Origin of the sequence: Cellulosimicrobium sp. RS (assembly GCF_046159675.1) — a bacterium.
GTDB lineage: Bacteria > Actinomycetota > Actinomycetes > Actinomycetales > Cellulomonadaceae > Cellulosimicrobium > Cellulosimicrobium funkei.
Map to the genome: position 1 here is coordinate 55449 of NZ_JBJXVU010000002.1, position 112744 is coordinate 168192.

The 112744-nt window shown below is 74.8% G+C and carries 109 protein-coding genes (2 of these 109 only partly in view); 54 read left to right on the forward strand and 55 right to left on the reverse strand.

Annotated elements, in window-relative coordinates:
- Positions 1 to 10 carry the 3' portion of an N-acetylmannosamine-6-phosphate 2-epimerase gene (locus ACI769_RS03415; RefSeq protein ID WP_076404010.1) on the forward strand. Its footprint begins 707 nt before the window's first position, so the window shows 10 of its 717 coding nt (coding positions 708-717); its start codon lies off the left edge, out of view; its stop codon occupies positions 8 to 10.
- Between the two features lie 134 nt (positions 11 to 144).
- Entirely contained in the window at positions 145 to 1209 is a 1065-nt protein-coding gene (locus tag ACI769_RS03420) for a YhcG family protein (RefSeq protein WP_409141166.1), read from the forward strand.
- 163 nt (positions 1210 to 1372) lie between these two features.
- On the opposite strand, the gene ACI769_RS03425 is transcribed toward ACI769_RS03420, so the two are convergent.
- Together ACI769_RS03425 and ACI769_RS03430 are read right to left on the reverse strand one after the other, a co-directional pair.
- Complete coding sequence (locus ACI769_RS03425) at positions 1373 to 2128, reverse strand: class I SAM-dependent methyltransferase (protein WP_409141167.1); 756 nt, start codon at positions 2126 to 2128, stop codon at positions 1373 to 1375.
- A 68-nt stretch (positions 2129 to 2196) separates the two neighbouring features.
- The gene (locus ACI769_RS03430; RefSeq protein ID WP_409141168.1) at positions 2197 to 2712 is read right to left on the reverse strand and encodes a mycothiol transferase; all 516 of its coding nucleotides are present in this window, start codon (positions 2710 to 2712) and stop codon (positions 2197 to 2199) included.
- Positions 2713 to 2944: 232 nt separating this feature from the next.
- Between ACI769_RS03430 and ACI769_RS03435 the strand changes: the two genes are divergently transcribed.
- From ACI769_RS03435 to ACI769_RS03465, 7 genes are all read left to right on the forward strand, one after another.
- Positions 2945 to 4183 (forward strand): PP2C family protein-serine/threonine phosphatase, encoded by a 1239-nt coding sequence (locus ACI769_RS03435; protein ID WP_409141169.1) that lies wholly within the window; start codon positions 2945 to 2947, stop codon positions 4181 to 4183.
- Positions 4180 to 6195 (forward strand): glycosyltransferase family 2 protein, encoded by a 2016-nt coding sequence (locus ACI769_RS03440; protein WP_409141170.1) that lies wholly within the window; start codon positions 4180 to 4182, stop codon positions 6193 to 6195. Before ACI769_RS03435 ends, ACI769_RS03440 begins: the two co-directional genes overlap by 4 nt.
- Complete coding sequence (locus tag ACI769_RS03445) at positions 6192 to 6527, forward strand: STAS domain-containing protein (protein WP_051028350.1); 336 nt, start codon at positions 6192 to 6194, stop codon at positions 6525 to 6527. Before ACI769_RS03440 ends, ACI769_RS03445 begins: the two co-directional genes overlap by 4 nt.
- 7 nt (positions 6528 to 6534) lie before the next feature.
- On the forward strand, positions 6535 to 6981 hold the full coding sequence (locus ACI769_RS03450; RefSeq protein ID WP_409141171.1) for an ATP-binding protein: 447 nt from the start codon (positions 6535 to 6537) through the stop codon (positions 6979 to 6981).
- Between the two features lie 123 nt (positions 6982 to 7104).
- Positions 7105 to 8091 carry an IS481 family transposase gene (locus tag ACI769_RS03455; protein WP_409141172.1) on the forward strand — a complete coding sequence of 329 codons (987 nt, stop codon included), beginning with the start codon at positions 7105 to 7107 and terminating at the stop codon, positions 8089 to 8091.
- Positions 8092 to 8148: 57 nt separating this feature from the next.
- Positions 8149 to 10020, forward strand: a complete 1872-nt coding sequence (locus tag ACI769_RS03460) for a sodium:proton antiporter (protein WP_085386863.1) — start codon at positions 8149 to 8151, stop codon at positions 10018 to 10020.
- 47 nt (positions 10021 to 10067) lie between these two features.
- Positions 10068 to 10883, forward strand: coding sequence for a MerR family transcriptional regulator (locus ACI769_RS03465; RefSeq protein ID WP_409141173.1), 816 nt, complete (start codon positions 10068 to 10070; stop codon positions 10881 to 10883).
- 2 nt (positions 10884 to 10885) lie between these two features.
- Here the strand turns inward: ACI769_RS03465 and ACI769_RS03470 are convergent, their stop codons facing one another.
- The 5 genes from ACI769_RS03470 to ACI769_RS03490 form a co-directional block, all read right to left on the reverse strand.
- The gene (locus ACI769_RS03470) at positions 10886 to 11056 is read right to left on the reverse strand and encodes a hypothetical protein (RefSeq protein WP_156186415.1); all 171 of its coding nucleotides are present in this window, start codon (positions 11054 to 11056) and stop codon (positions 10886 to 10888) included.
- 91 nt (positions 11057 to 11147) lie between these two features.
- Positions 11148 to 12266 carry a glycosyltransferase gene (locus ACI769_RS03475; RefSeq protein WP_051028347.1) on the reverse strand — a complete coding sequence of 373 codons (1119 nt, stop codon included), beginning with the start codon at positions 12264 to 12266 and terminating at the stop codon, positions 11148 to 11150.
- A 174-nt stretch (positions 12267 to 12440) separates the two neighbouring features.
- Positions 12441 to 13169 (reverse strand): anti-sigma factor family protein, encoded by a 729-nt coding sequence (locus tag ACI769_RS03480; protein ID WP_409141174.1) that lies wholly within the window; start codon positions 13167 to 13169, stop codon positions 12441 to 12443.
- Positions 13166 to 13672, reverse strand: a complete 507-nt coding sequence (locus ACI769_RS03485) for a sigma-70 family RNA polymerase sigma factor (RefSeq protein ID WP_269467723.1) — start codon at positions 13670 to 13672, stop codon at positions 13166 to 13168. Before ACI769_RS03485 ends, ACI769_RS03480 begins: the two co-directional genes overlap by 4 nt.
- 20 nt (positions 13673 to 13692) lie before the next feature.
- Positions 13693 to 14379, reverse strand: a complete 687-nt coding sequence (locus tag ACI769_RS03490) for a YceI family protein (protein WP_061268405.1) — start codon at positions 14377 to 14379, stop codon at positions 13693 to 13695.
- 247 nt (positions 14380 to 14626) lie between these two features.
- On the opposite strand from ACI769_RS03490, the gene ACI769_RS03495 reads away from it, so the two are divergent.
- Positions 14627 to 15178: a hypothetical protein gene (locus ACI769_RS03495; RefSeq protein WP_409141175.1), complete on the forward strand. Its 552-nt coding sequence runs from the start codon at positions 14627 to 14629 to the stop codon at positions 15176 to 15178.
- On the opposite strand, the gene ACI769_RS03500 is transcribed toward ACI769_RS03495, so the two are convergent.
- Both ACI769_RS03500 and ACI769_RS03505 read right to left on the reverse strand, forming a co-directional pair.
- Positions 15141 to 15605 carry a very short patch repair endonuclease gene (locus ACI769_RS03500; protein WP_409141176.1) on the reverse strand — a complete coding sequence of 155 codons (465 nt, stop codon included), beginning with the start codon at positions 15603 to 15605 and terminating at the stop codon, positions 15141 to 15143. The two genes, ACI769_RS03495 and ACI769_RS03500, sit on opposite strands and share 38 nt — an antisense overlap.
- Before the next feature lie 95 nt (positions 15606 to 15700).
- Positions 15701 to 17164, reverse strand: coding sequence for a DNA cytosine methyltransferase (locus tag ACI769_RS03505; RefSeq protein WP_409141177.1), 1464 nt, complete (start codon positions 17162 to 17164; stop codon positions 15701 to 15703).
- 236 nt (positions 17165 to 17400) lie between these two features.
- Here ACI769_RS03505 and ACI769_RS03510 point away from each other — a divergent pair, with 236 nt between their 5' ends.
- Positions 17401 to 18819: a hypothetical protein gene (locus tag ACI769_RS03510; RefSeq protein WP_409141178.1), complete on the forward strand. Its 1419-nt coding sequence runs from the start codon at positions 17401 to 17403 to the stop codon at positions 18817 to 18819.
- A 136-nt stretch (positions 18820 to 18955) separates the two neighbouring features.
- On the opposite strand, the gene ACI769_RS03515 is transcribed toward ACI769_RS03510, so the two are convergent.
- From ACI769_RS03515 to ACI769_RS03540, 6 genes are all read right to left on the reverse strand, one after another.
- On the reverse strand, positions 18956 to 20158 hold the full coding sequence (locus ACI769_RS03515; protein WP_409141179.1) for a restriction endonuclease, SacI family: 1203 nt from the start codon (positions 20156 to 20158) through the stop codon (positions 18956 to 18958).
- Between the two features lie 438 nt (positions 20159 to 20596).
- Positions 20597 to 21013 carry a VOC family protein gene (locus tag ACI769_RS03520; protein WP_409141180.1) on the reverse strand — a complete coding sequence of 139 codons (417 nt, stop codon included), beginning with the start codon at positions 21011 to 21013 and terminating at the stop codon, positions 20597 to 20599.
- A gap of 3 nt (positions 21014 to 21016) precedes the next feature.
- A complete protein-coding gene (locus ACI769_RS03525; protein ID WP_074804546.1) occupies positions 21017 to 21799 on the reverse strand; it encodes a deoxyribonuclease IV in 783 nt (260 codons plus the stop codon).
- A gap of 43 nt (positions 21800 to 21842) precedes the next feature.
- Positions 21843 to 22091, reverse strand: coding sequence for a hypothetical protein (locus ACI769_RS03530; RefSeq protein ID WP_034650959.1), 249 nt, complete (start codon positions 22089 to 22091; stop codon positions 21843 to 21845).
- Between the two features lie 229 nt (positions 22092 to 22320).
- Positions 22321 to 23460, reverse strand: a complete 1140-nt coding sequence (locus tag ACI769_RS03535) for an RDD family protein (RefSeq protein WP_409141181.1) — start codon at positions 23458 to 23460, stop codon at positions 22321 to 22323.
- A gap of 132 nt (positions 23461 to 23592) precedes the next feature.
- Positions 23593 to 24846 carry an MFS transporter gene (locus ACI769_RS03540; protein WP_409141182.1) on the reverse strand — a complete coding sequence of 418 codons (1254 nt, stop codon included), beginning with the start codon at positions 24844 to 24846 and terminating at the stop codon, positions 23593 to 23595.
- A gap of 66 nt (positions 24847 to 24912) precedes the next feature.
- On the opposite strand from ACI769_RS03540, the gene ACI769_RS03545 reads away from it, so the two are divergent.
- Positions 24913 to 25344 carry a MerR family transcriptional regulator gene (locus ACI769_RS03545; RefSeq protein ID WP_021483088.1) on the forward strand — a complete coding sequence of 144 codons (432 nt, stop codon included), beginning with the start codon at positions 24913 to 24915 and terminating at the stop codon, positions 25342 to 25344.
- A gap of 57 nt (positions 25345 to 25401) precedes the next feature.
- Here ACI769_RS03545 and ACI769_RS03550 read toward each other — a convergent pair whose 3' ends face one another.
- The 4 genes from ACI769_RS03550 to ACI769_RS03565 all read right to left on the reverse strand — a co-directional run bounded on the left by ACI769_RS03550 (position 25402) and on the right by ACI769_RS03565 (position 28827).
- Positions 25402 to 25737 carry a YnfA family protein gene (locus ACI769_RS03550; protein WP_409141183.1) on the reverse strand — a complete coding sequence of 112 codons (336 nt, stop codon included), beginning with the start codon at positions 25735 to 25737 and terminating at the stop codon, positions 25402 to 25404.
- A 25-nt stretch (positions 25738 to 25762) separates the two neighbouring features.
- Entirely contained in the window at positions 25763 to 26398 is a 636-nt protein-coding gene (locus tag ACI769_RS03555; protein ID WP_409141184.1) for a sugar O-acetyltransferase, read from the reverse strand.
- A gap of 144 nt (positions 26399 to 26542) precedes the next feature.
- Positions 26543 to 27268, reverse strand: a complete 726-nt coding sequence (locus tag ACI769_RS03560) for a HEAT repeat domain-containing protein (protein ID WP_171467223.1) — start codon at positions 27266 to 27268, stop codon at positions 26543 to 26545.
- Positions 27269 to 27384: 116 nt separating this feature from the next.
- The gene (locus tag ACI769_RS03565) at positions 27385 to 28827 is read right to left on the reverse strand and encodes an NAD(P)/FAD-dependent oxidoreductase (RefSeq protein ID WP_409141185.1); all 1443 of its coding nucleotides are present in this window, start codon (positions 28825 to 28827) and stop codon (positions 27385 to 27387) included.
- Positions 28828 to 29018: 191 nt separating this feature from the next.
- Between ACI769_RS03565 and ACI769_RS03570 the strand changes: the two genes are divergently transcribed.
- On the forward strand, positions 29019 to 29480 hold the full coding sequence (locus ACI769_RS03570; RefSeq protein WP_021482652.1) for an Lrp/AsnC family transcriptional regulator: 462 nt from the start codon (positions 29019 to 29021) through the stop codon (positions 29478 to 29480).
- Between the two features lie 78 nt (positions 29481 to 29558).
- On the opposite strand, the gene ACI769_RS03575 is transcribed toward ACI769_RS03570, so the two are convergent.
- Complete coding sequence (locus tag ACI769_RS03575; RefSeq protein WP_409141186.1) at positions 29559 to 31115, reverse strand: class I adenylate-forming enzyme family protein; 1557 nt, start codon at positions 31113 to 31115, stop codon at positions 29559 to 29561.
- Between the two features lie 139 nt (positions 31116 to 31254).
- Here ACI769_RS03575 and ACI769_RS03580 point away from each other — a divergent pair, with 139 nt between their 5' ends.
- The 3 genes from ACI769_RS03580 (at position 31255) to ACI769_RS03590 (ending at position 34460) form a co-directional block, all read left to right on the forward strand.
- Positions 31255 to 31935 carry a TetR/AcrR family transcriptional regulator gene (locus tag ACI769_RS03580; protein ID WP_409141187.1) on the forward strand — a complete coding sequence of 227 codons (681 nt, stop codon included), beginning with the start codon at positions 31255 to 31257 and terminating at the stop codon, positions 31933 to 31935.
- 112 nt (positions 31936 to 32047) lie between these two features.
- Entirely contained in the window at positions 32048 to 33814 is a 1767-nt protein-coding gene (locus tag ACI769_RS03585) for an acyl-CoA dehydrogenase family protein (protein WP_409141188.1), read from the forward strand.
- Positions 33815 to 33884: 70 nt separating this feature from the next.
- Complete coding sequence (locus ACI769_RS03590; protein WP_409141189.1) at positions 33885 to 34460, forward strand: DUF4240 domain-containing protein; 576 nt, start codon at positions 33885 to 33887, stop codon at positions 34458 to 34460.
- Positions 34461 to 34496: 36 nt separating this feature from the next.
- Here the strand turns inward: ACI769_RS03590 and ACI769_RS03595 are convergent, their stop codons facing one another.
- From ACI769_RS03595 to ACI769_RS03605, 3 genes are all read right to left on the reverse strand, one after another.
- Complete coding sequence (locus tag ACI769_RS03595; RefSeq protein WP_409141190.1) at positions 34497 to 35882, reverse strand: FAD-binding oxidoreductase; 1386 nt, start codon at positions 35880 to 35882, stop codon at positions 34497 to 34499.
- Positions 35883 to 36000: 118 nt separating this feature from the next.
- The gene (locus ACI769_RS03600) at positions 36001 to 36798 is read right to left on the reverse strand and encodes an alpha/beta hydrolase family protein (protein ID WP_209827887.1); all 798 of its coding nucleotides are present in this window, start codon (positions 36796 to 36798) and stop codon (positions 36001 to 36003) included.
- Between the two features lie 84 nt (positions 36799 to 36882).
- Positions 36883 to 37896: a 5'-3' exonuclease H3TH domain-containing protein gene (locus ACI769_RS03605; RefSeq protein WP_409141191.1), complete on the reverse strand. Its 1014-nt coding sequence runs from the start codon at positions 37894 to 37896 to the stop codon at positions 36883 to 36885.
- A gap of 118 nt (positions 37897 to 38014) precedes the next feature.
- On the opposite strand from ACI769_RS03605, the gene ACI769_RS03610 reads away from it, so the two are divergent.
- Positions 38015 to 38308, forward strand: a complete 294-nt coding sequence (locus ACI769_RS03610; RefSeq protein WP_034656008.1) for a hypothetical protein — start codon at positions 38015 to 38017, stop codon at positions 38306 to 38308.
- Positions 38309 to 38405: 97 nt separating this feature from the next.
- Here the strand turns inward: ACI769_RS03610 and ACI769_RS03615 are convergent, their stop codons facing one another.
- Complete coding sequence (locus ACI769_RS03615; protein ID WP_114552814.1) at positions 38406 to 38771, reverse strand: metalloregulator ArsR/SmtB family transcription factor; 366 nt, start codon at positions 38769 to 38771, stop codon at positions 38406 to 38408.
- A gap of 83 nt (positions 38772 to 38854) precedes the next feature.
- On the opposite strand from ACI769_RS03615, the gene ACI769_RS03620 reads away from it, so the two are divergent.
- Complete coding sequence (locus tag ACI769_RS03620) at positions 38855 to 40273, forward strand: FAD-dependent oxidoreductase (protein ID WP_409141192.1); 1419 nt, start codon at positions 38855 to 38857, stop codon at positions 40271 to 40273.
- 50 nt (positions 40274 to 40323) lie between these two features.
- On the opposite strand, the gene ACI769_RS03625 is transcribed toward ACI769_RS03620, so the two are convergent.
- From ACI769_RS03625 to arsB, 3 genes are read right to left on the reverse strand one after another with little or no spacing between them, the layout of a single operon-like run.
- Complete coding sequence (locus ACI769_RS03625) at positions 40324 to 40758, reverse strand: arsenate reductase ArsC (RefSeq protein WP_043656420.1); 435 nt, start codon at positions 40756 to 40758, stop codon at positions 40324 to 40326.
- 16 nt (positions 40759 to 40774) lie between these two features.
- Positions 40775 to 41791, reverse strand: coding sequence for a metalloregulator ArsR/SmtB family transcription factor (locus tag ACI769_RS03630; RefSeq protein ID WP_043656424.1), 1017 nt, complete (start codon positions 41789 to 41791; stop codon positions 40775 to 40777).
- Positions 41788 to 42894 (reverse strand): ACR3 family arsenite efflux transporter, encoded by a 1107-nt coding sequence (gene arsB, locus ACI769_RS03635; protein ID WP_409141193.1) that lies wholly within the window; start codon positions 42892 to 42894, stop codon positions 41788 to 41790. The genes ACI769_RS03630 and arsB overlap by 4 nt, the downstream gene beginning before the upstream one ends.
- Before the next feature lie 165 nt (positions 42895 to 43059).
- Between arsB and ACI769_RS03640 the strand changes: the two genes are divergently transcribed.
- Together ACI769_RS03640 and ACI769_RS03645 are read left to right on the forward strand one after the other, a co-directional pair.
- Entirely contained in the window at positions 43060 to 43503 is a 444-nt protein-coding gene (locus tag ACI769_RS03640) for an acetyltransferase (RefSeq protein WP_232322651.1), read from the forward strand.
- An 88-nt stretch (positions 43504 to 43591) separates the two neighbouring features.
- Positions 43592 to 43969: a VOC family protein gene (locus tag ACI769_RS03645; protein WP_409141194.1), complete on the forward strand. Its 378-nt coding sequence runs from the start codon at positions 43592 to 43594 to the stop codon at positions 43967 to 43969.
- Positions 43970 to 43973: 4 nt separating this feature from the next.
- Here the strand turns inward: ACI769_RS03645 and ACI769_RS03650 are convergent, their stop codons facing one another.
- The 3 genes from ACI769_RS03650 to ACI769_RS03660 all read right to left on the reverse strand — a co-directional run bounded on the left by ACI769_RS03650 (position 43974) and on the right by ACI769_RS03660 (position 47511).
- Positions 43974 to 44642, reverse strand: coding sequence for a response regulator transcription factor (locus ACI769_RS03650; RefSeq protein ID WP_409141195.1), 669 nt, complete (start codon positions 44640 to 44642; stop codon positions 43974 to 43976).
- Positions 44639 to 46645 carry a sensor histidine kinase gene (locus tag ACI769_RS03655; protein WP_409141196.1) on the reverse strand — a complete coding sequence of 669 codons (2007 nt, stop codon included), beginning with the start codon at positions 46643 to 46645 and terminating at the stop codon, positions 44639 to 44641. The genes ACI769_RS03650 and ACI769_RS03655 overlap by 4 nt, the downstream gene beginning before the upstream one ends.
- 170 nt (positions 46646 to 46815) lie before the next feature.
- A complete protein-coding gene (locus tag ACI769_RS03660) occupies positions 46816 to 47511 on the reverse strand; it encodes a hypothetical protein (RefSeq protein ID WP_409141197.1) in 696 nt (231 codons plus the stop codon).
- Between the two features lie 196 nt (positions 47512 to 47707).
- Here ACI769_RS03660 and ACI769_RS03665 point away from each other — a divergent pair, with 196 nt between their 5' ends.
- Positions 47708 to 48127 (forward strand): phage holin family protein, encoded by a 420-nt coding sequence (locus ACI769_RS03665; RefSeq protein WP_061268381.1) that lies wholly within the window; start codon positions 47708 to 47710, stop codon positions 48125 to 48127.
- Positions 48128 to 48142: 15 nt separating this feature from the next.
- On the opposite strand, the gene ACI769_RS03670 is transcribed toward ACI769_RS03665, so the two are convergent.
- Positions 48143 to 49474 carry an ion channel protein gene (locus ACI769_RS03670; RefSeq protein ID WP_409141198.1) on the reverse strand — a complete coding sequence of 444 codons (1332 nt, stop codon included), beginning with the start codon at positions 49472 to 49474 and terminating at the stop codon, positions 48143 to 48145.
- 177 nt (positions 49475 to 49651) lie between these two features.
- On the opposite strand from ACI769_RS03670, the gene ACI769_RS03675 reads away from it, so the two are divergent.
- On the forward strand, positions 49652 to 50149 hold the full coding sequence (locus ACI769_RS03675; protein WP_043656289.1) for a DUF1269 domain-containing protein: 498 nt from the start codon (positions 49652 to 49654) through the stop codon (positions 50147 to 50149).
- A gap of 54 nt (positions 50150 to 50203) precedes the next feature.
- Here the strand turns inward: ACI769_RS03675 and ACI769_RS03680 are convergent, their stop codons facing one another.
- Positions 50204 to 51493 carry an AI-2E family transporter gene (locus tag ACI769_RS03680; protein WP_409141199.1) on the reverse strand — a complete coding sequence of 430 codons (1290 nt, stop codon included), beginning with the start codon at positions 51491 to 51493 and terminating at the stop codon, positions 50204 to 50206.
- Between the two features lie 136 nt (positions 51494 to 51629).
- Here ACI769_RS03680 and ACI769_RS03685 point away from each other — a divergent pair, with 136 nt between their 5' ends.
- Positions 51630 to 52037 (forward strand): hypothetical protein, encoded by a 408-nt coding sequence (locus tag ACI769_RS03685; RefSeq protein ID WP_051028277.1) that lies wholly within the window; start codon positions 51630 to 51632, stop codon positions 52035 to 52037.
- Between the two features lie 51 nt (positions 52038 to 52088).
- Entirely contained in the window at positions 52089 to 52571 is a 483-nt protein-coding gene (locus ACI769_RS03690) for a DUF1269 domain-containing protein (protein ID WP_034655964.1), read from the forward strand.
- An 11-nt stretch (positions 52572 to 52582) separates the two neighbouring features.
- Here ACI769_RS03690 and ACI769_RS03695 read toward each other — a convergent pair whose 3' ends face one another.
- Both ACI769_RS03695 and ACI769_RS03700 read right to left on the reverse strand, forming a co-directional pair.
- Positions 52583 to 53680 (reverse strand): sigma-70 family RNA polymerase sigma factor, encoded by a 1098-nt coding sequence (locus ACI769_RS03695; RefSeq protein ID WP_108048230.1) that lies wholly within the window; start codon positions 53678 to 53680, stop codon positions 52583 to 52585.
- A gap of 142 nt (positions 53681 to 53822) precedes the next feature.
- A complete protein-coding gene (locus ACI769_RS03700; RefSeq protein ID WP_409141200.1) occupies positions 53823 to 55997 on the reverse strand; it encodes a SpoIIE family protein phosphatase in 2175 nt (724 codons plus the stop codon).
- Positions 55998 to 56162: 165 nt separating this feature from the next.
- On the opposite strand from ACI769_RS03700, the gene ACI769_RS03705 reads away from it, so the two are divergent.
- Positions 56163 to 56846 carry a SigE family RNA polymerase sigma factor gene (locus ACI769_RS03705; RefSeq protein ID WP_232322648.1) on the forward strand — a complete coding sequence of 228 codons (684 nt, stop codon included), beginning with the start codon at positions 56163 to 56165 and terminating at the stop codon, positions 56844 to 56846.
- Entirely contained in the window at positions 56843 to 58036 is a 1194-nt protein-coding gene (locus tag ACI769_RS03710) for a hypothetical protein (protein ID WP_137279962.1), read from the forward strand. The genes ACI769_RS03705 and ACI769_RS03710 overlap by 4 nt, the downstream gene beginning before the upstream one ends.
- A 57-nt stretch (positions 58037 to 58093) precedes the next feature.
- Here ACI769_RS03710 and ACI769_RS03715 read toward each other — a convergent pair whose 3' ends face one another.
- From ACI769_RS03715 to ACI769_RS03725, 3 genes are all read right to left on the reverse strand, one after another.
- The gene (locus ACI769_RS03715; RefSeq protein ID WP_409141201.1) at positions 58094 to 58885 is read right to left on the reverse strand and encodes a 2,3-bisphosphoglycerate-dependent phosphoglycerate mutase; all 792 of its coding nucleotides are present in this window, start codon (positions 58883 to 58885) and stop codon (positions 58094 to 58096) included.
- 3 nt (positions 58886 to 58888) lie between these two features.
- Positions 58889 to 61834: an AAA family ATPase gene (locus ACI769_RS03720; RefSeq protein ID WP_342779576.1), complete on the reverse strand. Its 2946-nt coding sequence runs from the start codon at positions 61832 to 61834 to the stop codon at positions 58889 to 58891.
- A 131-nt stretch (positions 61835 to 61965) separates the two neighbouring features.
- A complete protein-coding gene (locus tag ACI769_RS03725; protein ID WP_157464311.1) occupies positions 61966 to 62109 on the reverse strand; it encodes a hypothetical protein in 144 nt (47 codons plus the stop codon).
- A 282-nt stretch (positions 62110 to 62391) separates the two neighbouring features.
- Here ACI769_RS03725 and ACI769_RS03730 point away from each other — a divergent pair, with 282 nt between their 5' ends.
- The 4 genes from ACI769_RS03730 (at position 62392) to ACI769_RS03745 (ending at position 68519) form a co-directional block, all read left to right on the forward strand.
- Positions 62392 to 63339 (forward strand): DUF1214 domain-containing protein, encoded by a 948-nt coding sequence (locus tag ACI769_RS03730; RefSeq protein WP_034656204.1) that lies wholly within the window; start codon positions 62392 to 62394, stop codon positions 63337 to 63339.
- 148 nt (positions 63340 to 63487) lie between these two features.
- Positions 63488 to 64180: a hypothetical protein gene (locus ACI769_RS03735; RefSeq protein ID WP_021480893.1), complete on the forward strand. Its 693-nt coding sequence runs from the start codon at positions 63488 to 63490 to the stop codon at positions 64178 to 64180.
- 74 nt (positions 64181 to 64254) lie between these two features.
- Entirely contained in the window at positions 64255 to 64587 is a 333-nt protein-coding gene (locus ACI769_RS03740) for a UBP-type zinc finger domain-containing protein (protein ID WP_085388573.1), read from the forward strand.
- 416 nt (positions 64588 to 65003) lie between these two features.
- Positions 65004 to 68519: a LamG-like jellyroll fold domain-containing protein gene (locus ACI769_RS03745; protein WP_198163129.1), complete on the forward strand. Its 3516-nt coding sequence runs from the start codon at positions 65004 to 65006 to the stop codon at positions 68517 to 68519.
- Positions 68520 to 68609: 90 nt separating this feature from the next.
- Here ACI769_RS03745 and ACI769_RS03750 read toward each other — a convergent pair whose 3' ends face one another.
- A complete protein-coding gene (locus ACI769_RS03750) occupies positions 68610 to 70364 on the reverse strand; it encodes a SpoIIE family protein phosphatase (RefSeq protein ID WP_198163128.1) in 1755 nt (584 codons plus the stop codon).
- 202 nt (positions 70365 to 70566) lie between these two features.
- Between ACI769_RS03750 and speD the strand changes: the two genes are divergently transcribed.
- The 4 genes from speD (at position 70567) to ACI769_RS03770 (ending at position 73589) form a co-directional block, all read left to right on the forward strand.
- A complete protein-coding gene (speD, locus tag ACI769_RS03755) occupies positions 70567 to 70908 on the forward strand; it encodes an adenosylmethionine decarboxylase (RefSeq protein WP_198163127.1) in 342 nt (113 codons plus the stop codon).
- Positions 70905 to 71660: a DUF4178 domain-containing protein gene (locus ACI769_RS03760; RefSeq protein WP_085386837.1), complete on the forward strand. Its 756-nt coding sequence runs from the start codon at positions 70905 to 70907 to the stop codon at positions 71658 to 71660. The genes speD and ACI769_RS03760 overlap by 4 nt, the downstream gene beginning before the upstream one ends.
- A 79-nt stretch (positions 71661 to 71739) precedes the next feature.
- Complete coding sequence (locus tag ACI769_RS03765; RefSeq protein ID WP_034656213.1) at positions 71740 to 71970, forward strand: DUF350 domain-containing protein; 231 nt, start codon at positions 71740 to 71742, stop codon at positions 71968 to 71970.
- A 2-nt stretch (positions 71971 to 71972) separates the two neighbouring features.
- Entirely contained in the window at positions 71973 to 73589 is a 1617-nt protein-coding gene (locus tag ACI769_RS03770) for a polyamine aminopropyltransferase (RefSeq protein ID WP_409141202.1), read from the forward strand.
- Between the two features lie 28 nt (positions 73590 to 73617).
- Here the strand turns inward: ACI769_RS03770 and ACI769_RS03775 are convergent, their stop codons facing one another.
- From ACI769_RS03775 to ACI769_RS03785, 3 genes are read right to left on the reverse strand one after another with little or no spacing between them, the layout of a single operon-like run.
- The gene (locus ACI769_RS03775) at positions 73618 to 76236 is read right to left on the reverse strand and encodes a LuxR C-terminal-related transcriptional regulator (RefSeq protein ID WP_085386835.1); all 2619 of its coding nucleotides are present in this window, start codon (positions 76234 to 76236) and stop codon (positions 73618 to 73620) included.
- A gap of 7 nt (positions 76237 to 76243) precedes the next feature.
- Positions 76244 to 76471, reverse strand: coding sequence for a hypothetical protein (locus ACI769_RS03780; RefSeq protein WP_043652196.1), 228 nt, complete (start codon positions 76469 to 76471; stop codon positions 76244 to 76246).
- Between the two features lie 49 nt (positions 76472 to 76520).
- A complete protein-coding gene (locus tag ACI769_RS03785; protein WP_034656219.1) occupies positions 76521 to 77540 on the reverse strand; it encodes an LLM class flavin-dependent oxidoreductase in 1020 nt (339 codons plus the stop codon).
- Between the two features lie 101 nt (positions 77541 to 77641).
- Between ACI769_RS03785 and ACI769_RS03790 the strand changes: the two genes are divergently transcribed.
- The 7 genes from ACI769_RS03790 (at position 77642) to ACI769_RS03820 (ending at position 84679) form a co-directional block, all read left to right on the forward strand.
- Entirely contained in the window at positions 77642 to 78796 is a 1155-nt protein-coding gene (locus ACI769_RS03790) for a serine hydrolase (RefSeq protein WP_085386834.1), read from the forward strand.
- Between the two features lie 104 nt (positions 78797 to 78900).
- Complete coding sequence (locus ACI769_RS03795) at positions 78901 to 79635, forward strand: DedA family protein (RefSeq protein WP_085386833.1); 735 nt, start codon at positions 78901 to 78903, stop codon at positions 79633 to 79635.
- 190 nt (positions 79636 to 79825) lie between these two features.
- On the forward strand, positions 79826 to 80659 hold the full coding sequence (locus ACI769_RS03800) for a hypothetical protein (protein WP_085386832.1): 834 nt from the start codon (positions 79826 to 79828) through the stop codon (positions 80657 to 80659).
- Between the two features lie 80 nt (positions 80660 to 80739).
- A complete protein-coding gene (locus ACI769_RS03805; protein ID WP_085386831.1) occupies positions 80740 to 81942 on the forward strand; it encodes a MalY/PatB family protein in 1203 nt (400 codons plus the stop codon).
- Positions 81943 to 82028: 86 nt separating this feature from the next.
- Positions 82029 to 82319, forward strand: coding sequence for a DUF1905 domain-containing protein (locus ACI769_RS03810; protein ID WP_043652182.1), 291 nt, complete (start codon positions 82029 to 82031; stop codon positions 82317 to 82319).
- 150 nt (positions 82320 to 82469) lie between these two features.
- Positions 82470 to 83966 carry a WXG100 family type VII secretion target gene (locus ACI769_RS03815; protein WP_409141203.1) on the forward strand — a complete coding sequence of 499 codons (1497 nt, stop codon included), beginning with the start codon at positions 82470 to 82472 and terminating at the stop codon, positions 83964 to 83966.
- Complete coding sequence (locus tag ACI769_RS03820) at positions 83963 to 84679, forward strand: hypothetical protein (RefSeq protein ID WP_085386829.1); 717 nt, start codon at positions 83963 to 83965, stop codon at positions 84677 to 84679. Before ACI769_RS03815 ends, ACI769_RS03820 begins: the two co-directional genes overlap by 4 nt.
- 21 nt (positions 84680 to 84700) lie before the next feature.
- On the opposite strand, the gene ACI769_RS03825 is transcribed toward ACI769_RS03820, so the two are convergent.
- Genes ACI769_RS03825 through ACI769_RS03835 form a run of 3 tightly spaced genes read right to left on the reverse strand, consistent with a single transcriptional unit; the run spans position 84701 to position 86362 of the window.
- Positions 84701 to 85276: a hypothetical protein gene (locus ACI769_RS03825; protein WP_085386828.1), complete on the reverse strand. Its 576-nt coding sequence runs from the start codon at positions 85274 to 85276 to the stop codon at positions 84701 to 84703.
- On the reverse strand, positions 85273 to 85785 hold the full coding sequence (locus ACI769_RS03830) for a signal peptidase I (protein ID WP_085386827.1): 513 nt from the start codon (positions 85783 to 85785) through the stop codon (positions 85273 to 85275). The genes ACI769_RS03825 and ACI769_RS03830 overlap by 4 nt, the downstream gene beginning before the upstream one ends.
- Before the next feature lie 34 nt (positions 85786 to 85819).
- On the reverse strand, positions 85820 to 86362 hold the full coding sequence (locus ACI769_RS03835) for a hypothetical protein (RefSeq protein WP_085386826.1): 543 nt from the start codon (positions 86360 to 86362) through the stop codon (positions 85820 to 85822).
- Between the two features lie 295 nt (positions 86363 to 86657).
- On the opposite strand from ACI769_RS03835, the gene ACI769_RS03840 reads away from it, so the two are divergent.
- Both ACI769_RS03840 and ACI769_RS03845 read left to right on the forward strand, forming a co-directional pair.
- Positions 86658 to 88643 (forward strand): penicillin-binding transpeptidase domain-containing protein, encoded by a 1986-nt coding sequence (locus tag ACI769_RS03840; RefSeq protein ID WP_409141204.1) that lies wholly within the window; start codon positions 86658 to 86660, stop codon positions 88641 to 88643.
- A 444-nt stretch (positions 88644 to 89087) separates the two neighbouring features.
- On the forward strand, positions 89088 to 90608 hold the full coding sequence (locus ACI769_RS03845) for a dicarboxylate/amino acid:cation symporter (RefSeq protein WP_085386824.1): 1521 nt from the start codon (positions 89088 to 89090) through the stop codon (positions 90606 to 90608).
- A gap of 83 nt (positions 90609 to 90691) precedes the next feature.
- On the opposite strand, the gene ACI769_RS03850 is transcribed toward ACI769_RS03845, so the two are convergent.
- The 6 genes from ACI769_RS03850 to ACI769_RS03875 form a co-directional block, all read right to left on the reverse strand.
- On the reverse strand, positions 90692 to 90997 hold the full coding sequence (locus tag ACI769_RS03850) for an SHOCT domain-containing protein (RefSeq protein ID WP_081599813.1): 306 nt from the start codon (positions 90995 to 90997) through the stop codon (positions 90692 to 90694).
- A gap of 151 nt (positions 90998 to 91148) precedes the next feature.
- Entirely contained in the window at positions 91149 to 91814 is a 666-nt protein-coding gene (locus tag ACI769_RS03855; RefSeq protein ID WP_085386823.1) for a response regulator transcription factor, read from the reverse strand.
- Entirely contained in the window at positions 91811 to 93055 is a 1245-nt protein-coding gene (locus ACI769_RS03860; protein WP_085386822.1) for a sensor histidine kinase, read from the reverse strand. Before ACI769_RS03860 ends, ACI769_RS03855 begins: the two co-directional genes overlap by 4 nt.
- 121 nt (positions 93056 to 93176) lie before the next feature.
- Complete coding sequence (locus tag ACI769_RS03865; protein WP_061268360.1) at positions 93177 to 93656, reverse strand: SRPBCC family protein; 480 nt, start codon at positions 93654 to 93656, stop codon at positions 93177 to 93179.
- Between the two features lie 154 nt (positions 93657 to 93810).
- Positions 93811 to 94275: a hypothetical protein gene (locus ACI769_RS03870; RefSeq protein ID WP_034655328.1), complete on the reverse strand. Its 465-nt coding sequence runs from the start codon at positions 94273 to 94275 to the stop codon at positions 93811 to 93813.
- Between the two features lie 127 nt (positions 94276 to 94402).
- Positions 94403 to 95332 carry an NADP-dependent oxidoreductase gene (locus ACI769_RS03875; RefSeq protein ID WP_085386821.1) on the reverse strand — a complete coding sequence of 310 codons (930 nt, stop codon included), beginning with the start codon at positions 95330 to 95332 and terminating at the stop codon, positions 94403 to 94405.
- Positions 95333 to 95509: 177 nt separating this feature from the next.
- Here ACI769_RS03875 and ACI769_RS03880 point away from each other — a divergent pair, with 177 nt between their 5' ends.
- Positions 95510 to 95893: a TraR/DksA C4-type zinc finger protein gene (locus ACI769_RS03880; protein WP_085386820.1), complete on the forward strand. Its 384-nt coding sequence runs from the start codon at positions 95510 to 95512 to the stop codon at positions 95891 to 95893.
- 39 nt (positions 95894 to 95932) lie between these two features.
- Here the strand turns inward: ACI769_RS03880 and ACI769_RS03885 are convergent, their stop codons facing one another.
- Complete coding sequence (locus ACI769_RS03885) at positions 95933 to 96697, reverse strand: glucose 1-dehydrogenase (RefSeq protein ID WP_061269402.1); 765 nt, start codon at positions 96695 to 96697, stop codon at positions 95933 to 95935.
- Between the two features lie 126 nt (positions 96698 to 96823).
- Positions 96824 to 97474 carry a TetR/AcrR family transcriptional regulator gene (locus ACI769_RS03890; RefSeq protein WP_198163126.1) on the reverse strand — a complete coding sequence of 217 codons (651 nt, stop codon included), beginning with the start codon at positions 97472 to 97474 and terminating at the stop codon, positions 96824 to 96826.
- Positions 97475 to 97650: 176 nt separating this feature from the next.
- On the opposite strand from ACI769_RS03890, the gene ACI769_RS03895 reads away from it, so the two are divergent.
- The 4 genes from ACI769_RS03895 to ACI769_RS03910 are packed head-to-tail and all read left to right on the forward strand — an operon-like array spanning position 97651 to position 105259.
- Entirely contained in the window at positions 97651 to 99057 is a 1407-nt protein-coding gene (locus tag ACI769_RS03895; protein ID WP_085386818.1) for a glutamate decarboxylase, read from the forward strand.
- 27 nt (positions 99058 to 99084) lie between these two features.
- On the forward strand, positions 99085 to 100728 hold the full coding sequence (locus ACI769_RS03900; protein WP_085386817.1) for an APC family permease: 1644 nt from the start codon (positions 99085 to 99087) through the stop codon (positions 100726 to 100728).
- Entirely contained in the window at positions 100725 to 104066 is a 3342-nt protein-coding gene (gene lysX, locus ACI769_RS03905; protein WP_085386816.1) for a bifunctional lysylphosphatidylglycerol synthetase/lysine--tRNA ligase LysX, read from the forward strand. Before ACI769_RS03900 ends, lysX begins: the two co-directional genes overlap by 4 nt.
- 2 nt (positions 104067 to 104068) lie before the next feature.
- Positions 104069 to 105259 (forward strand): alpha/beta hydrolase, encoded by a 1191-nt coding sequence (locus ACI769_RS03910; protein WP_409141205.1) that lies wholly within the window; start codon positions 104069 to 104071, stop codon positions 105257 to 105259.
- Between the two features lie 7 nt (positions 105260 to 105266).
- Here ACI769_RS03910 and ACI769_RS03915 read toward each other — a convergent pair whose 3' ends face one another.
- From ACI769_RS03915 to ACI769_RS03925, 3 genes are all read right to left on the reverse strand, one after another.
- Positions 105267 to 105689: a hypothetical protein gene (locus tag ACI769_RS03915; RefSeq protein ID WP_409141206.1), complete on the reverse strand. Its 423-nt coding sequence runs from the start codon at positions 105687 to 105689 to the stop codon at positions 105267 to 105269.
- 50 nt (positions 105690 to 105739) lie between these two features.
- On the reverse strand, positions 105740 to 107254 hold the full coding sequence (gene gadC / locus ACI769_RS03920; protein ID WP_409141207.1) for a putative glutamine/gamma-aminobutyrate antiporter GadC: 1515 nt from the start codon (positions 107252 to 107254) through the stop codon (positions 105740 to 105742).
- A gap of 78 nt (positions 107255 to 107332) precedes the next feature.
- Entirely contained in the window at positions 107333 to 108607 is a 1275-nt protein-coding gene (locus ACI769_RS03925; RefSeq protein ID WP_085386814.1) for an amidohydrolase, read from the reverse strand.
- A gap of 545 nt (positions 108608 to 109152) precedes the next feature.
- Here ACI769_RS03925 and ACI769_RS03930 point away from each other — a divergent pair.
- The 6 genes from ACI769_RS03930 to ACI769_RS03955 form a co-directional block, all read left to right on the forward strand.
- On the forward strand, positions 109153 to 109356 hold the full coding sequence (locus ACI769_RS03930; protein WP_076404113.1) for a cold-shock protein: 204 nt from the start codon (positions 109153 to 109155) through the stop codon (positions 109354 to 109356).
- Positions 109357 to 109540: 184 nt separating this feature from the next.
- The gene (locus tag ACI769_RS03935) at positions 109541 to 110209 is read left to right on the forward strand and encodes a Pr6Pr family membrane protein (RefSeq protein WP_085386813.1); all 669 of its coding nucleotides are present in this window, start codon (positions 109541 to 109543) and stop codon (positions 110207 to 110209) included.
- Positions 110210 to 110324: 115 nt separating this feature from the next.
- The gene (locus ACI769_RS03940) at positions 110325 to 110822 is read left to right on the forward strand and encodes a hypothetical protein (protein ID WP_085386812.1); all 498 of its coding nucleotides are present in this window, start codon (positions 110325 to 110327) and stop codon (positions 110820 to 110822) included.
- Between the two features lie 9 nt (positions 110823 to 110831).
- Positions 110832 to 111503 carry a hypothetical protein gene (locus ACI769_RS03945; protein WP_085386811.1) on the forward strand — a complete coding sequence of 224 codons (672 nt, stop codon included), beginning with the start codon at positions 110832 to 110834 and terminating at the stop codon, positions 111501 to 111503.
- Between the two features lie 89 nt (positions 111504 to 111592).
- Entirely contained in the window at positions 111593 to 112291 is a 699-nt protein-coding gene (locus tag ACI769_RS03950) for a copper resistance CopC family protein (protein WP_085386810.1), read from the forward strand.
- Positions 112292 to 112379: 88 nt separating this feature from the next.
- Positions 112380 to 112744, forward strand: partial view of a hypothetical protein gene (locus ACI769_RS03955; RefSeq protein WP_137279932.1) — the 5' portion only. 172 nt of this gene lie beyond the right edge of the window; 365 of the gene's 537 nt are visible here — the first part of the coding sequence; it begins with the start codon at positions 112380 to 112382; its stop codon lies beyond the right edge, outside the window.

Consider the following 112744-nt stretch of genomic DNA (forward strand, 5'->3'; position numbering starts at 1 on the left):
GTCTGCCTGACGCGGTGCGGCAACGGGTCACCTCGAGGTGGCCGGGCATGATCTCTGTCGAGGCGCTCGACCCCACGGCCGGTGTGAAGGCCAGGCCAAGCCTGTGTGTGCTGCTGTCCCGAGCGATGCGGCAGGATGTCGCGCGTGACGTCCTCGGGGAGCGAGTTGGAACCAGTCGGATACGCCGAGCTCCTGGCCGATCTGAAGGCGCGAGTCCGCGCGACGCAGTTCCGCGCGGCGCGTGCGGCGAACACCGAGGTGCTGCGTCTGTACTGGTCGGTCGGGCGCGACATCCTCGACCGGCAGCGCCAGGCGGGCTGGGGCAGCAAGGTCGTCACGTCGCTGGCCGCGGACCTGCAGCGCGAGTTTCCGGACCAGCGCGGCTGGTCACGCTCGAACCTGCTCTACATGCGCCGGGCGGCGGAGGCGTGGCCGACGGAGGAGGAGTTCGTCCACCACGTTGGTGGACGATTGCCGTGGCGTCATGTGACGGTCCTGCTCGACCGGCTCGAAACGCGGGAGGAGCGGGACTGGTACGCCGCGAGTGCGGCCGAGTACGGCTGGTCGCGCGCGGTGCTCGAGCATCAGATCAAGGCCGACCTGCGCCGCGCCGTCGGGGCGGCGCCGACGAACTTCACCGAGGCGCTCGAGGCGCCGGACTCTGAGCTGGCGCAGCAGCTGGTCAAGGATCCGTACGTGTTCGAGCACCTGGCGATGGTCGAACGGGTGGCAGAGCGGGACGTCGAGCAGGCGCTGATGGACCGGCTGCAGGACACGATGCTCGAGCTTGGTCGCGGCATGGCGTTCGTCGGGCGCCAGGTGCGTCTGACCGTGCCGGACGACGCGAGCGACCGGGTGGACGAGTTCTACGTCGACCTGCTGTTCTTCCACGTCGAGCAGCTGCGCTACGTGGTGGTCGAGCTCAAGATCGGGCCGTTCGAGCCGGCCCACGTCGGCCAGCTCGGTACGTACGTCGCGATCGTCGACGATCAGTTCCGTCGGCCCGAGATCCACGCCCCGACGATCGGGATCTTGCTGTGCACGGGCAAGACCGGCCCGACGGTGCGGTACGCGCTGGCCGGCACCCGGGTGCCGATCGCCGTCGCGGACTACCAGGGCTTGCCCGAGGAAGCCCGCGGTGTGCTGCCGTCCGCCGCCGAGCTCGAGGCCGTGATCGAGGACGAGCTCGACCACCGGGCCGCGGAATGAGAAACCCTCTCTGGCCAGCAAGAACGCAGCGCCGTTCACTAGCCGTACGTCACACCCCCCGTCCGACCGCCGCAGAGACTCTCCTCGCTCCTCTCACCCGACCAGCCGTAGCAGCTCTCGATCACCACGGCGGGTCGGGCCAGGCTCTCGACGGCATGCCGAGCTACTGGGGACTGGCTCCGGGGACCGGTGCACAGACGATCAACCAGGACGTGTAGTGCTCGACGACGCGCCCTCCGAGGTCCGCGACGGCCGCTGCGACCTCGTCGACCTCGTCCCGGCTCCAGTCGCTGAACGTGCTGAAGAGCCCGTGAACCTGCTCGGGGTCGAGCTCGATGCTCCAGCGGTACTCACCGATGTCCTCGACGGCGAACAGCCCGGAGGCAGTCAGCCGTGCCGCGGTCGCCCTGACGTCCTCGGGGTTCCCGGCGCGCGGCGGCCTGCTCCGCCGCGCGACGATCCGCGCGACCCGGTCACGGAACGCGGTCGGCTCCGCCGCCGGGTCGCCGAAGACGTGCCGCCAGACGAGGAACCGCCCGGCTGGCACCAGGGCGCGATGGAGCCGGGGCAGGAGCGCATCGAGGTCCATCCAGTGGATCGAGGTCGCGGCGACCGCCAGGTCGATCGCGGCTCGGCCGAGCTCGGCGTCCTCGGCCCGTGCGACGACCACCTCCGCCGTCGGGTGACGAGCCGCGAGCACGGCGGCGAGCTGCGTGCCCGGTTCGACGGCGACCACGTCGACCCCCGCTGCGAGCAGCGGCCCGGTCGCCTCACCGGTGCCCGCGCCGAGGTCGACCGCTCGCTGGCCCGGTGCGACCAGGCCCGTCCGACGCACCCGCTCCCACAGCTCGGCCGGGTATGGCGGACGAGCGGACCCGTAGGAGTCCGCGAGCGCGTCGAAGTGGATCGGATTCCCCATCGTCCGACCCTACGACCGCAGATCCTGGCGCTCGGTGGTCGCGTCTCGCTCGGCGATCCGGCGCTGCGTCAGGCGCGCCCGGTGCGCTCGAGCACCCCTCGGAGGTAGGCGGCCTGGCCCGCGTGCTCGAGGGCGTCCACCGCGACGCTCACGAGCCGGACGCCCAGCGTCACGGGCGGGTCCCACGCGTCGTCGACGACCCGGTCGAGGTCGTCGGCGGTGAGGGACGCGAGCACGTCGCGGGACTCGACCTGGACCGCGTGGACGTAGCCGAGCAGCAGGTCGTCGCGCGCGCGGACGCGCCCGACGTCGTCGGCCGACTGCCCGTAGCCGGTCGCGCCGTCGCCGAACGGCAGGTCGAACCGGCGGGCCCACCCGTCGCGCGTCCACACCTGGTCCCGCCCGACGGCGCCCGCGACCTGGGCGTCCTGCCCGCGCGCGAGGTGCCACGCGAGCCACGCGATCGTGTTGGCGCCCGGGTCGACGCGCGCGGTGAGCGCGTCCTCGCCGAGGCCGTCGACCGCGCGCGTCGCGGTCGGCCCGATCCTCCCGAACAGGTCCTCCAGCACGGTGATCGCGTCCACGGTCCTCCCTCTCCTCGGGTGCCCGGCGGTTCGTCGCCTCTGGCAGCGTCTCCGGACCGCGGGCCGCTCGCGACCGGAGCGGCCCCACCCCGAGACGCACCGCGGCAGGCACGGGCGAAGGTCCAGGTCCGGGACGTGCGGACCGTCTCCTGCCCCTGCGACGCGCAGCACTCCGTGATAGATGTCGGGAGGTCGCGTCACGACGGAGAGGCACGAGCAGGGGGAAGAGACTTTGACGACGACCGACGCGCTCCAGGACGAACGCACGCGGGTCCTGGCGCTCCAGCGGCTCGGCGTGCTCGACAGCTCGCCCGAGGAACGGTTCGACCGCGTGACGCGGCTCGCGCAGCGCCTGTTCGGCGTCCCGACGGTGAGCATCACGCTCGTGGACGCGGACCGGCAGTGGCGCAAGGCGTTCGTCGGCCTCGACGGCCCGGTCGCGCAGCGCGAGGGCGCGTTCTGCGACGTGACGATCCGTGCGGACCGCACGCTCGTCGTCGAGGACGCGGCGCAGGACGCCACGTTCGCCGACAACCCCTTCGTGGTCGGCGACCCGCACCTGCGGTTCTACGCCGGGCACCCCATCGCGGCGCCGGGCGGCGAGCTGGTCGGCACGCTGTGCGTCATCGACACCCGGCCGCGCCGGTTCGACGACGCCGACCGCTCCCTGCTGCGCGACCTCGCGCTGTGGGTCCAGGGGGAGCTCCAGCACGACGTCGAGCTCGACCGGGCGGGCGCGGTGCAGCGCGGGCTCCTCCCGCGCCGCGCCCCGGAGCTCGAGGGCTACCGGGTGGCCGCGCGCTGCCTGCCGGCCCGCGGCGTCGGGGGCGACTTCTACGACTGGACGACGACGGCCGACGGCGCCGGGTTCGTCGTCGCGGACGTCATGGGCAAGGGCATGCCTGCCGCGATCGTGGCGGCGTCGGCGCGCGCCGCGCTGCGGCCCGCGCTCCGGTCGCCGTCGCTCGCGGCGGGCGTCGAGACGGCCGACGACCTGCTCGCCCCGGACCTGGAGGAGGTCGGGTCGTTCGTCACCGCCTGGTGCGCCACGGTCGAGCGGGACAGCGGCCGGCTGGCGTACGTCGACGCGGGCCACGGCCTGGCGAGCGTGCTGCGGCCCGACGGCGGCATCCACCGCCTGGAGGCGGACGGCCTGCCGCTCGGCGTCGCGCCGGGCACCGCGCGCACCGTCCACCACGTGACCCTCGAACCGGGCGACCGGCTCGTCGTCGTGAGCGACGGGCTCGTCGACCTGCTCGCCGACCTCGGGGTCCCGGGCGGGGACCCGCGGCTCCTCGACCCGGACGTCCCGCTGCCCGTCCCGGAGGGTCCCGCTCTCGCGCGGGCCGCGCGCGACGTCCGCCAGGCCGGGGACGCCGCGGCGACGCTCGACGTGCTGGTCGGGCTCGCCGAGGGGCGGTACGTCGGGGACGACCTCACGGTCCTCGTGGTCGAGCGGGTCGCGGCATGAGGGGCTCCGCGCGGCGGCTCGTGCTGATCCGCGTGCTCGTCGTGCTGGCGCTGCTCACGGGCGTCAACTACGTCGCGTGGCGGTGGCTCGACTCCGTGGCGTGGTCGCACTGGTGGATCGCCGTCCCGCTCGTGCTGGCCGAGACGTACAGCCTCGTGGACACCGCCCTCTTCGGCGTGACGATGTGGCGCGTGCGCGAGCGGGGCGAGCCGCCGCCCGCGCCGGAGGGCGTCACGGTCGACGTATTCGTCACGACGTACGACGAGCCCGAGGAGCTCGTCCTCGCGACCGCCCGCGCGGCCCGGGCCGTCCGGTACCCGCACCGCACGTGGATCCTCGACGACGGCGCCCGCGAGAGCATGCGGGCCGCCGCCGCGGAGGCGGGCGTCGGGTACCTCACGCGCAGCGCGAGCTGGGCGGGCAAGCCGCGGCACGCGAAGGCGGGCAACCTCAACAACGCGCTGTTCCAGACGGACGGCGAGCTGCTGCTCGTGCTCGACGCCGACCAGGTGCCCGACCCGGCGATCCTCGACCGCACGGTCGGGTACTTCACCGCGGACGAGCGCGTCGCGATCGTGCAGACCCCGCAGTGGTTCGTCAACGTCGACGACGCCGACCCCCTCGGGAGCCAGGCGCCCCTCTTCTACGGGCCGATCCAGCAGGGGAAGGACGGGTGGAACGCCGCGTTCTTCTGCGGCTCCAACGCCGTGCTGCGGCGCGAGGCCCTCATGCAGCTCGGCGTCGTCGGGTACGTGCGGGGCGTGACGGTCGGCGTGCGGCGCGCGCTGCGCACCGCGGGCTCGGTGCTGGCCCGGGCGGCGCGCTCGCCGGAGGCGGCCGACCCGGCGGTGCGGACCGCCGTCGAGCGGCTCCGCGCGGAGGCCGACGAGGCCCGCCGCGCCCTCGCGGCGGGGGAGCCCGCCGCCGACGTCACCTACCGGTTCCAGCGCCGCGTCGACGAGGCGTCGCGCAGCGTCGTCGCCGGCCAGGTGGAGGCGCTGCGGGCGGAGCTGGCGACGGTGGAGCCCGAGCTCGTGTCCGGCGGCCCGCTCCAGGTCGACGAGGAGATCGGCCAGCTCGTCGTCGACGAGGAGGCGCTCGACCGGCTCGCGCGGCGCGACCTCTCGCCCCTCGTCGCGGTCGAGGCGGTGCGCCGCCTCGCGGACGCGGTCGACGTCGGCCGCAGCGACGAGGCGCAGGCCGTCATGCCGATGGCGACGATCTCCGTCACGGAGGACATGGCCACCGCGATGCGGCTGCACGCGCTCGGGTGGCGGTCGGTCTACCACCACGAGGTCCTCGCCCACGGCCTGGCGCCCGAGGACATGCCGACGATGCTCCAGCAGCGCCTGCGCTGGGCGCAGGGCACGGTGCAGGTGATGCTCCGGGAGAACCCCCTCACGCTGCGCGGGCTGCGCGTGGGGCAGCGGCTCATGTACTTCGCGACGATGTGGAGCTACCTCGCGGGCTTCGCCGCCCTCGCGTACCTCGCGGCGCCCATGGTGTACCTGTGCTTCGGCATCCTCCCGGTCCAGGCGTTCGGGACGGACTTCTTCGTGCGCTTCGTGCCGTACTTCGTGCTCAACCAGCTCTTGTTCCTCGTCGTGGCGCGCGGGGTGCGGACGTGGCGGGGGCAGCAGTACTCGCTCGCGCTCTTCCCGGTGTGGATCCGGGCCTGCTGGACGGCGTTCGCGAACGTCGTCCTCGGCCGCCCGCTCGGGTTCGTCGTGACGCCCAAGACGCGGACCGGGGAGCACCGGCCGGCCTGGCGCACGATCTGGCCCCAGCTCACGGCCATGGTGCTGCTCGTGGTCTCGGCCGTCGTCGGCACGGTGCGCCTCGTCGCGTTCGACGCCGACCTCGGCGCGACCCTCGTCACCCTCGCCTGGGTGGCGTACGACCTCGCGGTGCTCGGGGTGCTCGTCCCCGCCGCGCGGTACTCCGGCCCGCGCCCGCCGCGCGAGCCCGTGCCGGAGACGACGATGACCGGACGACGGACGGAGGACCAGTGAAGCTCGACGTGACACCGCTCGAGGAGACGGGGGCGGTGATCGTGCCGCGGGGGCGGCTCACGCTCACGACGGCGCCCCAGCTGCGCGACGCGGTCACCGACCTCGTCGAGGCGGGCCGGACCCGGCTCGTCGTCGACCTCGGGAGCCTCGAGTTCGTCGACTCCTCCGGCCTCGGCGCCCTCGTCGGCGGGCTGCGCACGACGCGCGCCGCCGGGGGAGACCTGCGGCTCGCGAACGCCGCGCCCTCCGTGGCGACGGTTCTGCGGCTCACCAACCTCGACCGCGTGCTGCGCGTGCACGACGACGCGGCGAGCGCGTTCGCCGACGGGTGACCCCCGCGTGACCCCGCCGGACGACGCCCCGCTCGTCGTGCTGAGCGCGACCGCGTCCCCGCCGTGGCTCGACGCCCTCCCGGACGCGTTCGCCGCGCTCTGGGAGCAGGCGCCGTGGGTGCCCGCCGACGACCGGCTCGCCGTCGAGCTCGCGACGACTGAGATCGCCGCGAACATCGTGCGGCACTCGCCCGCACCCGAGACGGTCGAGGTCCGGGCGGAGCTCGACGCCGGGGCGGGACGCGTCGTCGTCGTGCTGCGCGACACCGCACCCGCCGCCGACGTCGACCTCGACCGCACGATGCCGCCCCCCGAGGCCGAGTCCGGGCGCGGGCTCGCGCTCGCGCGGGCGTGCGTCGACCGGCTCGAGCACCGGTGGGTCGCGGGGACCTCCGGCAACGAGTGGCGGCTCGAACGCCGCGTGCGCACCGCCGGAGACGGCCCCGGCGGCTAGCTGTACTGACCGGGCACGTTGGTCGAGGGAGTGTGACGCGCTGATCTGAGTTGGTAGCGCGAGAGGGCCTCCCGCGGTGGAGTGGAACTGCCTAGGTATCCGCTTCGCTCACAGGAGGCCCTCGTGTCCCACGCTAACGCTGCTCTGACTCCACGGGCTCGGCTCACGGTCGCCCGGCTCGTTGTCGATCAGAAGGTCCCGATCGCGGAGGTCGCGGCCCGATTCCAGTGCTCGTGGCCGACGGTCAAGCGGTGGGCGGACCGGTATGCCGCCGGTGAGCCGATGGCAGACCGCTCCAGTCGGCCGCGACGGATGCCGGCCAAGACCAGCCCGGCCACGGCGCGGCGGATCGTGTCGCTGCGGCTGCGCAAGCGCCTGGGCCCGGTCCAGCTGGCAGCCCTTGCCGGGGTCGCGCCCTCGACCGCGCACCGGATCCTGGTCCGTTGCCGGCTCAACCGCCTGTCTTACGTGGACCGGGCCACGGGCGAGCCGGTGCGCCGCTATGAACACGACCACCCCGGCGCGATGCTGCACGTGGACGTCAAGAAGTTCGGCAACATCCCCGACGGAGGAGGGTGGCGATTCGTCGGCCGGTCCCAGGGCGATCGCAACCGGGCCGCCACCCCCGACAAGCCGAAGAACAAGCACCACAACCCGAAGATGGGTCACGCGTTCGTGCACACCGTGATCGACGACCACTCCCGGGTGGCCTACGCCGAAGTCCACGACGACGAGACCGCCGTCACCGCGACCGGCGTCCTGCGCCGGGCAGCGGCGTGGTTCGCCGCCCGCGGCATCACCACCGAGCGGGTCTTGTCGGACAACGGCGCGCCCTACATCTCCCACCTGTGGCGCGACACCTGCCTCGAGCTCGCGATCACACACTCACGCACCCGGCCCCGCCGGCCGCAGACCAACGGCAAGATCGAGCGGTTCCATCGCACCATGGCCGATGGGTGGGGCTACGCCCGCTGCTACACCTCGGAACACGAACGGCGAGGCGCCCTGCAAGCATGGCTCCACGAGTACAACCACCACCGTCCCCACACCGCCTGCGGGAACAAGCCACCCATCACGCGCTTGACCAACCTGTCCGGTCAGTACAGCTAGCGTGGGGGCGTCCCGCGCGCGCCGACCCGGGCGCGGCGCCGGTAGCCGGAGGTGCAGATGGAGTTCCCGTTCAGCCTGACCGAGGAGCAGATCCTCTCCCTCATCGTCGTCGGGACGCTCGCGGTCGTCGCGATCGTCGGGGTCAACGCGCTCGCCCCGAAGGCCGGCGTGGCCGCGCCGCTCGTGCTCGTCGCGGTCGGCGTCGTCGTGAGCTTCGTGCCCGCCGTCCCCGAGATCGAGTTCGAGCCCGAGTGGATCCTCGCCGGGATCCTGCCACCGCTGCTCTACTCGGCGGCCGTCGGCCTGCCCACCATGGACTTCCGGCGGGACTTCACCGCGATCAGCGGTCTGTCGGTCGTGCTCGTCCTGCTCAGCACCGCGCTCCTCGGCTACCTCTTTACGTGGCTCATCCCCGGCATCCCGCTCGCGGCGGGCTTCGCGCTCGGCGCCATCGTCAGCCCGACCGACGCCGTCGCGACGTCCATCGTCAAACGGCTCGGCGCGTCACCCCGCGTCGTGACGCTGCTCGAGGGCGAGAGCCTGCTCAACGACGCGTCCGCCCTCGTCCTCCTGCGCTCCGCCATCGCCGGCATCGGGATCGCCGTCGCGACCGGCGGGTCCGCCACCCGCGTGTCGCTGTGGTCGGTCGCGGGCGACTTCGTGTTCGCCGTCGTCGTCGCCGTGCTCGTCGGGTTCCTCGTCGGCTTCCTCGGCCTGTTCGTCCGGCGCCGCCTCGCCAACCCCGCGCTGAGCACCGCCGTGTCCTTCGTCGTGCCGTTCCTCGCCTACCTGCCGTCGGAGGAGCTCGGCGCGTCGGGCCTCGTCGCCGTCGTCACCGCGGGCCTCGTCACCGGCAACGGCGCCGCGAAGTACCTGCGGCCGCAGCACCGGCTCGCCGAGGAGTCGAACTGGCGGACCGTCGAGCTGCTGCTCGAGGGCACCGTCTTCCTCCTCATGGGGCTCGAGCTGTTCGCGCTGGTCACCGACGTGCAGGAGGCCCACGGCAGCCTGTGGCGCGCGGTCGGCATAGCGGCGCTCGCGGCCGTCGTCATCCTCGTCGTGCGCTCCGCGTACGTCGCGACGCTCCTGCGGTCCCTCGCGCGGCGCGCACGGCGGGGGGAGTCGATGCGCGGCGTCATCGCGGGCATGCAGGAGAAGCTCGACGCGCGCTTCGCGGCCGACGGCACGCCCGTCGCGCCGACCGTGCCCGCCGCGGCCAAGCCGGCGCCCGGGACGCCGGAGCGTCGCGGCGCCGAGATGGTCGCGAAGGCGCCCCCGGAGCGGGTGGGCCGGCTGCGGTCGTCGCTGCGTCGTCGCGCCGCCGACATCGACTACCTGACGGCCGAGCGGCTCGGGTGGCGCGAGGGCACGCTCCTCGTGTGGGCGGGCATGCGCGGCGTCGTGACGCTCGCCGCGGCGCAGACCCTGCCGCTCGACACCCCGCAGCGCTCGTTCCTCGTGCTCGTCGCCTTCGGGGTCGCCGCCGGGACGCTCGTCGTGCAGGGCGGCACGCTCCCGTGGGTCGTGCGCCGGCTCGGCCTCTCGGGCGGGTCCACGCGCGCCGACGAGGACCGCGGCGCCGTGCGCGCCGAGCTCGACGGCGCGGCCGTGGCCGTGATCGACGCGCCCGACCTCCGCCGCGCCGACGGCACCACCTACGACGGCGCCGTCGTCGCCCGCGTGCGCCGCGACGTCGTGCGCGAGCTCGAGAACCGCGACACCGACGCCGCGACGTCGGCCGACCTGTTCGCGCAGTACAAGGAGCTGCGGCTCCGGGCGATCGCCGCGCAGCGCGTCGCGCTGCTCGACGCGCGCACGTCCGGCGCGTACAGCTCGCAGGCGCTGCGGCACGCGCTCGACCTGCTGGACGCCGAGCAGATCGACCTCGAGCTCCGCCGCGGACCCTACGTGCCCGGCGACGACGACTGAGCCGACCCCTTGCGGCTGCCCCAGGGGAAGGCCCTAGCGTCGCGGGCATGGACGAGTACACGACGGGTCAGGTGGCGCGCGCGACGGGCCTGAGCGAGAAGGCCGTCCGGATGTACGTCGACCGCGGGCTCCTCGACGCGCGCCGCACCTCCGCGGACGGCCCACGGCTGCTCGACGGCGGCCAGGTGGAGCGCGCCCGCCTCGTCCGGCTCCTGCGGGGCGTCGGCCTGTCGCTCGCCGAGGTGGGCGACGTGCTCGCCGCCCCCGACCCGGTCCCCGCGTTCGACGCCGTGTGGAGCGACCGCCGCTCGGCGCTCGCGGCGTCGCTGACGGCGGCGGAGTACGTCCGGTCCGCGCTCGTCGGCGCGCCACGGCTGGACGTCGTGGTGCACCGACGGCACGTGCCGGAGCGGCTCGTGCTCGGGATGGAGCGCCGCGCGACGCTCGCCGAGCTGCCGTCCGTGCTGCCCGAGGCGACCGGAGCGGTCTTCGCCGTGCTGCGCGCCGCCGACGTGCCCCTCGCCGGCCACCCCTACGTCGAGCTCCACGAGCGCGCGACCGAGGGGTACGCCGCCCGCCTCACGCTCCGGGTTCCCGTCCCCGCGCCCGTGCGGCCGCCGTCGGGCTTCGCCCTCACGACGGACGACGCGCACGAGGAGGCGTACGTCGCGCTCACGGCCGCGGAGGCCCGCGACCAGGAACGTCTGGTCCTCGTGCACGACTACCTGGCGTCCGGGCGGGCGCTCGCGGGCGGTGCGCCCGCGGGGGACGACCGGGAGGTCTACCTGCCGACCTGGGAAGCAGGCGGTCCCGGCCCGGTGATGGAGGTCGCCGTGCCGGTCGCGCCCGCCCCCGGTCCCTGAGGTCAGGCCTGCTCAGCGCGGCGGGCGGCGGCCCGACGGCGCAGGACGCGCGCCGTCGTGACGAGCGCGAGGCCGGCGACGAGGAGCGTCCAGGCCGCGACGACGTGGAACGCGGTCGCGACGCCGGTGACGGCGAGGACGGGGGCGGTCTGGGCGAGGGTCGAGTTGTACATGGCTGCTGTCCTTCCGGGACGGGTGAGGGCATGCCGAGGACGTCCCGGTCGCGTGCGCGACGGGGCGGGCCGGCGAGGGGAGGGGTGAGGGTCAGGCGGTGGCGGCGACGTGGTTCCACGTCGTCTGGCGCCGCGTGACGAACAGCGCTGCGGCGTGCAGGAACGCGCGCTGCAGGGCGAGGTCGTAGAGGAGCTCCGGCAGCACGAGCGCGGCCAGCAGCCGTGCGCGCCGCCCGGCACCCCAGACGGTGACGAGGCGCTCCGCGACGAAGACGAGCCCGACAGCCGCCCACAGCGGGGACAGCGTGAAGGTCCCCGTCACGAGGGTGACGACCGTGAGGAGCAGGTAGGCCGCCATCATGAGCGTGCCGACGGCGAGCATCACCTGCTGGCCGACGTAGCGCCACGTCGTGCGCGTGAGCCCGTATTCGGCGAGGTTGTCGAGCATCCCCTTGTACCAGCGGACGCGCTGCCGGTGGAGGTCGCCGGCCGTCGGCATGAGCTCGGTCGTGCAGCTCATCGTGACGGGGGAGCGCAGCTCGTGGCCGAGCGTGCGCAGCGCGAGGGTGAGCTCGGAGTCCTCGGTGATCGCGTGCCGGTCGTACACGTCGCCGCGCTCGCCGGGGAGGACCGAGCCGCGGGCGTCGGCCACCTCCTGGAGCGCGGTGCGGCGCACGAGCGCGGCGGTCCCGGTGAGCACGGCCGTGCGGCCGGTGAGGTCCACCTGCACGCCGTAGCGCGTGTACTCGTTGGCCTGGCAGTGCTGCAGGTAGCCCTGCGGCGGCCGACCGCGGAACACGCCGCCGACCGCGGCGACCTCGGGCGCCGAGGCGAGGACGGCGAGCCCTTCCTCGACGAACGTGGGGGCGATCGTCGTGTCCGCGTCGAGGACCATGACGACGTCCTCCGTCGTGGTCGCGATCGCCTGGTTGAGCGCCCCCGCCTTGCGGGCCGTGTTGCCCACGGTCTCCATGACGTCCGCGCCGGCGGCGCGGGCGACCGCGACGGTCGCGTCCGTGCTGTTGTCCGAGACGACGAGCACCCGGTCGGGGCGGCGCGTCTGGGCCGCGAGCGAGGCGACGGTGGCGGGGAGCGCCTGCTCCTCGTCGTGGGCGGGGATGACGACGACGACGCGAACGGCGGGCCCGTCCGCGGGACGGGCGGCCGCCTCGGCGCGGTGGCGGGGGGTGTGCGGGGCAGTGGTGTTCACCGGAGGCTCCAGTCGACGAGTGCTGTCGACAAGGAGCCTCGGGCGGTCGCCTCAGCGTTCCCCCGGGGGTGGCGCAGCGGTCGGCGAGGTCTGGCTCAGCGTTCCGGAAATCTGATTGAGAGTTCAATCAGAGGAATTCCTGAGGTTCGCGCCGCCCTCGCGGCGCGGACGCGGTCAGACGTCGGCGGCCGCGAGCGCGCCGTCCACCCCCACGACCCCGAGCTCGAGCCGCGCGATCCCGTCCACCGGCACCGCCGACGACGCGCCCAGGCCCGACGAGCTCCCCGCCTCCGTCGAGGACCACGTGGCCACGACCGAGCGCGTGCCGTCGTCGTCCACGAGCACGAGCTCGTACGTCGCGCCGTCCTCCCAGACCCCGGCCGGGTACGAGCACGACCAGTCGAGGCGCGTGCCCCACGAGGCCGGGGTGAGCGTGAGCTCGGCGCGCACGTCCGCACCCCCGACCGGCTCGAGCGCGACCTGGGTCGTGCCGGTCGTACCGGTCGTGGCGGGGGGCGGGACGTCGTCCGACCGCGTCACCGCCGCGCCGCCCGCGGCGCCCGCGACGACCAGGCCCACCGCCGCCACGGACAGGAGCGACCGCCGCCTGGTGCGGCGCCGCCGGGCGCTCGCGGCTACCACCGCGAGCGGCACGACGGCGCCCCCCGCCCCGCCGGACTCCTCGGCCGGGACGGCGGTGCGGGAGTCGTCGACGAGCGCGTCCGCGTGCTCGGCCGTGAGCATGCCGAGGATGCCCGGCATGCCCGCGAGCTCCGCGACGGCCTCGCGGCACGCCGCGCACGTCGCGAGGTGCTGCTCGAACGCGCGCCGGTCGCGCGGGCTGAGCGCGCCCAGCACGTAGGCGGCGTCCCACTCGCGGTACGGGTCCGGGGTGGCGGTCATGACGAGACTCCCTTCTCCTGCAGCGCGAGCCTCAGCGCGCGGAGCGCGTAGTGCATGCGGGACTTCACCGTCCCGGGCGGGACGCCGTGCGCCGACGCCATCTCGGCCACGGAGCGCCCGTGGTAGTACGCGTCGACGACGACCGCCCGGTGCTCGGGCGAGAGCGAGACCAGCGCGTCCGCGACGAGCCACGCGTCGAGCACGGCCTGGGTCGCGTCGGCCTCGCCGCGGTCGGGCACGTCGGCGCTCGCGAGCTCGCGGCGGTGGTGCGCGCTGCGCAGCTCGTCGACGACGAGGTTGCGCGCCACCGTGAAGAGCCACGCACGCACCGAACCCTCCGGCCGCTCCAGCACCTCCGGGTGGCGCCACGCGCGCAGCAACGTCTCCTGCACCACGTCCTGCGCCTGCGCCGGGTCGTCGGTGAGGCGCGCGACGTAGCGCTCCAGCGCCGGCCCGTGCGCGGCGTGGACCGCCCGCAGCAGGTCGTCGGCGTCGGCGCGCACGCGCGGCACCTCCCCGTCGGTCACGACCCGGCCGACCGCACGAGGTCGAGACCGAACTCGACGCTGCCCGCGTCGTCGACCGTGACGAACCCGAGGCTCGGCGCCTCCACGTCGAAGTCGGAGAACGTGATCGGCACGCTCCCGACGACCTGGACGCCGTCGGTGGTCGGGCCGACCTGCGCCTCGACCGTGACGGCCTGCGTCACGCCGTGGATCGTCAGGTCGCCCGCGAGCTCGACGTCGCCCGACCCGGTCGGCAGGTCCACGGGACCGGTCAGCTCGAACGTCGCGGTCGGGTACGTCCCGACCTCGAGCGCGTCGCCCCGGAAGTACGCGTCGCGCGGCGGCTCGTCGGTCGCGACGCTCGCCATGTCGACCTCGATCGTCGCCGCGGTGAGCGCGCCGTCCGCGACGGTGAACGACCCCGTGACCTCCTCGGTCCGGCCGGTCACCGTGACGTCCTCGCCCTGCAGCACCTCGTGCACGCGGTACCCCGCGTACGAGCCGTCCCCGACCGTCCACGCACCGGCCAGGTCCGCCGGGTCGAGCGCGGCGCCGTCGCCCGACGGCGCGTCGAGCGTCGGCTCCTCGGCCGCCGCGCGGTTGGACCAGTCCGCGTACAGGCCCGGGCCGAACGCGACGGCCGCACCGCCGAGCACCACGACACCGACCCCGACCCCCACGAGCACCTTCGTCCTCCTGCGCACGTCTGCCCCTTCCGATCATCCTCTGCGACTCCGTCACCTGGGAGACGAGGCAGCGGCCCGATCGGTTCACCCGGGCCCGTCGACGCTACGCGGCCGGGCGGTGGGCCCGACGGTCGGACGGGCCGCCGGACGGGCGTGCGGCGTGCGGGCCGACGCGCGGGCAGGCCGGTGAACCTCGTGACGCGCCGCGCCGTCGTGAGAGTAGGGGCCGTGCTCGCGACCCCGACCGTCCTTCCGAGGAGTCGACATGCGACGCACCCTGACCACCGGTGTCCCGGCCGCCACCACGTGGGCCGTCACCGCCCTGCTCGCCGCCACCCTCGCCGGGTGCTCCGGCGGGGGAGGCGGCCTGTACGGGGGCGGTGGCTCCAGCCCGTCGGGCTCGACCTCCGACGGCTCGGCGGGCGGCGGCTCGTCGGACGTCGCGCTCGGCACGGCGGACTCCTCGCTCGGGACCGTCGTGGTCGACGGCCAGGGCATGACCGTCTACTACTACGACAAGGACACGAAGGGCTCGGGCACGAGCGCGTGCGAGGGCGAGTGCGCCGCCGCGTGGCCCGCCGTCCACGCGGCGAGCGCGGACCCCGAGGTCGACGGCGTGACGGGCGAGGTCGGCACCATCACCGGGGTCGACGGCGAGCTCCAGGTCACCGTCGACGGCCGCCCGGTCTACACGTACGCGGCCGACACCGGCCCTGGCGACGTCACGGGCCAGGGCGTGAACGGCGTCTGGCACGTCGTGGCGCCCGACGGGACCGAGATCATGGACGCGGCCCCCGCCGCCGGGTCGGGCTACTGACCGGCGCGCCGGGGCCCTCCCGACCGAGCGAACCTGGCGACGGGGCAGCGGCGTCGCGGCGCAGGAGGACGGCGGTGCGGACGCGCATCGCCGCCGCTCGGGGATCCTCGTGCTCCCACAGCCGGATCACGATCCACCCGAGCGCCTGGAGGACTCGATCGGTGTCCCGGTCGCGAGCCCTGTTCGCTGACAGCTTCGCGTCCCACCACTCGCTGTTGGACCGGGGACGGGTCCCGTGCTCGGGGCACCCGTGCCAGAAGCATCCATCGACGAAGACCGCGACCTTCAGGCGCGTGAAGGCGACGTCGATCGTCCTTCGCCGCTGGCCCGGTACCGGGAAGGCGACGCGATAGCGGAGACCGAGCGCGTGGAGCTCCCGGCGAATGCCGAGCTCTGCGGCGGTGTCACGACGCTTCGCCCTGCTCATCCGCTGCGACACGACCTCTGACGACGCCCCAGGGTGTGCTGGGACGTGCTGTGGAGTCGGGCTCTGGTGCGGCACGGGCACTGCGATCAGCCCAGTCAGGCCGGGGCCTTCGTGAGCGTCTCCGCGAACCGGGACTGGCCGTCGGCGACGACGGCTGGCAGGAGGTCGTCCGGGCTCTTCGGCGCATCGTCGATGAGGGCCTTCAACAGCGCTCGGCCCTGCTCGGTCTTGCGGAGAACTGCGGAGTCTCGTTCGGCGTGCGCTCTCAGGACGTTCCACACTGCTCCGACGTTCACGCCGTTGCCGAGCTGCTTGTACGTCGCGGCGGCGGCCTGCGGACCGAAGTCGAAGTTGTCGGGAAAGCCCTGCAGACGGGCCGCTTCTCTCGTGGACAGACGTCGACGGAGCGGCCCGATGATCGACGTCTGCGTGATCGCCACGAGCGCGGGGAGGTGCGTGGGTCGCTTCGCCCGGATCCCTGAAGGGCGAAGCTGGAGGACACAGTCCCAGAGCCGCGCAGTCTGCTGTGCTTGCCACTCGAGCTTTCGCCGTGACGGCGGGAACGACTGGAGGTCGTGGCGAGCAGCCCACATGTCCAGCTGGCGCTTGTAGCGGGTGTAGAGCTCGGCGTTCTTGACGAGGAAGTTCCTCTTCCAGGTCGGTACGGCGTCCCAGGTCTCTGGGACATCGGGAGCGAGGTACGGGGACCGTCCCCCGCTGATCCAAGCGTCGAGCTGCTCCTTCTTGACCCAGTGGTCCGACCAGATCGGAAAGCCGGGCAACGTCGCTTTCCCGCCGTCGGAACTCGCCTTGCGCACTTCGCTCCACATGGTGACGACGAAGTCGTCCCATGCGTCGATCCATGCGACCTCAGCGGGGGTGAGGCCGGTGCCAGGAGCATCCGTCTCGAGAACCGGAAGGTCGTGGAGCAGATCCCACTCCTCGTCTCCGCGCAGGGACAGGTTCGGGAGCGGGGGGCCCGGCTCGACGCCGTCGCCGTCCGGGTCGTAGGTCGCCGTGATGAAGACTCGCTCGCGCACCTGCGGCCGACCACCCCGCTCGAGCGGGAGGAGATGCGGCGAGAACACCGTCGGCGTCTGGGAGACGCGGTAGCCCTCTTCACGCAGGGTCTGGATGATCACGTCCCACTCGTGCCTGTGCCGAGGTCCAGCGAGATTCCGGACGTTCTCCAGCAGGACGACGGTGGGGTGGTGGGCCTGGATGATCTTCAGGATGTTCCAGTAGAGCGTTCCCCGGGTCTCGTCCATGCCGCGCTGTGCGCCCGACTTCGAGAACGGCTGGCACGGGAAGCCCGCTGCCAGCAGGTCGTGAGCCGGGACGTTCATGACGCTGTCGTTCGCGTCCTTGGTGATGTCCCCGAGGGGCGAGTGACCCCAGTTGCGCTCGTAGACCTCGGCCGCAGCCTTGTCGATCTCTACCGAGTAGACGCACTCCCCTCCGAACGACTCCAGCGCTGCGGCAAACCCTCCGATACCGGCGAACAGGTCGATGTATCGGAATGGCGGCGTAGGCGTCGTCGCGGCGCTCCCGTCTCCCATGGTCGACAGCTTGGCAGCTTGGTGGTACGGGGTCAAATCGACACGCTCCTGAGGCACACACGGAATCTAGAGCGAACCACCCACACGCGTTGGGGACGAGTCAAGACAGGGGTGCTTCGAGGTCGCGCGCGGCCGGTCGCCGACCGAGGCGCGCTCCCGTCGGCTGATTGCGTGCACCGACACGCGATGCGGCACTAGCCTGCCGGGTCCGCGTGCCGTGTGGTTCCCTTCCTCTCGTGTCGAACGTCACCACCGAGAACTTCAACCCGGCGCAGACGATTCCGGAGGCGAGCGCGCGCATGTTCGCGCTGACCGGGGCTCCTGCCGCCGGCACGCGTGGACCGAAGCGCTCGCTCGTCGCGCTCGCGCAGAGCCTAGGCGTCGACGTCGACCTCCAGGCGGTGAACGCGGTGCTCGGGGAACAGATCGCCGAAGCACTCGGGACACCCTGGGTCCGAGGTCTCGACTACGTCGATCTCCAGGTGACCCTGATCGGGATGAACAACCTGCTCCAGGCCACGTCCGCGAGCATCATCCGGCTGTCGCGTCAGCGCGCAGTCGCGAGCGCCTCGGTCGCAGAGGTCCTCCAGGCGTTCCCGGGATTCCGCCCGGCGTCTAACAAGCAGGCTGCGGTGAACCGGCTCTGCGACGTCGCGGGTGTACCGCACGACGTCCTCGGCCCAGGCGGGAAGGAGCACACCTGGACTCTCCGCGACGTCGCGCGGCGGCTCGCGCCCCAGCTGCTCGAACGCAGACTCACGAAGCACGCTCTGGCAGCCGCACTCGCCGCGGAACTGGGAGTCCCCTGGCTCGACGCCGCCGGCTCGACCGGCGCATCGATCACCCTCGACGGACTGAACCTTCTGCTGGCGGGCGCCGAGCGAGCCGTCGGTCTCGCGTCGGCCGCATGGAGAACGGCGACCGAAGAGGGTTCGGCGCTCGTCCACGCGCTAGCCGAGGAGCTCCCCGCGCACTGGGACGGTGTCGACTGCATCACCTGGATGCGGGACTCCGGGTCGACGCAGTGGCGGCAGATCGAGTGGTTCGGCTTCTACTTCGAGGAGCGGTTGCGAGAGATCCTGAACGCTCGTTTTCCCACCCCGCTCGCCGGCGGCCCGAACGTCCGGTACGGGAACACGGTCTTCGACTACGCGTCCCCGACCCGGGTCTGGGACGCAAAAGCGCACACAGCATGGACGAGGCCCTTCCCCTGGGACGGTGCCGCTCCCTCGAAGCGTTCGGGCACAGAGATGTGGCTCAACGACGCTCAGGCGGTTCGAGCATGTGTCTCCGAGCAGGGCCTCGGATTCCTCATCGTCGACGGGCGTGCCGGGCTGGACACGACGGGCGAGTTCCGTGCCTGGCACAAGAGTGCGGGCGAGTCAGGAGGCCGGGCGCTGAGCGGATACGTCGCGAGCACGGGAAGGTCGCGGCCACGCAAGGCGGAGTGGACCCCGCTGGAGCTCCGCGCCATCTGGATCGAGGACTCGGCTGCGCTCGACGCCGGGATCGCAGCCGGGTGGCTCGCCCAGAAGGAGCAGCCGGACTGGGGCACCGGCGATGCACGGAGACCGCGCAACGACAAGTTCTCAGCAAAGCCCTCAAAGGCGGGCGCGTGGCAGGTGGCCTCCCACACCTGGGTGGCACGAAGCTGATTCGATGAAGGACCGGCGATGCCGGATCAGCACCGCGCATGAGAGACTGGCCCGCTCGGTGCTGGATCGGGCTCGAGCCGGAGAGGCGAGCGGGCGGCGCTGGTTCTCGCTGGCACCGGTATCACAGAGGCGCGCCCTAACCGCCGCTGTCAGCTGAGTGCTCACTGGTGGGTTGATCGCTTGTCACCTCGTCCAACGCCCCCTGGACGAGGATCTCCCACTTGCGCGCGGTGGCCTTCGCGCCTTGCCGGACGAGCCAGACGCGGTAGAGGCGCACAAAGCGGTCCGTGAACCGCGCCGCCATCAGTGGGGAGCACCAGAGGAAGCACTGATCAAGGAGCTCGCCGGCGGAGGTGATGATCTTCGTGACGGTCTCGTGCTCGGTCGCGAGCGAGGCCTCGAGCGTACGCAGGTGGTCGTTGCCGGGACCGAGGGCAAAGTAGATCGCCCGCGAGTAGTTCCTCGCGGCGAGCTTGGCGATGAAATTCCTCACCTCGGCCTCGTCGACGTCGTCGCGGTGCTTAGCCTCGGCGACGAGGGTCGGCTCGCCACCATCCATCACCTGCACGTCACCGGGAAGCTTGAACGACGGGTCGTTGATCCCGCCAGAGAGCACGCCGTCACCGAAGGCAGTGGCAAGGGCTGCTGCCAGGAGGGCTTGGCAGCGGCGGCCACCTTCGGGGTCCTCGTCGAGGAGCTCGTCGACGGCTTTGATGACGGCCGAACGGCGCTGACCGACGAACTCGCTCTCACGTTCGGAGTGGGCGTGGAACTCGATGTCGACAACGCAGGCGCGGATGAAGGCGACAAGACCCTCGCGGGCGTCCTCGACAGATCCAGCGGCGATCGCGTCGAGGAACGCGTCTAGGGTGGCGTAGTCGACATCGGCAACACCGCGAGGATCGGGAACAAATGCTGGCTTGTCGACCCAGGGGTTGTTGTTGAACGGGGCGACTCCGCTCGGTCCGAGAACGACCGCCTTTCCAGGAAGCTCAGTCTGCCCTGCCAGCGCACTGGCCAGGAGGCGGTACAGGTCGTTGGCCGAGTATCCTCCCGCGCCCGATCTGGCCTTGATGGACTTGACGTTAGCGGCCGGGGACAGCGCGCGAGCGAGGAGGCCCGTCACGTAGATGGCCGGATCGGTCGCCTTTCGCGTGAAAGCTCGTACGGCAGCGGCTCTTGCGGCCCACTCGTCAGAGACGGGTGCGCCGTCGCGGACGGCTTCCAGCACGGCTGTCACCAGGCTGATCGTGTCGGCCTTGTCGAAGGCGAGGGCGCCGTCCTCAGAGACCCTTACCCTGACAGAAAGTTGTTTGAGGGCCTCAAGGTCGTTAGCCACCGCGCCAGAATATCCGGTGATTCGCCAGATCCCCGGGTGCCCACCCGCCAGGTGTCCCGGTTCGTCCGCCCTGCGAGTGAGGCGGAGTGGCTGACCCGGACCTCAATCGTGGCGGTCAGACTTCTGGAGGAGGCCTCGTCCTCGCATCCAAAGCCAGGGAGCAGTGGCGCGGACTCTTGCGTGGGAGGGCGAGCAGCGTACGGATCCTGTCGACGAGCTTCGCAATTCTGGGCGATCCTGATTCGACGCTCCTTGTAGGCGAGCGCTCGAGATCGGTGTCGTTGCAGACTCCGCACCACGTTCGCGTCATGCAGTGCAGGCACTCGCTGTCCTCAGCCACGGGCGGCATCGAACCGCGCGAGCAGGATGCGGTCGACGTGCTTGGACGTCGAACAACTGTGGCGGTCAGGCGGCATCGTGCTCCGTGGCTGTGTCGCGTCACCTATGCAAGGGGAGCGGCGGCGAGCTCAGGCAGAACGGGTGGCCCTCCGGGTCCGCGTAGACGCGGAACAGGTCGTCGGGGTGGCCCTCGTCCTCCGGCGTGCCCGTGAGCGGGCGCGCGCCGCAGGCGAGCGCGTGCTCGTGCGCCGCGTCGAGGTCGGGGACGTCGAGGTCGACGTGCACGCGCGCCCCGCCGGGCCAGGGTCGTACCTCGGCGTCGGACCGCTGGAACGCGAGGCGCGACGCGCCTCCCGGGACCTGGAGCGAGAGCCAGTCGTCGCCCGCCGGGTCGGCGACCTCGTGGCCCGGCGTGTACGCCCAGCCGGTCAGGCGCCGGTAGAACTCCGCGAGCGCGCGCGGGTCGCGCGCGTCGACGGTGACGTTGCGGAGCCGCAGCGGGCGCGGGTCTCCCACGGCTCAGCCGACCTGCTCGCGCAGCCACGCGACGTCGGCCGGGACGTCGGCGTGCGTCTCGCAGACGACCGACGTGCCCGCCGCGCGCACGACCCCGAGCAGGAGCTCCGGGTCGATCGTCCCGGCCGTGAGGCCGGCGTGGCGGTCGGCGCCGGAGCCCGCGGTGTCGCGGCTGTTGTTGAGGTGGACGAGGTCGACGCGGCCGGTGATCGCGCGCACGTCGTCGACCGCCGTCGTGAGGTCGATGCCGCCCGCCCACGCGTGGCACGTGTCGAGGCAGAACCCGACGTTCTCGGCGCCGTCGGCCTGCTGCACGGCCGCCCACAGGCCCTCGATGCGGTCGAGGCGGCGGGCCATCGAGAAGTCGCCGCCAGCGGTGTTCTCGATGTACACGGTGACGTCCGTCTGGAGCGCGTCGATCGCCTTGCGCCAGTTGTCGAAGCCCTTCGCCGGGTCCTCCTTCGCGGTGACGTGCCCGCCGTGGACCACGACGCCCGTCGCGCCGACCGCCGCCGCGCCGTCCACGATCTGCTGGAGCAGCTTGCGGCTCGGGATGCGGATGCGGTTGTTGGGGCTCGCGACGTTGATGACGTACGGCGCGTGCACGACGAGCTCGAGGTCCGCCGCCGCGGCGGCGTCCTTCAGGGCCTCCGCGCCACCCGGGAACGTGAACTCCGGACCCTTCCACGACTGGGGGTCGCCGAGAAAGATCTGGGCGACGTCCGCGCCGATGCTCGCTGCCTGCGCGATGACGTCCGACTGGTCGAGGTGGGCTCCGATCCGCATGGGGACCAACCTACGCGGCGCCGCCCACGCGCGCGGCCGCTCGTCACCAGCCGGTCGAGCTCCTCCGGATGACGTCACGGCGCAGGTCGAGCAGTGCCGCGCGGGCGCGCCGACGGCGGTCGGTCGGGTCGACCGTGAGCTCGTCGCCGGGGTTCGCCCGACGCCGCGGCTCGCCGTGGACGTTGAGGTCGGGCGCGGCGCCGTGGTCGGCCGCGCGGTGCGCCGTCGTGGTCGCCGGGCCGGCCGACGTCGGAGCGGACGGTGCGGAGAAGAGCGGGCGGTTGTCCGGCACGGGAGCCTCCTCGGGGACTCCGTCGCGCGGGGCGGCGGAGGGTCGGGACGATGCTGGTGCGCCGGGCTCGCCGCCCGGCGCCCCCTCATCGTGCGACCGCGACGTTTCCCCCGGTCGTCCTCAACGTTTCGGCCATGTTGCGGCCCCACCCGGCCGCCGAGCACGGGGTTCCCGACCGCCCGAGACCGATCCCGGTCGCCGACCCCGTGCTCGACGGCGGCCGGTCAGGTCAGGCGGGGCCGCGGGCTCCGCACGTGGCGATCGTCTGCGAGCCTTCCTCGCCGTCGACAACCACCGAGGCCTCCCAGCGCCAGGCCTCCGGCAGAAGATCGACCGTCCCCGCCGGGACGTGGACCGTGCCGAGACCGGAGCCCGGCGTCGTGGGCTCGACCGACTCCCACTCTGGCCCGCCGTCCGGCGTCTGCTCCACGCGGAAGGACGACCGGTACTCGCCCAGCTCGTCGCCCTGCCACGTCGTGAGGCGCACGACGAGCGCGCCGTCCGGCGGCCCGTCGAGCGTCACCCCCGGGGCGACGTCGACGGTGAACGCCGCCTCGAGGCCCGCCTCCTCGCCGGCCCACGCGGGGAGCGGGTCCGTGCGGGTCACGCCCCAGCGGGTCATGGTGCCCGCCTCCGACCAGCCGGAGACGTGGATGTCGCTGACCGTCAGCGGGGACCCGGCCGCCACCTCGGGCGTGCACGACTGCATCTCCGGGTCGCCGGTGGTGGACGTGGCAGGGCCGAGCATGAAGACGGCGCTGCCCACAGCGAGGACCGTCGCCGCGCCGGTCACGACGCGCGACGGCGTCGGGCCGCCGAGGCCGGTGCCCGGGCCGAGGAACGGGACGGGCGGTCGCACGCGCCGGAGCACGACGGTGCTGCACAGCGAGTCGGCGAACGTGCGGCGCTGCGCGTTCCACAGGGGGCGGAGGAAGCCGATGTAGAGCAGCGCGTCGAGGATGTGCGCCACGCTCCGCAGGACCGTGCGCACGAGGCCCGCGGGGCGACCCGTGGCGTCGTGCACGACGACGATCCCCACCGTCCGCTTGCCGGGGGTCGCGCCCGTCCAGGCCTGGAGGGCGAGGAGCGCGGCCGCGGTGCCGAAGGCCCACCAGCCCCCGCCGGGCACCGGTGCCTCCGTGCTCACGCCGAAGCTGATCGTCGGGATCCAGGCGACCTCGTAGGCCGGCCCGACGGCGAGGAACAGCACCGTCGCGGCGATCGCGGTGTCGAGCAGCGACGCGACGACCCGGCGCGACCAGCTCGCGTAGGGGCCGTGCGCGGGTTCGAGCTCCGGCAGCGTGTCGTCGAGGTCTCCGGCTCCGACGGCGTGCGTCGGCCCCCTGCCGGTCGGGGCGTCGATGGCCACGCGCGCATCCTGGCACAGCGCGCCCCCGCTGACCACACCCTCCCACCGAGCACGACGTTCCCGGCGTTCTCATGCCGGGAACGCCGGGAACCTCGTGCTCGACCCGGAGCGACCTCGTGCTCGGCGGCCGTCTCAGCGGAAGGAGTGCCGCCGACCCCGGGCGACGGTCGCGAGCACCGGGACCATGAGCGCGAGGGAGACCCACGGGAGGCCGCCCGGCCCGGCGACGGCGAGCGCCGCGCCGCCGACGGCACCGCCGAGCGCGACGGACGTGTTCCACACGGTGACGAGCGCGGACTGCGCGACGTCGGCGCCGTCCCCCGCGGCCCGGGCGGCGGCGGTCGTGTAGAGCGTCCCGGCGCCGCCGAACGCCGCACCCCAGGCGGCGACGGCGAGCACGACGACGACGGTCGACGTCGGGGCGAGGCCGAGCACGAGCATCGCGAGGGCGAAGACGACGACCGACCCGAGGGTGAGCGCGCGCAGGCGGTGGTCGATGAGCGCCCCGACGAGCACGAGCGCCCCGGCGGACGCGGCGCCGAGGACGAGGAGCAGCGCGCTGGTGCGCGAGCCCTGACCGAGGTGCGCGAGGTGGACCGCGACGTACGTGTACAGGGACGTGTTGGCGAGCACGTTGAGCCCGGCGACGAGCAGCACCGGCCGCAGGCCGGGGCGGGGGAGGACGGCGCGGATCGCGAGCTGCGCGCCGCGGGGGGTGCCCGCGGCGCCGGGGACGCCGAGTCGGATCCAGGCGAGCAGCGCGACCCCGAAGACGGAGAGGACGCCGAACGTCCAGCGCCACCCGACGGCAGCGCCCAGCACGGCCCCGGCGGGGACGCCGAGCGTCAGGGCGAGCGGGCCGCCTGCCATGGCGATCGTCATCGCGCGGCCGACGCGGTCCGCCGGCACGATCCGGCGCACGTACCCGGGCAGGAGCGCCCACGTCAGCCCGGCGACGAGCCCCGCGGCGAAGCGCGCGACGAGCGTCAGCGCGAACGACGACGACACCGCGGTGACGGTGTTCGCGACGACGAACCCCGCGACCGCCACGAGGAGCAGCGTGCGGCGGTCCCACCGCGCGGTGGCGCGCGTGAGCGGGATCGCGGCGACGATCGCCCCGACGGCGAACGCGGTGACGGTCTGCCCGGCCGCGCCGGCCCCGACGCCGAGGTCGGCGGCCATGGCGGGTAGCACGCCCGCGGGGAGGATCTCGGTGAGGAGCGTGAGGAACCCCGACGCCGCGAGCGCGAGGAGCGCGGCGACGGGCAGGCGGCCGGGGGTCACCGGGGTCATCGGGGTCATCGGGGTCGCCGGGGTGTCGGCCGAGGCGGGGCCCGGGACGGTGGCGGCCGTGGGACCGGTGGTGGGTGTGCTCGTCGTGGACATGGGGTTAGCATCGATGTCTGACATTGATGTGAAGGTCAAGCGACACGAACCGGTGAGGAGGATCACGTGCGGATCGGCGAGCTGTCCCGGCGCACCGGGACCCCGACGCGACTCCTGCGGTACTACGAGGAGCAGGGCCTGTTCACGCCCGAGCGGGCCGAGAACGGCTACCGCGAGTACGGCGAGCACCTCGTCGACCGCGTGCTCCAGATCCGCGGGCTCCTCGAGGTGGGGTTCACGACGAAGATCATCAAGGAGTTCCTGCCGTGCCTCGGCAACGCGCCGGAGATCCACCTGCACAACGCCTACCCGGACAAGATCGCGCTCCTCGAGACCGAGCTCGCGCGCCTGGAGGACCGCATCCGCATCCTCGAGAAGAACCGCGAGGCGATCGCCGACTACCTCGACCGCATCCGCCCGTTCGCCCAGCGCCCGGAGGACCGCGTCGCCGGGAGCGCCTCGTCGAGCACGACGTTGCTGTCGTCGTCCGCCGGATAACGACGGCAACGTCGTGCTCGGCGGGGGATGGGCAGGGGCGTGGACGGGGGGCCTCGGTCACTCGGGGCGCGGGGCGTACATGATGACGGCGACGCCGGCGAGGCACAGCAGCGCGCCGGCCACGTCCCAGCGGTCCGGACGGAAGTCGTCCACGACCATGCCCCAGGCGAGCGAGCCGGCGACGAACACCCCGCCGTACGCGGCGAGGATGCGCCCGAAGTTCGCGTCCGGCTGGAGCGTCGCGACGACGCCGTAGAGCCCGAGCGCGACGACGCCCGCCCCGATCCACAGCCAGCCCCGGTGCTCGCGGAGTCCCTGCCACACGAGCCACGCCCCGCCGATCTCCAGCACCGCGGCGAGCACGAACAGCGGGATCGAGCGCGCGAGGTCCATGCGCGCCAGCGTAGGGGCGCGCGGCTCAGCGGGCGGTGACGTCCGCGGGGTCCGTCGCGATCGTGCGGACGGGTCGGCACGGGTTCCCCACCGCGACGACGCCCGCGGGGATGTCCCGCGTGACCACGGACCCTGCTCCGATGATGCTGTCGTCGCCGATCGTCACGCCGGGCGCGATGGTGACCGAGCCGCCGATCCACACGTTGCTCCCGATCGTGACGGGCTCGGGGCGCTCCCAGCCCTCGCGGCGGCGGACGACGTCCTCGGCGTGGTTCGGCGTGTAGATCGAGCAGCGCGGGCCGATGAGGCAGTCCGGGCCGATCGTGACGAGGCCGCCGCCGATGACCATGAAGTCGGCGTTGATGAAGGTGCGCGCGCCGATCTGCAGCCGGTCGCCGTAGTCGATCGTCAGCGGCGGGCGGAAGTCGATCCCCTCCTCGGCGCCGGGGACGAGCCGGTGGAAGAGGCGGCGTGCCTCGTCGACGTCCTCGAAGTACACGCGCCCGATGCGGGCGCACGTCGCGTGCGCGTCGCGGGTCAGCTCCTGCAGCGCGGGCGACGTGCGGTAGCGCAGCCACCCGCCGGAGAGCAGGCTGCGGAGGTCCTCGTCCGTGGTGGCCAGCTCGGCCATCCTCGTCGTCGGCTCGGTCGTGCTGCTCATCGGACTCCCTCGTCGTGATTAGTATTTCGGTTAAACATATAGGTGCGCGCGAAGGGACGCAAGACTCCTCTCGACCTCTCTGGGCCGCCGTCGTCGGGCCGCCGTCGCCGGGCCGCCGTCGCCGGGGCGGCTCCCGGCGCCGGGTCAGGACGTGGGGTCGAGCACGCGGCGCAGGCGCGCCTTCTTCTCGTTCTCGCGCACGACCCACGCCACGTCCGGGTCCGACGACCCGCGCAGCGCCGCGAACCGCGGCACGCCGGCGGCCGGGTCGCCGACGACGGCGACGCTCCAGCAGTAGCCGAGGGCCTGGCGCAGCGTGCGCACGTCGGGGTCACGGCGCGCGTCGGCGGGGAGCGCGCCGATCGAGGCGGTCGCGGCCGCGCACGCGTCGAGCGCGGCGGTCGCGGTCGCCGGGTCCCGGAGGAGCCGCGGCTCGCAGATCCCGGCGACCGCGGCGCGGCGGACCAGCGGGTCGGCGTCGGCGACCCACGACGCGACGAGCGCGCGGAGCGTAGCGGGCTCGGCGTCGCCGATCCGTTGGAGCGCCACCGCGGCGGCCTCGCGGACCCGCCACGACCCGTCCGACGCGCGGGCGCGCAGCCGGTCGGTCGGCTCCGCGCGCGCGTCGGCGGAGGCCTCGACGACGAGCCGGCCCAGCCCGCACGTCCCGCAGCACCGGAGGTACTCGTCGGGGTCGTCGGCCAGGGCGCGCACGAGCTCGGCGGGCGCGACGTCGGCGAACGCGCCCAGGAGCTCGAGGTTCGCGCGCGGGCCCGGCAGCCCTGACCCCGCGGTGAGGTGCGCGCGCACCGCCGCCGGGCCGCCGTCGAGCGCGCGCAGCGCGGCCCGGTGCTCCTCTCGCACGGTCATGCCGACCACGCTAGGACGCGGCGCCCCCGCCCGACAGGGTCTTTCGGCCGGGTTCGGCCAGCCGCGAGCCGGGGGCCGCGAGCCGGGAGCCGTCCGAGGGCGCCCGGCCGCCGGGCTCAGCGCAGCGGGTCGAAAGCCCGGATCTCGTCGGGGGTCTCGCCGGTCGTCACGAGGTGGACGAGCGCCCGGCCGGTCGCGGGCCCGAGCACCATGCCCCACATGCCGTGGCCGCCCGCGACGTAGACGCCGCGCGTGCGCGTCGCGCCGACGAGCGGCAGGCCGTCGGGCGTGACGGGGCGCGAGCCGACCCACTCGTCGTGCCGGTCGTCGAGGTCGACGCCCTGGAACAGGTGCCGCACGGAGGCGAGGATCGCCTCGATCCGCCGGGGCTGGAGCGGCTCGTCCGGGCCGCGGAACTCCATGGTCCCCGCGATGCGGAACCGGCCCTGGTAGGGCGTGCACGCGACGCGGCGCGCGGGCAGGTAGATCGGCGTCTCGACGGGCTCGTCGGTCTTCACGGTGAACGAGTAGCCGCGTCCGGCCTGCACGCGCGTCCGCACGCCGAGCGGCGCCGCGAGCGAGGGCAGCCACGCGCCGGTCGCGAGCACGACGGCGTCGCCCCGCAGCACGACGCCCTCCTCGCGGTCGGCGGGGGAGCCGGCCCGGCGCGGCGCCCCGGCGCCCGGCCCGACGCCGTCGGTCATCCCGGGCCCGTCGCTCGCCCCGGCGCCCACGAGGGCGGGGTGCCGGGCGGCGTCGGGGTGCACGGCGCGCGCGAAGACGCACGCGCCGAGGCGGCCGGGCTCGACGTCGAGCACGTCGAGGCCGGTGAGGATGGTGCCGCCGCGGGCGCGCACGGAGTCGGCGAGGGCATGGACGTACGGTCCGGGCTCGAGGAAGCGCTGGCCCTCGAGCGCGTAGACGGTGGAGACGCGGTCGGTGAGCTGGTGGGCGCGCTCCCCGGCCTCGACGCGCCGGACCGGGACGGTCTGCCCGGCGGCGGCGACGTGCTCGAGCTCGCGCAGGAAGGGTCGGGCCTCGCGCACGTGCTCGAACGCGACGGTGAACGGGCCGGGCGTCGTGCCGGCCTCGACGCCGTGGCCGAGGCTGCCGCCCGCGGCGAGCTCGTCGAACGCGTCGAGCGCGACGCGGTCGATCGGGGTGAGGGCCGCCATCGCGCGGTCCCAGCGGGCCTGCGTCGCGTGCGCCATGAAGCGCGCGAAGAACGTCCACAGGCGCGGGTCGAACCGCAGCGGGACGTGCAGGGGAGCGGCCGGGTCGAGGAGGGCGCGCGGCCCGTACGTCCACAGGGACGGGTCGGCGAGCGGCATCGCCATGCCGGGGGTGAGCCACCCGGCGTTGCCCCACGAGGAGCCCGCGGCGACGCCCTCGCGGTCGACGACGGTCACCTCGACGCCTTGCTCCTGGAGATGCCACGCGGTCGCGAGCCCCACCATGCCGGCGCCGACGACGACGGCCGTGCGAGGGGCGCGGCCGGGGGGTGCCGACCGGGCGTCGCGGGAACGGGGACGGGGACGGGGACGAGAGGTCGTGCTCACGCCGGGCTCCTTCGACCGACGCCCGCCCCGCGGGTGGCGAGGCGGGCGCGTGGCTGGTGTGCGGCGGGATGGTGCCGCACGACTCACAGCGTGGTGGATCCTTCGGTGTGCGGCAAGATGTGCCGAAGGATCGTCGCTCCGGGCTGCCACCGCCGTCCCGACGTTCGCCCACCGACCAGGGGAGGCCCACCGTGCCGAAGGATCTTCGACCGCCCGCGCTGGACGACGTCGACCGCCGCATCCTCGACGTCCTCGCGACCGACGCGCGCGCCACGAACGCGGCCGTCGCCGCCCGTGTCGGGATCGCCGCCTCGACGTGCCACGCGCGCGTCCGGGCCCTCGTGGACCGCGGCGTGATCCGGGGCTTCCGGGCCGACGTCGACCCCGCGGCGCTCGGCCGGGGGCTCGAGGCGCTCATCGCGATCCGCCTCCAGGCCGGGGCGCGCAAGGGCCTGGAGGCGTTCCGCGACTACCTGCTGACGCTGCCTGACGTCGAGGGCGTCTTCTTCGTCACCGGCGACCGCGACTTCCTGCTGCACGTCGCGGTCGCCGACTCGGACGCGCTGCGCGACCTGGTGTCCCGGACGCTCAGCGTGCGCCCCGAGGTGGCCGGGACGAGCACGACCGTGATCTTCGAGCACGCGCGCCCCTGAGGTCGTCCGCCTCTCAGGGCGTCCGCCCCGGTGCCGTCCGCTCCCGGGCCGTGCGCCCAGGGAGCGGCGTCCCCGGCCTCACGCCACCGTCGTCCCCTCCCGCACGCGCGACCGCAGGACGTGCTTGGTGAGCTTGCCGGAGGGGTTCCGGGGGAGCTCGGTCACGAGCGCGACGTCGCGCGGCACCTTGTAGCGCGCGAGCCGGTCGGCGAGGAAGGCGCGCAGCGAGTCGAGCGTCGGCTCGGCGCCGGGAGCGGGGACGACGAACGCGACGACCGTCTCGCCCCAGTCGGCGTGCGGCCGCCCGACGACGGCGACGTCCGCGACCTCCGGGGAACCGCGCAGCGCCTCCTCGACCTCCTGGGAGTAGACGTTCTCGCCGCCCGTGATGATGACGTCCTTGAGCCGGTCGACGATGAACAGGTACCCGTCCTCGTCGACGCGCACGACGTCGCCGGTGCGGTACCAGTCGCCCACGAGCACGGCCTCGGTCGCCTCCGGGTCGTCGAGGTAGCCGACCATCCGGGTGTCCGACCGCAGCCAGATCTCCCCGGTCCCGCCCGGGCCGACGTCGTTCCCGTCGAGGTCCACGACCCGCACGTCGACGCCGGGCATGCCCGCGTGCCCGATCGAGCCCGCCTTGCGCTCCTGGTCGGCCGGGCCGAGCGCGGTGCCGACCGGCCCCATCTCGCTCATGCCGTAGACCTGGTGCAGCTCGCCCGGGTAGGCCGCGCGGATCGCCCGCACGGTGTCGGCACCGACGGGCGCGCCGCCGGCGAGCCACAGCCGTGCGCTCGACAGGTCGAACGTCGACAGGTCGATGCCCTGCGCGGCGGCGACCTGGAGCGGCGCGACGTACGCGATGGGCGCGCCGAAGAACGCGGTCGTGCGCTCGGCCTCGACCGTCCGCAGCATCTCGATCGGGTGGTACTCGCGCAGCAGCACGGTCGTCCCGCCGAGGAACACCATCGACAGGAACCAGTTGTTGAGCGGCGAGGCGTGCCAGATCGGCATCGCGAGCAGGAAGCGGTCGTCCGCGCGCAGCCCGACGGCCGCCGTCGTGTAGGCCGCGACCGAGCTCAGCCCGCGGTGGGTGTGCTCGCAGCCCTTGGGGGCCGCCGTCGTGCCGGACGTGTAGAGCACCTGGGCGATGGTGTCCTGGTCGGGCGGCACGCCGTCCCACGGCGCGGCGGCCGCGACGAGCGCGTCGAAGTCGTCGCGCCCCGGCGCCCCCTCCGCGTCCTGCCCGACGGCGTCCGCCTCCGTCCACAGCCAGCGCACCGCGGGCGCGGCGGCGGTCGCGACGGGGGCCAGGCTCGCGTCCGCGACGCCCAGCACGGCGCCGCTGTGGGCGACGAGCCGCGCGACCTCGGGCGCCTGGAGCTTGTGGTTGACGGGGACGAGCACGGCGCCCGCGCGCCACAGGCCGAACGCCGCGACGACGAACCCCGGCGTGTTGTAGGTCATGACCGTGACGCGGTCGCCGGAGCGCACGCCGGCGTCCCGGAAGACGGCCGCCGCGCGGCGCGCGGCCGCGTCGAGCTCGGCGTACGTGAGCCGACGCTCGCCCAGCACGAGCGCCTCCTTGGTCGGGACCTTGCGTGCCGTGCTCTCGAGCATGCTGCCCAGGTGCATGTCGTCCTCCTCGACGTCGTGCGCGGCGTCGTCCTCGACGCCTCCGGCCCGGCGGCCGGTACCGCGATGAATTGAATCATGCTTCAATTCTTCGTGGAAGCCGCCCCGAGGCGGTTCACCCGACGACGACGGAGGACCCGTGCCCTACCGCGAGACCCCGGCGACGCGCGCCGCCCGCGAGCGCAAGCGCGACGCCCTGCTCGACGCGGCGCGGACGATCGTCGCCGAGCACGGGTTCGCCGGCGCGAGCGTGCAGGCGCTCGCGGCGCGCGCCGGGGTGAGCACCGGCGGCGTCTACTCCTACTTCCCGACGAAGGCCGACCTGCTCGTCGCGGTGTTCCGCCAGGCGGCCGACGTCGAGCTCGACGCGGTGCGCGCGGCCGCCGCCGCGCGCAGCGACGACCCGCCCGGCGGCGGCACCGCGGAGCGCCTCGGCCGCGCCGTCGACACGTTCGCGCGACGCGCGCTGCGGGGCCCGACGCTCGCGTGGGCACTCCTGCTCGAGCCCGTCGACCCGGCCGTCGACGCCGCGCGCCTCGAGTACCGCCGCGCGTACGCGACGACGTTCGCGGACGTCGTGCGCGACGGCGTCGCGGCGGGCGAGATCCCCGACCAGGACGTCGCGGTCGTCGCGACGGCGCTCGTCGGCGCGGTCGGGGAGTCGCTCACCGGTCCGCTGTCGCCGCTCGCCGCGGTTCGCGACGGCGGGTCCACGGGCCCCGGGCCGACCCCCGGCGAGCGGGACGCCGTCGTCGCCACGATCCAGCGCTTCTGCCTGGGTGCCGTGGGCGCCCGGGCGGTGGCGCCCGCTCCCGCCTGACCTGCCCACCCGACCCGGCCGCCCGAACCACCCACCTGACGCGAGCGTCCGGGCCGCACCCGAGCACCGCCGCACCGACCCCGAGCCACCCGCAGAGCCGCAGGAGGACACCGTGACCCCGACCGACACCCGCAGCGACACCCCCACCCGGGCCGCCGGGACCGCAAGCGTCACCGACGCCGCGACCGCCGTCCCGCACCCGGCGCCCCGCACGACCCACCGCGTGACCAACCAGCCGCCCGAGCGCGAGGGGGTCAACGAGTACCTCGACCACCCCGTGCTGCGCGAGGCGGTGCACGCGTACGGCGGGGCGTGGGGCGAGGACCGGCTCGTCGAGGTCGGCGCGCTCGTCGGGACGGGGGACTTCCAGCGGGCGGCCGAGCTCGCGAACGTCCACGAGCCCGTGCTGCGCACGCACGACCGCCGGGGCCACCGCATCGACGAGGTGGAGTACCACCCGGCGTACCACGAGGTGATCGGGGCGGCCGTCGCGCACGGCGCGCACACGAGCGCGTGGGCGGAGCCCGGGCCGGGGGCGAACGTCGTGCGGGGTGCGGTGTTCTCGCTGTTCGCGCAGGTCGAGCCGGGCCACGCGTGCCCGGTCTCCATGACGCACGCGGCCGTGCCCTCGCTGCGGCACGCGCCGTCGCTCGCCGCGGCGTGGGAGCCGCGCCTGCTCTCCCGTGGGTACGACGGCGCCCTCGCGGCCCCGGGCAGCAAGCCCGGCGTGCTCGTCGGGATGGCGATGACGGAGAAGCAGGGCGGCTCGGACGTGCGCGCGAACGCGACGACGGCCGTGCGCGCCGGGACGGACGGCGCCTACCTGCTGACCGGGCACAAGTGGTTCTGCTCGGCGCCGATGTCCGACGCGTTCCTCGTGCTCGCGCAGGTGCCGGGCGCACCGGGCGAGGGGGCGCCGTCGTGCTTCCTCGTGCCGCGCGTGCTGGAGGACGGTACGCGCAACGTGTTCCGCATCCAGCGCCTCAAGGAGAAGCTGGGCAACCGGTCGAACGCGTCGTCGGAGATCGAGCTCGACGGCACCGTGGGGTTCCTCGTCGGGGAGCCCGGGCGCGGCGTGCGGACGATCATCGAGATGGTGTCGCGCACGCGGCTGGACTGCGTGCACGGCTCGGCCGCGGGCATGCGCCAGGCGGTCACCGAGGCGCTGTGGCACGCGCGGCACCGCAGCGCGTTCGGCGCGGCGCTCGTGGACCAGCCCGCGATGACCGCGGTGCTCGCCGACCTCGCGCTCGAGTCCGAGGCCGCGACGCTCACGTCGGTGCGCCTCGCCGCCGCGCACGACGGCGAGTCCGAGCACGACCGCGCGTTCCGCCGGCTCGCGACCGCCGTGAGCAAGTACTGGGTGTGCAAGCGCGGGCCGCACCACGCGTACGAGGCGATGGAGTGCCTGGGCGGCAACGGCTACACGGAGGCGTTCCCGCTCGCCCGTCGCTACCGCGAGCAGCCGGTCATGGCGATCTGGGAGGGGTCGGGCAACGTCATCGCGCTCGACGTGCTCCGCGCGATGGGCCGCGAGCCCGCGTCCGTCGCGGCGTTCGAGGCGGAGCTCGCTACGACGGCGGGCGCGCACCCCGTCCTCGACGCGCACGTCGCGCGCACGCGCCGTCTGCTCGCGGAGGTCGCGGGGGCCGACGCCGGGGCGCAGCAGGCGCAGGCCCGTCGCGTCGTGGAGTCCCTCGCCCTCGCGCTCCAGGCGTCGCTCGTGGTGCGGCACGCGCCGTCGGGCACGGCCGACGCGTTCGTCGCCGCGCGGCTCGGCGAGGACCGCGGCCACGGCTACGGCGTCCTGCCGCGGGGCACCGACGCGCACGCGATCCTCGCGCGGCACACGCACCTCGGGACCGCCCCGGGCCGGTGAGCGGACCGGCCTGCGCCGACGTCGCGGGTGGCCGGGCCGGCTGTGGGTGCCTCGCCGTACCGTCCGCGCCATGGACCGAGAGACCTTCTGGGGCATCGTCGAGACGGCACGCGAGCGGGCGGGCGCGGGTGCCGACGACCGCGGTGCCGAGGACGACCCGCTGCCCGGCGCCCTCACCGACCTCCTCGTCGAGCGCCTCACCGCGGACGAGATGCTGGCGTTCGTCGACGTGGCAGGGGACGTGGCGAACGACGCCTACGCCTGGCCGGTGTGGGGTGCGGCCTACCTCGTCGAGGGCGGGTGCAGCGACGACGGGTTCATGGACTTCCGCGACGGGCTCGTCCTCGCCGGCCGGGCGGTGCTCGAGCGCACCCTGGCCGACCCGGACTCGCTCGCCGACCACCCCGTCGTCGCCGCGATGGCCGACGGCGGGTCGCCCTGGTTCGGGTTCGAGTCGCTGGACTCGCTCGTGGGGGACGCGTGGTCCCGCGCGACCGGCGAGGACGACGAGGCGTACTACGCGGCGCGCGAGCGGACGTCGTCGGTGCGGGCACGCAGCGAGCCCGCCGGCGAGCCGTGGGACTTCGACGACGACGAGGAGAACGCGCGCCGCCTCCCGCGGCTCACCGCCCTGTTCGCCGTGTGACCCGGTCCGCCCCCGGGGGACCGGGGGCGGACCGGGTCACACGCGCCAGGCGAACAGGCCCGTCGGGTCGTACGCCGCGCGCACCGACGCGAGGCGTGCCGCGGTCTCGGGCGACCAGGCCCGGGCGAGCGCGTCGTCCGTCCAGGGCCCGGGCAGGAAGTTGATGTTCGTCTCCGTCGCGGCCCACGGCTGCGACCACTGCGCGAACGAGGCCGCGGCGGCGACCATGTCCGGCAGCCGCGGCGGGTTGACGCCCACGAGGCTCAGCAGGAACCCGGCGGTGCGGCCGCCCGCGGCGGACCCGCCCTCGACGTCGCGCGCCCCGGCGCCGCCGACGTGCCGCAGCTCGGCCGCGACGAACGGTGACCCGCTGCCCGGCCCGAGCTCGGCGAGGAACCGGTCGAGGAACTCCTCGTCCACCTCCCGCAGGCCCGCGCCGTAGACCCACGACGGCCCGGCGTCCTCCGGGTCCGCGTGGATCGTCGCGACGGCCCTCACGGGCAGCTCGCCCACCGTGTCGGCGAGGGCGGGCGCGAGCGCCCGCAGCGGCGCGGCGAGGCGCTCGCCCTCCGCGGGGTCGCCCGGGTAGGCGAAGCGCAGGGCGAGCACCGTGCGGCCGCGCAGGTGCTCCGGGACGAACGGCAGGTCCGGGAGGGCGAGCACCGCGACCGAGGTGGTGACGTCGTCGGGCGCGGTCGCGGTCCACGCCGCCCAGCCGCGCAGGACCTCCTCGACGTGCCGGGCGTCGAACGTGAGCGAGCCCGCGTACAGCGTGCGCAGCGGCACGAGCTCGAGGTCGAGGCGCGTCACGACGCCGAGCCCGCCCTTGCCGCCACGCAGCGCCCAGAACAGGTCCGGCTCGGTGTCCGGGCCCGCCTCGACGACCGACCCGTCGGCGAGCACGACCCGGAAGCCGCGCACCCGGTCCGACGTCAGGCCGTGGCTGCGCGTCAGGGGCCCGTACCCGCCGCCGAGCGTGTACCCGACGACCCCGACGGACGTCGACGAGCCCGTGACGGGCGCGAGCCCGTGCTCTGCCGCCGCGTCGACGACCGCGCTCCAGCGCGTCCCGGCACCGATGCGCGCGACGCGCGACGCCGGGTCGACCTCGACGCCCGCGAGGCCGCTCGTCCCGAGGACGACGCCGTCCGTGATCGGCGACGACTGGCCGTGGCCCGTCGCGTGCGACCGCACGCGCAGCCCGTGGTGGGCCGCGAACCGTACGGCCTCCACGACGTCGGCCTCCGTCTCCGCGAGCACCGCGACGTCGGGGTCGTGCGCGACGAGCGTGCTGTGCGCGGCGACGGCCTCCGCGGCGGTCGGGCCGCCGTCGGGCAGGTCGCCCCGCGCGAGGACGCGACCCGTGACGCGGTCCCGCAGCGCGGCGACGTCGGTGGGCGAGAGCGTGGTGGAGGCGGTCATGGTGCTGGTCCCCTTCGTCGGTGTGCGCGCTGCACGGCCGGAGGTGCGGTCAGGTCACCTGGACGACGACGCGCGGGCACGGTCTGTGACATGCCCGAGGGGTAGGGAGGGCGCCGCGTCAGGTTCGTGGCGTCCCGGCCAGCGGCAGCCAGTCGAGGACGTCCTGGATCGTGCGGTCCCAGAAGCCCCACTCGTGCGTCCCGGGCGAGAACTCCGACCGCAGCGGCACGCCGGACTCATCGGCAACCCGCTCGAACGCCCGGTTGCCGTCGACGAGGAAGTCCTCCGTCCCGCACGCGAGGAACAGGTCGGGGAGGTCGGCCGTGCGGCCCTCGGCGGCGGCGCGGCGCAGCAGGGCCAGCAGGTCGTCGTCCGACCCCGCGATCTCGCGGTCGCCGAACACGCGCTCGATGTCCGGCAGCCGCCGCTCGCGGTACGACTCGTCGGCGAGGTCGAGCACCCCCGACAGGCTCGCCGCCGCCGCGAACCGCTCGGGGTGCCGCAGCGCCCAGCGGAACGCGCCGTACCCGCCCATCGACAGCCCCGCGACGAACGTGTCCTCGCGGCGCGTCGACACGCGGAAGAACTGGTCGACGAGGCTCGGCAGCTCCTCGGACAGGAAGGTCCAGTACCGGTGCCCGTGGACCTCGTCGGCGTAGAAGCTGCGCTCCACGCGCGGCATCACGACGGCCAGCCCGCGGTCGGCGACGTACCGCTCGATCGACGTCCGGCGCGTCCAGATGGTCTCGTCGTCGCTCATGCCGTGCAGCAGGTAGAGCACCGGGGCGCCCTCGGCGCGGGCGCTCGCCGACCCGGCCATGCCGATCTGGGTCGACGTGGCCTGGGGGAGCACGACGGTCATCGACGTGCTCACCTCGAGCACGTCGGAGTAGAAGCTGCAGCGGACGAGAGCCACGGGTCGCCTCCCGGCGGGGTCGGACGGGCCGCCGGCGGTCCGCGGCGGCGGACCCAGTCTGCCCTCCGGACGGGCGGCGGCCGCTCAGCCGCGCAGCGCGTCCAGGAGGCGCTGCACGGACGACCCCAGACCCCAGCGCTTGCCGAGCTCGGCGAGCGCGTCCGGGTCGGCCGGGGCGGTGGGCAGCGCGTCGTCGACGTCGCCCAGCGGGGCGTCGGGCGCGACGCGCACGACGAGCGGGGCGACCTCCAGGTACGGGGCCGCCTCGGTCAGCCGGCGCCGCTGGGTCGCCGTCAGACCCGGGTCGCCCGCGTCGCGCGCCGCGAGCACGCCCGCGAGGTCGCCGTACCTCCCGAGGAGCGCGACCGCCGTCTTCTCGCCGATGCCGGGGACGCCCGGCAGGCCGTCGCTCGGGTCGCCGCGCAGCACCGCCATGTCCGCGTAGGCCGCCCCCGTCGCGACGCCGTACCGCTCGCGCAGGCGCGCCTGGTCGACGACGTCGAGGTTCTTCACGCCCTTCGTCGGGTAGAGCACGCGCACGGCCGCGGCGTCGTCCACGAGCTGGAACAGGTCGCGGTCGCCCGTGACGACCTCGACCGCCGCCCGCCCCGACGGGTCCGGCGTCGCGCCCGCCGTCGCGCGGCGCGCGACCTCGCGCGCCGTGAGGGTGCCGATGACGTCGTCCGCCTCGTAGCCCGCCGCCCCGACGCGCGCGATGCCGAGCGCCGCGAGCACGTCGACGATGACCGGCACCTGCGCGACGAGCTTCTCCGGGACCTCCTCGACGCCCGTCGTGCCCGGGACGAGCTCCGCGACGCGGTGCGCCTTGTACGACGGGATGGCCTCGACCCGGAAGGCCGGCCGCCAGTCCTCGTCCCAGCACGCGACGAGCCGCGTCGGACGACGGTCGGTGACGAGCGTCGCGATCATGTCGAGGAGGCCGCGCACCGCGTTGACGGGCGTGCCGTCCGGCGCCTTGATCGAGTCCGGCACCCCGAAGAACGCCCGGAAGTACAGGCTCGCGGTGTCGAGGAGCAGGAGATCCCCGCCCGGCGCGGTGCTGGTCGAGGGGGCGTCGTCGTCCGTGCTCGGGCTCATGGCCTCATCCTGCCGCACCCCGCCGACGCGCCGCCCGTGGGCGCGGTGCGGCACGCCGCCGACCCTGCTGTCGCCGTCCCTCCCCGTGCGCGGTTCACTGGTGCCGGAGGTGAGCGTCATGTCCACGACGACACGACGGGGTGCCGGTGCGGTCCTGGCTCTCGCGGTGCTCCTGCTCCTGGGAGCCTGCGCGGCCGGGCCGAACCTGGAGGCGAACCCCGGCGGCTACGGCTTCTGGTGGGGTCTGTGGCAGGGGACGATCCTGCCGGTCACGTTCATCGTGTCCCTCTTCACGGACACGGTGAGCATCTACGAGGTCGACAACAACGGGAACTGGTACGACGTCGGGTTCGTCCTGGGCATCGCGCTCTTCTCGGGGCCCGTCGTCGCGCTGCGCGGGCGACGGTCCTGACGGGTGGCGGTCAGCCCTCGACCGGCTGCTGGCCGACGTCCTCACGCCGCCAGCGCACGGTCCGCAGGACGACGGGAGTGCGCGGCGAGAGCGGCGCTCAGCTCCCCGCGGTCTCCGTGAGCGACCGTGCGACGCGGGCGAGGGCGCCCGGGACGAGCGAGTAGTACGCCCAGCGGCCGCGCTGCTCGCGGGTCAGCAGGCCGGCGTCGACCAGGATCTTGAGGTGGTGGCTGACGGTCGGCTGGGAGAGGCCGACCGGCTCGGTGAGGTCGCACACGCATGCCTCGTGGCCCTCCTGGGCGGCGACGATCGCGAGGAGCTGGACTCGCGTCGCGTCCGCCAGGGCCTTGAAGGTGCGCGCGAGCTCGCGCGCGGCGTCGGGGTCTGCCGCCCGGGTGACGGACGGCCCGCAGCAGCCCGGTGCGCCGCGCGGGAGCGCCGGGGGCAGCGTGGCCGTCGTCATGTGCCCATCCTGCCACACATTGACACCCATCGATGGGTGGTTCACGATGCTCGCATCGATAATCATCAATGCGAGGGGTGGTCATGGTCGAGGTGGTGCGGGACGAGCTCCCGGTCGTGGTGATCGGTGCGGGTCCGGTGGGTCTGGCCGCGGCGGCCCACCTGCTGGAGCGCGGGCTGGAGACGGTCGTGCTCGAGGCGGGCGACGGGCCGGGTGCGGCCGTGGCGTCGTGGGGCCACGTGCGGTTGTTCTCGCCGTGGCGCTATGACGTCGACGCCGCCGCACGGCGCCTGCTGGAGGCGACGGGGTGGGCGGAGCCGGATCCGGACGCGCTCCCCACCGGCGGGGAGCTCGTGGGGCGCTACCTGGTTCCGCTGGCCGCGACGCCGCAGATCGCGCCGCGCCTGCGTACCGGCACGCGAGTGGTGTCGGTCGCCCGCGACGGTGCGGACAAGACACGCTCCCTCGGCCGGGAGCGGCGCGGGTACCGGGTGCGGACGGTGGACGCCGGCGGCACGGTGACCGACGTGCTGGCCCGCGCGGTGATCGACGCGTCGGGGACGTTCTCGACGTCGAACCCGCTGGGGGTCTCGGGTCTTCCGGCCGTGGGCGAGGAGGAGTCGGCTGCGTTCGTCACCGGACCTCTCCCGGACGTGCTCGGCACCCGGCGCGACCGGTTCGCAGGCAGGGACACCCTCGTCGTCGGGATGGGCCACTCCGCGGCGAACACGCTCCTGAACCTCGTCGAGCTCTCCGAGTCCGAGCCCGGCACCACGATCACGTGGGCGATCCGCGGTGGTTCCGCGCGTCGCCTCTTCGGCGGTGGAGCCGACGACGAGCTCCCTGCGCGAGGCCTGCTCGGCACGCGCCTGCGGGCCGCCGTGGAGGCTGGGCGGCTGACGCTGCTCACGCGCGTCTCGATCGAACGCCTCGTCCCCGGTGCCGGAACCGTCCAGGTGCTGGGGACCGTGCGCGACGGGGCGCTGAGCCTCGAGGTGCACCAGATCGTCGACGCGACCGGCTTCCGGCCGGACCTGGACATGCTGCGCGAGGTGCGCCTCGACCTGGACCCGGTCGTGGAGGCACCTGCGGCGCTCGCTCCGCTCATCGACCCGAACCAGCACTCCTGCGGCACCGTGCCGCCGCACGGCGAGCAGGTGCTGTCCCACCCGGACGACGGGTTCTACCTCGCAGGCATGAAGTCCTACGGGCGTGCGCCGACGTTCCTGCTCGCCACGGGCTACGAGCAGGTGCGCTCGATCGCGGCGGCGCTGGCAGGGGACCGGGCTGCGGCCGACGCGGTCGAGCTGGCCCTTCCCGCGACCGGGGTCTGCTCGACCGACCTCGCTCTGGAGGCGGACGGCGCGGGGGCGAGCGGGTCGTGCTGCGGCACCGCGCCGGCGGCGCCGCAGCCGGTCACCCTCGGGGTCGGGGCACCGGCCGGGGTCGGGTTCGCGACCGGCGTCGTGCACGGCCGCTCGGGCGACGCAGACCACCCGTGAGCGACAGGCCTCGCGTCGCTCCTGTGCGGGACCGGCGCTCGGCCGACCCCTCAGCTCTGCGAGAGGCGGACCGGGGCGACACCGAGCTCGTCGAGCAGGGTCAGCACGCGCCTGCGGATCTCGTCGCGGATCGGGCGCACGGACTCGATGTTCTGCCCGGCGGGGTCGGCCAGGGCCCAGTCCTCGTAGCGCTTGCCGGGGAAGATCGGGCACGCGTCGCCGCAGCCCATGGTGATCACGACGTCGGACGCCTGGACCGCGTCCGTCGTGAGGACCTTGGGCTGCTCGGCGCGGAGGTCGATGCCCTCCTCGAGCATGGCCTCGACGGCGACGGGGTTGACCTGGTCGGCCGGGGCGGACCCGGCAGAGCGGACCTCCACGGCGCCGCCGGACAGGGCGCGCAGGTACCCGGCGGCCATCTGGGAGCGGCCGGCGTTGTGGACGCAGACGAACAGGGCGGACGGCTTCGAAGCGGTGTCGGTCATGGTGGTCTCCGGTGGCTCAGGGTGCGGGCAGGTCGAGGTCGGGCAGGAGCTCGGCGAGCAGTGCGCGCACGCGGGTGTCGAGCTCGTCGCGGATCGCGGCGACCCCGGCCGGGGAGGCCAGGGCCGGGTCGCCCACGAGCCAGTCCTCGTACCGGGTGTTGGGCAGGACCGGGCACACGTCGCCGCAGCCCATCGTGATCACGACGTCGGCTGCGCGGACCGCGTCGTCGGTCAACGGCTTGGGGTAGGCCTCGCCCTCGGTGGTGCCGAACGCGGCGAGCTCGGGTCGCACGGCGGGGTGCACGTCCGATGCCGGCGTCGAGCCGGCCGAGCGCACGACGACCCGGTCGCCGGCGTAGCGGCGGACCAGGGCGGCGGCGAGCTGGGAGCGCCCGGCGTTGGCGACGCAGACGAACAGCACCTGCGGGCGTGCGCCGGCCTCGCGGGTGAGGTCGGCCAGGCGCTGGCGGGCGAACCGGTCGGTCAGGGTGAGCAGGTGCGCGGACACCGTGGCCGAGCGGGCCAGCGCCGTGTAGGACTCGCGCACGGTGGCCAGCACCACGCCCGCCGCGAGGTCGGGGTGGCGGGCGGTGAGGTCGGTCGCGAGGTGGTCGAGGGCGGCATCGACGTCCTGCAGGCCCGTGAGCTCGTGCGGGGCGACGAGCGCCTCGAGCGCGGCCGGGGCGAACGACTCCAGCAGGGTGGACACCGCGGCCTTGTACCCGGGCGTGATGCGGTACCAGACCCAGGTGCCGCGCCGCTCCGAGGCCAGCACGCCGACGTCGCGCAGCACCTTCAGGTGGTGCGACACGGTCGGCTGGGACACGTCCGTCAGGGCGGCGAGGTCGCACACGCACGCCTCCCCGGTCGGCGAGGTCGCCACGAACGACAGCATCCGCAGCCGCAGCGGCTCGGCGAGGGCCTTGAGCGCGACCGCGACCGCGCCCGCGACCTCGGCCCCGATCGCGTGCGCGTCGACCTGCGGCGTGCAGTCGGGGTCACGGACGGTCAAGGGCAGGCTGCGAGCGGTCATGACCGCACCTCTTCCGGCTCGGGTGCCCGATCCGCCGCGGCGTAGGGGTCGACGGCGAACCAGCGGCGCGCGACCCACAGCGAGACGTAGACGAGACCGACCAGGACGGGGACCTCGATGAGCGGGCCGACGACGCCCGCCAGGGCCTGTCCCGAGGTGGCGCCGAAGGTGCCGATCGCGACGGCGATCGCGAGCTCGAAGTTGTTGCCCGCCGCGGTGAACGCCAGCGTCGTGGTGCGCGCGTACCCCAGGCCCAGGGCCTTGCCGGTCACTACCCCGATGCCCCACATGACGGCGAAGTACACCAGGAGCGGCAGCGCGATGCGGGCGACGTCGAGCGGGTGGGAGGTGACGGCCTCGCCCTGCAGGGCGAACAGCAGCACGATCGTGAACAGCAGCCCGTACAACGCCCAGGGTCCGATCACCGGGAGGAACCGGTCCTCGTACCAGGCGCGGCCCTGGGCGCGCTCCCCGACCAGGCGCGAGGCGAACCCGGCGGCCAGCGGGACGCCGAGGAACACGAGCACGTTGAGCGCGATCTGCCCCACCGACACGTCCAGGCCCTGGGTGTCCAGGCCCAGCCACGCGGGCAGCACCGTGAGGTAGAAGTAGCCGAGCAACGAGAAGGCGACGACCTGGAACACGGAGTTGATGGCGACGAGCACCGCCGCCGCCTCCCGGTCCCCGCACGCCAGGTCGTTCCAGATCACGACCATGGCGATGCACCGGGCCAGGCCGACGACGATCAGCCCGGTGCGGTACTCGGGCAGGTCCGGCAGGAAGGCCCACGCCAGGGCGAACATCAGCGCCGGCCCGATCAGCCAGTTCAGGACCAGCGAGGACGCCAGGAGCCGCTTGTCACCGGTGACCGCACCCACCCGCTCGTAGCGGACCTTGGCCAGCACCGGGTACATCATCACCAGCAGGCCGACGGCGATCGGGAGGGAGATCCCGCCGACCTCCAGCGCGGCGAGCGCGTCGGACACGGCGGGGACGAACCTGCCGAGGGCCAGGCCGACGAGCATCGCCAGCCCGATCCACAGCGGCAGCCACCGGTCGAGCGCCGACAGCCGCGCCCGCGGTGCCGTGCCGGGGGTGCTCACGGGAGTGCCGGACCGTCGGGGGCAGCGATCCGGAGGCACCGTGGTTGCATCGACATGCTTCTATATTGACAGGTCTCGATGCAGGTGCCAAGCGTCCCTCCTGCGCAGGAGCGGCTCGCTCAGTTCTCGGAGCACCCTGCGCCGTGGCACTGGCATGCTCGTGCCGTGACCGACCACGTCCTCCGCCCCGCCCGCCCCGACGACACGGACGCGCTGGTCGGCGTCTGGCGGCGCGCCGTCGAGGCGACCCACGACTTCCTCGGACCCGACGACGTGCGCGAGCTCGAGACCGCGGTGCGGGACGAGTACCTGGGCGCCGTCGACCTGACGGTCGCGGAGGTCGACGGCCGGGTGGTCGGGTTCGTCGGGACCGTCGGGCACCGGGTCGAGATGCTGTTCGTGGACCCCGCGCTGCACGGGCGAGGGACCGGCCGCGCGCTGCTCGACGCGGTCGGGCGCGGCCTCCCGGTCGTCGAGCTCGACGTCAACGAGCAGAACCCGGGCGCGCTGGCCTTCTACCGGGCGCTCGGGTTCGAGGTCACCGGGAGGTCCGAGACGGACGACCAGGGGCGCCCGTTCCCGCTGCTGCACCTGCGTCGCGAGGCCTGACGCCGTCACGCGACCGATGAGCCCGCGGGCCGCGGGCGGTCGACCCTGGGGAGAGCGGGCACCGGCCCGCGCGACCCCAGGAGGAGACATGCTCGACACGGCGTTCAGCGGGTTCTCGGTCGACGACGTCGACGCGGCGCGGCGGTTCTACGCCGACGACCTCGGCCTCACCGTCAGCGGGGACGACATGCTCTGGCTCGAGATCGGCGGCGGTGCGCGCGTGCTCGTCTACCCGAAGGGCGAGGCCCACGCCCCGGCGTCGTTCACGGTGCTGAACTTCCCGGTCGCCGACGTGCCGGGCACGGTCGCGGCGCTCCGCGAGCGCGGCGTGGAGTTCGAGCGCTACGCGGGCACGCCCGTCGAGACGGACGACGACTTCGTCTTCCGCGGCGGCGGCCCGCTCATCGCGTGGTTCACCGACCCGGCGGGCAACGTGCTGTCGATCATCCAGGACGACGACGCCTGACGCGTCAGCCGCCGCCCAGCCCTTCCTCGCGCGCCCGGACGATCGCGGCGGCGCGGTCGCGGACGGCGAGCTTGGCGAGGACGTTCGCGACGTGGTTGCGCACCGTCTTGGGGCTCAGCACGAGCCGCCGGGAGATCGACGCGTTGTCGAGACCGGCCGCGACGAGGTCGAGCACCTCGCGCTCGCGGTCGGTGAGCTGGGGGAACGGCGCGCGCACGGCGGAGCGCCCGCCCACGACGTACGCCATCGCCCGGTCGGCGACGGACGGGGAGAGGATCATCGCGCCGTCGGCCACCGCGCGGACGGCGCGCTCGACCTCCGCGGGGCTCGCGGACTTCACGAGGAACCCGCGCGCCCCCGCGCGCACGGCCGCGACGACGGCGTCCTCGTCCTCGTGCATCGTCACGACCAGCACGCGCGCGGCCGGGTCCGCGCGCACGAGGTCGCGGGTCACGTCCACGCCCGACCCGTCGCCGAGGTCGAGGTCCAGGAGCACGACGTCGGCCCGCGCCCCGGCGCCTTCGGTGCCACCGGGGCCCAGACCGAGCAGCGCCCGCGCCTCGGCCGTCGACGCCGCGCTCCCCACAACGCGCACGCCGTCGAACGAGTCGAGCAGCGCGGCCATGCCGAGCCGGAACACGGGGTGGTCGTCGACGACCGCGACCCGGATCACGACGCCGCCCCGCGCGCGAGCGCCCCGACCGGGACCAGCGGGAGGGTGGCGCGGACCCGCGTGCCCGGGCGCTCGCCGTCGGCCCGCAGCGCGGTGACGTCGAGCCGCCCGCCGAGCTCGTCGGCCCGCTCCCGCAGCGACCGGGAGCCGACGCCGGCGACCGCGTCCGGCGCGACGCCCCGCCCGTCGTCCTCGCACGTGACGACCAGCACGCCGTCCCCGAGCAGGACCGTCAGGCGGCACTCCTGCGCCCCGGAGTGGCGGGCGGCGTTGACGACGCTCTCGCTCGCGATCGCGTACGCGGCCGCGGCGACGCGCGGGTCGAGGCCGACGCACGGGTCGCAGCGCACGTCCACGACGAACCCGCCGAGGGCCTGCCGCCCCGCGAGCTCGCCGAGCGCGACCTCCAGACCGTGCTCGTCGAGCGACGGCGGCAGGAGGCTGCGGGACAGCGCCCGCACGTCCTCGACGCGCTGCGCCACCTCGACCCCCAGGGCGTCCAGCACCGCGGCCGCGGCCTCGGGGTCGGTCCGCAGCGTGTTCCGCGCGCCCTGGAGCCCGAGGCGCAGGCCCACGAGCCACGGCCCGACGCCGTCGTGCAGCTCCCGGCGGATCACGCGCCGCTCGGCGAGGCGCGCGCGGGTCGTGGCGTCGCGCGCCTCCTCGAGCTCGTGCGCGCCCCGCGCGAGCGCGAGACCGGCGCCGAGCACGGGCAGGAGCTGCTCGAGCGCGTCCCGCGTCCGGGCGTCGAGCCGCTCGCCGGCCCGCGCGACGACGTAGACCCGGCCGAGCACCCGACCGCCGTGCTCGACGGGGAGCGTGACGGCGTCCCCCGCCGGGTGGCCGTCCGGGCCCGCCCAGGGCGCCGGGCCCGCGGGGCTGCCGGACGCCGTCGGGCCGGGTGCGGACCGCTCGATCGTCACGCTCTCCAGGCGCAGCGCCTCGCGCACGCCGACGGCGAGGCTCACGACGAGGTCGTCGGCCGTCGACGCGGACGACAGGTGGCGGCCGACGCTCAGCGCCGCCCGGCCCGGGTCGTTCCCCTCCCCGTAGACGAGCGTGCGCACGCGGTGCCGCAGCCACGTGTGCAGGGGCTGCACCGCGAGCGCGACCCCGACGGCCGCGACGACCTGCGCGGCGGGGCCGTCGACGACGGTCGTCGCGAGCACGACCACCACCGCGTAGACGACGGCGAGACCGACCGCGAGCATCGCGGCGACGGTCGCGCGCGACAGCACGAGGTCGATGCCCCACAGCCGGTTGCGCAGCACGCACACGAGGATCGCGGCGGGGAACAGCGCCTGGCACGCGAGATGCGTGAGGGGGAGCGCGAGGAGCACGTCCGGGTCGGCCCACGTGCCGAGCAGCGGGAGGAACGACAGCGCCATGAGTGCGGTCCCGAGCGCGAGGAGGCCCAGCCCGCGGCGCTCCTCCGCCGGCCCGCGGAACCGGCGCCACGCCGTCGCGCCCGCGGTGACGAGCCCCATGACGACGACGCCGACGATCGCGGGGCGCGGGTCGTCGGAGGGAGCGAGGAAGAAGGCGGTGATGGACGCGACGCCGCCCGCGACCCCGCACCACGCGCCCGCGCCGAGCCGCCCGCCGCGCACGAACCACGGCACGAGGACGAAGAGCCCGACCGTGCCCGGCACCCACGCCCACCCGTAGGCGTCCGCGAGCGGCGTGAGCGGAGGCAGGCCGGGGTGGGTCGACGCGTAGCTGCGCCACCCGCCGCCCAGGGCCGCGACCCCGCCGCCGAGCGCGGCGAGCGCCACGAGCCACCCGACGACGTGGGGCCGCCGCACGAGGATCACCGCCGCGACCGTGCCGTAGACGAGCGCGACCGTCGCGTCCACGACGACGAACAGCAGGTCGCCCAGCAGGAGCGGGACGCCGGACGTGAGCTGGAGCGCGAGCGCGGACACGCCGAGCACCCAGGCGAGGACGCCGATCGTCCAGCCCGTGCGGGGCATCCCGGCGCGGCCGGGCCCGGGCTCGGCCACGGGCCCACGGTAGGGCCGCGGCACGCGCGGCGAGAAGGGTCCGGGCGGGAGATCACCCGGCCGCGGACGACGGCGAGATCGGCAGTCCCGTGCCGGATCGGCGGTCCAGACCGCCGATCCCGACCGGACCCGCCGATCTCGTCGTGCCTCGCCGATCTGGCGCGTCGTGCTCAGCGCCGGTCCCCGAGGGCGAAGCCGAGCGCGGTGACGAGGAGCCAGATCGGGCCGACGAACCCCGCCATGTACTGCAGCGGCGACACGCCCGTGAGGAGGGCGAGCCCGCCGAGCACGAACCCGACGACGCCGAGCCAGCGCGGCGCGGCCGCGTGCCGCAGCGCCGCGACGCCGAGCGCGACGCCCGCGACGCCCGCCCCGACCCACAGCCACGGGATCGTCGCGACCCAGTCGCTGTAGAACGCGCCCGACTCCGGGACGATGAGCGCCGTGTCGCCGAGGCCGAACAGGAACTGCGTGTCGAGCCCCGAGCCGAGCAGCCCGGCGACGGAGACGAGCACGAGGCCCCAGCCCGCGACCGTCGGGAGGATCGACCCGGCGGGCGCCTGCCCGTCGAGCCGCCGCTTGAGCCCGGCGGCGAAGACGAGCACGAGCAGCGCGCACGCGATCGTCGCGGTGTGGAACACGACCTGCGTGCCCGTGCGGCCGGAGAGGTCGGCGACGATCGCCTCCGCGTCGCCCGCGGTCTCCTCCCAGTTGATGCCGAGCGCCATCGAGGACTGGATCGAGACGAGGCCGAGGACGCCGGCGACGACCCCGGTCCAGGCCCACGCGCGGGGCGTCGTGCCGCGGGTGCGGCGGGGCGTGCCGTCGGCGACCGCCGACGGCGTGGTGAGCGAGCTGTCCTGCATGGGACGACCTTCCGTTCGAGGCCGCCTCCCGCGGCCGGGGCCCGTCACGCGGTGCGACGGCCTCCGCAGCGTCGGCCGGGCGGCGTCCCGGGCCCCAGGGGCAGGCGTCCCGACCTCCCGGGCAGGTCGCACGGGCCGGGGCTCCCGCGCCGCACCAGCGGTTGCGGAACCTCCCGCGCGGCGGGACGGTTGCGGCATGATCCGGTTCCTGCTGAGCTTCGCGATCAACGTGGTCCTCGCCGCCGTGGGCCTCCTCGTCGCCGCGAACGTCTTCGACGGCGTCACGGTGCACGCCTCCGGGTTCACTGTCGCCGTCCTCGTGTTCGCGGTGGCCCAGGGGGTGCTCGCGCCCTTCGTGTTCAACGTCGCGCGCAAGTACGCGTCCGCGGTGCTCGGCGGCATCGGCCTCGTGTCGACGTTCCTCGCGCTATGGATCGCGACGCTCGTGGGCGACGGCCTGGAGATCTCCGGGGCCTCCACGTGGATCGGGGTGACGGTCGTCGTCTGGCTGATCAGCGCGCTCGGCGGCTGGCTCCTCGGGTGGCTCGTCCTCACCCGTTGGTGGGACCGCCGGCAGGAGGACAAGCGGATCCGCGAGGCGACGACCCGCGGCTGACGACGCCGACGGCGCTCACCGCGCCCTGCGGTCGCCGTCCCCGGTCGTCGTCAGGTCGGCCACCGGGGCGAGCACGGGGAACTCCGGGGTGCCCGGGGGGACGTCCACGCGCAGGGGGCGCATCGAGCGGGCGACGAGCCACAGCGGGAGGACGGCCACGCAGAGCACCGGGAGCAGGTGGACGTCGCCGACCGTCACGGCCGCCATGAAGAGCGCGAGCCAGCCGTCGCGCGCCACGACGAGGACGGCGCCCAGCACGCCGGCGGAGACGGCGATCGCGGGCGGGACGGCGGGCACGAGGGACGACGCCGAGAGGCCCAGCGCGACGCCGATGAACACCGCCGGGAAGATGCGGCCGCCGCGGAACCCGGCGGCCGCCGCGACGACGAGGGCCGCGACCTTGACGACGGCCATGAGCAGGATCGTGGACCAGGCGAACGTGTCGGCCTGCTGCGCGAGCTCCTTCATCTCGTCGAGGCCCTTGAACAGCGTGAGCGGCCCGCCGAGGACCCCGAGGAGCCCGAGGGCGAGCCCGCCGGCGCCGAGCGCCAGCACGGGGCTGCGCAGGCGGTGGAACAGCGCGTGCACGACCGGGAGGGCAACCACCGCGAGCGCCGTGACGAGGGCGGCGGCGGCGCCGATCAGGACGCTGCTCGCGACGTCGCCGAGGGCCGGACCGGGGTAGTCGGGCAGGTCGACGGAGAACGTCGGGGCCCCGACCGCCGTCATGGTCACGGCCCCCGCACCGGCCGCGGCCAGCGGCGCGAACAGCCGGTCGAAGAGGGGACCGCTCTGCCCGCCGCGCTCCGCGAAGCTCTCCGTGAGGACGAGCGCGGCGGCGACGGGGGTGGCGAACATCGCGCCGATGGTCCCGGCCAGCGCCAGACCGACGGCACCCGCGACGGGCACGCCGAACCGCGGGCGGCAGAGGAACCACGCGGCGAGCGCGACGTTGAGGGCGATGATCGGGTTCTCGGGCCCGAGGCTCACCCCGCCGGCGAGGCCGAGGACGAGGGCGAGCGCGAGACCGGGCAGGGCGCGCAGGGGGAGCGGCTCGGAGACGAGCTCCGTCGTCGCCGGGTCGATGCCGGCGTGCCCCGGGGCCCACCGGACCGTGACGCCCACGAGCAGCCCGGTGACGGTGAGCACGAGGACGGTCCACCACGTGCGTGTGCTCGCGATCCCCCACGCCTCCGGCAGCCGGTCCCACACGAGGTGCTGGATCCACGTCGCGAGCTCGGAGAGCGCGAGCAGCGTCAGGGCGCTGACGACCCCGACGACGAGGGCCGGCACCACGGACCGCAGGAGGCGACCCGACGTCGTGGCGGCTGCCGGCGCGTCGGACACACGGGAAGAGAACCACGCACCCGACCGCACCGCATCCGGAGCCGCGGCGCCGCGCCCCGGCCCCCGTGGGGTCCTCGCGCTCGCCGCGCGCGACCCGGGAGGCGGGGATACGTTCGACGTGTCACGGGGCGCGACGGCGCGCCCCCGCCGAACGAACGATCCGGATCGAGGTCTGACGTGGCAACGCTCACCGTGTGGAAGTTCGACACCCCCGAGGGCGCCCAGCGCGCCGAGGACGCGCTCCTCGCCCTCCAGAAGCAGGAGCTCATCCAGGTGCAGGACGCGGCCACCGTGTCCTGGGAGGAGGGCAAGAAGAAGCCGAAGACCCGCCAGGGGAACAACACGACCGCCGTCGGGGCGCTCGGCGGCACGTTCTGGGGCCTGCTGTTCGGGCTCCTGTTCTTCGTCCCGCTCCTCGGCGCGGCGATCGGCGCGGCGTCCGGAGCCATCGCCGGCGCGCTGACGGACGTCGGCATCGACGACGACTTCATCGACTCCGTGCGCAGCAAGGTCACCCCGGGCACGTCCGCGCTGTTCGTCCTCACGTCGGGCGCTGTCGTCGACCGCGTGCACGAGGCGCTGCAGGCCGAGGGGATCCACGGCGAGCTCGTGCAGACGAACCTCTCCGCCGACGAGGAGGCCAAGCTCCGCGCGGCCTTCGACGAGAACGCCTGAGCGCTCCCCGGCCCGCGAGCCCGCGCCGTTCCCCCCGGGAGCGGAGCGCCGCGCTCAGTCGATGCCCTCGGCGCGCCGCTCGTCGACCGTGCGCTCGGCCTCGAGGTTCGCCTCGCGGTTGCGGCGTCGGCGGCGGGCGGTGCGACCCTCGTCGTCCTTGCCCTTCCCGTCTCCCCTCCCGCTGCCCTTGCCCTTGCCTGGCGTGTGGCCCTCGGAGTCCGGGTCGTGGAGCATGTGCGACTCGATGAGCTCGTGCCGCTGGAGGTAGGTGTTCCCGACGGCCTGGATCGTCGCGGCGATGGGCAGGGCGAGGAACGCGCCCAGCGCACCGAACACCGCGCCGAACGCGAGCACGACGACGAAGCTCACCGCCGGGTTCATCTCCAGCGCCCGGGCGGAGACCTTGGGGGAGAAGTACAGGTTCTCGAGCTGCTGGTAGCCGATGATGAACGCGAGCACGCCCAGGGCCTGCGGCAGCCCTTGCGACGTGAGCGCGACGGCGACGGGCAGCGCGCCGCCGATGTAGGTCCCGATCGTGGGCACGAACTGCGAGACGACGCCCGTGAACACCGCGAGCGGCAGGGCGTACGGCGTCTGGAGGATCAGCAGGAAGACGAACGTGAACACGCTCGACAGCGCGGCGAGCACGATGCGCGAGTTGATGAAGTCCGACACCTTGACCTGGGTGATCTCCCAGAGGCGCAGCACCTCCTCCTGCCGGTTCGGCGTGAGCCAGCGGCACACGGCCGCGCGGAACCGCGGTCCCGCCGCGAGGAGGTAGTAGGTGACGAGGAGGATCGTCAGGCTCGCGAAGACGCCGCCGACGATCGTCGTCGTCACGACGATGGCGCCGGACGCGACGTCGTCGCCGAAGTCGTTGATGACCTGCTTGAGGAGGTCGTCGGAGTCCGGGATGACGACGTCGAAGCGGTCCGCGACGAAGTCCTGGACACTCGCGTACAGGGCGGGGATCGACTGGACGAGCTGCCCGAGCTGCTGGACGAACAGGTTCCCGAACAGGGCGAGCACGACGAGGATCCCGACGAGCGACCCCAGGAGCGCCACGGCGGCGGCCGCGCCCCGGCGCCAACCGTGCCGCACGAGCCACACGACGATCGGCTCGAGCGCGAGCGCGACGAAGAACGCGATGAGGATGTTGATGCCCAGCGCCTTCAGCTGGCCGAGGGCGTACCAGGCGAAGACGCCGACGAACACCGCGACGACGGCCATCGCGAGCGCGCGCGGCACCCAGCGCGGCGGGCGTCGCGAGTCGTGCTGGACGGGGCGTGTGCCGGCGTCCGGGACGCCCGACCACGGGTCGTCGGTGGAGGGCGGCGTCGTCATGGCCACGAACCTAGCGGGGCGGCCGGGCAGCGGTCCCGGGACGCGCCGACCTTCCGGATGCCGAACCGTGCGGCCGGTGCCACGATCGATCCGCACGCTCGTCCGGTCGAGGCTCCACGGTTCTCAGGAGGATGGCATGGCACGCTCGTCACAGGTGACGGCATGGGTCGGCTGGGTCTGGTTCGCCGGCATCGTGCTCGTCACGATCGGCTTCTTCAACGCCATCAGCGGCCTGGTCGCCGTGTTCTCCCCGAACAGCCTCGTCGGCGTCTCCGACGCGGGCATCGTCGTCCTCGACGTGTCGACGTGGGGCTGGATCCACCTCGTCATCGGGGTGCTGCTCGTCCTCACCGGCTTCGCGCTGCTGTCCGGCAAGGGCTGGGCGCGCATGGTCGCGATCGTGCTCGTCGTCATCAACGCGATCGCACAGTTCACGACCCTGCAGGTCACGCCGTGGTGGTCGCTCGTCACCATCGTGCTCGACGTCTTCGTCCTGTGGGCGCTCGTCGTGCACGGCGACGAGGCCGAGCGCGCCGCACGCTGAACGTGCGGGGCGCGGGCCGGCGACCGATCGGCTGAGAGAACGGAGAGAGCGATGGCCACCTTCACCGTCTGGAAGTTCGACTCCCCCGAGGGCGCGGACGCGGCGTCCCGGATCCTGCACGACTCGGCGTCCGAGCACGCCGTCAAGATCGTCGACACCGCCGTCGTGTCGTGGCCGGAGGGCGCGGCCAAGCCGACGACGCGCCACGGCCACCAGGACGAGTGGCGCGGCACGGGTTGGGGCGCCTTCTGGGGCCTGCTGCTCGGGTCGCTGTTCCTGGTACCCGTGCTCGGTGCCGCGGCCGGGGCGGCGATCGGCGCGTCGACGAAGGCGATGGAGGCCGTGGGGATCGACAAGGACCAGCTCGACCGCATCCGCGAGGGCGTGACGCCCGGGACGTCGGCGCTGTTCGTCGTCACCGAGGACGGCGACCTCGACCGCGTCGGCGAGCGGTTCCACGGGGTCCACGGCACGCTCGTCGCGACGAACCTCACCGACGCCGAGCGGAGCACGCTCCTCGAGACGTTCGGCTGACCCGCGGCACCTCAATCGTCCAGGCGCTCCGGGAGCCCGAACAGCGGAAACCACGAGGCCGTGTCGAGGAACGCGTTGATGGCCGTGACGCGGCCGCCCTCCGTCTCGACGACCTGGAGCGCCCACGGCTCGTGACCGCCGCCCGCCGCGCGGCGGTACTGGCCGAACCCGAACGTGCCGTTGACCGCGACCGGGACCATGCGCGAGCCCTCGCACTCGTGACCCGGGCCCGTCATCCACGCGACGATGTCCGCCTGGCCGCGCATCCACAGCGGGTACGGCGGCATCGACAGCGTCGCGTCCTCGTGCAGGATCGCGACCAGCGCGTCCATGTCGTAGCGCTCGAACGCGTCGAGGTAGCGCTCGAGCAGGAGCTTCTCCTCGTCGCCGAGGCCCGCGTTCGCCGCGACCGGCGCGGCGGATCCCGTCTCGTCGCCCAGCCCTGAGCTGTCCCAGTGCGCGCGCGCCGCGAGCGTGGCGCGGGCGCGCTGGAGCGCGCTGTTCACCGACGCCACCGTCGTGTCGAGGAGCTCCGCGACCTCGCTCGCCTGCCAGCGCAGCACCTCGCGCAGCAGCAGCACCGCGCGCTGCCGCGGCGGCAGGAACTGGAGGGCCGCGACGAACGCGAGGCGGATGCTCTCGCGCCCCACCGCGACCTGCGCCGGGTCGCCGTCGTGCGGGAGCACCCGGTCGTCGGGGACGGGCTCGACCCACGTCTCCTCCGGCAGCACCTGGCCCAGGTTCTCCAGCTCCGGGGCCTGCGGGCCGCCCAGGCCCATCGGGCGCTCGCGCCGCTTGCGCGCGCCGAGCGCGTCGAAGCACACGTTCGTCGCGATGCGGTAGAGCCACGAGCGCAGGGCCGAGCGGCCCTCGAAGCGGTCGTAGGACCGCCACGCGCGCAGGAACGTCTCCTGCACGGCGTCGTCGGCCTCGAACGACGACCCGAGCATGCGGTAGCAGTAGCCCGTGAGCTCGCGCCGGTGGCCGTCGAGGACGGCGTCCAGGTGCTCGCGGTCGGGCAGCGGGGCGGGGGCGGGCGTGGGGGCGGTGCCAGTGGCGGTCGCGGTGGCGTCGCCGCGCAGGGTCGCAGGGGTGGCGAGGTCGGTCATGGTGCTGCCTCTCAGGACTCGGTCGTCTCGACGTGCACGAGGGGTCACGGGATCGCGCGCGGTGCCCGGGGGGAGTGGCCCACCTCACACACGCTACCGCCGCCCTCCGACACCGCACAGGGGCACCGGACGACCGTCCGGCTCAGTCGTCGAGGTCGAGCTCGAACCACACGGTCTTGGCCGCGTGGCCGTCGGCCGCGCCGCCGTCGGCCGCGTCGTCGTGGAGGTCGACGCCCCAGCGCGACGCGCACCGCTCGAGGAACTGCACGCCCCGGCCGCCCGTCTCCTCCGGCCGCGGCGAGCGCAGCCTCGGCAGCGCGGTCGACCCGTCCTCGACGCCGACCCGCACCACCCGGTGCCCGACCTCGAGCTCCGCCCGGACCGGCGTCGTGCCGTGCTGCACCGCGTTCGTGAGGATCTCGCTCGTCAGGAGCATCGCGACGCGGCGGACCGCGGGCGACACGTCGCAGCTCTCGAGCACGTCGTCGACCCACCGCCGTGCGGGGCCGATCGCCGTCGACGTGTGCTCGACCGGCCGCGTCAGCACGGACGGGCGCCCGGGCGCCGGTGCCCGCGAGACCGTGTGCCGCACGCGCAGGGCGAGGACCGCGACGTCGTCCCGCTGGTCGGCGACCAGGCGGCGGACGAGCGCGTCCGGGAGGGCCGACGTCGCGGTGCCCGCGTGCTCGCCGAGGACGGCCCGCAGGCCGGCGAGGCGCTTGGCGAAGGACGTGCCGCGGCGCTCGACGAGGCCGTCGGTGTAGAGGAGCAGCGTGTCGCCCGGCGCGAGGCGCGTGCGGTGGTCGTGCCGCGACGTGCTCGGCAGCACCCCCAGCATGAGGTCGGGCGCGGACTCGAGCGGGTCGACCGTCCCGTCGGCGCGCAGCACGAGCGGTGGGGGGTGCCCGGCGTTCGACCACGTGAGGTCGAACCCCTGCGGGGTGCGGTCGAGCCGCACGACGACGGCCGTCGCGCTGGAGTGCAGCGCGAGCCCGCGGTTCGCCCGGTCGAGCAGCCGCAGCAGCACGGCGGGCGGCTCGTCCTGGCACCAGGCGAACGTCCGCAGCATCGACCGGAGCTGTCCCATCTGCGCTGCGGCACGCATGTCGTGCCCGGTGACGTCGCCGATCATGAGCACGCACGCGTCGTCGTCGAGCACCACCGCGTCGTACCAGTCGCCGCCGACCTGGTCCGTGCGGGTCGCGGACGCGTACGTCGCCGCGAGCTCCGCACCCCGCACCGGCGGCAGCTCGGTGAGCATCGCGGCCTGGAGGGTCGCCGCGACGCGGTGGCGCTCCTCGAGCAGCCGGACGCGCTCGACCGCGTGCGCGACGTACGAGGCGATCGTCGTCTCCGTCTTTACGGCGTCGTCGTCGAACTCGCGGACCGTGTCCCACGCGAGCGCCACGACGCCCAGGAGGCGGTCGTCCGCGAGGACGGGCACGAACGAGCGCGCCTCGACCGTGTCGGGCGCGATGAGCGACGCGGCCTCGGGGAACCGCTCGCCGTACTGCACGTGGTCACGGAAGAACAAGGGCTCGCGCGTCCGTGCCGCGGTCGACGCGGCGCGGTCCGCGTCCACGCGCATGCGGCGGAACGACGCCGGGACCCCCGGCTCCAGGTGGTCCAGCGTCGTGAACTCGAGGCGGGTTCCGCCGCCGTCGAGCAGCGCGAGCCCGGCGTAGCGCGCGCCGATGGCCGCCCCGACGGCGGCCAGCCGCTCGGCGACGTCGCGGACGGACGTCGCGGCGGCGAACGACTCGGACAGCTCCAGGAGCAGGCGCGACCGCTTGTTCGCCGCGAGCGCGACACGCTGCATGCGCCTCGCGCGGGCCCGCGCCAGGCGCAGCCGGAGCTCGGACGTGCACGCGGACGCCAGGTCCGCGAGCGTCGCCAGCTCGTCGTCCGACCAGGTGCGGGGGCGCGGGTCGAACGCGCACAGCGACCCGACCGCACGGCCCTGCGGGTCGAAGATCGGGAAGCCCGCGTAGGCGACCACGCCGATGTCGTCGACGGCCCGCAGCGTGGCCAGGTGCGGGACGGTGCGCGCGTCCTCGACCACGAGCGGGCGCGCCTCGTTCGCCACGAACTGGCAGAACGTGTGGTTACGCGGGGTCCGGCGCGCCGACTGGTACGGCTCGGGCAGACCGTGCGCGCCGGGCAGCACCGCCTCGTCGTCGAGGACCAGCGTGACGAGCGCCGACGACACCCCGAGCTGCCGGTGCACGAGCCGCGCGAAGCGGTCGAACGACTCGTCCGACGCCGGCTCGGCGAGCCCCGCCTGGACGAGCTCGTGGATCGCCTGGGCGTCGGTCATGGTCCAGTATCACCGGGACGAGCCTGGTCAAACAGCGCAACCCGCCCCACCCGGCGCGGCGTCGGGGGTGAAATCGGACAGAAGGGAACGTCGCGTGCGGGTGCTGCGTGTTCCGCTCGTGAGACGACGACACGACGGCGGCCGCTCCCCGAGCGGGGCGGCACGGTGAGCGCGCGGGACCGCCCGAGGCGGTACGAGCTCGTGCTCGAGCAGGGGGACGGGGTGCGGGAGGACGAGGAGCGCGGGCCTGACGACGGGTGGCCGCCCGAGGTGCTGCTCGAGGTCGACGTGGTCGCCCGCCGCACGCGCGACGAGGAGTTCACCGCGTTCATGCGTGAGGCCCGCGACCCGCTGCACCGCATGGCGTACCTCCTGTGCGGGGACCGGCACCGCGCGGAGGAGCTCACGCAGCACGCCCTGGAGCGCACCTACCGCGCGTGGTCGCGCGCGGCGCAGCGCGACCCGCTCGCCTACGCGCGCCGCGTCCTGGCGAACCTGCGGATCGACACGTGGCGCCGCACCCGGCGCGAGGTGCTCGCCGGGCCGGACGAGCTCTCGTCCGCCGAGCGAGCGGCCCGTCCGGTGGCGCGCGACGGCGGAGCGGGCACGGCCGCGGTCGACGACCGGGACGCCGTCGTGCGCGCGCTGCTCGCGCTCCCGGTCCGGCAGCGGCGGGTCGTCGTGCTGCGCCACCTGCTCGACCTCAGCGAGAACGAGGTCGCGGCCGAGCTCGGCATGCCCGTCGGCACCGTGAAGTCGACGGCGTCGCGCGGCCTCGCCCGGCTCCGCACCCTCCTCGGCGCCCTCGACGAGAGCGCCCCGACGACCAGCGGAAGGACCGCCCGATGAGCCGCGAGACCGGTTCGACCCCCGCCCCGCCCGACGACGACTTCCTCGCGCGGCTGCGACGCACGGCCGACGACGCCGTCCCGCCCTCCACGCTCGACCTCGACGTGGTCCTGCGGTCGAGCCGGCGCGGTGCGCAGCGGCGTCGGTCCCTCGCGGGGGTCGCGGGCGTCGTCGCGCTGGGGCTCGTCGGGACGGGCGTCGTCACGGCGGGCGGCCCCGGCGGCGTGCGCGAGCTCGCGCGCGAGGTCGTCACCGGCTCCCCGGGCTACGAGGTGCTCGTCGCCGAGCCGACCACGGTCGACGTCGCGCCCGGCGTCGTCGCCGTCGCCGAGCCCGCGACGTACCTGCGCGACGACGGCACGTACGTCCTCGACCTCGGCCTCGGCGCGTGGCGCGACGGCGAGCGGTTCCTCGTCGAGTACGACCCGGTACCGGCGGCCAGCGAGAACCCGCGCGGCCTGCGTGTTCTCGCGGGCGACGACGACGACCTCGCCGCCCTGCGCCGGGGCGACGACGCAGGGACCCTCGTGCACGACGGCTTCGAGCACCTGGTGCTGCTCCAGCGCGCCGGCGGGGAGGACGGGCTCGTGCTGAGCGTGCAGTCGTCCAGCACCTCGGCCGGGTCGGACCCGTCGTGGGAGCGCGACCGCCATCAGACGTGGGTAGCCGTGGCCGGGGAGGCACCGGGCGGCACCGGCCCGACGTTCCGGCTCCCCGACGCCTGGGCGGGCGGGCTGTTCCTCAACGCCGCGCTCCTCGGGCCGGAGGCGGGACGGGTGACGGACGTCCGCGGCGTCCTGTCCTCCACGACGTACTCGGACGGCAACAACTACACGCTGGTGACCTGCGGCGAGCCGCTGAGCGACCCGGACCGGGACCCGGGCTGCCGGTCCTCGTACGACCCGCGGACACGGGAGGTCGCGCCTGTCGAGACGCCGCCCTCCGTCCTCGACCGGTCGGTCCTCGACCGCCTCCTCCCGCTCGTGCCCGGGCCTCGGGACGAGCCAGAGACCGCGCTCCGCGCCTGTCTCGCCGCGCGGGAGGCCGAGCCGGACGTGCTGCCGAGCCACTGGGACATCGACCCGGGTGGCGTGGACGGGGACGCCTGGCGACAGTGCCACCTCGACGTGTCTCTGGTCTCGTCGGCGCGCTCCGCGGAGCAGGCCGCCGAGCGCGCGGCGGGACCGTGATCGGCGCGCGGGCGCGGGCACGCTCCCGGCCGGTGCGCCGCGGTGGACGTGGACCCGTCAGGTGCCTCCGCGGGCCCGGAGGTCCGTGACCGCGTGCTCGGCGCCCTGCGCGTCGAGGTAGGTGCCGCCGCGGACCTCGGGGACGAGCGCGGCGTCGGGCGCGGCCGTGAAGCGGTGGACCAGCGGGTGCCCGGTGGGCACGTCGAGGTCCTGGACCTCCTCGGGCGTGAGGTCGTCGACGAGCACGGACAGGGCACGCAGCGAGTTGCCGTGCCCGACGACGAGCACCGCCTCCCCGTGCAGGAGCCGCACACGGGTGGCGGCCCAGAAGGGGCGCAGGCGCTCGACGACGTCCGCGAGGGACTCGGCGTCCGTCCGCAGGGTGGCGCGCGCGGCGTCGGGCAGGCGCAGGAGCGTGTCGTCGACGAGGGCGCGCGCCGGGTCGTCGTCGGCGAGCGGCGGCGGCCGGTGCAGGTACGACCGGCGGTAGCGCCAGTAGGCGGCCTCGCCGTAGTCGCGGCGGACGACGTCGCGCAGCTTGTCGGTGAACGCGCCGTAGTGCCGCTCGACGAGCCGCCACTCGACCGCGAGCGGCGGCGGCCCGGGCAGGGCCTCGGCCATGACGGCGGCCGTCGCGGACGCGCGCACGAGCGGCGAGGTCACGACGCGCCGCGGGGCGAGCGCGGGCTCGCGCGCGACGGCGTCCGCGAGGAGCCGCGCCGCGCGGCGCGCCTCGGCGACCCCGACGTCGGAGAGCGGCACGTCGAGCAGCCCGGTGAAGCGGTCGCCCGCGTTGAACGTGCTCTGCCCGTGCCGCACGAGCACGAGCGCCCCGGGTGACGGGCCCACGCGTCAGACCTCGAGCAGGCCGCGCTGGTGCGCGAGCGAGACGGCCTCGGCGCGCCCCGACGCCCCGAGCTTGGCGAGGACGTTCGACACGTGCACGCTCACGGTCTTCCCGGAGATGAACAGGCGCTCGCCGATCTGCCGGTTGGTCAGGCCCTGCGCGACGAGCAGCAGGACCTCCTCCTCGCGCTCGGTGAGGACGGCCGTCGTGGACCGGCGGACGCCGGGCAGGTCCAGGCGACCGCGCCGCCCGAGCGCGCGGACCGCCTCGGCGAGCGGCGCCGCGCCCATGGCCTCGGCCTCCTCGAGCGCCTGCGCCGCCTCGATCTCGGCGGCGTTGCGGTCGCCCGCCCCGAGCAGGGCCTGGGCCCACCGGAACCGGGACCGCGCGACCTCGTACCGGTAGCCGTAGTCGAAGAGGCGCGTCGTCTCCTCCCACAGCGCGGGGTCGTCCGTGCCGGTGAGGCGGGAGTGCTCCGCCGCCGCGCGCGCGAGCCACGCGCGGCCCTCCGGCCCGAGCCGCCCCCCGCGGGGGCGGCCGCGCTCGGCGGTCGTGCGGGCGGCGTCGAGCAGCTCGGCCCCGCGGGCGACGAGCTCGCGGACCGTGGCGGCCCCGGCCGCGCCCTGGAGGCGGGCGGCGTCCGCGGCGTCGGCGAGGGCTGCGAGCGCGAGGGCGGAGATCCAGATGCGGCCCAGGAAGTAGTCGCTCCACGTGCGGCCCAGGTGGTCGACGAGCTCGACGGCGAGCGCCACCGCCTCGTCGCGTCGCCCGGCCCACGTGAGGGCGTCGATCGAGCACCCGCCCGAGATGAGCGCGATCTGCCCGTCCCGGAACCAGTCGCGGCGCAGAGCGGTGCCCCGCGCGACCGCGTCCGCGTCGCCGCGCGCGACGGCGGCGTAGAGCTGGACGCACGAGAGCTGCGGCGCGGAACCCTCGGGCATGGTCTCGCCCGCGGTGTCCGTGGGGGTGAGGTCGCCGAGCACGTACCGGACGAGGTCGCGGAACAGCCGCAGCTCGACGCCGTACGCGCTCCACCCGAGGCCGGTCGCCCGCGCGCGGTCGAGGCCGTCCTCCGTGACCTGCAGGGCCTCGTCGATGCGCCCCGCGTAGTAGCGGTTCGCGGCGATGTTGTACCAGCAGCGCAGCTCGGTGAGGATGTCGCCCGCCTCGACCGCGCGCTCGCGCGCCTGGGCGAGCAGCACCGCGGCGCGGTCGTCGTCGGCGACCTCGAGGATCGCCATCGTGGTCAGCACGTCGGCCTCGACGTCGGGCGCGTCGAGGCGGTGCGCGACGTCGATCGCCTCGGCCGCGACCTCGGCGGCGAGCTCGTCGAGGTCGGCGTTCATCGCGGCGCGCGCCCGCATGGCCAGCGTCCACGCGCGGTCGAGCGACGGCGGCTCGGCCGCCAGGACGGCGAGCGCCGCCTCGGTGTGCGCGAGGGTCTCCTCGACCTCCTCCGTGCCGAGCAGGTACCGGGACAGCACGTGCCGCAGCGACGCCTGCCGCATCGGGTCGTCGGCGGTGCCCTCGACGACGCGGCGCGCCAGCGCGACGGCGCGGTCCGGCTCGCCCGCGCGGCTCGCGGCCCCGGCGGCGGCGAGCGCGACGGTGACGCGGTCCTCCCCGAGGAGGGTCGCGGCGTCGGGCACGGCCTGCCACAGCGCGAGCACCTGCTCGAGGTGCCGCAGCTCCTCCGCGGGCGCGAGGACGCGCGCCGCCTTGCGCGCCGCGGCGCGCGACGCCGTGAGCGCGGCCGGGAGGTCGTGCGCGGCGAGCGCGTGGTGGGCCCGCAGGGCGGGGGACCCGAGCGTCGGGTCGTCGTCGAGCGCGGCGAGGTACGCGCGGTGCACGCCGACGCGCTCGCCCGGGAGCAGGTCGGACGCGACCGCCTCGGCGAGCAGCGCGTGCCGGAACACGACCGTGTCGCGGGCGCCGTCGCCCTCGACCGCGAGGACGTGGTGCGCGATCGCCTCGCGCAGCGCGGCGTCGAACGGGCGCCCGGACGACCGGTCCGCGGGCTCGCCGTCGTCGGTGTCCCGCGCCAGCGCGGCGCGCAGGAGCGGCTCGCTCACCTGGCGCCCCGAGACCGACGCGACGCGCACGAGGTGCTGGACGGCCGGGTCGAGCCCTTCCAGGCGGGCGCGCAGCACGTCCGCGAGGGACCACGGCAGCTCGTCTCCCAGGCCGGACTCGACGAGCTCCTCGGCGAAGTAGGCGTTCCCCTCGGAGCGCGTGCGCACGGACTCGAACGCCGCGGGCGGCAGCGGGCTGCCGGCGAGCGCCGTGGTGAACTCCCGCAGCTCGCGCTCGGTGAAGGGCGAGAGCTGCACGTGCTCGACGCGCGGGTGGCGCAGCAGCTCCGCGAGCACCGGGCGCAGGGGGTGGCGGCGGTGCAGGTCGTCCGCGCGGTAGCTCGCGACGACGAGGACGTGCTCCGCGCGCAGACGGGCGACGACGAAGCGCAGGACGTCGCGGCTCGACGGGTCCGCCCAGTGCAGGTCCTCGACGACGAGCACGAGCGGCGCCTCGGGCGTCCCGGACGCCGCGATCGCGGCGGCGACGCTCTCGAAGAGCTGGAGGCGCTCGCCCTGGCTCTGCTCGTCGTCGGCCGGGGTGCCGGCGTCGAGCAGGCGCGCGAGCGCGGGACGGGCCGCGACCGTCTCGTCGACGGCGGGGTGCTGGGCGCGCAGGGTCGTGAGCGCCTCGGAGAAGGGGAGGTAGGGGAGGCCGACCTCGCCGAGGTCGACGCAGTGGCTCCACACCACCGTCGCGCCCGTCCCGGCCGCGAGCTCCGCCGCGCGGGTGAGCAGGCGCGTCTTGCCCACCCCCGCGTCCGCGCCGACGAGCACGACGCCCGGCTCGCCGCGGCGCGCGCGCTCGACCGCCGCGGCGAGCACGTCGAGCTCGGCCGCGCGGGCCACGAAGGGCGCGCGCGTGGAGGGTCGGGGCACGGTTCCCATCCTCGCAGCGGGCACCGACACGTGACCAGCCGATTGACCGCCCGGCGCCGACCGGGTCACCCCGACGGACACGACGACGCCGCCGGCGAGAGGTACCTCGTCGGCGGCGTCGGGCGGCGCGGTCATCGCGCGGGCTGGTCGTGGCGACGACGACGGCCGCGCCACCAGTGCAGCAGCGCGGGCTCGTCGTGCCGCAGGTCCGCCCGCAGACGCTCCGCGCGGTACTCCAGGTCCGCGTCGAACGTCGGATCGATGTGCGTGCTCATGGTCGTCCCCGTCTCCCAGGCTCCCTGCCTGTCCGACACTCACAGTCGTCCTGAGCACCGGGCCGTCGCATCGGTCGACCGCGCACCGTTCGTCGGGGGGTGCCTTAGGCGCACGAGGATCCGGGTGTCGAGAGGTCTGAGGTGGTCCCCGGCGCCTAAGGCACCGGTCCCGAGGCGGCCGACGCCGGGGGCCCCACGCTGCGCTCGCTCGTCGGGGGGACAGGTGCTTGGGTGGGCGAACCAGCGTGGTCCGCCGGGGCGGACAGACCAGGGAGGACAGCGATGACCGAGCACGTCGACGCCGACAACTTCGTGCGCGCCGAGACCGACAGGATGTTCGCCGCGCTGCAGCGGGACGCGGGCGGGGTCAACCAGTTCTTCCACAACCGGGAGCCTGCGCCCGTGGACCGGCAGACGGTCGTGCGTCTGAACCGGGACACGCTCTACAGCTTCGCCGTCGTGGACCTGTCCGCCGGTGCCGCACTGACTCTGCCCGACGCCGGGGACCGTTACCTGTCAGCGATGGTCGTCGACAACGACCACTTCGTGGCGGACGTCCTGCACGCCCCGGGCGAGCATCGTCTCGACGCGACGGGCGTGGGCACGCGCTACGCCGTCGTGGCGGTCCGCACGCTCGTGGACCCCGCCGACCCGGCCGACCTCGAGGCCGTCGCCGCGGTGCAGGACGGCGTCGTGCTGCGTGCCGGCTCGGCGGATCCGTTCGTGTCTCCCGACTACGACGCGGTGAGCATGGACGCGACCCGGGACGCGCTGCTCGCGCTCGCCGCGGGCCTGCGCAGGTTCGACGGCATGTTCGGCACCCGGGAGCAGGTCGACCCGGTGCGGCACCTGGTGGGGACCGCGGCGGGCTGGGGCGGGCTGCCCACGACGGAGGCGTCGTACGTCGGTGTCGACCCGGGCGTGCCGCCCGGCCGGTACGCGCTCACGCTGCGCGACGTCCCGGTCGACGCGTTCTGGTCGGTCTCGGTCTACGACGAGAAGGGCTTCTTCGAGCCGAACCCCGAGGGCGTCTACAGCGTCAACAGCGTCACGGCCGTGCCCGACCCGGACGGCGGGGTCACCGTGCGATTCGCCCCGCGCACCGAGGTGGGAGACGCGCCGAACACGATCCCGGTCCCGGAGCGGTGGAACTTCCTCGTCCGCCTCTACCGCCCTCGCGCGGAAGTCCTCGACGGCACGTGGCGTGTCCCGGAGCTGCACGCGCTCTGACTGCCCTGACGGAGGTCCGGCAGGCGCACGCGGGAGGAGGACGGCCGGACCGAGCGACGAACGTGACCCGCGTCACTCCTCCCGTTGCCAACAGGAGGACCCCGGCGCAGACTGGACGCAGGACCGGACCCGCTGTGGGGGTGACCTCGTGACCGACACCTACGACATGCTGCCGATGCTGGGCCGTGGCAAGCACCGCAACCCGAAGAAGGGTGCGTGCTTCATGGAGCTCGCGTCGTATCTCGCGGGAGAGCGCTGGAGCGACCATCCACGGTGCACGCACCCGCTGCTCGCGATGCTCGCGCGCGCCGTGAACGACCTCACGGTCGACCCGGAGCGCCCCAGGCTCGCGCCGCTCATCCCGTCCGTCATCGGGCTGACGAGCGACGACCCGCACTGGGACGTGCGCATCGCGCTGCGCGCCGCCGTGACGGCGCTGCCGATCGCCCCGGCGGACCGGCAGCAGACGCTCGCGGTGGCGATCATCGGTGCCGAGAAGATGCTCGACGTCCTCGACGACCGCCCCGCGGGCACGCTGAGCGCCGAGTCGGCCGACGCCCTCGCGAGCTGCCCGCGCACCGCGCGGTGGGCGCAGCGGTTCTGCGAAGGCGCGCGACTGCGGCCCACGCGGTTCGTGCGCGACGCCGCACCGAGCATCATCTCCGCGGCGGTGCAGGGCATCGCCGAGGCGTGCGTGAGCGACCCGGACGAGCGCCTGCGCGCGCTGCTCTCCGCGACGATCGACGACTGCCGCGCCTGGGCTGCGGCCGAGCCCGCACCCGCTCTCGACCCCGAGGCGTGGGCGCCGGTCGTCCGGGCCGCCGGGGCGGGGGCCCGGTGACGACGGACCGCGCCCCGAACGTCAACGGCGAGGGTCTCGACGACCCTGCGCTCGCGGCCGCGCTCGCGACGGCCGTGCGCGTCGAGGTGCCGCCGAGCGGCACCGGGTGCGCCGAGTGCGACGAGGCCGGCGGCTGGTGGGTGCACCTGCGCCGGTGCGCGACGTGCGGGCACGTGGGGTGCTGCGACACGTCGCCCGCGCAGCACGCGACGGCGCACTACGACCAGACCGGCCACCGGGTCATGCGCTCGTTCGAGCCGGGCGAGGAGTGGTACTGGGACTTCGAGACCGAGCAGGTGCTCGAGGGTCCGCACCTCGCCGCGCCGCTGTCCCGCCCGCCCGAGCAGGGGTCGCCGGGCCCCGCCGACCGCGTGCCGCCCGACTGGACGTCGCTCATCCACCGCTGACCCCTTCGCAGCCCTCGGTCTCCGGCCGAGGGTCTTGCGTGCCGGGCGCTCCCGTGCTCCGGCCTCTTCCGCAGGCGCGATGCGACGCACGCGACGCCGCCCGCGTCGCTCCAGCGCCGCCCGTCCACACCCCGACGCGCGCCAGGGCCGCGGTCCCCTGTTCTGTTCTGTGCTGTGACCTGTTGTCTTTTTCTGGTGGAAGTTGTTTGATTCTGGGGAGACGTTGTGCGGTGCGCCAAGGAGGGCGACCGCCGGAGCATCGGTGCCCGGTTCGCCGCCGCGTCGTGCAGTCCCTGGATTCACTCGACGAGGAGGAAGCACGGATGCAGTCCATGACAGCGGTAGCACCCCCACGGGGCAGACCGGCGAGGATCCTGGCGGCGGCACTGGCCGCCGCGCTCACGGTGCCCCTGGCCGTGGCGACGGCGGCGGGGGCGACCGCGACGCCGTCGGCCCCGACCGACGAGGCCACGCAGGACGTCGCAGCCCAGGACCTCGCCCTCGACAACGGGCTCAAGGGCGAGTACTTCCTGTCCGGCGGGCCCGGCTGGCCGCTCACCGACCTCAGGGCCACGATCCCCGACCAGCGGATCGAGTTCCCCAACCTGGTGCCGACGTTCGCCGAGCTGACCGGTCGCGGCGAGCGCACGTCCGCGCGCTGGACGGGGCAGATCACGCCCGACTACAGCGAGGCGTACACGTTCTCCGCGATCGGCGACAACGGCTTCCGGCTGTGGATCGACGACCAGCTCGTCATCGACCACTGGGTCGACGACTGGGACGTCGAGCAGACGTCCGCCCCGGTCCAGCTCCAGGCGGGTCAGGAGTACGCATTCCGCATGGAGATGTTCCAGAACACGGGTGGCGCGCACCTCCGGTTGCGGTGGCAGAGCCCTTCGCAGGACCGTGAGATCGTGCCGACCGACGCCTTCACGTACCCCGACGACTTCGTCGTCTTCCCCGCGCAGGCCACGCTCGAGAGCGACGGCACGAGCCTCAACGTGGCGTTCCAGGGGGCCGCGGGCGGTGTCGACGAGAGCCTCGTCGACCACCTCAAGGTCCAGGTCGACCAGCTCGCCTGGCCCGTCGCGCAGGTCGCGGCGCAGGGCGACGTCCTCGGCATCACGCTCGCCGAGCCCGTCGACCGCGCGTCGACCGCGCGTCTCGTCTACGACGGCGAGGGCGACCTGACGGTCGGCGGCGAGAAGGTCGGGTCGCTCAACCTGCCGGTGACCAACGGCTCCGAGTTCCGGATCCAGACCCCGTGGGCCGACGACTTCGACCCCACCAACCCCCTGCCGGAGTACCCGCGCCCGCAGCTCACGCGCGACGCGTGGCAGAACCTCAACGGCGTCTGGCAGTTCGAGGCGGCGGAGTCCGACGACGCCGTGCCGAGCGGCCGCGACCTCGACGAGGAGATCGTCGTCCCGTACGCGGTCGAGTCCGCGCTGTCGGGCATCGAGCGGCGCGAGGACGACATGTTCTACCGCCGGACGTTCGAGGTCCCGCAGGACTGGGCTGTCGGGAGCGACAACCGGCTGCGCCTGAACTTCGGCGCGGTCGACTACGTCGCGACGGCGTACGTGAACGGCCAGGAGGTCGGCACGCACCGCGGCGGCTACGACGCGTTCTCGTTCGACGTCACCGACGCGCTCGTCGCGGGCACGGAGCAGGAGCTCGTCGTGCGCGTCGTCGACACCACGGACGGCAGCAACCAGGCCGTCGGCAAGCAGACGCTCAACCCGGGCGGCATCTTCTACACCCCGACGTCGGGCATCTGGCAGACGGTGTGGATGGAGCCCGTCCCGGCCGCGGCGATCGACGCCGTCGTCACGACGCCCGACGTCGAGGCCGGCGTCCTCGCGGTGACCGCGCAGTCGGCCTCCGCGTCCGACGCGGCCGAGGTGACCGCCGTCGTGCGGGACGCCGAGGGTGCCGAGGTCGGCACCGTCACCGGCGCCGCGAACGAGCTGCTCGCGGTCGAGATCCCGGACGCGCACCTGTGGTCGCCCGAGGACCCGTACCTCTACGACGTCGACGTCACCCTCACCGACGGCGGCTCCACCGACACGGTGGCCTCCTACGCGGGCATGCGCTCGATCGAGGTCGCCGAGGTGGACGGCGTCCAGCGCATCCTGCTCAACGGCGAGAAGACGTTCCTCATGTCGACGCTCGACCAGGGTTACTGGCCGGACGGCATCTACACCCCCGCGTCCGACGAGGCCTACGTGTTCGACCTCCAGGCCCACAAGGACCTCGGGTTCAACACGGTGCGCAAGCACATCAAGGTCGAGCCGGCCCGCTGGTACTACCACGCCGACACGCTGGGCCTCATGGTCTGGCAGGACATCCCGAGCGGGTGGTTCAACAACGGCGACACGGACCCGGCGTCGCGCGTCTTCTGGGAGCAGGAGATGAAGACGATCATCGACCAGCACCGCTCGGTGCCGTCGATCGTCGGCTGGGTGACGTTCAACGAGGGTTGGGGCGAGTGGAACCTCGCCGACACGGCGCGGATCGGGAACACGATCGACGCCTACGACCCGAGCCGGATCCTCAACACGCACTCCGGCTACAACTGCTGCGCGTCCAAGGGTGACTCGAAGACGGGCGACATCATCGACTGGCACCAGTACACCGGCCCGGCCCTGCCGAAGCCGGACGCCACGCGCGCCGCGATCGACGGCGAGCACGGCGGCTTCTCGATGAGCGTCCCGGGCCACATGTGGCCGGGCGTGTCCGCCAACCCGTACGGCGGGGTCGCGAACAGCGAGGCGCTGACCGACGCGTACGTGCAGAACACGGAGAAGCTCGTGCGGCCGGCGCAGTGCTACCTGTCCGGCTCGGTGTACACGGAGATCTCCGACGTCGAGAACGAGCTGAACGGCTTTTACACGTACGACCGGCGCGTCCTCAAGATGGACGCCGCGCGCGTCAAGGACGTCAACGAGCGGGTCGTCGCGGCGGCGGTGCAGGGCTCCGCGCCCGTCGACCCGGGCACCCCGGGGCTGACCGGCACGGGCCGCTGGTCGTTCGACGAGGGCCAGGGCACGACGGCGGCCGACGGCGTCGGCGACCACGCGGCGTCGGGCGCCGGCACGTGGGTCGCCGGTCACGGCGACAGCGGGTCCGCGATCAGGCTCGACGGCACGAACCAGTCGTTCACGACCGAGGGGCCCGTCGTCGACACGACGGGTTCCTACACGGTGTCCGCATGGGTCCAGCTCGACAAGACGCCCGGCGGTGCGTGGTCGACGATCGTCGGCCAGGACTCGGTCACGGGCTCGAGCGCGTTCTACCTCCAGTACGGCGGGGGCGGCCGGTGGGCCTTCTCCTACGACGGCGAGCCGCGCGCGGAGTACGTCGTGCAGCCCGTGCTGGGCGACTGGTACCACGTCGTGGGCGTCCGCGACGCGGCCGACCAGAAGCTCAAGCTCTACGTCAACGGCGAGCTCGTCGGCCAGTCCGACGTGTGCGGCGGCACCACGCCGTCCGGTCCGCTGACGATCGGGCGCGGGCAGTGGAGCGGCAACCCGGTCGACTACTGGCCGGGCACGATCGACGACGTCCGCGTCTTCGACCGCGCGCTGTCCGACGCCGAGGTCGCCCAGGTCTACGCCGGTGACGACGGCGAGGAGCCGACGCTCGACGTGACCGTCACGGCCGAGACCCGCTGCCTCGCGGGCAAGGCCTACGTGGCCGTGCGCGCGACGAACGGCGAGGACGTCCCCGTGGACGTCACGCTCGCCACGCCGTTCGGGACGAAGGCGGTCACCGCCGTGGCCCCGGGGGCGAACGCGTACCAGTCGTTCGCGGTGCGCGCCCCGTCCGCCGAGGCGGGCGAGGCGACCGTCACCGCCACGGCGACGGTCGACGGCGAGCAGGTCAGCACGGAGGTCGTCGCGCCGTACGCCGCGACCACCTGCGGCTGACGGCCGACCGGCGCCGCCGAGCGGCGCCGGTCCGGGGTCGTCCCCCGCCCGTCACGGGCGGGGGACGACCCCTCGCCCGTGGTTGCCGGGTCAGACGACGGCTGCGCGGTGCTCGGTCGACGCGTCGGCGTCGGCGTGGTCGGTGACGGGGACGTCCTGCGGGCCGGTCCGGAGCACGACGAGCGCGACGTCGTCCTCGCCCGGCCCCGGCAGCATCCGCGTGAGCGCCGCCTCGACGACCTCCTCGATGGGCCCGCGGTGCGTGCCCTCCAGCGCGCGGGCGAGGTCGGCCAGGTCGTCGCGCAGGTTGTGGCCGCGACGCTCCACGAGCCCGTCGGTGTACAGCACGAGCGTGTCGCCCGGGTAGACCTCGACCGTGTGCTCGGTGCGCGCGGTGCCCGGCGAGAGCCCCAGCGGCAGGTCGTTGCGCCGCGTCAGCGTGTCGACGCGGCCGTCTGCGCGGACGAGCATGGGCGGCAGGTGCCCCGCGCTCGTCCACCGCACCGTCCGCGTCCCGCGGCGAACCTGCTCCGCGGTCTGCTCGATGCGCGCGACGACCAGCGTCGCGATCGCGCCGCTCCCCAGCGCGAGCCCCTGCACCGCCGCGTCCACGCGCTCGAGGACGCGCGCCGGCGACTCGCCGCTGTCGTAGCCGATCGCGCGCACGAGCCCGCGCAGCTGCCCCATCATCACCGCCGCCGCGAGGTCGTGGCCGACGACGTCGCCCACGACGAGGGTCGTCGCGCCGTCGGGCGTCACGAACCCGTCGTACCAGTCGCCGCCGATGTCGCGGTCGAGCGCGGCGGGCTGGTAGTGCACGGAGACCTGGAGGTGGTCCGGCTCGGGCGGCTCGGTGAGCACCGCCTGCTGGAGCGCGAGCGCGACCTCGCGCATCTGCGCCGTCTGCTCCTCCGAGCGCTCGGCACGCAGCCGCAGCGCGTCCATCGTGGTCCGCAGGCGCACGGCGTCGCGCAGCGCCGCCCCGACCGTCGCGGCCAGACCGGCGAGGTATCGCGCGTAGTCGCGGTCCCAGGGGCGCATCGGGCTCGCCCGGAGCACGAGGATCCCGGCCACGCCGCCGCGCAGGGCGTCGCGCAGCGGCTTGACCACGAGGCCCTGCGAGACGATGCGCTGCCGGGTCCGGAACACCCGCTCGACGAGGCGGGTCTCCGCGGCGCTCGGCCCCGGGCCGACCGACCCGACCTCCCGGGGTCGCCCGCCCCGCACGTCGTAGAAGGCGGCGCGTGCGACGTCGGGGCTCCCGGCCAGCACGTCGAGCACCGGGCGGCCGAACGTCGCCAGGTCGGTGAACGTCGTCGGGAGCGCGCCCTGGAGCTCCCCGAGCATCGCGAGGCGGCGCTGGTTGACGACCGCCAGCGTCGTCTCCGTCGAGATGTCGAGCACGCCCGCGATGCGGCCGTCGTCGTCCCGGAGCGGGCTGTAGGAGAAGGTGAAGAACGTCTCCTCGTCGTAGCCGGAGCGGTTCATCACGAGCGGCAGGTCGCGGTCCGACGACGCGCGCCCGGTGCGCAGGACCTCGTCGAACAGCGGCCCGACCTCGTCCCAGATCTCCGCCCACACCTCCGCCGCCGGGGCGCCGAGCGCGCCGGCGTGCTTGGCCGTGCCGAGCATCTCCTCGTAGCCGTCGTTGTAGATCAGCGTGAGGTCGGGCCCCCACACCAGCATCACGGGGAACTGCGTCGAGAAGCACAGGTGGACGGCGTGCCGCAGCGCCTCGGGCCACTCGCCGGGCGGGCCCAGCGGCGTCCGCTCCCACGCGACCTCGCGCGCCTGCCGACCCACGGCGCACTGCGCCGTGGCGTCGACGAACCACTCGGCATCCATCCGCGCATCGTAGGCGAACGGCCGTCGCCCGCCCCCTGGACGGCGTCCGCCCGTGCGGGCGGACGGCCGGTCTCGCGCGGCGGGTCCGCCCGTCGGCCGACGCCGCAGGTCGGCTAGGGTGTGCGCGGCCCGACGGCGGCCACCGGACCGCGGGCGCTCGCCCGCGCCGGCCGACAGGACCGACATCGACAGGGGTGTGGACGTGCAGCGCAACCTCGTCCACGTGTTCGACGTGACGGGCGCGGACCCGGCGCTGCTCGACGACGAGCCGACCGTCCGCCGCTGCCTCGACGCGATCGTCCGCGAGGCCGGGATGACGCCGCTGGGGGAGGTGTCCCACCGCTTCGAGCCGCAGGGCACGAGCGTCGTGCTGCTGCTCGCGGAGTCGCACCTCGCCGTGCACACCTGGCCTGAGGACGGCACCGCCTACGTGACCCTCACGACGTGCCGCGCCCCGGCGTCGGCCACGTTCACGGACGACGTGCGCGCGCTCCTCGCCGAGGAGCTCGGCGCCACCGAGGTCGCCGTGCGGAGCCTCGCGTGAGCCGGACGCCCCGCCCGCGGCTCGCGATGCGCGTCGGCGAGGACCTCGTGGGCGCCCCGCCGCAGCGCGCGACGCCGCGCGCCGTCGCCGTGCTCTCGACCGTGCACGGCGGCTCCACGTTCACGTGGGAGGAGTGGCAGCTCCTCGCCCACGACGGCTCCGACGTCTGGGTCGAGTACGACCACGACACGCGCGACGTGACGCTCCTGCGACCGACGGAGCCGTGGCCGCCCGTCGTCGACCTCTCGGGCCTGCGGACCGGCCGGACCCTCGGGCTGACTCTCGAGGGGCGGCAGCACACGCTCACGGTGCGCGAGCACGGGACGGGGCGCGTCGAGCACGTCGAGGGGCAGTTCGCCGAGCCGTTCGCCGTCGGGCAGGAGGTCGAGTACGTCGACCTCTCGGCCCACGGGGCGATCGTGTCGATCGAGCGCACGACCGGACCGCTCGGCCCCGTCACGTCCGTCTACCACGGGCGCCGTCTCGACAGCGCCGAGCAGAAGCGCCTGTTCGGCCGCCGCGTCGCGCCGCGCACGGTCCCCGGCGGGCGGTTCGTCGCCTTCGCGGTCGCGGCGGTCGTGCTGCTCGGCCTCGGGTCGTGCGCGGCTCGCGCCGCCTCGGGCAGCGCGTCGTGCACGCCCCGCTCCGTCGTCACGACGTCGCCCACCACCGGCCAGGTCGCCACGACCGACGACGGCACGTGCGTGCGGCGCACCGTCTACGGCGGGGGCGGCGGAGGGCTCGGCAAGTGACCCGACCCGCGCCCGCCCGTCCCGGCCCCGAACCCCTGCACCCGTCCGCCCGTCCCACGACCCGAACCCGGGAGACCCCGTGATCTCAGCCGCCGCCCCGCTGGCGTTCCTCTGGTCCTTCTTCTCGACCGTCCTCTACTCGGTGCTCGGCATCGTGCTGCTGCTCGTCACGCTCGTGGTCGCGAACAAGGTGTTCCGGCTCAACCTGCACCGCGAGCTCGTCGACGAGCACAACGTCGCGTTCGGCGTGATGATCGCGGGCCTCGCGGTGGCGATCGGCCTCATCATCGCGGGGACGATCAGCTCCTGACCGTGCTCGACCAGCAGGAGGTCCCGCCCGGCGGCCCGCCGGGGGCGGACGCGGCCGCGGACCGCGACGCGCCCGCCGGGCGCTCGGGGGCGCGCCACCTCGACCGACCGACCGTGTTCGCCGCCGCGCTGCTCGTCGCCGTCGGCGGGCTCGTCTACGAGCTCATCCTCGGGACGGCAGCGTCGTACCTGTTCGGCGACTCGGTCGTCGCGTTCTCCGTCGCGACGGGGCTCACGCTGTTCGGCATGGGCCTCGGCTCGCTCCTCGCGCCGCGTCTGCAGCGCACCGCGGGGCTGAGCTTCGTGCGCAACGAGCTCGTGCTCTCGCTCCTCGGCGGGACGTCGGTGCTCGCGCTGTTCTGGGCGTACGCGGCGACGGAGCTCGCGTGGGTCGTGTTCGTCGTGCTGTCGCTCGCGATCGGGACGGCGATCGGCGTCGAGATCCCGCTCCTCGTGGCGGTGCTCAAGGAGCGGGGGAGCGAAGGCTCCGTCTCGCTGCTGTCGAAGGTGCTCGCGCTCGACTACTTCGGCGCGCTCGCCGCCTCGCTGCTGTTCCCCTTCCTGCTGCTCCCCTACCTCGGCCTCGTGCGCACCGCGTTCGCGGTCGCGGTGCTCAACGTCGCCGTCGCGGGGTTCATGCTCGCGCGCATGGGCCACCCGCCGCGGTGGTCGGTGCTCGCGGGCGTCACGCTCGTCGTGCTCCTCGCCGGGTTCGCGGCGTCGTCGTGGCTCGAGGCGCGCATCAGCGCGGGGATGTACCAGGACCCGGTCGTCGCGCAGGAGCGCAGCGCCTACCAGCAGGTCGTCGTCACCGAGTACCAGGGGGATGCGCGCCTCTACCTCGACAACCAGCTCCAGTTCTCCTCCGTCGACGAGGCGCGGTACCACGAGACGCTCGCGCACGCGGCGATGACGTCGGTCGCGGCGCCCGCGTCCGTCGCGATCCTCGGCGGCGGCGACGGCCTCCTCGCGCGCGAGGTCCTGCGCTACGGCTCGGTCCAGGAGGTCACGCTCGTCGACCTCGACCCCGCCGTCACCGACCTCGCGCGCGAGAATCGGCTCCTCACCGCCGTGAACGAGCACGCGCTCGACGACCCCCGCGTCACGGTCGTCAACGCCGATGCGTTCCGCTGGGTCGAGGACACGCCGCAGACGTTCGACGTCGTGCTCGTCGACCTCGTCGACCCCTCGTCCGAGCGTGTCGCCAAGCTCTACTCGCAGGAGTTCTACGGCATGGTCGCCGCGCACCTGCGGCCCGGCGGCGCGTTCGCGACGCAGGCGACGTCGTCGTACTTCACGCCCGACGCGTTCTGGCAGGTGGTCTCGACCGTCCGCGCCGCGGCGCCCGGGCGCACCGTCGTGCCGCTCACCGTCAACGTGCCCTCCTTCGGCGAGTGGGGCTTCGCGCTCTCGCTCCCGGGCGGACCGGCCGACGCCGTGCCCGGCCCTTTCGCGCGCACGCCCCTGCCGGACGGGCTGCGCTTCCACGACGCCACGTCGCTCGCGGCGACCACGCGCCTCCCGGCCGACAACCCGCCGCGGGACCTGCCGCCGTCGACCCTGTTGTCCCCGACGGTCCAGCGCACGTACCAGGAGGACATGCGCGCCTGGCGCTACTGACGCGGCGCCGGCGGGACGACGTCGGGCGTCAGAGCACGGACGGGAGCTGGTCGCGCGACGTGATGCCCAGCTTCCGGAAGATCCGGTAGACGTGATTGTCGACGGTGCGGTCGCTGAGCACGAGCTCGCGCGCGACGTCCTTGTTGCTCAGCCCGCGCGCGACGAGCCGGGCGACCTCGCGCTCGCGCGGGCTCAGGGTGTCCGCAGGCGCGACGGGCGGCACGAGCAGGTCCAGCTCCTCGCCCCCGGTCGCCACGAGGGTGCGGAGCCGGTGCGCCTCGTCGGTGGCGAGGGCCGTGCGACCGTCGTCGCGCAGCAGCCGGACGGCGGTCGCGTGGGCCTGGGTGCCGTGCAGCACGAGGCCGCGGGCGCGCAGGTCGTCGGCTGCCGCGAGGAGCGCCTCGGGCGAGCGGTCGGCGGCGGCGACGACGTAGTGGCCGAGGGCCGGCAGGAGGGTGCCCTGCGCGGCGGCCGCGTGCTCCGCGACCTGCCGGGCGCGACGCGCGTCGGGCCAGAGGGTCACGAGCCAGGCCGCGTCGAAGAGCGCGGCGACGAGGTACCCGCGGCGGTCCATCGCCTCGACGAGCTCCCACGCCGCGCGCGTCGCGACCTCGGGCCCGGCCTGGCCGGTCGCGAGCGCGAGCTCCGCAGCGAGCGGGTGCGGCCGGGCGAGCGGCGTGGACGCCGCGAGGAGCTGCAGCGCGTCGAGCTGGCGCGCGAGCGAGCGCGCGCTCGTGACGTTCCCCTCGCGGAGCGAGAGCTCGGCGCCGAGGCAGCGCAGTCCCGCGCGGGTGCTCGGGCGCAGGGGCGCGTGCGCGCCGGCGGCGAAGACGCTCGTCAGGTGCTCGCGCAGCGACGTGAACCGGCCCTGGAGGTACAGGCCGAGCGCGACGACGTGGCCGTGCGGCTCGATCTGGGACGCCGCGAACCGGTCGCGCGCCTGGTCCAGCAGCCGACGCGACCGCTCGACGGCCGCCTCCACTTCGCCCGAGCAGAGGAGCGCGAGGGACCGCCACGAGGGCGCGTCCTGACGGTCCGCCGACTGCGGCACGACGACACGGTCGAGCTCGACGCCCGCGTCGTCGACCCGCCCCCGGGCGAGCAGGACCTCGCCGCGGACCAGCCGCACCACGTTGTCGGGCCCGACGAGCAGCGCCTCTCCGGGCGGGACCGTCACGTCCGCACGCGCCGGAGGGCGGTCGAGGGGCGGCGGGAGCTCCGCGGACGGTCCCGTGCCCTCGACGTCGCCCACGGCGAGCAGGACGTGCTGGGCGACGGCCTCCCGGACGGCGTCCTCGACGTCGTCGTGCGCGGTCGTCGTCGGCTCGAGCAGGGCGAGGGCCGCGTCGCGCTCGTGGAGCACGACCGCGCGGTAGACGGCCTCCCACGCGGCGAGAAAGCTCCCGCGACCGGTCTCCGCGGGCGCGAGGTCGTGCGCCCGCGCGAGGACCTGCTCGATCGCGTCCGGCGGAGCCTCGTCGTTGGCGAGGTCGTCGAGGTAGCGCACGGTGTTCCGCGTCGTCGGGGTGCGCTCCCAGGCGTCGCGGCGCGCGAGGAGCTGGGCGGCGGTGTGCCGGCGCAGGGCGCGGCCGAGGATCGCCGCGGACTCGCGCGACGCGGCCCAGCCGGTCGGGACGGCGGTGTCGACGGTGCGCGCGAGGGGGTCCCACTCGTCCGCCCGGCCGCTGCCGAGCGCGTCGGCGACCTGCTCCGCCGCGCGCAGCGCCCGCGCGCCCCCGGTCTGGCGCAGGAGCTCCCCGACGAGCGGCGGGTAGAGCGTCACCGTCGTGCGACCTTCGGCCTCGACGAAGCGGACCAGGCCGTGGTCGTCGAGCGCGACGAGCACGGGCCAGGGCAGGAACCGGTGCACCGTCCCGAGCTCCGCGGCGCCGGTCGCCGCGAGCGCCCAGACGCCGTCCACCTCCTCGGGCGACAGCCCGCTGACCAGGCGGCCGACGTCGCCGGCGAGCGCCGAGGTCACGAGGTCCCGGCGCGCGACCCAGGTCCCGGACTCCTCGACGAGGCGGCCGGCGCGCCGGGCCTCGGTGGCGACGGACCGGACCAGGCCGGGCAGGCCGCCGGACAGGCCGTACAGGCGACCGGCGACACCGGCGTCGAGGTCGCCGCCGAGCAGCGCGCTCGCGGTGGCGTGCATCTCCTCGAAGGCGAGGGGCGGCATCGGCAGCGCGGTCGCGGGTCGGCCGCCGAGCACGGTCTCGACCGGGGCCGCGGGGTAGGGCGGGCGCTGGCTCAGCACGACGGTGGCGTCCTGGCGGGCGGAGACCGCCCCGAGGACCGCGGCGGAGGTGTCGTCGAGCGCGTCGGCGTCGTCCGCGAGGAGGACCGCCGGCCCGGTGCCGAGCGCCCGCTCGACGGCGTCGACCGCGCGCCCGAGCGACACGGGCCGGCCGGGGGCGGCGTCGAGCACCCCGGCGAGGACGAGCGACTCGAGCGGACGCGGGGCGCCGGGGCCGACGCCCACGAGGGACAGGACGTGCCGGTCGTCGTCGAGGACGGCGGCCCGGACGCGCGCGAGGAGCGTGGACCGGCCGGAGCCCGGCAGCCCGGAGACCACGACCGACGTGCCCTCGCGCACCGCGCCGAGCACGGTGTCGACGAGGGACGCGCGTGGCCCCGGGGCGCTCATGGGGCGGTCAGGCGCGTGTCCGCTGCCGTTGTGCGCGGGCCTGCGCGTCGCGGTAGACCCGCAGCCGCTCGACCTGGACCTCGCCGAGCGTGGGGGCGTCCACCTCGTCGGCGAACGCCTCGGAGAGCTGGCGGAGGATGTCGGTCTCGAGGTCGTCGAGCTCCTCGAGCCGACGGCGGTCTCCCGGGCTCAGCAGGGGCCAGGTCTCGGTGTAGGTCGGTGCGTGCTCGCTCACCTGCCCATGGTCGGCTCTCCGGCGCGGTCTCGCAGGTCGACGGCCGCCGTCAGACGGCGGGGCGGGTCACCGCGGCGAGCGCGTCGAGCGCGCTGAACGGGTCGTCCGGCCGGGCAGGGTCGGCTGTCGTGGCGACGAGGACGACGCTCGACACCCCGCCGGCGCCGAGCTCGGCGAGCCGCGCGCGGAAGGCTTCGGGCGACCCGACGACGGCGAGCGCGTCGACCCACGCGTCGGGCACCGCGGCGGCGAAGTCGTCGGGGGTGGCGCTCGCGTCGCGCAGGGCGCGGAAGTCGGCGGCGAAGGGCAGCGGGTCGATCTGGGCGGACCAGTCGGCCTCGCCGAGGACCGCGAGGTAGGGGCGGACGATCTCGCGGGCCGTCGCGACGTCGTCGTGCACGGCGCCGACGGAGAACGCGACGACGCGGTGCGCGGGCGGGGCCGCGTCCCCGGCGCTCGCGCGCCCGGCGTCGATCGCGGCGCGCGCGACGGCGAGGTACTCGGGGGTCACGGGCATGTCGAGGATGGTCCCGTCCGCGACGCGACCCGAGACCTCGAGCGACCGCGGGCCGCGCACGCCCGCGAGCACGGGCGGCGGCGAGGCGGGCGGGGCGTGGAGGGCGACGTCGTCGACGGACACGTAGCGGCCCGCGACGCTGACGCGCTCGCCGTGCAGCAGGGCGCGCACGGTCGCGGTGGTCTCCTCGAGCATCGCGAGCGGGCTCGCGGGCCACACGCCGATCTGCCGCATCCACGCCGGCATGCCGTGCCCGAGGCCGAGGTGCAGGCGGCCGGGGTGCAGGGCGGCGAGCGTGCCGGCCTCCATCGCGGCGGTCGACGGCGCACGCGTGGCGGCGGGCAGGATCCCGATGCCGACGGTGAGGCGCTGCGTCGCGGCGAGGACCGTCGCGGCCTGCGCGATCCCGCCGTGGAAGGTGAGGTCCTCGACGACCCACAGCTCGTCGAGGCCGACCTCCTCCGCGCGGCGCGCGAACGGCACGATGAGGTCGGCGGGGAGCTCGCGCGGGAGGATCACGCCGAGCGCGGGGGTCGTCGTCGAGGTCGCCATGCGGCGACCGTACCGTGATAGCGCTCCCACCCGTGACGACGTGCGGCTCTCCGGGACAAAAGTCCTGGCCGGGAGCGCCCCGGCCCGCCTACGGTCGGGCCATGACCGCGCTCGACGACGCCGCTCTCGCCGCCCTCGACACGCACCTGCGCTCCGCCGCGGACGCCGACGACTTCTCCGGCGTCGTGCGGGTCGAACGCCACGGCGAGGTGCTCCTCGAACGCGCCTACGGCGTCGCGTCGCGCCGCTGGGGCGTCCCGGTCCGCACGAGCACGCGGTTCGACGTCGCGTCCGTCACCAAGCTCTTCACCGCCGTCGCGGTGCTCCAGCTCGTGGGCGACGGCCGGCTCGGGCTCGACGACCGCGTCCACGACCACGTGGACCTTGCGGGCACGACCATCCCGCGCGAGGTGACGATCCGGCACCTGCTGACCCACACGTCAGGCATCGCGGACGACGCCGACGAGGAGGCGGGGGAGTCGTACGAGGAGCTGTGGGTCGACCGGCCGAGCTACTCCGTGACGCGCACGGCAGACTTCCTGCCCGGGTTCGTCCACAAGGAGCCGAACTTCGCGCCCGGCGAGGGGTGTCGCTACTGCAACGTCGGCTACGTCCTCGCCGGCCTCGCGCTGGAGTCTGTCACCGGGACGACGTACCGCGACCACGTCCGCGAGCACGTGTTCGCGCGCGCGGGCATGGACCGCTCCGGGTTCTTCCGCATGGACGAGGCCGAGCCGGACGTCGCGGAGGGCTGGGAGCCCGTGCACGAGGGCCCGGACGACGACGGCCCCGTCACCGGGTGGCGGCAGAACGTCTACTCCTACCCGCCCGTCGGCTCGCCCGACGGCGGCGCGCACGTCACGGCGCGCGACCTCGCCCGGTTCTGGGCGGCGGTGCGCGACGGCGAGCTCCTGCCGCCCGACCTCACGCGCGCGTTCCTCACCCCGCAGGTGCTGCACCACGAGGGCGGGACGGGGGCGACGGACGGAGCCGAGCCCGCACCGAGCGTGCACTACGGCTTCGGGCTCGAGCTCGAGCTGCTCGCGGACGGGTCGGTGCGCTCGGCGTACAAGGACGGCATCAACACGGGCGCGAGCGCGATCCTGCGCCACTACCCGGACCCGGTGGGCCCTGCGGACGGCCCGGACGCGCTCCCGCCGGCCGGGGCGCCGGGCGTGACGGTCGTCGTGCTGTCGAACAGCGAGGCGGGCGCCTGGGACCCGATCCGCCGCCTCGACGAGCTCGTCCGCGGCTGAGCGGGCCGGTCCCCTGCACGTCCCGCGCCTCCGCACGAGACCTCCACACCCTTCCGGCCGCATCGGCGTTCGCGCCACCGACCGCTCGCCTAGGCTCGTGACCCATGCCCTCCGGACTCTCCGCCGCCCTGACGGCCGCCGTGCCCGCCGCCACGACGGCGGAGCCCGCTCTCGACGGCGTCGCCGGCTGGGCGGTCAACCTCATGGAGACGCTGGGCCCGGTCGGGGCCGCGATCGCCATCGCGCTCGAGAACCTGTTCCCACCCCTGCCGAGCGAGATCATCCTGCCGCTCGCGGGCTTCACGGCGAGCCAGGGGAGCTTCGGGCTCGTCGAGGCGATCCTGTGGACGACGGCGGGGTCCGTCGTCGGCGCCCTCGCGCTCTACGCGGTCGGGGCGATCATCGGGCGCGAGCGCACGCGGTGGGTCGCGGAGCGCCTCCCGCTCGTCAAGGTCGAGGACGTCGACCGCACCGAGCAGTTCTTCCTCCGGCACGGCAGCGCGACGGTGTTCTTCGGCCGCTTCATCCCCATCTTCCGCAGCCTCATCTCGATCCCCGCGGGCGTCGAGCGCATGCCCCTGTGGAAGTTCACCGCGCTCACCACCGCCGGCAGCGCCGTGTGGAACACGATCTTCGTCTACGCCGGGTACGCGCTCGGCGAGCAGTGGCACGTCGTCGAGGAGTACGCGGGCGTCCTGCAGAAGGTCGTCATCGCGGTCGTCGCGGCGGCGGTCGTGTGGTTCGTCGTGACGCGCGTCTGGCGCTGGGTGCACGACGACGAGCGCCCCGCCCACGCGCGCGGCCGTCGGGACGCGGCGCCCGCGCGCGACGAGGCCTGACCACGGCGTCCGCCCGCGGCAGCGCCTGACCACCTCGGCCCGACGCCCGGCCGGCCGGGGGTCCCGCCCGCGCGGTGCGCGCCGCCGTGGCGGATGATCGGAACGTGCCCGCCCCGACCGAACGGCCCCGCGTGCCCGTGCGCGCGGCGCTCGTCGCGCCCGCCGCGGGCGACGGCCCCGGGGTCGCGTCGTGATCCTCTCGCTGCTCGCCGCCGTGGCCGCGAGCCTCCTGTACGCGGTGAGCACGATCATGCAGGCCGTCGCGACGCGCCGGGCCCACGGCCTCGCGGCCGTGGCCCAGCCGCTCGTCGTCGGCGGGCTCGTGGTCGACGGCGTCGGCTGGCTCCTCTCCCTCCTCGCCCTCGACCACCTGCCGCTGTTCGTGGTGCAGGCCGTCGTCGCGGCGTCGCTCGTCGCCGTCGTGCTGCTCGCCCGCCTCGTGCTCGGCGCGACGCTGCGCCGCACGGACGTCGTGTCGATCGGCGTCGTCGTCGCGGGCCTCGTGGTGCTGGCGCTCGCGGCGGGGGAGCAGCCCGCGACGCACCCGCCGGCCGGGTTCACGACCTGGGTCAACGTCGCCGGGGTGGTCGTGGCGGTCGGCACCGCCGCCGCGTACCGGCGCGGGCACCCCGTGCTGCTCGCCGTCCTGGGCGGCCTCGGCTACTCGGTCGCCGCCGTCGCGGCGCGCGGCGCGCACGCGTCCGGGGACCTGCTCGACACCGTGCTCCAGCCGCTCGCCCTCGCGATCGTGCTCGGCGGCGTCGCGGGCGCGCTCGCCTACCTGCGCGCCCTGGAGCGGGGCGCCGTGGGGACGGTCGCCGCGACGGTCTCCGTGATCGAGGTGCTCGCCCCGGGGATCGTCGGCCTCGCCGTGCTCGGCGACGTCGTGCGGTCGGGCTGGGCGGTGCCCGCCGTCGTGGCGACGCTGGCCGCCGTCGGCGGGTGCGTCGTGCTCGCGACGAGCCCGGCGAACGCCGCGGCCGAGGAGGGCGCGCCCGCGGCGACGGAGCCCGAGCCCGCCTAGGGTGGGCCGGGTCGGCCGACCGAGGCAGGCCCGCCGACCGGTGCCGTGCAGACGCTCGGCCCGCACCGAGGAGGGGCACGATGCGCACACCGTTGGACGTCCTCACGCTCGACGAGCTGCGCCGTCGGACGTCGGCGAAGTGGTGCACCTTCGCGCCCGACGTGCTGCCGCTGTTCGTCGCCGAGATGGACGTCGCGCCGTGCGACGCGGTCGTGGACGCCGTGACGGCCGCCCTGCGCTCGGGCGACACCGGGTACGACGTCGGCACCGCGTACGGCGAGGCGTACGCGCGCTTCGCCCGGCGCCGCTGGGGTTGGACGCCCGACGCGGCGACGTCGCGCACGCTGCCCGACGTCATGGTCGCGATCGTCGAGGTGCTGCGCGTCCTCACGTCCCCGGGCGACGCGGTCGTCGTCAACCCGCCCGTGTACCCGCCGTTCTACGGCTTCACCGCGAACGAGGGGCGCCGCGTCGTCGACGCGCCGCTGGGCACCGACGGGCGTCTCGACCTCGACACCCTGGAGCGGGCGTTCGCCGACGCGACCGGTGCCGCCGCGAACGGTGACGGCCCGGGGAGCGGGCGCCGCGCCGTCTGGCTCGTGTGCAACCCGCAGAACCCGACGGGGACCGCGCACACGCGCGCGGAGCTGGCGGACGGCCTGGCGCTCGCCGCGCGGTACGGGGTGCGCGTCGTGGCGGACGAGATCCACGCGCCCCTCACGCGGCCCGGGCTCGACGGGCGCCCCGCGACGACCCACACGCCGCTCCTCACCGTCCCCGGGGCGGGATCGGCCGTCGCGATCGTCTCCGCGTCGAAGGCGTGGAACCTGCCGGGCCTCAAGGCGGCGGCGGCCGTCGCCGGCCCGGACGCCGCCGACGACCTGCGGCGCATCCCCGAGGAGGCGAGCCACGGCGTCCAGCACGTGGCCGTGCTCGCGCACGTCGCGGCGCTCGACCACGGCGAGGCGTGGCTCGACGACGTCCTCGCGGGCGTCGAGCGCAACGCGTGGCTCCTCGCCGACCTGCTCGCGGAGCACCTGCCCGCGGTGCGCTACCGGCCCGGCGAGGCGACGTACCTCGCGTGGCTCGACGCGCGCGGGCTGCCCGGCCCGGCGGGTGCGGACCCCCGGTCGTGGTTCCTCGACCGCGCGCGCGTCGCGCTGGAGGACGGGCGCCGGTTCGGCCCCGGCGGGCACGGGCACGTGCGCCTCAACCTCGCGACGGGCGTCGACGTGCTCACCGAGGCGGTCGAGCGCATGGGCGTGTCGGTGCGGGACGCATGAACGTCGCTCGACCACGACCGACGAGTTCTCGGCCCTCGGCCGGTCAGACCCCCCGACCACGACCGCACGACCCACCGGAGCACCCGATGCCGTTCGAGCCCGTCCTCCTCGACCACACGTTCACCGCGCCCGTCGGCGTCGACGTCAAGGGCGACACGTGGCCCTGCGTGGAGGTGCCCGGGGCGCGCGAGCTCTTCGGGTCGCTGCGCGCGGTCCGCGTGGACGCGACCGTCGACGACGTCGCGCTGCGCAACGTGGGGCTCATGCCGACCGGGTCGGGCGGGCTGATGCTGTCGCTCAACGCGGGCGTGCGCAAGCGCCTCGGCAAGGACGTCGGTGACACGGTCGTGGTGCGGCTGGAGCGCCGCCTGAGCTGAGGCGCGCCGCCGCGCCCGCCCTGTCCGGGCATGGGCAGTTGTCCCCATCGCGGCGGCCGACCCGGCCGCGTACCGTCGGCGTGCGACCGTCGAGGACGAAGGCGTCGACGCGTGCGCGTGAGGGGACGCGCAGGGGCGGGAGGGGACGGCATGAGCGGGATGTGGGGCGCCGACGTCCGTGCGCTGCGCGCGCTCGCGTCCGGCCTGCGCTCCGGCGCCGACGCGCTGCGGACCCATCGCGCGCAGGTGGCGGCCGTCGTCGAGGCCGCGACCCGGTGGGACGGGCCCGACGCCGCGCAGTTCCGCAGCGCGTGGGCCACCACGCTCGGACCCTCGCTCACGGGCACCGCGAGCCTCCTCGACGCCGCCGCCGACCGCCTCGCCACGGACGCCGACCAGCAGCAGTCCGCGAGCGCCGACGGCGGCGCCCTCGCGGGCCCGGGCGGCGCGCCCACGTCCGGCCCGGGCGGGCCGCAGCAGACCGTCCCCACGCCGACGCCTGGCGAGTACGCCGCGATGGACGCGGGCGAGCGCGCCGCGTGGCTCGAGAACGCGACGGACGCGCAGGTCGCGGCGCTCTACGACCGGATGGTGCGCCTCGGTGTCGACCCCGACTCCCCGGGGTTCGCGGAGCTCGCCGTCACGCACTGGACGCGCGTCGCCGCGGGCGAGGCGGGGTTCGACTTCGCCGACTGGGACCCGTCCGCGGGGGCGTCGGCCAACCGGGAGATCATCGAGAGCGTCTACACGTACTACGGCGAGCTCTACCTGGACAACCCGTGGATGCAGTGGGCCGGCATGGCCGCGATGATCGGGCCGTCGTTCGCCGCCGGGTTCTTCGACCTCGACATGATGCGGCAGCTCGCGCAGGGCGTCGCGAGCGGCGCCCGGGCGCTGCCGCCCGGCGTCGACCGGGCGGCGCTCGAGGCGATCGCGACGATGTCGGACGCCGAGCTCGGCTTCTACGAGAACCAGTCCCTGTCGATGCAGCGCGAGATCTTCGTGGACCAGGCCGTCATGCACGAGGCGTACCTAAACGGCGGCATGCAGGAGATGGAGCGGCTGCTCGAGGCCGGCGTCATCGACGGCGCCGCGTACCAGGCGTGGGCGGACGTCGAGGCCGGCCGGGCGGGCGACGCGCAGGCGCTCGCGGACGGCAACACCGCGCTGCTGTGGCGCGAGCAGAACCAGATCATCGCCGACGACTGGCAGACCATGCGCGACCACCCGGTCACGGGCGAGGCGTTCACGTACCTCATGACGCTCGTCGGCGAGCCGTCCATCCCCGGCGCGGGCACGTACGCGCAGCACGACCCCTTCACGGTGAGCGTCGAGACGCCCGGCCCGGAGAACCTCGGGATCCCGTTCACGGGCGTCACGTTCGACAACCCCGTGCAGGGCACGGTGACGGTGGAGACGCCGCTGCCGGGCGGCAACATCGCCGACCAGGCGACCCGCTGGGAGTACATCGCGAACGACACGCTGCCCGCCTACCAGCAGCTCGTCACGCAGCACCCGGACCAGGCGGCGCAGATCATCGGCACCGACGTGTCCGACCGGATCGCCGACTACCGGCTCACGAACCCCGCCCGCATCGGACGCATCCTTGACAGACTGACCGAGTGGGACGTGGACGTGGACCAGTGAACCGGGGGTTCCGTCGCGCGCACGGGACGGCGCCGAGGGCCGGCGTCGCCGCGGTCCTGCTCGCGGGGGCGCTCGCCGGGTCTCTCGTGCTGACGGGGTGCACGGTGACGTTCGGCGACCCGGACGACGCGGCCACCGGACCGGGCGGGACGACCGCCCCGGGCGGCCCGACGTCGTCGGGCGGTTCGGGCGGCGAGGGCGGCGGGGGCGAGGCGGGCACGACGACGATCGACGACATCGAGAGGGGCGAGACCGTGCACTGGGACGTGAGCAGGCCGATCACCGCGGAGTCCGTCGGGCTGGGCGAGTCGATGGCCGTCGTGCAGGTGCCCGACGGCGCGGCCGAGGTCGAGCTGACGCTCCCCGACGGCACGTGGACCACGACGGCCGAGGAGCTGACGATCCAGCCCCGGCGCGGGTACGTGAGCGCGATCAACGTGTTCCGCACGCTCTCCGGCGGGCAGGCCGTGCACGACCAGCTCGTGGCCGACGCGCAGGTGCTGGGTTTTCCGCGGTCGCAGGTCGACCGGTGGCTCGACGAGCTGCCCGCGTCGCTCGACGCGTCGCGCGCGGGCGGGACGCGCGCCCGCACGGGCATCAACGGGTCGAACGGCGACGTCGAGACGTCCGTGCAGATCAGCCACGAGCCCGGGCCGGGGGGCGACGCGTCGGTGCGCCTCTGGTACGTGATCAGCCCGGTCACGCCGGACTGACGCGCGCCACGGCGGCGCCCGTCACGGGCAGGCCGACGCGCCCCCGCCGCCCTGCTCGGCGACCTGGAAGTAGATCGGGTTCTGCCAGTCGGCGCCCTCCCCGCGCACGCGCGGCAGGTCGGCGCAGGTCCAGCCCTGCTGCGGGGTGAACTGGGCCCCGGCGACGACGTGGGCGCCGCTCCACCGCCACGAGGTCTCCTGGCCGGTCGCGACCCGGAGGTCGACGTCGAAGGACACCGACCGCGTGCCCGCGGGCACCGTGAAGGCCACGTAGTAGTTGCGGACCTGGCTCCCCGGCTCGCCCCACGTCTCGAACGAGATCGAGCGGACCGTGCAGCCGGAGAGGACGGCGCGACCCTCGCCGCGCGCGACGCACGTGCCGGCCGTCGTCGTCTGCCACCGGCCGGCGGAGACGGGCGCGGCGGCCTGGGCCTGGTCCGTCCACGCGGCCGTCGTGGGCTCGACGGCCGCGTGGGCGACCCCCCACCACGACGCCGTCACGAGCGTCAGGACCGCGAGGAGCAGGCTCAGCGTGCGGCGCCCGGCCGTGGGACCGGCGGTCCCGCCGGCCCTCCGGCCGGTCCGGGTGCCGGTCACCGGTGGACTGGCACGCGTCGCGGTGCGGGCGGGACGAGCAGGGTGAGGCCGAGCAGGCCGAGCAGGCCGACGAGGAGGGGGACTGCCACGGCGGGGGTCGTCAGACGCACGATCGCGGTGCCCCAGCCGGCGAGCTGGACCGCGGGCTTCCAGACGTCGCCCGAGGCGGTGTAGTCCAGGGCGTCCGCGTAGGCGTTGTTGTCGCCCTTCATGCTGACCGTGTACTGGTCGTCGCCCGTCTGCTCGACGGCCTCGACGCGGTGGGTCACCAGGTCGCCGGTCAGCTCGCTGGGCAGGCTCACCACGTCGCCGACGGCCAGGTCGGCCGCCGGGACCGGCCGGGCGACCAGGAGGTCGCCCGTCATGATCCCCGGCTCCATCGATCCGGAGATCACGACGAGGGGCTTGATAAGGCCGGCCGCGGTCGCGCCCCCCACCGCCCCGCACACCAGCCCGAAGGCGGCGAGGACCCACAGGACGAGGACGGCCCCGCGCCGCAGTACCTGCATCGGTGGTTCTCCTCCTCCTGCGTGCGGCGTCGGGTCAGGCCGTCGCGGTGGCGGAGACCGTGACGACGAGCGTCCCGGTGGCCCCCTGGTTCGACGGCGCCCAGTCGCTCGGTGCCGTGACGGTGAGCCGGAACTGGTCGCTCGACGTGCCGCCGGCGGCGTCGAGCGTCGTGGCGAGGCCGGAGACGGAGGCGGAGGGGTTCGTCGTGAAGGTCGAGCCCGAGGCGAAGCGGACGCTGGACGTGAGCGCGGCCTTCACCGAGCTCTCGTTGCGCACCCACAGGTCGATCGTGCGCGTCTGGCCGGGCAGGAGGTTCGCGAGCGCGTCCGACGGCACGACGAGCTCGATCGCCTCGGGGTCGGACGAGTCCTTCCAGGTGGTCCCGTCCAGCGACCCCTGGAGGTCGAAGGTCGCGGCCGTCGCGGGCGCCGTGAAGAACGCGTTGTCGGTCCAGGCGGCGCTGGTGAGCGCCGCCCCGATGCCGCCGACGGCGAGGGCCGCCAGCCCGAAGGCGGCGAAGGCGCGGCGCTTGTCGCGGCGCGGGGCGGGGGTCGTCTCGGGGGTGTGGAGAGTCATGACTCGAAAAGTACGGAGTCCTCCTCAACGCTGGCGCACCTGTTCCTCAGGAAAAGCGCAGGATCGTCCAGGGATCGCGGCGCGCACCCGGGCGCACCCCCGCCCACCTGCGCGGACACCGTACGGCCGTGCGGGGAATGGTGAGCGCGCTGCGGCTCCGCGGGACGGGGAGGAGGAGCGGGAGGTGAAGAAGCGGCGGACGAACCGGTCCGGTCCGGCCGTCGGTGCCGGGGGCGTCGGTGCCGTCGGGTAGCGTCCGTCTCGTCCCGAACGGTACGGAGCAGGGGAGCAACGAGTGAGCAGCGTCGCGCACGACCACGGTCGATCCGGCACGCACGGCCGGTGGCGCGGGAGGACCGCCCGCTGGACGACGGCCGCGGCGCTCGTCCCCGTCCTCGCCCTGCCCCTCGCGGCGTGCACGCCCGACCGCCCGGAGGCGTCCGACGCCGCGAACGCGCTCGCCGACGCCCTCCAGGCCGGCGACGTGAGCGGGCTGGAGTTCCGCAACGGCGCCGCGAAGGACGTCCAGGGCCACCTGGAGGCGGTGCTCGAGCCGCTCGCGCCGTACGAGCGCACGGTCGAGGTGGAGTCGGTGGACGTCGACGAGGAGGGCGACGACGCGGGCGACCGCGCGACGGCGACGCTCGCCTACCGCTGGGAGGTCGCGGGCGACCAGGCCTGGGAGTACACCACCACGGCGGAGCTCACGTTCGCGGAGCCGGGCGAGGGCGAGGACGGCCCGGGTGCCTGGGACGTCGTGTGGGAGCCCGACGTGCTCGTCCCCGAGCTCGGCCAGGGGGGCCGGCTCGCGGTGAGCCGCGTGCCGGCGGTCCGTGCGGGCATCCTCGGCGCCGACGGCGTCCCCATCGTCGAGGACCGCCCCGTCTACCGGATCGGCGTCGACAAGACGCGCGTGGGCTCCGCCCAGTGGGACGGCGCGGCGCGGGCGCTCGCGGGCGTCGTCGGGCTGGACCCGGAGGAGTACGCGCAGCGCGTCGCGGGCGCCGGGGAGAAGGCGTTCGTCGAGGCCATCACCGTCCGCACGGAGGACACCGCGGGCGTCGACGTCGACGCGGCGCGCGGCATCGAGGGCGTCGCGGTCATCGACGACGCGATCCCCCTCGCCCCGACGCGCGAGTTCGCGCGTCCCCTGCTCGGGCGCGTGGGCGACGCGACGGCGGAGATCGTCGAGGAGTCGGAGGGCGCGGTCGCCGCGGGCGACCAGGTCGGCATCTCCGGTCTCCAGCGGCAGTACGACGAGCAGCTCCGCGGCGTGCCGGGCCTGTCGATCGAGGTCGTGCCGGGCGAGGCGGACGCGGACGCGGAGCCGACGGAGGTGTTCTCGGTCGAGCCGGTGGACGGCGTGCCGCTGAGCACGACGCTGCGCCCGGACATGCAGGTCGCCGCCGAGGCGCTGCTCGCCGGGCAGGGGCCGAGCGCGATCGTCGCGATCCAGCCCTCGACGGGCTCCGTGCTCGCGGCGGCGAGCTCGACCGCGGGCGAGGGGCTCTCGACCGCCACGACGGGCCAGTACGCGCCGGGATCGACGTTCAAGGTCGCGACGACGCTCGCGATGCTGCGCGCGGGCCTCACCCCGGACACGACCGTCTCGTGCCCGCCCACGCTGACCGTCGAGGGCCGCAAGTTCCAGAACGTGCCCGGCTACCCGACGGCGGCGCTCGGCGACGTGCCGCTGCGCACGGCGTTCGCGAACTCGTGCAACACGGCGATGATCGGGCAGCGGGAGGCCGTGTCGCAGCAGGCGCTGCACGACGCCGCCGCCTCGCTCGGGCTGGGCGTCGAGTCCGAGCTCGGCGCGCCCGCGTTCTTCGGCGACGTCCCGACCGACTCGCAGGGCACCGAGCACGCCGCGTCGATGATCGGGCAGGGCAAGGTCCAGGCGTCGCCCCTCGCGATGGCGACGGTCGCCGCGAGCGTCGCCGCCGGGCGCACGGTGGCGCCGGTCCTCGTCCACCCGGACGTGCAGACCGTCGCCGAGGAGCAGCCCGCCTCGACCCTCACCGAGCAGGAGGCCGCGACGCTGCGCGAGCTCATGCGCGCCGTCGTCACGGACGGCTCGGCGTCGATCCTCCAGGACCTCCCGGGCGAGCCCGGGGCGAAGACGGGCACGGCGCAGTACGGCGACGGCAGCCAGTCCCACGCGTGGATGATCGCGACGCAGGGCGACCTCGCGGTCGCCGTGTTCGTCGAGACGGGCGAGGGCGGCGCCGTCACGGCGGGGCCGCTGATGCACGCGTTCCTCGACGCGCCGAACGCCTGACGCCCGGCCGCTCCCCGGCGGCCGGAATAGGTCCGGCCGCCGGACGGTTGTCCACGAGCGGGTATGATCGGTTGCCGCGGGCGTCCGTCTGCCCGCGTCCAGCGAGAACCCACCGTTCCGGGAGAACCTCCGTGTTCGTCAGCGTGCCTGCCTGGCAGCTCACCCAGCGCCGCGACGTCGACCTCCGTCGAGTCGCCAGCGCGCTGTGTCGCTGACCCCCCGTCGCCGCTGACGCCTCCCCGCCTCCGCACACCCGTCAGGACCCCGGGTCGCCTCGCGACCTGAGCCGCTGACGCGCGTGGCGCGCCCCCCGTCAGCCGCAGGCCACCTCCGTGCCTGCGTCCCTGCCCGGGCCGCGCTGCTGCCGGCGCCCCGCGACGACGTCCCGAGCCCCTCTCCCGAGAGCGGGCGCTCGTGCGCCCGCGTCACCCCGAAAGGTCCTCCGTGTCCTCGACCCCCTCGACGGCCTCCCCGCAGGCCGACCCGCAGGCGAAGCAGGCTCCGGCCTCCGCGCCCGCGAAGAAGAAGCGCCGGTTCCCCTCGTTCAGCGTGCAGATCCTGCTCGGCCTCGCGGTCGGCGTCGGGCTCGGTGCCCTCGCCCTCGCCATGGGCCCGCAGGACGCCGCCGGCGAGGTCCCCAACGGCCTCACCACGACGCTCGACACGATCGGCTCGTCGTTCGTCACGCTGCTCAAGGCGGTCGTGCCGCCGCTGATCTTCACCGCGATCGTCGCGTCGATCGCGAACCTGCGGACCGTCACCAACGCCGCGCGCCTCGCCGGTCAGACGCTGCTGTGGTTCGCCATCACCGCCGCGATCTCCGTGGCCGTGGGCATCGGCCTGGGCCTGCTGTTCAACCCCGGCCAGAACGCCTCGGTGTCCGTCGACGACGCCTACGAGGCCGGCCGCACCGGCACGTGGCTCGACTTCCTCACCGGCCTCATCCCGGGCAACGTGCTGGGCCTCGGGGCGTCGACCCGCCTGACGACGGGGGACGACGGCGCGCTCACGGGTGCCGCCGAGACGTCGGTGAACTTCAACGTCCTGCAGATCCTCGTCGTCGCCCTCGTCATCGGCATCGCGGCGCTCAAGTCGGGCAAGAAGGCGGACCCGTTCCTCGCGTTCAACCGCTCCGCGCTCGCGATCGTGCAGAAGGTGCTGTGGTGGATCATCCGCCTCGCGCCGATCGGCACCGCCGGCCTCATCGGCTACGCCATCGCGGCGTACGGCTGGACGTCGCTCGCGTCGCTCGCGTGGTTCGCCGTCGCGATCTACGTCGGCCTCGCGGTCGTGCTGTTCGTCGTCTACCCGATCCTGCTGCGCACCAACGGCCTGAAGATCTCGAGCTACTTCCGCGGCGCGTGGCCCGCGATCCAGCTCGCGTTCGTCTCGCGCTCCTCGATCGGCACGCTGCCCGTGACGCAGCGCGTCACCGAGCGCAACCTCGGCGTGCCGAGCGAGTACGCGTCGTTCGCCGTGCCGCTGGCCGCCACCACGAAGATGGACGGTTGCGCCTCGATCTACCCGGCCATCTCGGCGATCTTCGTCGCGCAGATCTTCGGCATCGACCTGTCGATCACCGACTACCTGCTCATCGCGTTCGTGTCCGTCGTCGGCTCCGCCGCGACCGCGGGCCTCACCGGCGCGATCGTCATGCTGACCCTCACGCTCTCGACCGTGGGCCTGCCGCTCGCGGGCGTGGGCCTGCTGCTCGCGATCGACCCGATCCTCGACATGGGCCGCACCGCGGTGAACGTCGCGGGCCAGGCGCTCGTGCCCACGATCGTGGCGAAGCGCGAGGGCATCCTCGACCTCGAGCAGTACGAGGCCGCCACGGCCGAGGACCTCTTCGTGGACGAGGACGACGACGCGTCGTCCGAGGCGACCACGGAGTCCCCGGCGCCGGCCGAGACCGGGGAGGGTGCGCCGTCGGGCACCAAGGAGCGCGTGGGCGCCTCCGCCTGACGCCGAACAGGCGATTCCTCGCCGTCGAGCACGACGTTGCTGCCGTTGTCCGCGGGATGACGGCAGCAACGTCGTTCTCGGCGTCAGGGGTGGGGGTGACCCTCGCGGAGGACGGCGAGGCGCGAGCGGTACTCCTGCTCGTCGATCTCGCCGCGCGCGTAGCGCTCGCCGAGGATCGCGACCGGGTCAGGGCCGGACGTGCGCCACCCGCCCGGGCCCCCGCCGCGCCGGGCGCGGCGGGCGACGAGGAAGACCACGGACGCGAAGAGCAGGAACCACAGCAGGGGGAACACGAACCACCACGGCCCGGGCCCCCAGCCGGCGTGCCCCCACGACGCGACGGCGTCCGTGGGGAGCGCGCCGGCCGCCCCGGTGAGTGCGGTGAGCATGACGACCTCCGGTGTCGGTGCGCCTCGCCGGTCACGGCGAGGGCGGCCGTCCGCCGGCCGCACCCCCAGGCTCGCGCCCGCCCGACGCCGCGTCGTCACCCGGGCGTGCCGACCTCGCTCGTCCCCGGGTACCGCCGCGGCGGTCGGAGGCTCAGCCCGCCCAGCCCGGACGGACGAGGCCCGACTCGTACGCCGCGACGACGAGCTGCGCCCGGTCTCGCGCGCCCAGCTTCGCCATGACCCGCGAGACGTGGGTCTTCACGGTCGACTCCGACAGGAAGAGCGACCCGGCGATCTCCTCGTTCGACAGCCCGCCCGCGACCTCGACGAGCACCTCGTGCTCGCGCGGCGTGAGCTCCTCGACACCACGCACCGGCCCGACGGCGCGCGTCGCGTCCGCGACCCGCGACAGCAGCCGCCGGGTCACGGTGGGCGAGAGCAGCGCGTCGCCGCGCGCCGCGACGCGCACCGCCCGGACGAGGTCGACCGGCTCGGTGTCCTTGACGAGGAAGCCGCTCGCGCCGCCGCGGATCGCGTCGGTCACGTACTCGTCGAGCTCGAACGTCGTGACGACCACGACGTGCACGTGCGACGCCGCCCGGTCCGCGACGATCCGCCGCGTCGCCTCCAGGCCGTCGAGACCGGGCATGCGGATGTCCATGAGCACGACGTCGGGCAGGTGCTCGAGCGCGAGGCGGACGGCGTCGTCGCCGGTCGCGGCCTCCGCGACGACGCGCATGTCGTCCTCGGAGTCGATGAGCGCGCGGAAGCCACCCCGCACGAGAGCCTGGTCGTCGGCCAGCACGACGTCGATCACGGTGCCTCCTCGCGCTGCGGCGGTGCGTCGTCGCCCGCGTCGGACCGTCCGGGGGTGCCCGGTCCGGGCGGGGAGCCCGGCCAGGGAAAGACTGCCCGCACGCGGAAGCCACGTCCAGAGGGGGACGGCGCCGGGCCGGCGGCGAGCGAGCCGCCGACGCTCTCGACGCGCTCGCGCATGCCCCGCAGGCCATAGCCCGGCTCCGGCTCGGCGCCCGGGGCCGCGCCGTCGTCGGTCACGGTCACGGTCACCGTGCCGTGCGGCGCGGGACGCACCGCGACCCGCACGTCCGCCCGCGTGGCACCGTGCGCGTGCCGGCGCACGTTCGTCAGCGACTCCTGCACCACGCGGTAGACGACGCCCGCGAGCCGGTCGGGCAGTCCCGCGGCGGCCGGGTCGACGTCGAGCGCGACCGTGAGCCCGCCGCCCTCCGCCTGCCGCACGAGCCGGGGGAGCGCCGCGAGGTCCCACGTCGGGGCGAGGGGCGCGCCGTCGTCGCCCGCGTCGCCGCGCACGACGCCCAGCACCGCGCGCACCTCGTCGAGCGCCTCGGTGCTCGCGGCGCGGATCGCGGTGAGCGCACCGCGGGCCTGCTCGGGGGCGCGGTCGAGCAGGTGCAGGCCGACGCCCGCCTGGACGGTGATCGCGGACAGCGAGTGCGCGAGCACGTCGTGGACCTCGCGCGCGATCCGCAGGCGCTCGTCGGCGACGGCGGTCCGCTCCCGCTCGGCGCGCGCGGCGCGCTCCGCCTCGCGCGCCGCGGCGAGGCGCGCGGACCGGTCGCGGACCGTCCCGGCGACGAGCAGCACGACGACGGTCCACGCGGTCCCGCCGAGCAGCGTCGCCGGGGGCGGCGCGTCCGGGCGCAGCGCCGCCGCCGTGACCACCGCGCCCGCCAGGAGCACCGCCCCGCCCCACGCGACCCGGCGCGCGCGCACCGCGGGCCCGCTGAGCAGCACCCCCACGAGCACGCCCACGGGACCGGCGAGCACCGGGCCCCACGCGTACCCGGCGACGAGGAACGCGCCCGCGGCACCCACGGACACGACGACGGCGACGACCGGCCACCGCACGAGGAGCACGAGGGCGAGCGGGGGCACGAGGAGGAGCGCGAGCGCCGCCGCGTCGAGCGGCCGGGCACCGGGCTGGCCGTGCGTCGCGCCCGCCGTGCCGACGACCGCGACCACCGCGAGCACCACGGCGAGGAACGCCCGGGGGCGGCGGCGGTCGAGCGGGCCCATGCGTCGCACGCTACGCCGCGCGCGGCCGGGCCGCGTCCGACCGGGGTGCCGGGCGACGTCGTCCCGGGGTGCCGGGCCGCGTGGCCCCGGGTGCCGCGCGGCGGCGGACGGGGCGCGGGCGTCAGGCGCCGTCGTGCACCGCGTCGAGCACGACCGGGTCGGCGCACCCGCGCGCGAAGCCGGCGATGCGCCGGTCGACGTCGCGCTGGAGCACCCACGACCCGACGCGCTCGGCGACCGGGGCGAGCCAGCGTGGCCGGCACCGGAAGCTGTACCGCCACGTCGCGCGCGTGCCGCCGGCCGGGTCGGGCGCGAAGCGCCAGCCGCCCGCGAGGTTCTCGAAGAACCACGACCCGCGGACCATGCGCATGCCGACGTTGGTCGGCGGGTTGTACGAGACGTACTCGCTCACCATGGACAGCCCGCTGCGGTGGCGGGTGAAGGTCCGCACGCCCTTCGCGGGCGCGGTCGCGCCGTCGAGGAAGTGCTGGTGGCGGATGAAGGGGTCCCAGCGCAGGCGGACGGCGCCCGTCGTCTGCGAGACGGCGAACGCCGTCGCGGGGTCGACGGGGACCACGAGCGAGGACTCGACGACGGGCATGGTCGGATGCTCCCACGCCGGGCGGCGCCTCGCCGCCCGCCTCAGGACGCGGCGAGCCCGGCACCGGCGCGCCCCCCGACGCGAGCAGGCCCTGGACGCGAGGACGGCCCGCCCCTCGACGAGGGACGGGCCGTCCGGACCGCGGCGCGTGGCGTCAGGACGCGAAGGCGTACCCGGCCTCGACACACTGGGCGCGGAACGCGTCGAGCGACTCCTGGAGCTTCGACGTGCTGACCGTCTCGCCCTGGACGGCGGCCTCGAAGGGCGCCTTGATCCCGTTGAGGTTCTCCTGGAGCTCCGGGTCGGCGAAGTTCTGCACCGCGGCGATGCGCTCGCGCGTCGTGTAGATCGCGGCGGCGGCGTCCTCGTCGTCCGGCGTGGCGAGCAGCGGCGTCGTCTCGGTGACGAGGCGCTCGGCGGAGTACTCGCCGCCGTAGAAGGTGCTGCACGTCGTGGTGACGGCGACGACGGTCGGCGTGACCTCGGGGGCCGCCTCGGTCGTGGTCTCGGTCGCGGGGGTGGTCGCCGCGTCGTCGCTCGCCGGGTCGGTCGGCGAGGCGCAGGACGCCAGCAGGAGGGCACAGGAGAGCGCCGCGGTGGCGGCAAGAAGCTTACGCATGCTAACGATTCCACACTCTGGCGCACGCGGGGCGCAAGAAGATTGAGCGGGCGCCGGGGCGGGAGCCGCGGAATCCCGCGGCTCCTGCGGTGAGCTTGTGCTCAGCGTCACAAAGGAGCGCGCCGCGTCACACGACGTCGAGGACGACCTTCCCCCGCACGTGCCCCTCGGCGACGAGGCGGAGCGCCTCCGCGGCCTCGGCGAGCGGGAACCGGGCCGAGATCTCCGCCCGGAGCCGCCCGTCCTCCGCGAGCGCGAGCACCTCGTCGAGGGCGCCCTTCGCGTCGACCTTGTCGGCGATCCCGGCGGCGCGCGAGGCGTCCGTCCCGACGACGGTCACGGCGCTCGGCGGGTCGTCGGCGTCGGCGGGGGAGAGGTGCTCGCCCAGCAGCGCGACGGTCGCGGCCACGGTCTCCTCCGTGCCGACGAGGTCGACGACGACGCTCACCTCGTCGAGCCCGTCGGGCAGCGCGCGGACCGCGTCGACGAGCCCCGGGCCGTACGCGACGGGCGTCGCACCGAGGCCGCGCACGTAGTCGTGGTTCGCGGGCGAGGCCGTCCCGACGACGCGGGCACCGAGCGCGGTGGCGATCTGCACCGCGGCGGACCCGACGCCACCGCTCGCGCCGTGCACGAGCACGACGTCCCCCTCGCCCGTGTCGGCCTGCACGAGCGCGGAGAACGCGGTCGCCGCCGCGACGGGCAGGACCGCGGCCTGGTCGAACGGGACGGACGACGGCTTGCGCCGCACGTGGTCGGCGCGGACGAGCGAGAGCTCGCGCTGCGCCCCCGTGCCGTGCCACACGACCTCGTCGCCCGGGGCGAGGTCCGGGACGTCGGGCCCGACGGCGTCGACCACCCCGGCCGCCTCGAACCCCAGCACGCCGGGGACGCGGCCACCGAACGCGCCGGCGAGCCGCTTGAGGTCCGCGGGGTTGACGCCGACGACGCGGTTCGCGACGCGCACCTGGCCGGGGCCGGGAGCGCCGACCTCCTCGTCGTCGACCCGCAGGCCCTCGGGCCCGCCGAACTCCTCGAAGACGACGACCGTGCTCATGCCGACCCCCGTGGTCTCGCCGTCGGTCGCCCACCGCGAGGGCGAGTCCGCGCGGTGGCCCCGGGGTGGCCGGGCGGTTCCACTCTTCCATCGCGGACCGCCGCTGTCATGCGGCGGACGTGGGCAGGAGTCCCCGTCCGGGACGGTTTCACCCCGTCCCGAGCGTTGGGGAGGGTGATGACGACATCGTTCGAGAGCTCCGACCACCCGCTCGACCCGCGGCCCGCGCGCGAGCGGCTACTCGCCGTGCGCGCGGAGGCGTCGGAGCGCCTGCGGGCGCTGCGCGCCGACGTCGCGGGCATCGTCGAGGCGTCGCGCGACTCCAACGCGGACGACGAGCACGACCCCGACGGCGCGACGATCGCGTTCGAGCGCGCCCAGGTGGACGCGCTCGCGCGCGACGCGGCCGCGCGGGTCGAGGAGGTCGACGCCGCCCTCGCGCGCCTGGACGCGGGGACCTACGGCGTCTGCGCGGGGTGCGGGCAGCAGATCGCCGCCGGGCGCCTCGAGGCGCGCCCGACGGCGCGGACCTGCGTCGCGTGCGCGGCCGCGGTGCACTGAGCGACCGGGCCCGCCGCTACCGGGCCGACCGCGGCCGGGTCAGAGCTGGCCGTGGCCCTTCTTCGACGGGACGCCGGCGATGAGGCCGCCGTCCACGACGAACTCCGAGCCCGTCGAGTACGACGCCTCGTCGCTCGCGAGGAAGACGATCATGCGCGAGACCTCCTCGGGCGCCGCGGGGCGGCCGAGCGGGATGAGGAGGTCGTCCGGGTTGAGCGACGCGGTCATGGGCGTCGAGATGAACCCCGGGTGCACCGAGTTGACGCGCACGCCGTACGGGCCGAGGTCCAGCGCGACGGACTTCGTCAGCCCGCGGACGCCGAACTTCGACGCGACGTAGCCGTGCAGGCCCGCGCTCCCGCGCATGCCCTCGACCGACGAGATGTTGATGATCGACCCCGCGCCGGCCTTCGCCATGATCGGCGACACCGCGCGGATCCCGAGGAACGTGCCGGTGAGGTTGATGTCGATGATCCGGCGCCAGGCGGCGACGTCGAACTCCGTGATGGGACCGCCGTTGGCGATGCCCGCGTTGTTGACGAGCACGTCGACGCGCCCGAACGCGTCGAGCGTGGCCGCGACGGCGGCCGCCCACTCGTCCTCGCTCGTCACGTCGAGGTGCACGTAGCGGGCGTCGGGGCCGAGCTCGCGCGCGAGCGCCTCGCCCTTCGCGTCGTCGAGGTCCGCGACCACGACCTTCGCGCCCTCGGCGACGAGCGCGCGCGCGTTCGTGACGCCCATGCCGCCGGTGCCGCCGGTGACGATCGCGACCTTGTTCTGCACCCTTCCGGGAGTGCTGCCCATGGTGGGGCTCCTTTCCTTGCGGGGGCACGGCGGCGTCGGCCCGCCTCGTGAGCGGGGGCGTCGTCGCGCGGGTGGTGCGCACCTGCCCGCCGGGGACCGCGGTCGACCGGCGGAGGGGACGGCTCGTCAGGGCGACGGCGTGGTCCACCAGGCGGGCAGGGCGTCTCGGGCGACCCGCGGGAACAGCCCGGGGTCACGGGGAGGGGGCGTGGCGAGCCACACCTCGAGCGCGCCGACCGTGCCGAAGCCGACGTACGTCGCGAAGGCGCGCGCCGCGACGTCGGCCGTCGCGGTGGTCGCGGCTCCGGCCGGCGGGTCGGCCGGGACTCCCGCCGGGGCCGACGGGAGGAGGCCCGGGTGGGCGTGCAGGTGCTCGACGAGCGTGCCGGTGACGTGGCTGGCGAGCAGCCGGAACAGCGGCGCGCTGAGCCCGCCCTCGAGCGCGCGCTCGTAGACGGGGAGGTGGGCCTCGACGTGCACGACGAGCGCGCGGCTCCAGTGGTCGACGACCTCGCGGGAGCGGGCGGCGACGTCGTCGGCCGTCTCGGCGGCCCGGACGTCGGCGAAGAACCGGTCGCGGATCGCGTCGAGCTCGGCGCCGAGCACGCGCGCGAGGAGCTCGGACGGGCTCGACGCGTGGTCGTAGAACGTCACGCGGTTGATCCCCGCGCGGGCCGCGACGGCGGACACCGTGAGCCGGGTGACGTCCTGCTCCGCGGCGAGCGCGAGGATCGCGGTCCGCAGGGCCGCGGCGGTGCGGGCGGTGCGCTTGTCCACGGCCACCTCCTCCGCGTCGTGCCGTGCGCTGCCTCGTCCTCGACGTTACGCCGAGGCAATCACTTAAGCAACAGGTGTTGCCTATCTCACCCGCCCAGAGGCGGTCCCGGGATCACGGTCGTACCGTCGAGAGAGCGGCCGCAGGTCCGCGGCCACACCAACCCGAGGGGGCGGACATGGTCACGAACACGCGCCGGGCCGAGAGGCACACCGGAGAACCCGACGTCGTCGAGCTCAACCCGATCTTCGCCAGACCGGGGGAGGCGACGGCCCTGCCCAAGTTCCGGTTCCCGGAGGACGAGTCCCTCCAGGAGACGGCGTACCAGATCGTCCACGACGAGGCGATGCTCGACGGGAACGCGCGGCTCAACCTCGCGACGTTCGTCGGCACGTGGATGGACGAGCACGCTGCGCGGCTGTACCTCGAGGCCGCCGACAAGAACATGATCGACAAGGACGAGTACCCGCAGACGGCGGCCGTCGAGACGCGGTGCTGGACGATGCTCGCCGACCTGTGGCACGCGCCCGACCCGGAGCACACCATCGGGACGTCGACCATCGGCTCGTCCGAGGCGTGCATGCTCGGCGGTCTCGCCCTCAAGCGGCGCTGGCAGCACGCGCGCCGCGCCGCCGGCAAGCCGACCGACCGCCCGAACCTCGTGCTCTCGAGCGCGGTCCAGGTGTGCTGGGAGAAGTTCTGCAACTACTTCGAGGTCGAGGCGCGCTACGTCCCGATCTCCGAGGACCACAAGGTCCTCGACGGCCACGACCTCGAGACGTACGTGGACGAGAACACGATCGGCGTCGTCGCCATCATGGGCGTGACCTACACCGGCATGTACGAGCCGGTCGCCGAGATCGCCGCGGCCCTCGACCGGATCCAGGAGTCCACCGGCCTGGACGTGCCCATCCACGTCGACGGCGCGTCGGGCGCGATGATCGCCCCGTTCCTCCAGCCCGACCTCGAGTGGGACTTCCGCGTCCCCCGCGTCGCGTCGATCAACACCTCCGGCCACAAGTACGGCCTGGTCTACCCGGGCCTCGGGTGGGTCGTCTGGCGCGACACGGAGTCGCTGCCGGAGGACCTCGTGTTCCGCGTGAGCTACCTCGGCGGGGACATGCCGACGTTCGCCCTCAACTTCTCGCGCCCCGGCGCGCAGGTGCTCCTCCAGTACTACCTCTTCCTGCGCCTCGGGCGCACCGGCTACGAGGCCGTGCAGCGCACGTCGCGCGACGTCGCGCTCTACCTGTCGGGCGAGATCGCGAAGATGCCCGCGTTCGAGCTGTGGAACGACGGCTCGGACATCCCCGTGTTCGCGTGGCGCCTGCGCGAGGGCCACACGAAGAACTGGGACCTCTACCACCTGTCGGAGCGGCTGCGCACCAAGGGCTGGCTCGTGCCCGCGTACCCCATGCCCGACGACCTCACGGACCTCACCGTCCAGCGCGTCGTCGTGCGCAACGGCTTCAGCCACGACCTGGCGTCCGCGTTCCTCGCGGACCTGCGCGACGAGGTCGAGCTCCTCGACGCTCTCACCGGCCCGATGCCGACCGAGGGCCAGCGCTCCAACTTCCACCACTGACCCGGACGACCGCGGGAAGGACGGACCATGGCACAGGGGGCAGCACAGGATCCGCCCGGAGGCTCGGGACCGCACGTCCGGGCCGACGGCACGCACGCGCCGACGGCAGCGCACGTCAAGGCGCACCCGTACGGGTCGCCCGGCTCCCGGCAGCCGCCGGGCCACGCGGGGCCCGCCATCGGGGCGCCCGCCGCGGGCGCGACGACGTTCATGTCGGTCGTGCAGCTCGCGATGCTCACCGTGGTGGTGGTCGCGTCGCTGCGCTCGCTGCCGGCGATGGCGTCGTACGGGCTCGGCTCGGTGACGCTCTTCATCGTCCCGGCGATCCTCTTCCTCGTCCCGACGGCGCTCGTCGCGGCCGAGCTCGCGACTGGCTGGAAGGGCGGCGTCTTCACGTGGGTGCGCGAGGCGTTCGGCGAGCGGGCCGGGTTCGTCGCGATCTGGCTCCAGTGGATCCAGAACGTCGTCTGGTACCCCACGCAGATCGCGTTCATCGCGGCGAGCCTGTCGTTCGTCGTGGGCGACCCGGGCCTCACGCAGAACGGCCTCTACACGGCCGTCGTGATCCTCGTCCTGTACTGGGGGTCGACGCTCATCACGCTCGCCGGCGGCAACCTGTTCGCCAAGGTCGGCTCGTGGAGCGGCGTCTTCGGCACGATCCTGCCCGCCGTCCTGCTCATCGTGCTCGGCGCGGTCTGGCTCGGCACCGGCGAGCGCTCGGAGACGACGCTCGAGGCGTCCGCCGTCATCCCGCCGTGGACCGGGATCGCGTCGATCGTGCTCATCGTCTCGAACGTGCTCGCGTACGCGGGCATGGAGGTCAACGCGGTGCACGCGAACGACCTGCGCAACCCCGGTCGGGGCTTCCCGCGCTCGATCGCCATCGCGACCGTGCTCATCCTCGTGGTCTTCATCCTCCCGACGCTCGCGATCTCCGTGGCCGTCCCGAAGTCGACGCTCGGCGTGACCGACGGCATCAACCTCGCGTTCAAGGCGTTCTTCGACCACTGGGGCATGAGCTGGGGCACCCCGGTCATCTCGCTCCTCATCGCCCTCGGGGCGTTCGCGTCGGTCGTCACGTGGATCGCCGGGCCGTCGCGCGGCCTGCTCGCCGCGGCCCGGACCGGCCTGCTCCCGCCCGCGCTCCAGCGTCGCAACAAGGCCGGGGTCCAGGTCGGCATCCTCGCGGTGCAGGGCGGGATCGTCACGCTGCTCGCGCTGCTGTTCGTGCTGGTGCCGAACGGCAACACCGCGTTCATCGCGCTCGTGGACATGGCGGCGGCGCTGTACCTCGTCATGTACATGCTCATGTTCGCCGCGGCGATCCGGCTGCGGCGCACCAAGCCCGACGTGGTGCGGACCTACCGCACGCCCGCGATGCGGTTCGTCGCGGGGCTCGGGTTCGTCGCGTGCGCGGCCGCGTTCGTGCTCGCGTTCGTCCGGCCGTCCGGCTTCAGCGGCCTCTCCGAGACCGCCTACCCGATCGTGGTCGCCGGGGTCGTGGTCGTGCTCGGCGGCCCGCCGCTCCTCTTCTACGCGCTGCGGCGCCCCACGTGGGACCGTCGTACCGCGGCGGAGCGGCAGACCGCCGACGACGTCCTCGTCAACCCGCCGACGCAGCCCGCGCCGGCGCCCGCCCGCACACCGCGCGACCCGGAGGAGACCACGTGACGGGTACCAGCACCGTCGGGCGCGAGACGCCCACCCCGGACGGCGGACGGCGCGCTCCAGCGCCGCCCGCCGTCGCGTCGCCCTGGGCGGAGACGGTCGCGCGCTGGGGCGGCCGGATCCTCGAGGTCTACGCGGTGTGGCTCCTCGTCGCGCTGATCCTCCGTCCCGTCGCGCACCACGCCGAGCGCCCGGTTGCCGAGGTCCTGTCGGTCACGAACGTGCCGTCGTACCCGTCGCTCTTCTCCGCGGTCGTGGTCGGGCTCGTCGCGAGCGGCTTCCTGCGCCGGCGCCGCGCCGCGCTGTGGTTCGTGGTCCTCGTCTGGCAGCTCCCGTCCGCGCTCGTCATGCTGCTCGCGATCGTGCTCGACCGGATCGACCCGGCGGCCGGCGTGCTCGACGACGTGCACTGGACGGCGTACGCGGGCGGGCTCGTCGGGCTCGTGCTCGTCGTGGTGCTCGTCGCCGCGCGCCACGCGTTCCCCGCCCGCATCGCCCGGGGTGCGTGGTGGACGGCGGCGCTCGTCCTCGTGCTCGGTCTCGCCGTCGCGACCGGCGTCGTGTGGGCGCTGCTCCAGGTCGTGCCGTCGAGCCTCGACGACCAGTCGGCGCGGCTCGGCTGGGCCTTGAGCGTCTCGGTCGGGCTGTCCCCGCACGAGGAGCCCTTCGCCATCGACGGCGTCGCGCCGGGCTGGCTCGCGCTCGTCGGCGGCCTGCTCGCGGGAGCGGCGCTCCTGCTCGCCGTGCTCGTGTTCCTGCGGACCGGCCCGCGCGACGCCGCACGCTCCCCGGACGAGGAGCTCGCGGTGCGCCGCCTGCTGCTGGAGCACCCCAGCGACGACTCGCTGGAGTACTTCGCGACGCGCGACGACCGCGACGCGATCTTCTCCGGCGACGGCCGCGCCGCCGTGTCGTACCGCGTGGTGAGCGGCGTGCTGCTCGCCGCGGGCGACCCGCTCGGGGACCCGGCGTCGTGGCCCGACGCGATCGAGCGCACGCTCGCGTACGCACGGCGCCACGGGTGGGCGCCGGGCGTGCTCTCCGCGAGCGAGAAGGGTGCGCGCGCCTACCGCGACGCCGGGCTCGCGGTCCTCACGATGGGTGACGAGGCGATCGTCGAGACGCGGTCCTTCGACCTCGCGTCGCCGTCGATGCGGCCCGTGCGCCACGCCGTCGCGCGGCCCCAGCGCGAGGGGTACACCGTGCGCCTGCGGCGCCAGCGCGAGATCCCGGCGGACGAGCTCGCGGCGCTCGCCCAGGCCGCCGACGCGTGGCGGCACGGCGAGGACGAGCGCGGCTTCTCGATGGCCCTGGAACGCCTCGGCAGCCCGCGCGACCCGCGCGTGCTCGTCGTCACCGCGCACGACCGCGACGGCGCGCCGCGCGGCCTGCTCACGTTCGTCCCGTGGGGCCGCAAGGGGGTCTCGCTCGACTACATGCGCCGGTCTCCCGACGCGGTGCCGGGCGTCACGGAGCTCATGATCTCGACGCTCGCGAGCGAGGGCGCGGGCATGGCGATCGACCGGGTCTCGCTCAACTTCGCGATGTTCCGCGGCCTGATCGAGCAGGGCGAGTCGGTCGCGGCGAGCCCCTTCCAGCGCTTCCTGCGCCGCCTCGTCCTCACGGCGTCGCGCTGGTGGCAGCTCGACCAGCTCTACCGCTCGAACCAGAAGTACGAGCCGCGCTGGCGCACGCGCTACCTCTGCTACGCCGCGCCCGCCCAGCTCACGTCCGTGTCGCTCGCGGCGGGGCAGGCCGAGGGCTTCGTGCCGCAGTGGCCCGGCGCGCGCGGCGGCACCGGGACCCAGCAGGTCGCGACGGCCGACGCCGCCCTCGGCGCGGCCGTGCGCGAGCAGGAGGACGCGCTGCTCGCGCTCGACGTCCCGACCCGGCGGCTCACCGACCAGGAGCGCGCCCGCCGCGCCAAGCTCGACGTGCTCGCGGCGGCCGGCATGCCCGCGTACCCCGTGGCCGTGCCGCGCACGCACCGGCTCGCCGACGTCGACGACCTGCTGCTCGGGCACGAGGTGTCCGTCTCGGGGCGCGTCGTGCGGCTCCGCGACCTCGGGGGCGTCGTCTTCGCCGTCCTGCGCGAGGAGAACCACGAGCGCCAGGTGATGCTCACCGCCGACGGCGCCGCCGACCTCGCGCTCTGGCGCCGCGTCGTCGACCTCGCGGACCAGGTGAGCGTCACGGGGACCGTCGCGCGCAGCCGGACGGGGGAGCTGTCCGTGCACGCGGGGTCGTGGGTCATGGCGTCGAAGTCGCTCAAGGCGCCGCCGGACAAGTTCCGCGGGCTCGCCGACCCGGAGACGCGCATGCGCCTGCGCCACGTCGACCTCGCGCTCGACACGCGGTCGTCCGTGACGCTCCGCGGTCGCTCCGCCGCCGTGCACTCGCTGCGCTCGTCGCTCGTCGAGCGCGGCTTCATCGAGGTCGAGACGCCGATCCTGCAGCGCGTGCACGGGGGCGCGAACGCGCGCCCATTCCGCACGCACATCAACGCGTACGACATGGACCTGTACCTGCGCATCGCCCCGGAGCTGTTCCTCAAGCAGCTCGCGATCGGCGGCATCGAGCGCGTCTTCGAGCTGGGCCGCAACTTCCGCAACGAGGGCGCCGACGCGACGCACAACCCCGAGTTCACGTCGCTCGAGGCGTACCAGGCGTTCGGCGACTACACGACGATGCGGCACCTCACGCGCGAGCTCGTCGTCGCGGCCGCGGTCGCGGTGCACGGCGACGCCGTGTCGCGCCGGCCCGACGGCAGCGAGGTCCGGCTCGACGGCGAGTGGCCCGTCGTCACCGTGCACGACGCCGTCTCGCGCGCCGTCGGCGCCGAGGTCACCCCGGACACCCCCGACGCGGAGCTGCACGCCCTGTGCGCCCGGCTCGGCATCGAGGTCGGCGAGGACGAGACGCACGGTGCGGTGGTCAACGAGATGTACGACCGCCTCGTCGAGGGCCAGACGGTCGAGCCGACGTTCTACACCGACTTCCCGGTCGAGACGTCGCCGCTCACCCGCGTGCACCGCCGCGACCCGCGCCTCGCGGAACGCTGGGACCTCGTCGCGTTCGGCGCCGAGCTCGGCACCGCGTACTCGGAGCTCATCGACCCGATCGACCAGCGGGAGCGGTTCACGCAGCAGTCGCTCCTCGCCGCGGCGGGCGACCCGGAGGCCATGGAGATCGACGAGGACTTCCTCTCGGCGCTCGAGTTCGCGATGCCGCCCACCGGCGGGCTCGGCCTCGGCGTCGACCGCATCTACATGACGATCATCGGCGCGTCGATCCGCGAGACGCTCGCCTTCCCGTTCGTGAAGCCGCAGCGCCGGTCCTGACCGTGGCGACCGGCCTCCCCGTCCCCGACACCGACCCGGCCCTGCCCGCGGCCGTGCTGCGCGAGCTGCAGCCTGCCGAGACGTACCTGACGAGCTACCCGGTCGCCGTCGTGCTGGCAGTGCTTGGGGCGGGAGCGGTGGTGTGGGCCGTGGTCCGCGCGCGGCGCGGCGCCCGGGCGCGGCGCGCGGGGCGGCCCCGGGGCGAGGACGCGCGCCGGCCGTGGCGCACACGCGTCGCGACGGCGTCCCTCGCGACGCTCGGTGCGCTGTCCCTCGTGCTGGGCCTGGCGGTCGGCGCCAACGCCTACTCCGGCTACGTCCCGACGTGGGGGGCCGCCCGGGTGCAGCTCGTCGCGCTGGGTCTGACGGACCTGTCGGCCGACGCGCCGGGCGGCGCGCACCGGGGCCAGGTGCGGACGCTCGCGATCCCGGGGACGGCCGTCGAGCAGATCGCGGACGAGGACGCCTGGGTGTACCTCCCGCCGGGGTTCGACCCCGAGGGCTCGACCCGCTACCCGGTCGTGTACCTGATCCACGGGTCGCCCGACGACCCGAGCAGCTGGTTCGCCGCCGGGCGGGTGCCGCGCACGATGGACGTGCTCATCCGGCGCGGGCTCGTCGACCCGATGATCGTCGTGGCGCCCACGGTGAACGGCACGGGGCCGGGCGGGCTCGACACCGAGTGCCTCGACTCGACGACGGGCGGCGAGCAGGTCGAGACGTACCTGACGACGACCGTCGTCGACACCGTCGACGCGACGTACCCGACGCTCGCGGACCGCGAGCACCGCGTCCTCGGCGGCATGTCGTCCGGCGGGTTCTGCGCGCTCAACGTGGGTCTGCGGAACCTCGACCTGTACGGGGCGATCCTCGCGATCGAGCCCTACGGGAACCCCGGCCCCGGGCCGGAACGGACGATGCTCTCGACGCAGGCGGAGATCGACGCGAACACCCCGACGACGTACCTGCCCACGATGACGTTCACGCACCCGATGCCCGTCTTCCTCGACTCCGGGCAGGACGCGCCGCGGGAGGCGCTCACGACGGTGCGGCGGATGGCGCAGGACCTCGAGGACCAGGGGCAGACCGTCGAGCTCCGCGAGGAGCCCGGTCAGGCGCACACGTGGGCCATGGCCGCGACCGCGCTCCCGTACGGGCTCGTGTTCGCGCAGCGGCAGATGGCGGGCGGCTGACGCCGCGTCACTCGTCGGTGAGGAACTGCCCGCCGATGCCCGCCTGGGTCTCGAGCAGGTCGCCGGTGTCGCCGAGCACGACCCAGTTCGGCCCGGCGAGCGCGGCCTCGCCCTCCTCGGTGGGCTGACGCGGCAGGAGCGCGAGGAACTCGTCCTCGGCGATCCCATCGGCGAACACGGCGAGGAGCGTCGTGTCGTCGCACGCGCCCAGCTCGACGTCCTCGCTGTCCGTGCTCTCGGTCGTGAACGACAGGCACGTGAGGCCGGCGGACGTGGCGGCGTGGTGGAGCGCGTCGAGCGAGTCGTACTCGACGTCCTTGTCGCCCGGGCCGGGGCCGGAGCAGGCGGCGACCGCCCCGACGAGGACGACGAGACCGACGACCGGGCCGGTCGCGGCGCTGCGAGGGCGGGGAGCGGGTCGGGTAGGCATGTTCCGATGGTCCGCCGCCGCGCGGGTTCGCGCCACGGGAACCTCGCCCGTCATCCCGGCGGGCCGGGACCGCCCCGGTCAGGTTCGGCGTCCGCGGACTGCCAGGTGAAGGGCGCGAACGTCGACGAGTCGTCCCGCCAGGCCGGTGTGCGGGCGCGGTACAGGAGCAGCGGGAGGGCCACGAAGACGAGGGCGAGCGCGACGAGCAGCACGACGTACGTCGTCGGGCTGCCGACCGCGACCTGGCCGGGCGGGGCGAAGCTCGTGACGAGCGCGAGCAGCGACGCGACGAACCCGAGCCCGCCGACCGCCCAGACCCCGACGCGGCCCCCCGGCACCCGGTAGGGGCGCGGCCGGTCGGGCTGCGTGCGGCGCAGCACGACGACCGCGGCGAACATCAGGAGGTAGGCGACGAGGTAGAGGATCACCGTGAGCTGGCTGAGGAGCTGGTACGCGGACTGCACGGAGGGCATGACGACGAACAGCACCGACAGCACGGTCACGACCAGCGCCTGGACGAGGAGGATGTTCGTCGCCATGCCGCGGTCGTTCGTCCGGTGGAACCACCGCGGGAGGAACCCCGCCCGCGCGACGGCGTGCAGGCCCGTGGCGGGACCGGCGACCCACGTCGTGACGCCGGCGAGGACGCCGACGGCGAGCATCGCCGCGACGACCGGCCCGGCCCAGCCGATCCCCGCCCAGGCGAGCAGGTGGTCGAACGCCTGGAGCAGGCTCGTCGTGAGGCTGATGTCCTGCTGCGGCACGACGACCGCGATCGTCAGCGTGCCGAGGGTCAGCACGACGACGGCCACGAGCGCGGCGACGAGGATCGCGAGCGGGTAGGTGCGCTCCGGCTGCCGGATCGAGCGCACGTGGACCGCGTTGACCTCGATGCCCGCGTAGAAGAGGAAGATCCCGGCGGCGAGCACGATGTTGTCGAGACGCGTGAGGTCCGGGACGAACGCGCCCCAGGAGAGCGTGGTCCGGGACGGCTCGCCGCTAAGGAGGTAGGCGGCGCCGAGCCCGACGAGCAGCGCGGCGGGGACGAGCGTCCCGACGATCCCGCCCCAGCGCGCGGTGCGGGCGAACGCGGACGCGCCGCGCAGGGCGATGAGCGTCGCGGCCCAGAACACGACGAGCACGATCGCGAGGACGAAGAGCCGGTCGTCGGCGACCCGTTCGTCGAACCGCGCGTCGGGCCCGGTGTAGGCGAGCGTGACGGCGGCGAACGTGAGGACGGTCGGGAACCAGATGCAGCCCTCGACGAACACCATCGCGATCGCGAGGAAGCCCCACCTGCTCCCGAACGCCTCGCCGACCCAGCGGAACATGCCGCCCTCCTCGGGCCACGTGGACGCGAGCTCGGCCGCGACGACGGCGACGGGTGCGAGGAAGCAGACGGCGGCGAGCAGGTAGTAGAACGCGGAGGAGAGCCCGTACTCCGCCTCGGCGGGCAGGCCGCGCAGGCTGACCACCGCGGCGACGTTGAGCATGACCAGCGACGTGGCCGTGATGGTCGCCGCGGCGGGCCGGGCGGGGTGCTGCGAGGTGGCGGTCCGGGCCATGGCGTCCCCCTCGGCGGGCGCGACGGCCCTCGGGGGAACGCTAGCGACGCCGCGCGCGACCGGCGAGCGGGGCCGGCGTCAGGCCCGGAAGCGCTCGCCGCGCTCGACGACGCGGCCCGCGCCGCGCCCGTCGGCTGCCGCCGCGTCCCACGTGTAGACCTCGGTGCCGGTGATGAGCACGTGCTCCGCGCGCGACGTCACGTCGAGCGGGTCGCCCGACCACACGACGACGTCCCCGTCGAGGCCGGGCGCGAGCGCGCCGACGCGGTCGTCGAGACCGAGGAAGGCCGCGGGGTTCACGGTGAGGGCGCGCAGCGCGGTGTCGCGGTCGAGGCCCTCCTTGACGGCGAGCGACGCCTGGTGCACGAGGAAGTTGATCGGTACGACGGGGTGGTCGGTCGTGATGGCGACGCGGACGCCCGCGCGGGCGAGCGCCCCGAGGTTCGCGATGTCGCGGTTGCGCAGCTCGATCTTCGAGCGCGACGTGAACAGCGGGCCGAAGATCACCGGCACGTCGCGCTCGGCGAGGACGTCCGCGACGGCCGCGCCGTCGGTGCCGTGGTTGACGACGAGCCGGTAGCCGAACTCGTCGGCGAGGCGCAGCGCGGTCGCGATGTCGTCGGCGCGGTGCGTGTGCTGGTCCCAGTACAGCTCGCCCGCGAGGACGCGCGCGAGGGTCTCCTTCGCGAGGTCGCGGTCGAACGGCTCGCCCTTCGCCTCGGCCGCGTCACGCCGCGCGGCGTAGTTCTGCGCGTCGACGAACGCGGCACGGATGACCTTCGCGACGCCGAGGCGCGTCGAGGGCGTCTTCTTCTGGTCCCCGTACACGCGCTTGGGGTTCTCGCCGAGCGCCGACTTCACGGAGACCGCCTCGCGGATCACCTGCTCGTCGACGGTGCGGCCGCCCCACGTCTTGATCGCGACGGTCTGCCCGCCGATGGGGTTGCCCGAGCCCGGCTTCACGACGGCGCTCGTCACGCCGCCGACCAGCGCGTCGCGGAAGCCCTCGTCCTCGACGTTGATCGCGTCGATCGCACGCAGCGCCGCGCCGTTCGGGTCGGTCATCTCGTTCGTGTCGTTGCCGGCCCAGCCCTCGGCCTCCTCCATGACGCCCATGTGGGCGTGCGCCTCGACGAAGCCGGGCAGCACCCAGCGGCCGCGCGCGTCGAGGGTCGGGACGCCGTCGGGCACGACGACGTCCGCGCCGACCGCGGTGATGACCCCGTCCTCGACGAGGACGGTCCCGTTCTCGATCGGGTCGGACGCGACGGGCACGACGTAGCCGTTCACGACGGCGACGCTGCGGCGCGCGGTGCGAGGGGCGGTGCGGGCGGGGGTGGAGGAGGTCGTCATGCCCCCATCATCGCCCGGGGCGACCGTCCGCCACACGCCATGGTGTAGCGTGAGGGCTGCGCCTAGGTCGCGAGCAGGGTCTCGCGACGATCTTCGGTCCTCGGCATCGAAGCACGACCGCGGGCGCCGGGCAGCAGACGCTGCCGACGACGATCTCCGCCCCAGAAGCGCGCGGAGCGAGAGCAGAGAAACACATCACTTCTTCCACCATCCTTGACCGCCCGGCGACCGCTCCTGCGGCCGCGGGCACGCCCGGACCAGACCTCGTGCTGCGCCGCGCCGACGACGACCTGTGGGTCGCGACGGCCGACGGCGAGTACGCCGGGATGGTCACCCGACGCCCGGACGGCTTCCACGTCCACGACCGCTTCACGCGGCCCGTGACCGTCGTCGCCGCCCTGGAGCACGCGCGGCGCCATCTGAGCGCCCCGCCCGGTCGCCCGGCGGGCTCCCGCCGCGACCACACCCCGAACTGCCGGCGCCCTGCAGGGCGCGGTACCCGGACCCGCGCACGTGGGCCGGTCGTCTCGACGAAGGAAAACACCATGGCTACAGGCACCGTGAAGTGGTTCAACTCGGAGAAGGGCTTCGGCTTCATCGCCCCCTCCGACGGCACCGCGGACGTGTTCGCCCACTACAGCGAGATCCAGTCGAGCGGCTACCGCTCGCTCGAGGAGAACCAGAGCGTCTCCTTCGACGTCACGCAGGGCCCCAAGGGCCCGCAGGCGACGAACATCCAGGCACTCTGATCCCGCTCCCGCCCGGCGCCTCGCGCCGGCGGGGGTGACGATCTCCACCGGAGGGCCGCGCCTCGTGCGCGGCCCTTCGGCGTGCCCGGACCTCGACGCGCGCGGCGGTGCCCGACGGCGGTCGTGCCCCGGCCGCGGGGACTAGGCTCTCGACCGGAGCCACACCGCGCGCGAAGGAGCCCGCATGCACGTCGTCGTCGGACTGTTCCGGCTGTTCCTCGTCGTCCTCGCCCTCGTCGGGACGCGCGCGATCTGGCGCGACGGGGACATCGAGGGCCTCGTCTACTTCACGAACCAGACGGGCTTCCTCATCGCGGTCGTCTTCGCCTGGGCGGGGGCCGCGTCCCTCCTGCGCCGCCGACAGCCGCCGGGATGGCTGAAGGGGGGCGTGACGCTGTTCGCGGCGATCACCGGCCTCGTGTCGTGGCTCGTGCTCGCGCCCGAGGACCCGGGCGCGCCCGCCGTCTTCCTCGGGCTCACCGACGGCCAGATCGAGCACGAGGTGCTCCCGCTCGCCGTGGTCGCAGACTTCCTCCTGCTCGACGCGCACCGGCGCCTGCGCGGCCTCGACGCCGCGCGCTGGCTCCTGTACCCGCTCGCGTACTTCGCGTTCACGACGATCCGCGGGTTCGTCAGCCCCGGCAGCGAGTACCCGTACGGGTTCGTCGACCTCGACGCGCTCGGCTGGACCGGGCTGCTCGTCAACGTCGTGCTCTACGGGGCGGGCTTCCTCGTGCTCGGGCTCGTGATCGTCGGGCTCGACCGGCTCCTGCCCACCGGCCCCGCGATCGGCCGGTACCCCGAGCGCGCGGGGCGCAGCATGCACGTCGTCGCGTCGGGCGAGCGCCCGTGACCGTGCCGCGCGCCGCACGGGCCGACGGGTGAGGCGTCGTCCGTCAGACCGGTGGGGTGGTCGGCGCCGTGCACGGTGGGGGTGGAGCCGTGGTGCGTTCACCGTCGGGCTGATCATGACGGGTGTGCTCACCGGGATCGTCATCGCGGACCGCGGCGACCAGCGGGTCGCCGAGAGGCTCGCCGAGACCGGAGTCCTCACGACGGCGAGCGGGGCGGAGGTGCACGTGATCGCCGTCGGTCGCGGCAGCACGCTGGACGTGGACGCGGTGCGCGCCCTCGTCGAGCTGCCGCACGGGCCCGCCGAGGTGTACCTCGTCGGGGCGTGGGCCGACGGCGAGGAGATCGGCGAGACGGGGTGGCACCCGGCACCGGCTCCGTACGCGGGGACGTTCGACGTCCTGCGGGACCCGCAGGACGCGGGCACGGTCATGGCGGTCCCGGACGTCGAGCACGCCGCGACCGGTGACGACGTCGAGACCGGCGCGGTCCTCCTCGGCGGCGCGGGTGCGTGGACCGTGGCGTTCGCGTGGCCCGCGTGGCGGTCGTTCCCGGAGTCCACCCGCGCGGCGGTCCGCCGTCGGCTCGGGCGCCTGTGGCGACGGCCCCGCTAGGGTGTCCTCGTGCCCTCCCCGGTCGTCGGTCCGCTGCGCGTCGCCCGCGCCGCGCTCGTGGCGACCCTCGTACTCGCGCTGACGGCGCTCGCGCACCGCGTCGCCGGAGGTGCGCTCCCGGACCCGCTGGTCCTCGCGGCGCTCGCCGCGTTCACGCTCGCCGGCACGACGGCGGCCGCCCGCCTGCGCTTCACGCCCGCCCGGCTCGTCGTGCTCCTCGGGGGCGCGCAGCTCGCGCTCCACCAGGCGCTCACCGTCCTGACCCCCGGGGCGTGCCACGCCGTCGGCGGGGGAGCCGGGCACGCTGCGCACCTCGCGGCGTCGTCGGGCGCGGTCGTGTGCGCGGTGCCGTCGGCCGACGGCGCGGCGTCCCCGCTGCACCCGGAGCACCTCGCGGCGTCGGGCGCGTGGATGGTCGCCGCCCACGCCGCCGCGACGGTCGTGCTCGCCCTCGTGCTGGCGCACGGCGAGCGCGCGCTCGAGCGGTTCCTCACCTGGGTGACCCCGCGCGCCGCGCTCCCGCTCCCGGCCCGTGCGGCGGTCCTCGGCCGCCGCGGCGTCGTCCCCGCGCGCCCGGTGCGCGTCGTCGACGTGTGGCGGTCGCTCCGGGCGCCGACGCGCGGACCGCCGCGGGCGCACGGTCCGTCGGGAGCACTGCTGCGCCCCCTCGCCGCGTCCTGACGCGGCACCCGACGAGGCCGACCCGGCGACGGCCGGGCCCCCGGGCACCACCGTGCGGCCACCGGCCGCGCCTCGGACGGAAGAACCTCATGACCCTCTCCCTGCGCCGACCGCTGTCGGCCCTGCTCGCCCTCCTCGCCGCCGCGGCCCTGACGCTCGGCCTCACCGCGACCGTCACGACGCTCACGGCCGGCCCGGCGTCCGCGCACGACCGGCTCCTCACCTCCGACCCGGCCGACGGCGCACAGCTCGCGGCCCCGCCCGCGGCGATCACGCTGACGTTCAACACCGAGCCGCTCCCCGTCGAGCCGCAGGTCGTCGTCTCCGACTCGGCCGGCACGGTCGTCACGCAGGGTGCGCCGACGATCGACGGCAGCACCGCGACCTTCGCGCTCGACCCGGCCGTCGCGCTCGGCGGCGACACGTACACCGTCGCGTGGCGCGTCGTCTCGTCCGACGGGCACCCGATCGAGGGCACGTTCGCGTTCGCCGTCGCGGCCCAGCCGGAGGCGCCCGCGACGGACGACCCCGCGACGGACACGGCGACGCCGGAGGAGACCGCGACCGAGGATCCGACGACCGGCACCACGTCCGAGCCCTCCGCGACCACGACCACCGACGCCGCCGAGACCGCGGACGACGGCACCTCGTCGCTGCTGCCGGTGCTCGTGGGGCTCGGCGCGCTCGTCGTCGCCGCGGCGGTCGTCGTCGTGGTCGTGCTGCGCCGTCGGGGCCCCGGCCCGGACGCCGGCACCGACGACGGCGCCCCGCACGACCCGCAGGGCTGACCGTGCCGGCGCACACCGCCCTCTCCCGCGCGGAGAGGGCGGCGCCGGCCCCTGCCGCAGGAGCCCCTTCTCCCGCTAGGGTGCGTCCGTGACGTCGCCCGGAGCAGGGGTGCTCCGCGGCGTGCGGGTGCTGCTGCTCGCCGCCGCGGTCGTCGGGCTGTCCGTCGTCGCGCACGGCCTCGCCGGAGGTACCGACCCCGGGGCGGTCCCACTCGGGGTCCTCGCGGTCCTCACCGCCGTCGCCGTGCGACCCCTCACCCGGCGCGAGGTCGGGCTGCCGCGGCTGCTCGGCCTGCTCGGCGCGGGCCAGCTCGTGCTCCACGTCGTCTTCGACCGCTGCGCCGCGCTGTCCCCGGCCGACGCCGCCGCGCACGCGCACTCCTCCTCGCCGCTCGCGATGCTCGGCGCGCACGCCGTCGCGACGCTCGCCGTCGCGCTCGTGCTGCGGTACGG

Bases quoted from the DNA above. Each gene is read 5' to 3' on its own strand.
- ACI769_RS03425 (WP_409141167.1), bottom strand. From the start codon at position 2,128: ATGGGGAATCCGATCCACTTCGACGCGCTCGCGGACTCCTACGGGTCC.
- ACI769_RS03440 (WP_409141170.1), top strand. From the start codon at position 4,180: ATGAGGGGCTCCGCGCGGCGGCTCGTGCTGATCCGCGTGCTCGTCGTG.
- ACI769_RS03460 (WP_085386863.1), top strand. From the start codon at position 8,149: ATGGAGTTCCCGTTCAGCCTGACCGAGGAGCAGATCCTCTCCCTCATC.
- ACI769_RS03465 (WP_409141173.1), top strand. From the start codon at position 10,068: ATGGACGAGTACACGACGGGTCAGGTGGCGCGCGCGACGGGCCTGAGC.
- ACI769_RS03470 (WP_156186415.1), bottom strand. From the start codon at position 11,056: ATGTACAACTCGACCCTCGCCCAGACCGCCCCCGTCCTCGCCGTCACC.
- ACI769_RS03480 (WP_409141174.1), bottom strand. From the start codon at position 13,169: ATGACCGCCACCCCGGACCCGTACCGCGAGTGGGACGCCGCCTACGTG.
- ACI769_RS03495 (WP_409141175.1), top strand. From the start codon at position 14,627: ATGCGACGCACCCTGACCACCGGTGTCCCGGCCGCCACCACGTGGGCC.
- ACI769_RS03500 (WP_409141176.1), bottom strand. From the start codon at position 15,605: ATGAGCAGGGCGAAGCGTCGTGACACCGCCGCAGAGCTCGGCATTCGC.
- ACI769_RS03505 (WP_409141177.1), bottom strand. From the start codon at position 17,164: ATGGGAGACGGGAGCGCCGCGACGACGCCTACGCCGCCATTCCGATAC.
- ACI769_RS03525 (WP_074804546.1), bottom strand. From the start codon at position 21,799: ATGCGGATCGGAGCCCACCTCGACCAGTCGGACGTCATCGCGCAGGCA.
- ACI769_RS03540 (WP_409141182.1), bottom strand. From the start codon at position 24,846: ATGTCCACGACGAGCACACCCACCACCGGTCCCACGGCCGCCACCGTC.
- ACI769_RS03550 (WP_409141183.1), bottom strand. From the start codon at position 25,737: ATGGACCTCGCGCGCTCGATCCCGCTGTTCGTGCTCGCCGCGGTGCTG.
- ACI769_RS03555 (WP_409141184.1), bottom strand. From the start codon at position 26,398: ATGAGCAGCACGACCGAGCCGACGACGAGGATGGCCGAGCTGGCCACC.
- ACI769_RS03560 (WP_171467223.1), bottom strand. From the start codon at position 27,268: ATGACCGTGCGAGAGGAGCACCGGGCCGCGCTGCGCGCGCTCGACGGC.
- ACI769_RS03575 (WP_409141186.1), bottom strand. From the start codon at position 31,115: ATGCACCTGGGCAGCATGCTCGAGAGCACGGCACGCAAGGTCCCGACC.
- ACI769_RS03590 (WP_409141189.1), top strand. From the start codon at position 33,885: ATGGACCGAGAGACCTTCTGGGGCATCGTCGAGACGGCACGCGAGCGG.
- ACI769_RS03595 (WP_409141190.1), bottom strand. From the start codon at position 35,882: ATGACCGCCTCCACCACGCTCTCGCCCACCGACGTCGCCGCGCTGCGG.
- ACI769_RS03605 (WP_409141191.1), bottom strand. From the start codon at position 37,896: ATGAGCCCGAGCACGGACGACGACGCCCCCTCGACCAGCACCGCGCCG.
- ACI769_RS03610 (WP_034656008.1), top strand. From the start codon at position 38,015: ATGTCCACGACGACACGACGGGGTGCCGGTGCGGTCCTGGCTCTCGCG.
- ACI769_RS03615 (WP_114552814.1), bottom strand. From the start codon at position 38,771: ATGACGACGGCCACGCTGCCCCCGGCGCTCCCGCGCGGCGCACCGGGC.
- ACI769_RS03620 (WP_409141192.1), top strand. From the start codon at position 38,855: ATGGTCGAGGTGGTGCGGGACGAGCTCCCGGTCGTGGTGATCGGTGCG.
- ACI769_RS03625 (WP_043656420.1), bottom strand. From the start codon at position 40,758: ATGACCGACACCGCTTCGAAGCCGTCCGCCCTGTTCGTCTGCGTCCAC.
- ACI769_RS03630 (WP_043656424.1), bottom strand. From the start codon at position 41,791: ATGACCGCTCGCAGCCTGCCCTTGACCGTCCGTGACCCCGACTGCACG.
- ACI769_RS03645 (WP_409141194.1), top strand. From the start codon at position 43,592: ATGCTCGACACGGCGTTCAGCGGGTTCTCGGTCGACGACGTCGACGCG.
- ACI769_RS03660 (WP_409141197.1), bottom strand. From the start codon at position 47,511: ATGCAGGACAGCTCGCTCACCACGCCGTCGGCGGTCGCCGACGGCACG.
- ACI769_RS03665 (WP_061268381.1), top strand. From the start codon at position 47,708: ATGATCCGGTTCCTGCTGAGCTTCGCGATCAACGTGGTCCTCGCCGCC.
- ACI769_RS03680 (WP_409141199.1), bottom strand. From the start codon at position 51,493: ATGACGACGCCGCCCTCCACCGACGACCCGTGGTCGGGCGTCCCGGAC.
- ACI769_RS03685 (WP_051028277.1), top strand. From the start codon at position 51,630: ATGGCACGCTCGTCACAGGTGACGGCATGGGTCGGCTGGGTCTGGTTC.
- ACI769_RS03690 (WP_034655964.1), top strand. From the start codon at position 52,089: ATGGCCACCTTCACCGTCTGGAAGTTCGACTCCCCCGAGGGCGCGGAC.
- ACI769_RS03695 (WP_108048230.1), bottom strand. From the start codon at position 53,680: ATGACCGACCTCGCCACCCCTGCGACCCTGCGCGGCGACGCCACCGCG.
- ACI769_RS03700 (WP_409141200.1), bottom strand. From the start codon at position 55,997: ATGACCGACGCCCAGGCGATCCACGAGCTCGTCCAGGCGGGGCTCGCC.
- ACI769_RS03710 (WP_137279962.1), top strand. From the start codon at position 56,843: ATGAGCCGCGAGACCGGTTCGACCCCCGCCCCGCCCGACGACGACTTC.
- ACI769_RS03725 (WP_157464311.1), bottom strand. From the start codon at position 62,109: ATGAGCACGCACATCGATCCGACGTTCGACGCGGACCTGGAGTACCGC.
- ACI769_RS03730 (WP_034656204.1), top strand. From the start codon at position 62,392: ATGACCGAGCACGTCGACGCCGACAACTTCGTGCGCGCCGAGACCGAC.
- ACI769_RS03750 (WP_198163128.1), bottom strand. From the start codon at position 70,364: ATGGATGCCGAGTGGTTCGTCGACGCCACGGCGCAGTGCGCCGTGGGT.
- ACI769_RS03775 (WP_085386835.1), bottom strand. From the start codon at position 76,236: ATGAGCGCCCCGGGGCCACGCGCGTCCCTCGTCGACACCGTGCTCGGC.
- ACI769_RS03785 (WP_034656219.1), bottom strand. From the start codon at position 77,540: ATGGCGACCTCGACGACGACCCCCGCGCTCGGCGTGATCCTCCCGCGC.
- ACI769_RS03790 (WP_085386834.1), top strand. From the start codon at position 77,642: ATGACCGCGCTCGACGACGCCGCTCTCGCCGCCCTCGACACGCACCTG.
- ACI769_RS03795 (WP_085386833.1), top strand. From the start codon at position 78,901: ATGCCCTCCGGACTCTCCGCCGCCCTGACGGCCGCCGTGCCCGCCGCC.
- ACI769_RS03805 (WP_085386831.1), top strand. From the start codon at position 80,740: ATGCGCACACCGTTGGACGTCCTCACGCTCGACGAGCTGCGCCGTCGG.
- ACI769_RS03810 (WP_043652182.1), top strand. From the start codon at position 82,029: ATGCCGTTCGAGCCCGTCCTCCTCGACCACACGTTCACCGCGCCCGTC.
- ACI769_RS03815 (WP_409141203.1), top strand. From the start codon at position 82,470: ATGAGCGGGATGTGGGGCGCCGACGTCCGTGCGCTGCGCGCGCTCGCG.
- ACI769_RS03830 (WP_085386827.1), bottom strand. From the start codon at position 85,785: ATGCAGGTACTGCGGCGCGGGGCCGTCCTCGTCCTGTGGGTCCTCGCC.
- ACI769_RS03835 (WP_085386826.1), bottom strand. From the start codon at position 86,362: ATGACTCTCCACACCCCCGAGACGACCCCCGCCCCGCGCCGCGACAAG.
- ACI769_RS03850 (WP_081599813.1), bottom strand. From the start codon at position 90,997: ATGCTCACCGCACTCACCGGGGCGGCCGGCGCGCTCCCCACGGACGCC.
- ACI769_RS03860 (WP_085386822.1), bottom strand. From the start codon at position 93,055: ATGGGCCCGCTCGACCGCCGCCGCCCCCGGGCGTTCCTCGCCGTGGTG.
- ACI769_RS03865 (WP_061268360.1), bottom strand. From the start codon at position 93,656: ATGCCCGTCGTCGAGTCCTCGCTCGTGGTCCCCGTCGACCCCGCGACG.
- ACI769_RS03870 (WP_034655328.1), bottom strand. From the start codon at position 94,275: ATGCGTAAGCTTCTTGCCGCCACCGCGGCGCTCTCCTGTGCCCTCCTG.
- ACI769_RS03875 (WP_085386821.1), bottom strand. From the start codon at position 95,332: ATGAGCACGGTCGTCGTCTTCGAGGAGTTCGGCGGGCCCGAGGGCCTG.
- ACI769_RS03880 (WP_085386820.1), top strand. From the start codon at position 95,510: ATGACGACATCGTTCGAGAGCTCCGACCACCCGCTCGACCCGCGGCCC.
- ACI769_RS03885 (WP_061269402.1), bottom strand. From the start codon at position 96,697: ATGGGCAGCACTCCCGGAAGGGTGCAGAACAAGGTCGCGATCGTCACC.
- ACI769_RS03895 (WP_085386818.1), top strand. From the start codon at position 97,651: ATGGTCACGAACACGCGCCGGGCCGAGAGGCACACCGGAGAACCCGAC.
- ACI769_RS03900 (WP_085386817.1), top strand. From the start codon at position 99,085: ATGGCACAGGGGGCAGCACAGGATCCGCCCGGAGGCTCGGGACCGCAC.
- ACI769_RS03915 (WP_409141206.1), bottom strand. From the start codon at position 105,689: ATGCCTACCCGACCCGCTCCCCGCCCTCGCAGCGCCGCGACCGGCCCG.
- gadC (WP_409141207.1), bottom strand. From the start codon at position 107,254: ATGGCCCGGACCGCCACCTCGCAGCACCCCGCCCGGCCCGCCGCGGCG.
- ACI769_RS03925 (WP_085386814.1), bottom strand. From the start codon at position 108,607: ATGACGACCTCCTCCACCCCCGCCCGCACCGCCCCTCGCACCGCGCGC.
- ACI769_RS03930 (WP_076404113.1), top strand. From the start codon at position 109,153: ATGGCTACAGGCACCGTGAAGTGGTTCAACTCGGAGAAGGGCTTCGGC.
- ACI769_RS03935 (WP_085386813.1), top strand. From the start codon at position 109,541: ATGCACGTCGTCGTCGGACTGTTCCGGCTGTTCCTCGTCGTCCTCGCC.
- ACI769_RS03940 (WP_085386812.1), top strand. From the start codon at position 110,325: ATGACGGGTGTGCTCACCGGGATCGTCATCGCGGACCGCGGCGACCAG.
- ACI769_RS03950 (WP_085386810.1), top strand. From the start codon at position 111,593: ATGACCCTCTCCCTGCGCCGACCGCTGTCGGCCCTGCTCGCCCTCCTC.